The organism is Ideonella sp. WA131b, assembly GCA_023657425.1.
Taxonomy (GTDB): Bacteria; Pseudomonadota; Gammaproteobacteria; order Burkholderiales; family Burkholderiaceae_C; genus Rubrivivax.
Map to the genome: position 1 here is coordinate 570003 of JAGTJW010000002.1, position 114662 is coordinate 684664.

Annotated in this window: 97 protein-coding genes, 2 tRNA genes and 4 pseudogenes (2 of these 103 cut by a window edge); 40 read left to right on the plus strand and 63 right to left on the minus strand. The window is 68.5% G+C overall.

From position 1 onward, the window contains the following. The 4 genes in view from KA711_12640 to KA711_12655 are tightly spaced (at most 17 nt apart) and all read left to right on the plus strand, a layout consistent with a single transcriptional unit that may run on beyond the window. Positions 1-643: the 3' portion of a hypothetical protein gene (locus KA711_12640; protein MCM0609819.1), read on the plus strand. 278 nt of this gene lie to the left of the window's left edge; the window shows 643 of its 921 coding nt (coding positions 279-921); the start codon falls outside the window, past its left edge; the stop codon is at positions 641-643. After that, on the plus strand, positions 633-1565 hold the full coding sequence (locus KA711_12645; protein ID MCM0609820.1) for a zinc ABC transporter substrate-binding protein: 933 nt from the start codon (positions 633-635) through the stop codon (positions 1563-1565). The genes KA711_12640 and KA711_12645 overlap by 11 nt, the downstream gene beginning before the upstream one ends. 17 nt (positions 1566-1582) lie before the next feature. Beyond that, entirely contained in the window at positions 1583-2350 is a 768-nt protein-coding gene (locus tag KA711_12650) for a metal ABC transporter permease (protein MCM0609821.1), read from the plus strand. Then, entirely contained in the window at positions 2347-3327 is a 981-nt protein-coding gene (locus tag KA711_12655) for a GTP-binding protein (GenBank protein ID MCM0609822.1), read from the plus strand. Before KA711_12650 ends, KA711_12655 begins: the two co-directional genes overlap by 4 nt. Before the next feature lie 536 nt (positions 3328-3863). Here the strand turns inward: KA711_12655 and istB (KA711_12660) are convergent. The 8 genes and pseudogenes from istB (KA711_12660) to KA711_12695 all read right to left on the minus strand — a co-directional run bounded on the left by istB (KA711_12660) (position 3864) and on the right by KA711_12695 (position 13267). Then, a complete protein-coding gene (gene istB / locus KA711_12660) occupies positions 3864-4625 on the minus strand; it encodes an IS21-like element helper ATPase IstB (GenBank protein MCM0609823.1) in 762 nt (253 codons plus the stop codon). A gap of 13 nt (positions 4626-4638) precedes the next feature. Next, a complete protein-coding gene (istA, locus tag KA711_12665) occupies positions 4639-6099 on the minus strand; it encodes an IS21 family transposase (GenBank protein MCM0609824.1) in 1461 nt (486 codons plus the stop codon). Beyond that, the gene (locus KA711_12670) at positions 6092-6514 is read right to left on the minus strand and encodes a hypothetical protein (GenBank protein MCM0609825.1); all 423 of its coding nucleotides are present in this window, start codon (positions 6512-6514) and stop codon (positions 6092-6094) included. The genes istA (KA711_12665) and KA711_12670 overlap by 8 nt, the downstream gene beginning before the upstream one ends. A gap of 660 nt (positions 6515-7174) precedes the next feature. Beyond that, positions 7175-8473: a hypothetical protein gene (locus KA711_12675; GenBank protein ID MCM0609826.1), complete on the minus strand. Its 1299-nt coding sequence runs from the start codon at positions 8471-8473 to the stop codon at positions 7175-7177. After that, a complete protein-coding gene (locus KA711_12680) occupies positions 8451-9341 on the minus strand; it encodes a hypothetical protein (GenBank protein MCM0609827.1) in 891 nt (296 codons plus the stop codon). Before KA711_12680 ends, KA711_12675 begins: the two co-directional genes overlap by 23 nt. A gap of 326 nt (positions 9342-9667) precedes the next feature. Then, a pseudogene (locus tag KA711_12685) lies at positions 9668-10927 on the minus strand (metallophosphatase family protein). A 107-nt stretch (positions 10928-11034) separates the two neighbouring features. Next, complete coding sequence (locus tag KA711_12690) at positions 11035-12366, minus strand: hypothetical protein (protein ID MCM0609828.1); 1332 nt, start codon at positions 12364-12366, stop codon at positions 11035-11037. Between the two features lie 541 nt (positions 12367-12907). Further along, positions 12908-13267 (minus strand): annotated as a pseudogene (locus tag KA711_12695) (DUF302 domain-containing protein). A gap of 23 nt (positions 13268-13290) precedes the next feature. Here KA711_12695 and KA711_12700 point away from each other — a divergent pair. From KA711_12700 to KA711_12715, 4 genes are read left to right on the plus strand one after another with little or no spacing between them, the layout of a single operon-like run. Then, positions 13291-13890, plus strand: a complete 600-nt coding sequence (locus tag KA711_12700; protein ID MCM0609829.1) for a TetR family transcriptional regulator — start codon at positions 13291-13293, stop codon at positions 13888-13890. Continuing rightward, positions 13887-15077 carry an efflux RND transporter periplasmic adaptor subunit gene (locus KA711_12705; GenBank protein ID MCM0609830.1) on the plus strand — a complete coding sequence of 397 codons (1191 nt, stop codon included), beginning with the start codon at positions 13887-13889 and terminating at the stop codon, positions 15075-15077. The genes KA711_12700 and KA711_12705 overlap by 4 nt, the downstream gene beginning before the upstream one ends. Next, on the plus strand, positions 15074-16300 hold the full coding sequence (locus KA711_12710; protein MCM0609831.1) for an ABC transporter permease: 1227 nt from the start codon (positions 15074-15076) through the stop codon (positions 16298-16300). Before KA711_12705 ends, KA711_12710 begins: the two co-directional genes overlap by 4 nt. 1 nt (position 16301) lies before the next feature. Further along, positions 16302-17009, plus strand: coding sequence for an ABC transporter ATP-binding protein (locus KA711_12715; GenBank protein MCM0609832.1), 708 nt, complete (start codon positions 16302-16304; stop codon positions 17007-17009). Positions 17010-17024: 15 nt separating this feature from the next. On the opposite strand, the gene ccoG is transcribed toward KA711_12715, so the two are convergent. The 4 genes from ccoG to KA711_12735 form a co-directional block, all read right to left on the minus strand. Further along, on the minus strand, positions 17025-18416 hold the full coding sequence (gene ccoG / locus KA711_12720; GenBank protein MCM0609833.1) for a cytochrome c oxidase accessory protein CcoG: 1392 nt from the start codon (positions 18414-18416) through the stop codon (positions 17025-17027). A gap of 121 nt (positions 18417-18537) precedes the next feature. Next, entirely contained in the window at positions 18538-18861 is a 324-nt protein-coding gene (locus KA711_12725; protein ID MCM0609834.1) for a ferredoxin family protein, read from the minus strand. An 18-nt stretch (positions 18862-18879) separates the two neighbouring features. Beyond that, on the minus strand, positions 18880-19194 hold the full coding sequence (locus tag KA711_12730; protein ID MCM0609835.1) for a DUF2249 domain-containing protein: 315 nt from the start codon (positions 19192-19194) through the stop codon (positions 18880-18882). 88 nt (positions 19195-19282) lie between these two features. Further along, the gene (locus KA711_12735) at positions 19283-20512 is read right to left on the minus strand and encodes an NnrS family protein (GenBank protein MCM0609836.1); all 1230 of its coding nucleotides are present in this window, start codon (positions 20510-20512) and stop codon (positions 19283-19285) included. Positions 20513-20634: 122 nt separating this feature from the next. On the opposite strand from KA711_12735, the gene KA711_12740 reads away from it, so the two are divergent. Next, the gene (locus KA711_12740; protein ID MCM0609837.1) at positions 20635-21144 is read left to right on the plus strand and encodes an Rrf2 family transcriptional regulator; all 510 of its coding nucleotides are present in this window, start codon (positions 20635-20637) and stop codon (positions 21142-21144) included. 22 nt (positions 21145-21166) lie between these two features. Then, on the plus strand, positions 21167-21742 hold the full coding sequence (locus tag KA711_12745; protein ID MCM0609838.1) for a hemerythrin domain-containing protein: 576 nt from the start codon (positions 21167-21169) through the stop codon (positions 21740-21742). Here the strand turns inward: KA711_12745 and KA711_12750 are convergent. From KA711_12750 to KA711_12770, 5 genes are all read right to left on the minus strand, one after another. Beyond that, the gene (locus KA711_12750) at positions 21733-22314 is read right to left on the minus strand and encodes a nitroreductase family protein (protein MCM0609839.1); all 582 of its coding nucleotides are present in this window, start codon (positions 22312-22314) and stop codon (positions 21733-21735) included. The two genes, KA711_12745 and KA711_12750, sit on opposite strands and share 10 nt — an antisense overlap. Further along, positions 22311-22982: a response regulator gene (locus KA711_12755; protein ID MCM0609840.1), complete on the minus strand. Its 672-nt coding sequence runs from the start codon at positions 22980-22982 to the stop codon at positions 22311-22313. Before KA711_12755 ends, KA711_12750 begins: the two co-directional genes overlap by 4 nt. Beyond that, positions 22979-24856, minus strand: a complete 1878-nt coding sequence (locus KA711_12760) for a type IV pili methyl-accepting chemotaxis transducer N-terminal domain-containing protein (GenBank protein ID MCM0609841.1) — start codon at positions 24854-24856, stop codon at positions 22979-22981. Before KA711_12760 ends, KA711_12755 begins: the two co-directional genes overlap by 4 nt. Before the next feature lie 81 nt (positions 24857-24937). Next, a complete protein-coding gene (locus KA711_12765) occupies positions 24938-27868 on the minus strand; it encodes an adenosylcobalamin-dependent ribonucleoside-diphosphate reductase (GenBank protein ID MCM0609842.1) in 2931 nt (976 codons plus the stop codon). Between the two features lie 24 nt (positions 27869-27892). After that, the gene (locus KA711_12770; protein ID MCM0609843.1) at positions 27893-28522 is read right to left on the minus strand and encodes a nitronate monooxygenase; all 630 of its coding nucleotides are present in this window, start codon (positions 28520-28522) and stop codon (positions 27893-27895) included. Between the two features lie 678 nt (positions 28523-29200). Between KA711_12770 and KA711_12775 the strand changes: the two genes are divergently transcribed. The 3 genes from KA711_12775 to istB (KA711_12785) are packed head-to-tail and all read left to right on the plus strand — an operon-like array spanning position 29201 to position 31851. After that, positions 29201-29623: a hypothetical protein gene (locus KA711_12775; protein MCM0609844.1), complete on the plus strand. Its 423-nt coding sequence runs from the start codon at positions 29201-29203 to the stop codon at positions 29621-29623. Continuing rightward, positions 29616-31076, plus strand: coding sequence for an IS21 family transposase (istA, locus tag KA711_12780; protein MCM0609845.1), 1461 nt, complete (start codon positions 29616-29618; stop codon positions 31074-31076). Before KA711_12775 ends, istA (KA711_12780) begins: the two co-directional genes overlap by 8 nt. Positions 31077-31089: 13 nt before the next feature. Further along, positions 31090-31851, plus strand: coding sequence for an IS21-like element helper ATPase IstB (gene istB / locus KA711_12785; GenBank protein MCM0609846.1), 762 nt, complete (start codon positions 31090-31092; stop codon positions 31849-31851). A 115-nt stretch (positions 31852-31966) separates the two neighbouring features. On the opposite strand, the pseudogene KA711_12790 reads toward istB (KA711_12785), so the two are convergent. From KA711_12790 to KA711_12850, 13 genes and pseudogenes are all read right to left on the minus strand, one after another. Beyond that, positions 31967-32578: pseudogene (locus KA711_12790) on the minus strand (nitronate monooxygenase). 521 nt (positions 32579-33099) lie between these two features. Further along, complete coding sequence (locus KA711_12795; GenBank protein ID MCM0609847.1) at positions 33100-33441, minus strand: SirB2 family protein; 342 nt, start codon at positions 33439-33441, stop codon at positions 33100-33102. Positions 33442-33466: 25 nt separating this feature from the next. After that, a complete protein-coding gene (locus tag KA711_12800) occupies positions 33467-33871 on the minus strand; it encodes a ribonucleotide reductase subunit alpha (protein ID MCM0609848.1) in 405 nt (134 codons plus the stop codon). A gap of 67 nt (positions 33872-33938) precedes the next feature. Then, a complete protein-coding gene (locus KA711_12805) occupies positions 33939-34271 on the minus strand; it encodes a cupin domain-containing protein (GenBank protein ID MCM0609849.1) in 333 nt (110 codons plus the stop codon). A 10-nt stretch (positions 34272-34281) separates the two neighbouring features. Then, on the minus strand, positions 34282-34968 hold the full coding sequence (locus KA711_12810) for a carbonic anhydrase (GenBank protein MCM0609850.1): 687 nt from the start codon (positions 34966-34968) through the stop codon (positions 34282-34284). Between the two features lie 22 nt (positions 34969-34990). Continuing rightward, complete coding sequence (locus tag KA711_12815) at positions 34991-35770, minus strand: peptidylprolyl isomerase (GenBank protein MCM0609851.1); 780 nt, start codon at positions 35768-35770, stop codon at positions 34991-34993. A 33-nt stretch (positions 35771-35803) separates the two neighbouring features. Beyond that, a complete protein-coding gene (gene narI / locus KA711_12820; GenBank protein ID MCM0609852.1) occupies positions 35804-36529 on the minus strand; it encodes a respiratory nitrate reductase subunit gamma in 726 nt (241 codons plus the stop codon). After that, positions 36526-37239 (minus strand): nitrate reductase molybdenum cofactor assembly chaperone, encoded by a 714-nt coding sequence (gene narJ / locus KA711_12825; protein ID MCM0609853.1) that lies wholly within the window; start codon positions 37237-37239, stop codon positions 36526-36528. The genes narI and narJ overlap by 4 nt, the downstream gene beginning before the upstream one ends. A 1-nt stretch (position 37240) precedes the next feature. After that, positions 37241-38764 (minus strand): nitrate reductase subunit beta, encoded by a 1524-nt coding sequence (gene narH, locus KA711_12830; protein ID MCM0609854.1) that lies wholly within the window; start codon positions 38762-38764, stop codon positions 37241-37243. Positions 38765-38837: 73 nt separating this feature from the next. After that, on the minus strand, positions 38838-42644 hold the full coding sequence (locus KA711_12835; protein ID MCM0609855.1) for a nitrate reductase subunit alpha: 3807 nt from the start codon (positions 42642-42644) through the stop codon (positions 38838-38840). Positions 42645-42681: 37 nt separating this feature from the next. Next, a complete protein-coding gene (locus KA711_12840) occupies positions 42682-44073 on the minus strand; it encodes an MFS transporter (GenBank protein MCM0609856.1) in 1392 nt (463 codons plus the stop codon). A gap of 39 nt (positions 44074-44112) precedes the next feature. Beyond that, positions 44113-45771: an MFS transporter gene (locus KA711_12845; protein MCM0609857.1), complete on the minus strand. Its 1659-nt coding sequence runs from the start codon at positions 45769-45771 to the stop codon at positions 44113-44115. A gap of 20 nt (positions 45772-45791) precedes the next feature. After that, positions 45792-47075 (minus strand): NarK/NasA family nitrate transporter, encoded by a 1284-nt coding sequence (locus tag KA711_12850; GenBank protein MCM0609858.1) that lies wholly within the window; start codon positions 47073-47075, stop codon positions 45792-45794. 120 nt (positions 47076-47195) lie between these two features. Here KA711_12850 and KA711_12855 point away from each other — a divergent pair. After that, positions 47196-47690 (plus strand): annotated as a pseudogene (locus KA711_12855) (TraU family protein). Next, a complete protein-coding gene (trbC, locus tag KA711_12860) occupies positions 47677-48390 on the plus strand; it encodes a type-F conjugative transfer system pilin assembly protein TrbC (protein ID MCM0609859.1) in 714 nt (237 codons plus the stop codon). The pseudogene KA711_12855 and the gene trbC overlap by 14 nt, the downstream one beginning before the upstream one ends. Before the next feature lie 152 nt (positions 48391-48542). On the opposite strand, the gene KA711_12865 is transcribed toward trbC, so the two are convergent. From KA711_12865 to KA711_12880, 4 genes are read right to left on the minus strand one after another with little or no spacing between them, the layout of a single operon-like run. Then, on the minus strand, positions 48543-49199 hold the full coding sequence (locus tag KA711_12865) for a hypothetical protein (protein ID MCM0609860.1): 657 nt from the start codon (positions 49197-49199) through the stop codon (positions 48543-48545). Further along, the gene (locus KA711_12870) at positions 49174-50361 is read right to left on the minus strand and encodes an ImmA/IrrE family metallo-endopeptidase (protein MCM0609861.1); all 1188 of its coding nucleotides are present in this window, start codon (positions 50359-50361) and stop codon (positions 49174-49176) included. The genes KA711_12865 and KA711_12870 overlap by 26 nt, the downstream gene beginning before the upstream one ends. Then, entirely contained in the window at positions 50358-51740 is a 1383-nt protein-coding gene (locus KA711_12875) for a 7-cyano-7-deazaguanine synthase (protein ID MCM0609862.1), read from the minus strand. The genes KA711_12870 and KA711_12875 overlap by 4 nt, the downstream gene beginning before the upstream one ends. Beyond that, the gene (locus KA711_12880; protein ID MCM0609863.1) at positions 51737-52309 is read right to left on the minus strand and encodes a hypothetical protein; all 573 of its coding nucleotides are present in this window, start codon (positions 52307-52309) and stop codon (positions 51737-51739) included. The genes KA711_12875 and KA711_12880 overlap by 4 nt, the downstream gene beginning before the upstream one ends. Positions 52310-52514: 205 nt before the next feature. Here KA711_12880 and traN point away from each other — a divergent pair, with 205 nt between their 5' ends. The 5 genes from traN (at position 52515) to KA711_12905 (ending at position 60662) form a co-directional block, all read left to right on the plus strand. After that, positions 52515-54986 (plus strand): type-F conjugative transfer system mating-pair stabilization protein TraN, encoded by a 2472-nt coding sequence (traN, locus tag KA711_12885; protein ID MCM0609864.1) that lies wholly within the window; start codon positions 52515-52517, stop codon positions 54984-54986. Then, positions 54983-55372, plus strand: coding sequence for a hypothetical protein (locus KA711_12890; GenBank protein MCM0609865.1), 390 nt, complete (start codon positions 54983-54985; stop codon positions 55370-55372). Before traN ends, KA711_12890 begins: the two co-directional genes overlap by 4 nt. Positions 55373-55382: 10 nt before the next feature. Further along, positions 55383-56306 carry a conjugal transfer protein TraF gene (traF, locus tag KA711_12895; GenBank protein ID MCM0609866.1) on the plus strand — a complete coding sequence of 308 codons (924 nt, stop codon included), beginning with the start codon at positions 55383-55385 and terminating at the stop codon, positions 56304-56306. Positions 56307-56355: 49 nt separating this feature from the next. Then, positions 56356-57810: a conjugal transfer protein TraH gene (locus tag KA711_12900; protein MCM0609867.1), complete on the plus strand. Its 1455-nt coding sequence runs from the start codon at positions 56356-56358 to the stop codon at positions 57808-57810. A gap of 77 nt (positions 57811-57887) precedes the next feature. Further along, the gene (locus tag KA711_12905) at positions 57888-60662 is read left to right on the plus strand and encodes a conjugal transfer protein TraG N-terminal domain-containing protein (protein MCM0609868.1); all 2775 of its coding nucleotides are present in this window, start codon (positions 57888-57890) and stop codon (positions 60660-60662) included. On the opposite strand, the gene KA711_12910 is transcribed toward KA711_12905, so the two are convergent. The 11 genes from KA711_12910 to uvrC form a co-directional block, all read right to left on the minus strand. Then, on the minus strand, positions 60663-60986 hold the full coding sequence (locus KA711_12910) for a hypothetical protein (GenBank protein ID MCM0609869.1): 324 nt from the start codon (positions 60984-60986) through the stop codon (positions 60663-60665). Positions 60987-61151: 165 nt separating this feature from the next. Continuing rightward, entirely contained in the window at positions 61152-62393 is a 1242-nt protein-coding gene (locus KA711_12915; GenBank protein ID MCM0609870.1) for an integrase arm-type DNA-binding domain-containing protein, read from the minus strand. A gap of 172 nt (positions 62394-62565) precedes the next feature. Then, positions 62566-62641: transfer RNA gene (locus tag KA711_12920), tRNA-His, on the minus strand. 31 nt (positions 62642-62672) lie between these two features. Further along, positions 62673-64580: a peptidylprolyl isomerase gene (locus tag KA711_12925; GenBank protein ID MCM0609871.1), complete on the minus strand. Its 1908-nt coding sequence runs from the start codon at positions 64578-64580 to the stop codon at positions 62673-62675. Between the two features lie 156 nt (positions 64581-64736). Continuing rightward, positions 64737-64812 (minus strand) — tRNA-Val (locus KA711_12930). 48 nt (positions 64813-64860) lie between these two features. Continuing rightward, positions 64861-65193 carry an HU family DNA-binding protein gene (locus KA711_12935; protein MCM0609872.1) on the minus strand — a complete coding sequence of 111 codons (333 nt, stop codon included), beginning with the start codon at positions 65191-65193 and terminating at the stop codon, positions 64861-64863. Positions 65194-65274: 81 nt separating this feature from the next. Further along, positions 65275-66372 (minus strand): tartrate dehydrogenase, encoded by a 1098-nt coding sequence (locus tag KA711_12940; protein ID MCM0609873.1) that lies wholly within the window; start codon positions 66370-66372, stop codon positions 65275-65277. A 3-nt stretch (positions 66373-66375) separates the two neighbouring features. Continuing rightward, positions 66376-67293, minus strand: coding sequence for an alpha/beta fold hydrolase (locus KA711_12945; protein ID MCM0609874.1), 918 nt, complete (start codon positions 67291-67293; stop codon positions 66376-66378). A gap of 2 nt (positions 67294-67295) precedes the next feature. Beyond that, positions 67296-68162 (minus strand): DMT family transporter, encoded by an 867-nt coding sequence (locus tag KA711_12950; protein MCM0609875.1) that lies wholly within the window; start codon positions 68160-68162, stop codon positions 67296-67298. A gap of 58 nt (positions 68163-68220) precedes the next feature. Then, positions 68221-68787: a CDP-diacylglycerol--glycerol-3-phosphate 3-phosphatidyltransferase gene (gene pgsA / locus KA711_12955; GenBank protein ID MCM0609876.1), complete on the minus strand. Its 567-nt coding sequence runs from the start codon at positions 68785-68787 to the stop codon at positions 68221-68223. A gap of 61 nt (positions 68788-68848) precedes the next feature. Beyond that, positions 68849-70891: an excinuclease ABC subunit UvrC gene (gene uvrC / locus KA711_12960; protein ID MCM0609877.1), complete on the minus strand. Its 2043-nt coding sequence runs from the start codon at positions 70889-70891 to the stop codon at positions 68849-68851. Between the two features lie 71 nt (positions 70892-70962). On the opposite strand from uvrC, the gene earP reads away from it, so the two are divergent. From earP to mnmC, 4 genes are all read left to right on the plus strand, one after another. Beyond that, positions 70963-72018: an elongation factor P maturation arginine rhamnosyltransferase EarP gene (earP, locus tag KA711_12965; GenBank protein MCM0609878.1), complete on the plus strand. Its 1056-nt coding sequence runs from the start codon at positions 70963-70965 to the stop codon at positions 72016-72018. A 134-nt stretch (positions 72019-72152) separates the two neighbouring features. Further along, positions 72153-72707 carry an elongation factor P gene (gene efp / locus KA711_12970; GenBank protein ID MCM0609879.1) on the plus strand — a complete coding sequence of 185 codons (555 nt, stop codon included), beginning with the start codon at positions 72153-72155 and terminating at the stop codon, positions 72705-72707. 114 nt (positions 72708-72821) lie between these two features. After that, positions 72822-73781, plus strand: a complete 960-nt coding sequence (locus KA711_12975; GenBank protein MCM0609880.1) for a DUF3445 domain-containing protein — start codon at positions 72822-72824, stop codon at positions 73779-73781. After that, positions 73778-75733, plus strand: a complete 1956-nt coding sequence (gene mnmC, locus KA711_12980; GenBank protein ID MCM0609881.1) for an FAD-dependent 5-carboxymethylaminomethyl-2-thiouridine(34) oxidoreductase MnmC — start codon at positions 73778-73780, stop codon at positions 75731-75733. The genes KA711_12975 and mnmC overlap by 4 nt, the downstream gene beginning before the upstream one ends. A gap of 132 nt (positions 75734-75865) precedes the next feature. On the opposite strand, the gene KA711_12985 is transcribed toward mnmC, so the two are convergent. Then, positions 75866-76054, minus strand: a complete 189-nt coding sequence (locus KA711_12985; protein MCM0609882.1) for a hypothetical protein — start codon at positions 76052-76054, stop codon at positions 75866-75868. A 51-nt stretch (positions 76055-76105) separates the two neighbouring features. Further along, positions 76106-76792, minus strand: a complete 687-nt coding sequence (rpiA, locus tag KA711_12990; GenBank protein ID MCM0609883.1) for a ribose-5-phosphate isomerase RpiA — start codon at positions 76790-76792, stop codon at positions 76106-76108. Positions 76793-76835: 43 nt separating this feature from the next. Between rpiA and KA711_12995 the strand changes: the two genes are divergently transcribed. Beyond that, entirely contained in the window at positions 76836-77885 is a 1050-nt protein-coding gene (locus tag KA711_12995; protein MCM0609884.1) for a quinone-dependent dihydroorotate dehydrogenase, read from the plus strand. Between the two features lie 35 nt (positions 77886-77920). Here KA711_12995 and KA711_13000 read toward each other — a convergent pair whose 3' ends face one another. The 4 genes from KA711_13000 to KA711_13015 form a co-directional block, all read right to left on the minus strand. Further along, positions 77921-78625, minus strand: a complete 705-nt coding sequence (locus KA711_13000) for an alpha/beta hydrolase (protein ID MCM0609885.1) — start codon at positions 78623-78625, stop codon at positions 77921-77923. A 160-nt stretch (positions 78626-78785) separates the two neighbouring features. Then, the gene (locus tag KA711_13005) at positions 78786-80594 is read right to left on the minus strand and encodes a gamma-glutamyltransferase family protein (GenBank protein MCM0609886.1); all 1809 of its coding nucleotides are present in this window, start codon (positions 80592-80594) and stop codon (positions 78786-78788) included. Positions 80595-80644: 50 nt separating this feature from the next. Further along, a complete protein-coding gene (locus KA711_13010) occupies positions 80645-81286 on the minus strand; it encodes a CoA transferase subunit B (protein MCM0609887.1) in 642 nt (213 codons plus the stop codon). A gap of 10 nt (positions 81287-81296) precedes the next feature. Next, positions 81297-82004, minus strand: a complete 708-nt coding sequence (locus KA711_13015) for a CoA transferase subunit A (GenBank protein ID MCM0609888.1) — start codon at positions 82002-82004, stop codon at positions 81297-81299. A 149-nt stretch (positions 82005-82153) separates the two neighbouring features. On the opposite strand from KA711_13015, the gene KA711_13020 reads away from it, so the two are divergent. After that, positions 82154-82579 carry a PaaI family thioesterase gene (locus KA711_13020; GenBank protein ID MCM0609889.1) on the plus strand — a complete coding sequence of 142 codons (426 nt, stop codon included), beginning with the start codon at positions 82154-82156 and terminating at the stop codon, positions 82577-82579. Between the two features lie 104 nt (positions 82580-82683). Continuing rightward, positions 82684-83361 carry a glutathione S-transferase gene (locus tag KA711_13025; GenBank protein MCM0609890.1) on the plus strand — a complete coding sequence of 226 codons (678 nt, stop codon included), beginning with the start codon at positions 82684-82686 and terminating at the stop codon, positions 83359-83361. An 18-nt stretch (positions 83362-83379) separates the two neighbouring features. On the opposite strand, the gene KA711_13030 is transcribed toward KA711_13025, so the two are convergent. Both KA711_13030 and KA711_13035 read right to left on the minus strand, forming a co-directional pair. Then, entirely contained in the window at positions 83380-84387 is a 1008-nt protein-coding gene (locus KA711_13030) for a DUF480 domain-containing protein (protein ID MCM0609891.1), read from the minus strand. A gap of 7 nt (positions 84388-84394) precedes the next feature. After that, complete coding sequence (locus tag KA711_13035; GenBank protein MCM0609892.1) at positions 84395-85177, minus strand: SDR family oxidoreductase; 783 nt, start codon at positions 85175-85177, stop codon at positions 84395-84397. Between the two features lie 130 nt (positions 85178-85307). Between KA711_13035 and KA711_13040 the strand changes: the two genes are divergently transcribed. The 3 genes from KA711_13040 to KA711_13050 are packed head-to-tail and all read left to right on the plus strand — an operon-like array spanning position 85308 to position 89639. After that, positions 85308-85961 carry an ABC transporter ATP-binding protein gene (locus KA711_13040; protein ID MCM0609893.1) on the plus strand — a complete coding sequence of 218 codons (654 nt, stop codon included), beginning with the start codon at positions 85308-85310 and terminating at the stop codon, positions 85959-85961. Between the two features lie 19 nt (positions 85962-85980). Then, entirely contained in the window at positions 85981-88518 is a 2538-nt protein-coding gene (locus tag KA711_13045; GenBank protein MCM0609894.1) for an ABC transporter permease, read from the plus strand. Next, positions 88515-89639 (plus strand): carotenoid 1,2-hydratase, encoded by a 1125-nt coding sequence (locus KA711_13050; GenBank protein MCM0609895.1) that lies wholly within the window; start codon positions 88515-88517, stop codon positions 89637-89639. Before KA711_13045 ends, KA711_13050 begins: the two co-directional genes overlap by 4 nt. Positions 89640-89661: 22 nt before the next feature. On the opposite strand, the gene KA711_13055 is transcribed toward KA711_13050, so the two are convergent. Then, complete coding sequence (locus KA711_13055; protein ID MCM0609896.1) at positions 89662-90372, minus strand: GGDEF domain-containing protein; 711 nt, start codon at positions 90370-90372, stop codon at positions 89662-89664. 279 nt (positions 90373-90651) lie between these two features. On the opposite strand from KA711_13055, the gene KA711_13060 reads away from it, so the two are divergent. Next, positions 90652-92487 (plus strand): ATP-binding cassette domain-containing protein, encoded by a 1836-nt coding sequence (locus KA711_13060; GenBank protein ID MCM0609897.1) that lies wholly within the window; start codon positions 90652-90654, stop codon positions 92485-92487. Further along, on the plus strand, positions 92484-93305 hold the full coding sequence (locus KA711_13065; GenBank protein ID MCM0609898.1) for a thymidylate synthase: 822 nt from the start codon (positions 92484-92486) through the stop codon (positions 93303-93305). Before KA711_13060 ends, KA711_13065 begins: the two co-directional genes overlap by 4 nt. On the opposite strand, the gene KA711_13070 is transcribed toward KA711_13065, so the two are convergent. Further along, positions 93283-94338, minus strand: a complete 1056-nt coding sequence (locus KA711_13070) for an alkane 1-monooxygenase (protein ID MCM0609899.1) — start codon at positions 94336-94338, stop codon at positions 93283-93285. The genes KA711_13065 and KA711_13070 overlap by 23 nt on opposite strands. Before the next feature lie 54 nt (positions 94339-94392). Here KA711_13070 and dapC point away from each other — a divergent pair, with 54 nt between their 5' ends. The 6 genes from dapC (at position 94393) to KA711_13100 (ending at position 101794) form a co-directional block, all read left to right on the plus strand. Further along, on the plus strand, positions 94393-95613 hold the full coding sequence (dapC, locus tag KA711_13075) for a succinyldiaminopimelate transaminase (GenBank protein ID MCM0609900.1): 1221 nt from the start codon (positions 94393-94395) through the stop codon (positions 95611-95613). Further along, entirely contained in the window at positions 95610-96449 is an 840-nt protein-coding gene (gene dapD, locus KA711_13080; GenBank protein ID MCM0609901.1) for a 2,3,4,5-tetrahydropyridine-2,6-dicarboxylate N-succinyltransferase, read from the plus strand. Before dapC ends, dapD begins: the two co-directional genes overlap by 4 nt. A gap of 125 nt (positions 96450-96574) precedes the next feature. Further along, positions 96575-97759, plus strand: a complete 1185-nt coding sequence (locus KA711_13085; protein ID MCM0609902.1) for a PilT/PilU family type 4a pilus ATPase — start codon at positions 96575-96577, stop codon at positions 97757-97759. Beyond that, positions 97756-98901 (plus strand): succinyl-diaminopimelate desuccinylase, encoded by a 1146-nt coding sequence (gene dapE, locus KA711_13090; protein ID MCM0609903.1) that lies wholly within the window; start codon positions 97756-97758, stop codon positions 98899-98901. The genes KA711_13085 and dapE overlap by 4 nt, the downstream gene beginning before the upstream one ends. Further along, positions 98898-99788: a 50S ribosomal protein L3 N(5)-glutamine methyltransferase gene (gene prmB / locus KA711_13095; protein ID MCM0609904.1), complete on the plus strand. Its 891-nt coding sequence runs from the start codon at positions 98898-98900 to the stop codon at positions 99786-99788. The genes dapE and prmB overlap by 4 nt, the downstream gene beginning before the upstream one ends. 8 nt (positions 99789-99796) lie before the next feature. Continuing rightward, on the plus strand, positions 99797-101794 hold the full coding sequence (locus tag KA711_13100) for an ATP-binding cassette domain-containing protein (GenBank protein ID MCM0609905.1): 1998 nt from the start codon (positions 99797-99799) through the stop codon (positions 101792-101794). A gap of 112 nt (positions 101795-101906) precedes the next feature. On the opposite strand, the gene KA711_13105 is transcribed toward KA711_13100, so the two are convergent. The 5 genes from KA711_13105 to KA711_13125 form a co-directional block, all read right to left on the minus strand. Continuing rightward, positions 101907-102488 (minus strand): hypothetical protein, encoded by a 582-nt coding sequence (locus KA711_13105; GenBank protein MCM0609906.1) that lies wholly within the window; start codon positions 102486-102488, stop codon positions 101907-101909. Beyond that, positions 102481-105339 (minus strand): (2Fe-2S)-binding protein, encoded by a 2859-nt coding sequence (locus KA711_13110; protein ID MCM0609907.1) that lies wholly within the window; start codon positions 105337-105339, stop codon positions 102481-102483. Before KA711_13110 ends, KA711_13105 begins: the two co-directional genes overlap by 8 nt. Continuing rightward, positions 105336-105608: a sarcosine oxidase subunit delta gene (locus tag KA711_13115; protein ID MCM0609908.1), complete on the minus strand. Its 273-nt coding sequence runs from the start codon at positions 105606-105608 to the stop codon at positions 105336-105338. The genes KA711_13110 and KA711_13115 overlap by 4 nt, the downstream gene beginning before the upstream one ends. Positions 105609-105623: 15 nt before the next feature. Then, positions 105624-106907: a sarcosine oxidase subunit beta family protein gene (locus tag KA711_13120; GenBank protein ID MCM0609909.1), complete on the minus strand. Its 1284-nt coding sequence runs from the start codon at positions 106905-106907 to the stop codon at positions 105624-105626. A 127-nt stretch (positions 106908-107034) separates the two neighbouring features. Further along, a complete protein-coding gene (locus KA711_13125) occupies positions 107035-108156 on the minus strand; it encodes a membrane dipeptidase (GenBank protein MCM0609910.1) in 1122 nt (373 codons plus the stop codon). Between the two features lie 113 nt (positions 108157-108269). Here KA711_13125 and KA711_13130 point away from each other — a divergent pair, with 113 nt between their 5' ends. Next, entirely contained in the window at positions 108270-109415 is a 1146-nt protein-coding gene (locus tag KA711_13130; protein ID MCM0609911.1) for a M20 family metallopeptidase, read from the plus strand. A 20-nt stretch (positions 109416-109435) separates the two neighbouring features. Here KA711_13130 and KA711_13135 read toward each other — a convergent pair whose 3' ends face one another. Beyond that, positions 109436-110371 (minus strand): N-carbamoyl-D-amino-acid hydrolase, encoded by a 936-nt coding sequence (locus tag KA711_13135; protein MCM0609912.1) that lies wholly within the window; start codon positions 110369-110371, stop codon positions 109436-109438. Positions 110372-110388: 17 nt separating this feature from the next. Then, entirely contained in the window at positions 110389-112521 is a 2133-nt protein-coding gene (locus KA711_13140) for a TonB-dependent receptor (GenBank protein ID MCM0609913.1), read from the minus strand. A 173-nt stretch (positions 112522-112694) separates the two neighbouring features. Here KA711_13140 and KA711_13145 point away from each other — a divergent pair, with 173 nt between their 5' ends. After that, positions 112695-113894 carry a PLP-dependent aminotransferase family protein gene (locus KA711_13145; GenBank protein MCM0609914.1) on the plus strand — a complete coding sequence of 400 codons (1200 nt, stop codon included), beginning with the start codon at positions 112695-112697 and terminating at the stop codon, positions 113892-113894. Here KA711_13145 and KA711_13150 read toward each other — a convergent pair. Beyond that, a protein-coding gene (locus KA711_13150; GenBank protein MCM0609915.1) for a beta-lactamase family protein crosses the window boundary here: on the minus strand, positions 113873-114662 show its 3' portion. Its footprint extends 533 nt past the window's final position; 790 of the gene's 1323 nt are visible here — the last part of the coding sequence; the start codon falls outside the window, past its right edge — the gene reads right to left on this strand; the stop codon is at positions 113873-113875. The two genes, KA711_13145 and KA711_13150, sit on opposite strands and share 22 nt — an antisense overlap.

Consider the following 114662-nt stretch of genomic DNA (forward strand, 5'->3'; position numbering starts at 1 on the left):
GCGGCTGGTGGAAGAAACGGTGCGCCCTTCGCGCAACCCAGGCATCGCTACGCTCGTGGTCAAGACGGGCGCTGACCTGAACCGCTCGCAGAGCTGGCAGCTGGGCCTGTCGCGCATCCGCAGCCGACGCGAGGCGGTTGTGGAGGAACACGGGCACGAAGAAGGGGGCGAAGAGGCTCACGGACACCACGACCATGAGCATGCCCACGGTGCGCAGTTCAGTGGCCGCAAGACGTGGATGATCGACGCCACATGGAAGTGGGCACCCGGCGGCAACAACCGCGACCAGCAGGTGCGCGTGGGTTTTGAGGCAGCGCGCATCACGGGGCTCGGCCAGTTCGCCACGTCACGGGACAAGCACGAGGCCAATGCCGTCACTGTGGTGTGGCGCTTCCGCCCGGACTGGGAGATTGGTGCGCGGGCCGATTGGCTGCGCGCGCGCATGCCGCATGAGGATCACTTCGACAGTGTGCTGCTGCGTGAGCGCGCGGTGATGGTGGCCTGGAAGCCCAGCCACATGCAGTCGCTGCGCCTGCAGTTCACCACGCAACGCGACGCCGTGGGGTTCGAGAACCCGGCCAAGCGCTCGGTGCAACTGCAGTATGTGCTGGCCTTTGGGGCGCATGGTGCCCATGCCTACTAGCCGCCGCCTGAAGGCTTTTCGCGTGGGTCTGTCGGGACTCGTCGGGACGTGGCTGGTCACACCCGCGGCCGCGTTCACGGTGTTCGCGTGCGAGCCCGAGTGGGCCGCGCTCACACGCGTGCTGATGCCTGCGGCGCGTGTGCATGTGGCCACGCATGTGGGGCAAGACCCGCATCACATCGAGGCTCGACCCGCCCTCATTGCCCAGCTGCGCTCTGCCGATCTGGCGGTATGCACCGGCGCGTCGCTGGAGTCGGGTTGGTTGCCCACCCTGCAGGAGCGTGCCGGCAACGCCCGCGCGCGCGATGTCTTCTTTGCGTCGGACCACGTGGTGCTGATTGATCCCCAGCCCGGCGCCATCGGCACGCCTTGGGCCGGTGACGTGCATGCCGAGGGCAATCCACACCTGCACGTGGATCCTCGCAACTTGCTCGTGGTAGCGCGTGAACTGAGCGAGCGGCTTGGTAACGAAGCGCCGGCCGAGCGCGCCGCCATCGAGCAGCGCCGCATGGGCTTCGAGACCCGCTGGCGCCTGCAGGTGACCGAGTGGGAAGCGCGCGCCGCGCCTTTGCGCGGGCAGCAGGTGGCGGCTCAACACACGGGGTTCGGATACCTGTGGCATTGGCTTGGCATCAAGCAGGTGGCCGACCTCGAACCCAAGCCTGGCATGTCGCCCACACCGGGGCATCTGCAACGGCTGCTCGAGGGTCTGCGCGCAAAGCCACCGCTGGCCGTGGTGATCTCCGCCTACCAGGATCCACGCCCGGGCCGGTGGCTGACGGCGCAGTTGGCTGCACACGGTACGGCAGTGGTTCCTTTGCTGGTACTGCCGGCGACGGTGCCTGAAGGCGCGGGTGAGAAGGAGTTGGTTCAGTGGATGGACGGCCTGCTCCGCGAGCTGCTGCAGGCGGCCAGACGATGAATGACAGTACGCTAGCCTTGGACACATGGTTCCTGCTGCCGGTGGCCGCGTTGATGTTGGGTGTGCTGGCCCTCGCACCCTTGGGCGCGCAGGTGCTGGCGCGTGGTGTTGTCTTCATCGACCTGGCGGTGGCGCAGGCTGCGGCCGCCGCGGCGCTCTGGGTCGGGGCTCTGGTCGACCACCCCGACTGGTTGACCACCCAGGCCTTGGCCATCGGTGGTGCGTTGACATGCGCCGGTGCAGTCGCCTGGGTGTCGCGGCGTTGGCCCAGCCAGCGCGAGGCGCTGATCGGCTTGCTGTACGTGCTAGGCGCCAGCATCGCACTGCTGGGCTCGCGGCAGGACCCGCACGGCCGCGAGCGCATGTCCGAACTGCTGGCCGCCGACGTGCTGTGGGCGCAGTGGCCGCAGGTGGTCGTGCTGGCCTCCTGTGCCGCGGTTGTGCTCCCGCTCGGCCGGCGACTCGCACGCGACGGCATCTTCTTCCCGGTTTTCGCTGTTGTGGCGAGCCTGGCCGTGCCCGTGCTCGGCCTGTTCCTGGTGTTCGCCACGCTGATCGCGCCAGCGCTGTGGCAGCGCGCCGGCGCCTCGCGTGTCCTGGCCTGGGCTGGCGCGGTGGCGGCCTGCGGCGCGGGCCTGGCCGCGAGCTGGGCCTTCGATGCACCCAGCGGCGCCTGCGTGGCACTTGCACTGTCGGCCTATGGAGCCCTCAGCGCACTGCGCAGCGGCAGCTCCGACCTTCACGCCCCTTCGGAACACGCAGCAGTACAGGAGAAAGCCCGATGAACCTTACGCCCGTCACCATCCTCACCGGCTTCTTGGGCAGCGGCAAGACCACGCTGCTCAACCGCATCCTGAAGGAGCAGCACGGCCACCGCATCGCTGTGATCGAGAACGAATTCGGCGAGGCCGGCATCGACAACGAGCTGCTCGTGCAAGACCGTGACGAGCAGATCATCGAGATGAACAACGGCTGCATCTGCTGCACCGTTCGTGGCGACCTGGTGCGCATCCTGGGCGAGCTGCATGCGAAGAAGGCCGCCGGCGAGCTGCATTTCGACCGCGTGATCATCGAGACCACCGGGTTGGCCGACCCTGCGCCCGTGGCGCAGACCTTCTTCGTCGACGAGGCCATCGGCCAGCACTACCTGCTGGACGCCATCGTTACCATGGTCGACGCCAAGCACGCGCCGCAGCAGCTGGACGAACACCACGAAGCACAGGAGCAGGTGGGCTTTGCCGACCGCATCCTCATCACCAAGACCGACGTGGTGCAGCCTGACGACGTGGCACAGCTGCGCCAGCGCCTGGTGAAGATGAACCCGCGCGCCAAGATCGGCGAGGCCAAGCATGGCGTGGCGGCCATCGACGACTTGCTGGACATCCGTGGTTTCAACCTCAACGCCATTCTGGAGATCGAGCCCGAGTTCCTGACCGACGTGGACCACGAGCACGACGACGACGTGACCTCGTTCGTCTTTCGCGAAAGCCGGCCGCTGAACCTGGAGCGCGTCGAGGACTTTCTGAGCGGTATCGTGCAGGTCTATGGCACCAAGCTGATGCGCTACAAGGGCGTGCTCAATATCCGCAATGTCGAGCAGCGCGTCGTCTTCCAGGGGGTGCACATGCTGATGGGATCTGACATCGGCAGCGCCTGGAAGCCAGGCGAGAAACGCGACAGCAAGATGGTCTTCATCGGGCGTGACATGCCCAAGGACGTGCTGCTGGACGGGCTGGCGCAGTGCGTGACCTCTAGGGTCTGAGTGATGTCAATGACTGACTGCTCTTCGCATTTTGCTGGGACGGCTTTGGGTCGTCAGCAGGTATAGCCCGCCAGCATCTGACCGACTGCAATCAGTCTGGTCCGGGTGCCCAACCCAAGAGCGGCGCCCCTCAACTCCTGCTAGGGCGCGGCCAGCCCTTGCACCCGTTGGCATCAATCCAGGCGGCGGCGCCAGGGGGCCCTGCCACCCAGAGTGCCCGCATCATCTGCTGACGCGCTCTTTTCCTACCCGGCCATCACCTCCAGATCGATCACCGCGTCAGCCATCGCCGTCAGCTCCGGCGTCTGCGACACGAAGAACTCCCGTGCATAGCCACCCAGCTCCAGCACGCGCCGCTTCATCGCCATGAACATGCGCTTGCGCTCCGGGTCCAGCGGCCCATCGGTCTCGTCGGAGAACTGTGGGCGCCGGTGCGAACGTGTTGAGTTCTGGCCGGTTTCGAAATGCTGAGGGGATCGCGGAGGGAGTGGCGTGATGCCGGCGCTGACGCGGCACGCAGTGGATGCCGGCGTGCTTCAGATCTCGGCGTGTGACTGGCCGCGGTAGCTCTTGCCTTCGATCACGACGGTCTCGACGTGGTGCAGCAGCCTGTCCAGGAGTGCCGAGGCCAGGGTCGCGTCGTTGTTGAAGATCCCGGCCCATTGCTTGTACGGGCGATTCGTTGTCAACAGCGTGGTGCCGCGCTCGTAGCGGTGGCTGATGATCTGGAACAGGCAGTCGGCGCCGAACTTGTCGATGGGCAGGTAGCCCAGCTCGTCGATGCACAGCACCTCGGGCTTGACGTAGGCTGCCAGCGCCCGCTTGAGGCCGCCGGCGGCCTGCGCGGTGGCCAGCGTGTTGATGATGTCGATGGCGCCGGTGAACAGCACCGAGTGCCCGCGCTGGCACGCTGCATAGCCCAGGGCCGTCATCAAGTGGCTCTTGCCCAGGCCGACGCCGGAGATGAACACCACGTTGGCGTGCCGGGCCACGAAGTCCAGGTGGAACAGGTTCTGTATCTGCGGCCGGTTGATCTTGGTGGGCCAGTTCCAGTCGAACTTGTCGATGGTCTTGAGCACGGGGAAGCGGGCCTGGCGGATGCAGCGCTGCACGCGTCGGTCCTCGCGCTGGGCGGCCTCGCCGTTGAGCAGCTCGGCGAAGTAGGCCAAGTGCGACCACTGCTTGTCGGCGGCGGCCTTGGCCAGTGGCTGGTAGTTCTCGCGCATGAACGGCAGGTTCAGCGCGGTGAGCTTGGCCTGCGCGGACAGGGCATCGGGGTGGGCGTGGCGTGCTCGCATGGTTGTCGCTCCTTCACTCACGGTCGTAGATGGACAGGTCGGGCGCGGGGATCTCGATGTCGAGCAGGTCGGCACTGCGGGTGAGCTGCAGGGCGGCGGGCTCGGCCCCGATGCGCCGGCGCGCGGCCAGGATGTGGGCGATGTACTCGGCGCTGAAGGCCTGCAGCTCCAGACCGTCGTCGATGGCGCGCTCGACGGCCTCGCGGCCGTGCATCTCGGCCAGGGCGAGGATCTGGCGCAGGTGCACCCGGGCGTTCACACGCCGGGCCTCCAGGCCCTCGCGGTAGGCTTGGGCGCGCGGCGACAGGGCCAGGAACTGCACCAGCAGGCGTTGCTCGCGGGCGCTCTTGCGCTGCTGGGCGAGTTGCTGGGCGTGCTCGGCAAGCTCGAAGTCCTTGTTGCGCTGCATGCTTCGCGCGTGGAGCGCGACGAGTTGGTCGTGGGCATAGATGCACAAGCGGTCGGCCCAGGCCTTCAGGGTCAGGCGTTGACCCACATGGCGCGAGGGCACGGAGTAGGTGTTGGAGTCCAGCGCGACGCGGAACTGCTTGTTGACGCTTGCCGTGCGCACGCGTGCGAGGTCGAACCCGACGGGGTTGAGCCGCTTGAGGCGGGCGCGCTCTTCCTCGAACATGTCCACGGGTCGGCGCTGGGTGGCGCCGTGCACGCGCACGTCGGCCACCGTGTCCACCCACAGCTGCGCGGCGGGCTGCACGGCGCTGAAGTCGATGAACTCCTGGCCGGCCAGGAAGTTCTTCTTCACGTAACCCACGCCGTTCTCCACGCGTCCCTTCTCCCAACCCGAAGCCACGTTGCAGGGGGTGATCTGGAAGCCCCAATGGCGCGAGAAGTCGAGGTACTTGGGGTTGAACACCGGCGCCTCACCGACCAGGCGCTTGAGCACGGCGGACTTCAGGTTGTCGACCATCAGCCGCGCGGGCACTGAACCGAAGGCGGCGAAGGCGTTCTCGTGGCAGGCCAGGAAGAACTCCATCTCCTGCGACACGGTGAACTCCAGGTACATGCGCCGGCTGTAGCACAGCACCATCACGAAGAAGCTCAGGCGCCGGCGCGTGTTGCCCACGGCGACGGTGCCGAACTCACCCCAGTCGAGCTGCGCGCACTCGCCCGGCTCGAAGTCCAGCTTGAGGAAGGCCGGCCGCTGTCGCGGGCGGATGCGGTGCACGTAGTCCTTGACGATGGTGATGCCGCCGCCGTAGCCGGCCTCGAGCAGCCGCTGGTAGATCTGCTGGGCGCTGTACGGGTGGGCGTCGAGCCAGCGCACGATCTGGCCCTTGAAGGCGTCGAGCTTGCTGGCGCGCAGCACGGCCTTGCGCGCTCGGAACTGTTCGGCCTGCGCCCACCGGGCGACGGTGCGTACATCCAGGCCCAGCGCTCGCGCGGTCTGCGCCACCGTGAGTTGCTGGCGCACCAGGTGGTCACGGATGCGGCAGTAGGTCTCGTAGTCAACCACGGCGCGCTCGAGCCTGCTGCAGCAGCGCGGCCAGGCTCACGGGCTGGCCGCCGGTGTTGGCCCCGGCAACGCCCGGTGGACGCGGCGCCGGGCGCTGCGCCGCCACGGTCCCCGGCAGGGCCAGCACCTGGTACAGCGGCGAGCGATAGGCGATGAGATCCAGCTCGATGAGCTGCTGGCGTGCCGCGGCGAACTGCTCGTCACTCAGGTGCAGCCGCCGGGCGAGCGTGGCCGAGCCGTAGTAGCTCAGGCCCTGGGCATCGGACACCGTGACCAGGAACAGGTACAGCGCCGCCGAGCGGGCCTCACAGCGGTCGATGAAGTGCTGCTGCACGAGCGCCTGGTCAACCCAGCTGAACTGCTCGGGGACCTGGCGCAGCCGCTCGGGCCGAAGTAGCTGCTTGATGGCCTTCACCGCACCTCCCGTTGATCACGTCGCGCCCAAGTTGTACGAGGCGCCGGGTGGTGCTGGCCATGTCATCTTGTAGCGCCGGCTGGAACAGATGGGCCACAAGCCCCGCCAGCAAAGGCGATTCGGCGATCAAGAGATCTTGTAACGCCACGGTCGGGGGCGCCCCGGGAGCCTCGACACGATTGGCCGATTCCTCAATCGAATCAGGCACTTGCAGCGGCAAGAGATCTTGTAACGCCCGCGGCGGGCGCACCCGGTCGCAGCTGTAGCCGGGATGCGCGGCGCGCCAAGCCTGGACGCGGGCGACGTGCACGGGGCCGCTGAAGTAGTCGCGGTTGGATGGCTTGGACAACCAGGCGGCCTGGCTGGCTGCCTTGCTCGCGCGCCGGCAATCGACGGCGCAGCAGTAGCGCTGACGTTCACCGCTGCGATGGTCGGGGAGGAAAAACTCCCCGCACGACATGCACTTGCGCTGTCCCGCCTTGGCCATCGTCGCTCCCCAACGAACCCGTCGAGCGCGACAACCACCTCGAGCGAACACTCGTCGGCGCAGAGTCTGAAGAAGAAGGAGAACGGAGCTGAAGAAGACCGTCAGAGACGGTGATCCGAAGAAGACGGATCAGCAAGAACACGCACGTTCAGACCGGCTGAAAGAAGACAAATTCAAGCCGGCGCCCACAAGAACAGGGTGTCGTAGCGCCGCCCGGTGTTCTGCGCCAGGTACAGCGCCACGGCGCGCACCAGGCACTCGTTGATCCAGACCCGTTCGCCGCCACTCATTGCCGCGACGCTCTTGTCCTCGCCCGACTCCGCGTCGTAAACGCGGATGTCGAAACCCTCTCGCTGCTCTCCCTTGGCCGTCTCCTGCAAGGTCTCGATGGCCACCGTGAAGCGCCGGCCATAGCAGGCCAGCAGCAGGTCGTTCACCAGGCCTGACAAGGTCGGCCCTGCATCGTCGCTGGCCAGCGCGATCAGGCCGTCGTTGCCCATGCAACGGGCGAACAGCAGCCAGTTGGCAAGTTCCTGCTCCACGCGTGTCGTGCGCGACGCGGCCGCGTCGCGTCGGCGTTGATGCTCCGCCGCTTTAGCCGTCAGCGCTGCCAGGGCATGCGCGTCACGGACTGCGGCCAGATGCGCCTGCTCCGCCTCGGCCACGCCACCTTGCGAGCGCTCAACCTCGGCCCGCGCACGAATGAGTTGCTCTGCGTCCATCGGCGCAGGCAGTGCCTCGATCGTGGACTGGAGTCGCTGTATCGAAGCCTGGGTCTGCCCTTCCTGAAAACACAGGCGCTCGGCAATCCGCAGGCGGCTGGCCATGATCTGCTGGCGCTCGGCGGCCTCGGTCTCGGTATCGACCGCGATGCCCGCCGGTTCTGACCGGCCAGGAGCCACCGGCAGCGCGGCAAGTTCGTCCGCCGCGCCGCCAAGACCTGCTCGGGCCTGGGCCATTTCCGCATGGCGCGCCGCCAGCGCCGCATAGGCAGCCTGGCGAACCTGGGCTTGCCGCAGCCAGCGCTCGGCCCAGCTCAGATCCTGCGGTGCACCGAGGCTGGCGGTCACCGCTTCCTGTGAGGACTGGAGTAGAAGCCGAAGCCCTTCCCGCTCAGCGGCCAGTTTGCGGATGCGCTGCTGCGCGCTTGGCGCCAGCGCGGCAGCCTCGTGGGCGTCCGACAGCAGCTGGCATTGCCCCTGCATGGGCGTGCCGCTGCAGGGCACGCGGTTGCTCAGGGCCAGCCGGCGGTTCAGGTCTTCGGCCTGCAGGGCGGCCTGCCCCGCCTCACGTTCGAGCGATGACAGGCGCTGCTCGAGCCCGGCGACGGCATCGCGCCGACGCGCGAGGGCCTCGACAGCGTCGCGCGCCGTCTGCACACACTGCTCGCGGCGACGCGCCACCTCGGTGGCCAACGGCAGCCGGCGGCCGGCACGGGCGACCGCAGCCTCATCCTGCAGCGCACGCTGCAAGGACAGGACGCGGGACTCCAGCCGTTGTCGCTGCGCCCTGACCTGCTCGCCCCGGCTGCGCGACACGCCGGTCGAGCCGTGCGAACTGGTCCGTGGCCTCCCGGTCTTGCGCGCGGAGGTCTTGCAGCGCGCGGTCACCAGCGGCACGGGCGCGGGTCAGCTCCTCCATCAACTGCGCGCGCCGGCTCTCGACGGCCTTTGCCTGCTGGTGATGGGCCAGCAAGGACGCTTCGCGGGATCGCGCCGACTCCAGCTGGCTCTGGGTTGCTTGCCGGCGGGTCTGCGCCGCCTGCATCCGCTCGTCCGCGCCACTCAATCGACGGGCCTCATCCGCCAACCGCTGCTGCTCGGCATCGAGGGCAGCCCCATCGGCCCGCAGCGCGGCCAGCGCCGCCTTCAGCTGCCGCGCCGTCTCTCCCGCCTTCTGGCCGAGCGCGCGGATGTCATCCTGCCCCAGCAGGTCGGCCAGCAGCGCCTTGATCTCACCGTTGCGATAGGCGCTGAGCTGCCGCTTGCCCTGGGCCGAGAAGACCGACGTGAAGAAGGTGTCCGCCGGCCCGCAGATGGCCTCGACGCATCGGGCATAGGTCTCGACCTTGCCGTCGGAGACGGTGCCATCGGGCAGCGCGGCGGGGCACCATGTGCCGGCGTCGTCCAGCGTCAGCAGGTAGGCCTCGGTCTTGCGGCGGCTCGCGGTGCGGCCGTTCATGCGGATGACCACCTGGGACCGGTAGCTGCGCCCGGCGTGCGCCCAGTGCAAGTCCTTCTCGTTCTCCGGCAGGCAGACCTGGTCGTAGTACGAGAAACCGCCCGGCCCGGCCTGCGCCGCCCGCGACGGCATGGTCAGGTAAGGGTGCAGGTTGTCCATCACCGTGGACTTGCCGCGGCCGTTGGCGCCAGCGATGGCGACCAGCGCGGCACCCTCGGCCAGCCGCTGCAGGTCGAGGGTCAGTTCGTCGAGCCCAAGGCCGTCGCGGATGCCCCGGAAGCCCCGGAGCCTGAGTGAAAGAGCTTGCATGGGATGACTCCAGCGCCGCTGTGCGGCGCGGTGGGTGTTGCCGGAAGCGAGGCAAGCCTTGGCGCGGACCTGGCGCCGGTTCAGGCCGCCTCGAAGAGGTCCAGTCTCGGGCTCGCCGCGGCCGGGTCAAGGCCGCTCGGCGCAGCCGCATTCGGGCGCGCCGCGCTGCCATCGGGCGTCGCCAGCACTGACGCAACGATGTCCTCGGGCTCGGCGGTCGTCGCCCGCTCCAGGCACTCCAGCAGCGGCGCCGCGTTGACCTCCGTGGCCTTGGCCCAGGCCCTTACCTTGTCGGCAAGGCTGACGAGCTGCGAGATGCCCGGTGCGCGGGTGCGCACCACCGGCACGATCCGCCCTTCCAGTTGGACATCGGCGGCGCCGGACAGGGCGCGCTCGATGGCACCGCGATCCACCTCGTGCCGGTCCTCCTCGGCCACGGTCCATCGGACCCGCACGCTGACGCCGGCCAGTTCCTGGGCGCGAACGGTCTCCCGCAGGTGGTCCAGATCGGGCCGGCCCTCGAAAACGATGTCCAGGGTCCGCCGCGCGGGTGTCGGCTCGAGGCGGCAGTCCACCCCGTCCGGTCCCACCTCCCACAACAGGAACCCTTTGTCGCCCTGCTCTCCATGGTGGAAGCGGCCAATGGACCCGGCGTAGGCGATGCTCTGGCGCCGGTCGCCCTGCCCTTGCGTCCAGGCCTGGTGCCGGTGGATGTGGCCGAGCAGGAAGGCCTGTGCCCCTGCGCTGAACAGCGCGCCGGTGGTGAACTCGTGGTCGAAACCGGCCATCGGTACACCGTGCTCGGTCAAGCAGCCGCAGACCGTGCCATGCGACACCGCGAGCGTCGGCACGCCGGCAGCTCGGGCCGCGCCATGGATGCCGGCGTAGCCCTGCAGCAGCAAGGCCAGTTGCTCGCCCTGGGCCTGAGCGGCGGCCGTGGCGCCCACCGATGCCGCCACGGCCGCTTTGTTGATCGAGGGGATGCAGGTGAACAGCACTCGAGCACCGGCAGGAACCTCGGGGAAACGCGGGCCTTCGGACGGCAGCCACAAGTCGGCGGCAGGCGCATCGGCCCCCGACATGTCCGGCGGCGACGAGTTCGCCATCAACGCGACTTGTCCGATCCGGTCCGCGACGAAGACCCGATGCCGGCTGCCCAGCATCCGGAACACCGACAGCGTGCCCGGCGGCTCGTGCGACCACGTGCCCTGCAGCATCAGCACCGGGCAATGGTCGGCCAGGCGGCGCACCTGCGTCAGCAGCCGCAGCGCCGCCGGTGCATGCAGGTCGAGCGCATGGTCGGTGGCATCCCCGGAGAGCACGGCGACGTCGACACCAAGTTCGATGGCGCGGTCCACCGCCGCCGCGAAGCAGCGGTCGGCCTCTTCGAGATGGCGCGGGCCGTAGTGCAGGTCAGACATGTGCGCCACGCGCACCTGATGCGACTGGCGACCTGACGCGTGTCCATGCCGATGCCCTTCTGCGCAGCGTGAAACCTCCGTGCAGTGCACGCCGCTTCCGCCCTGACGGTGACCCTGCCGACTCACGATGCCACCTGCTGCAGTTCGGCGTTGATCTTGTCGGCGTATCCCTGGGGATCGTTCCGAAAGCGCTCCAGCTCGCCAAAGGCCCGTTGCCGACCCTGCGGATTGAGCTTCCAACCGGGGCCCCAGCGCGTGGCCGCATAGCTTAGCCAGGTCTGGGCAGGCACGCCCATGGTCGCCAGTTGCGCCAGCACATGCTCCAGCGTGGGCGGCTCATCTTGTCTGGACGATCTGCCAGGCTGCGGATCACCCGCCGCCGCAGGTTCGCCAGTGGGATCGGGCACAACCTCTGGCGTCGACGAAGCGCTCCCCCGTTGGCCCTGGAGCACGCGAGATGCGACATCGGCCTGCAGGAGCACAGTGTCCTGATCGTCCTGCTCGCGCATCAGCGTCGCCACGTCGACCGGCGCCTCCAGTTCGATGATCCATTGGGGCACCCTGGCAGGCCGCCCGTGGTCGTCGATGTGCACCACCTCCATCAACCGCTTGGTCAGGTAGAACGGCGTGCCCTGGCGGTCCAGGAAGCCGGCAAGCCGGCCACCCAGCAGGAACGCCACGGTCTCGAAAGTGCGGATCGCCGCATTCATCGCATAGAAGCTGCGCGTGTGCAGTTCGAAGGCGCTGATCGAGCGGATGCCGGGAACGAAGAACAGGAAGCGTCCGGTGAGGTTGCACTGCCGCTGCTGGTACTCGGGGCAGGACTCCGGCTGGCAGAGCCCGCCGTTGTCCTCGCGCGGGATCGCCTTGCGACCACCGAACAGGCGCACCGTGCGGCGCCCGGTCGCGTCCACCGGCACCGGCGCGTGCGTCATGCAGTGGCGCCATCGCTGACCGTCTGAACCAGGGGCTGAATACTCGGACCAGAAGCGCTTGTCCTGCGCACCCCAGGTGGCCAGTTCGTGCGGCATCACGCTTTGCCAGCGATCGGTCGGGAACACCACCGGAAAACGGTAGAGGCGCCGGCCGTCACCGCGGTCCTGCCCGTAAAGGTCAATGATCTGCGTCGCCAGTTCCGGGTTCGGGAAGTCCTGCGCGCGGACGGTGAACCACGGCACATTGCGCGGAACGAGCGGTGTCTTGAGGTCGGGGCAGGCGTCGGCCAGGGCGCGCTCGATCTGGTCGAAGGAATGGCCCTGCGTCAGACCCTGCTCGTAGATCGCCTGCGCACGCGGCACCTCGGCAGCGCGGCGCGTCAGAACCTTGATGCCTGCGCGGATCTTGCCGCCGGTAGGTAGGCGGGGTACGCCCTGCCCCAGCAGGGTCGGCGCAATGGAGGGCCCGCCGTGCAGCACGACGGCGGGTCGGGGGTCGGGGGATGGAGACGAGGCCATCGGCGTTCCTCGGTGGACGTCGGGAGATTCCGACGAACCATCGTCTCGCGGCGAAGCTCGCTTTCAACCCCTGCCAGAGCAACCTCGCTGAACCGATCCACCCCCGAACGGCCGCTTGGCGCTACTGCTGTCGTTCATCTCGCGGTGACACGCACCTGCTTCCGACCCTCAGCCGCCCTTCGAGCTTCGACAAAGCTGCCCGCCGGCTCGGCCAACGTTCTTCGCGTCGCGCATCCGCATAGCGTCCGTTCGCGGACTTCAACAATCGGTCCGTCCTCCGCGTGCCAACGCCTAGCGGCACACCAACCTAAATGCGCCAATGCGTAGAGACCCGCCAGACGACAGTGCTCCCCTGGGTGCAGCGTGTCCCAGGGCTAGTTCCGTGCGAATGTCGAACGGTCCGCTTGGTGCGCTACTCGGCCCCGGCCGGTGGCGCTAGTGCCGAAGCCTCATGAGAAACAAAACTTTCCGCATTGCGAAACGGCCGGAATTCAGCCGTTTCTCCGCGAACGCCGGGCGCCGCCAGGGACCTGGGATGCTCTCAGGTGGCCTGGGTCGCGCTGCCGCCGAGCCTCTCGCAGGCACGGCGCAGGCGCTGCTCTGCCGCATCGGCCACCAACCGGTCCTCCGGCTTGCCAACCAGGTGCACCATGATCTGCGGATCGAGGAAGCCGACGACGACACGGCCAGGCACCTCTTACCGGACGATTGCGTTGCAGAGCAGCAGCAAGCCGATGTCCGGCACGGCCGTCACGGCCTGGTGCGCCAGCGGTGGGTTGCACGCGCCGAGGATGCGGTAGGGCTGCATCTCCTGGTCCAACTTCTCGACAGGCGGAGGTCGGGTTTGACTGGGGTCATGGTGATCTGCCTGGAAGCAACGCATATTTGATAAGTCATCCATTACTTACCACTTCACGCCGCACCATGCAGACACGCCTGTCCACCGAAGAGCGCCAGACGGAGATCGTGGCGGCTGCACTGCAGCTGGCACACGACACGAGCCCGGCGCAGATCACGACGACTGACATCGCCTTGGCCATCGGCGTCACACAGGGTGCGGTGTTCAAGCATTTCCCCACCAAGGACGCCATCTGGGTAGCAGCGGCGCGGTGGGTCCGCGAAGCGCTCATGCAGACCGTGAGCCATGCAGCCGCCGATGCGGTTTCGCCTGTGGATGCACTCGCGGCGATGTTCCGCGCGCATGTCGACTTCGTCATCGCGCACCCCGGCGTGCCGCGTCTGATCTTCCATGAACTGCAGCAACCCGCCGACTCCGCGACCAAACAGGAGGTGCGCTTGCTGCTGCAGGGCTACCGCAAGCTGCTGCTGGACACCCTTGAGCGAGCTGTGAGGCAGGGCCAGGTGATAGGCGACCTCGACCGCGAGGCCGCTGCGACCACCTTCGTCGGCCTGATCCAGGGCTTGGTAATGCAGGCCATGCTGGCCGGCCGGCCAGTCGCGATGCGCTCACAGGGCGAACGTGTATTCACCCTGTTCAGGCGCAGCCTCGGGGAGATCTCATGAAGCTGTCGTCGATTGGATTGCGCCGGCTGGTGTTGGTCCTGCTCGGCCTGGGCCTAGCGGCGGCTATGGCATTCGTCGTGATGCGCTCCGGGCCGCTGGCGCCCACTCGCGTCACTATCATCAAAGCCGCCGAAGGCCGGCTCACGCCGGCACTGTTCGGGATCGGCACCGTCGAGGCCCGCCGCAGCTACCTGATTGGGCCCACAGTCGCGGGTCGTGTTCGTTCGGTGACCGTCGACGTGGGCGACCGGGTTAAGGCTGGCCAGTTACTCGCCGAGATGGACCCCGTGGACCTGGACGAGCGCACGGCTGCCCTCGACGCTTCGGTGGCCCGCGCCGGTAGTGCCATGGCCGCGGCGGACGCGCAGCGCCGTGACGCGCTGGCCCGCAAGGAACTCGCGGCGGTCAATGCGCGCCGCTACGTCGAACTGGGTGCTCAAAACTTCATCAGCACCGGCGCTGTCGAAGCGCGCCTGCAAGAGCAGGCATCGGCCGATGCCATCGTCAGTGCGGCCGATGCCAATCTCACTGCAGCCCGGCAGGACCAGCAACGGCTGGCGGCCGAACGCGCCGGGCTTCGCCAGCAACGCGCGAACGTGCGCCTGCTGGCGCCGGCCGACGGCGTGGTGACCAGCCGTGACGCCGAACCGGGATCGACGGTGGTGGCTGGCCAGGCGGTGCTGCGCGTCTTCGATCCCGCGTCCCTTTGGATCAAGGTGCGCCTGGACCAGGGCCGCTCGTCAGGGCTCGCCGCCGGGCTGCCGGCGCAGGTGGTGTTGCGGTCGAATCCGGGACAGTCATTCGCTGGAAAGGTGGCCCGCGTCGAAGCCGTCAGCGACAGCGTGACCGAAGAGCGCGTGGCCCTTGTGAGCCTCGACCAGGCGCCGGCCAGCCTGTCGATGGGCGAACTGGCCGAGGTGACCTTGTCGCTACCCACGACCGCCCAGGCTGTACTGCTGCCCAACGCCGCCGTCAAGCGCGTGCAGGCACAGACCGGGGTGTGGACGATCGAAAGCGGCGCCCTGAAGTTCGCGCCGGTCCGCCTGGGCCAGACCAGCCTGGACGGCCAAGTGCAGGTGCTCGAAGGCATCAAGCCTGGCGCGTCGGTCGTCGTGCGCAGCGAGAAGGACCTCGGCGCCAAGACCCGCATCACCGTCGTCGACTCGCTCTCAGGGCAGCAGCCATGATCAGCCTCGCAGGCAGGGACATCCTCCACTCCTGGGGCAAGTTCGTCCTGACCGGCATCGGCCTGGGCCTGTTGATCGGCGTGACGCTGACCATGGCCGGCGTGTACCGCGGCATGGTCGACGACGCGCGCGCGCTGCTGAACAACAGCGGTGCCGACCTGTGGGTGGTGCAGCAGGACACGCAGGGGCCTTATGCCGAGTCGTCCAGCCTGCGCGACGACGCGGTGCGCAGCGTGCTGGGCATGGCGGGCGTCGCGCGCGCCGCCAACGTGACCTACCTGACGATGCAGGTGAGACGCACCGCCACGGTGGGTGCCGCCGCGGCGGAAGGCGCCGACGACGACGTGCGCGCCATGGTGGTCGGCTTCGAGCCCGGACAGCCCGGCGAACCGGGCTACTTGGTGGCCGGCCGGCACATCACGCGCAGCCACTACGAGGCCGTGGCCGACGTGCGAACCGGGTTCGCGCTGGGCGAGCGCATCCGCATCCGCCGCCACGACTACACGGTCGTCGGTCTGACCCGGCGCATGGTGTCCTCGGGCGGTGACCCGATGGTCTTCATCCCGCTGAAGGACGCACAGGAAGCACAGTTCCTGAAGGACAACGACGCCATCGTCAACGATCGCGCACGCACAGCTGCCAACCCGAGCCTCAACCGGCCCGGCGTGACCGGTCTGCTGGAGGCGATCCAGGCGTCGCAGGCGAACAACCGCAACGTCAACGCGATCCTCGTGCAGGTGCAGCCCGGCACCGACGCCGAGAGCGTGGCCGAACCGGTGCGCCGATGGAAGCACCTGGAAGCCTTCACGCGCGCGCAGATGGAGGAGATCCTCGTCGCCAAGCTGATTGCCACGTCGGCCAAGCAGATCGGCATGTTCCTGGTGATCCTGGCCATCGTCAGCGCGGCCATCGTCGCCTTCATCATCTACACGATGACGCTGGGCAAGATCCGCGAGATCGCCGTGCTGAAGCTCATCGGCACGCGCAACCGCACCATCGCCGGGATGATCCTGCAGCAGGCGCTGGGCCTGGGTCTGATCGGCTTCATCGTCGGCAAGGTGGCGGCCACCTTCTGGGCGCCCATCTTTCCGAAGTACGTGCTGCTGGAATCGGGCGACGCATTGCGCGGGCTGGTAGCCGTGGTGGTGATCTGCGCGCTGGCCAGCACGCTGGCGATTCGGGTGGCGCTGAAGGTCGACCCGGCTGCGGCGATCGGGGGCTGAAGTGGGCGAACTCGGCATCCGCATTGAACACCTGCGCAAGCGCTACGGCGAAGGCGACACCGCCGTCGACGCACTGAAGGACGTAAACATGACGGTGGCGCCGGGCGAGGTGGTGGGCCTCATCGGCCCGTCCGGCTCGGGCAAGAGCACGCTGCTGAAGTGCCTGGGCGCCGTCATCGAGCCGAGCGGCGGCAAGATGGTGCTGGGCGGCGAAACCATCTACGACGACGGCTGGAAGATCCCCGATCTGCGCGCGTTGCGGCGGGACAGCATCGGCTTCGTGTTCCAGGCGCCCTACCTGATCCCGTTCCTCGACGTGACGGACAACGTGGCCCTTTTGCCCATGCTGGCTGGCCGGCCGAATGCCGAGGCACGGGAACGCGCGCGGGAACTGCTGACCGCGCTCGATGTCGGCCACCGCGCGCAGGCGCAGCCTTCAGAGCTGTCGGGCGGTGAACAGCAGCGCGTGTCGATCGCCCGGGCGCTGGCGAACCGGCCCCCGGTCATCCTCGCCGACGAACCCACCGCACCGCTGGACAGCGAGCGGGCCTTGGCCGTGGTGCGCATCCTCAACCAAATGGCCCTGCAACACCACACGGCCATCATCGTCGTGACGCACGACGAGAAGATCATCCCGACCTTCAAGCGGCTGTACCTCATCCGCGATGGCAGCACCCACGAGGAGGCGGGCGAAGGTCGCAGCCTCTGACCTGCGCCGTGGTTCTCAGCGCGGCACGAAGAAGGCCGACTTCTCGAATTGGGTGGCCGATGTGCCCGCGCCATCGCCTGCTTCGGGCACCGCGGCCTTCACCTCGAAAACCACGGGCACCGACCGGCCCGCGAGCCCCTGTGCCACGGCGAAAGGCAGGCGCAGGCTCACCGACACCGACGCCACATCGGCTGGGCCGGCATGGGCCGGAGCGGCCAATACCTGCAAGCCCTCGATGCCGGAAGCGGACACCCGGTACGTCTGCGTGCCCTCGGTGCGGTTCATGATCTGGGTGCGGTAGACGTTCTCGACGGTGCCGTCCCCCACCACGCGCGCCAATGCACCGCGGTCCTTGACCACATCAGACTTGAACGGGCTGCGCATCGCGACGCTGGCCGCGAAGGCGATGCTGGCCGAGGCCAACACGGCTCCATAGATCAGCACACGGGGCCGCAGCGCACGCTTGAACATCTGCAGCCGCGTCCAGCCGTTCACGACACCGTTTTCGGTGGAGTAGCGGATCAGCCCCTTGGTGTAGCCCATCTTGTCCATCACGTCGTCGCAGACGTCGATGCACGCAGCGCAGCCGATGCACTCGTTCTGCAGCCCATTTCGGATGTCGATACCCGTGGGGCACACCTGCACGCACAAGGTGCAGTCGATGCAGTCGCCCAGTCCCTGCACGGCGGCGTTCGTCTTCTTCGAGCGTGAGCCGCGCGGATCGCCGCGACCGGCGTCGTAGGCGATGACCAGGGAGTCCTTGTCGATCGGCGCGCTCTGGAAACGCGCATAGGGGCACATGTACTTGCACATCTGCTCGCGCAGGAAGCCGGCGTTGCCGTAGGTGGCGGCGCCATAGAACAGCACCCAAAAGGCGTTCCACGCCGACATGTCCAGGGCCATCGCGGCGACGGCCAGTTCCCGGATTGACGTGAAGTAGCCGACGAAGCTGAAGCCGGTGATCAGCGCGATGGCCAGCCACACCACCTGCTTGGCGCCCTTGCGCAGGATCTTGTTCACGCCCCAGGGCGCCTGGTCCAGCCGCATGCGCGCGATGCGGTCGCCCTCGATCTGGCGTTCGGCCCACATGAAGATCTCGGTGTAGACCGTTTGCGGGCAGGTGTAGCCGCACCACAGCCGGCCGGCCACCGCGGTGAAGAAGAACAGTGCCAGGGCCGACAACACCAGCAGCGGGGCCAGGAAGATCAGGTCCTGCGGATAGAGCAGAAGGCCGAAGATGTAGAAGCGCTGCGCCTCCAGATCGAACAGCACGGCCTGGCATCCGCCCCATTGCAGCCACGGCAGGCCGTAGAACAGCAGCTGCGTGAGCCAGACAAAGAACCAGCGCCAGGTGGCAAACCAGCCCTTCACCGCACGCGGGTAGATCGTCGCCTGCTTCTGGTACATCGAGACGAACTGTGTGCCGTCGTCGCTCGCGCCCGATACCGGCGTGATGGGGATGACCTTCCTGGAACTTGCCACGCTCAGGGCGCGCCGGCCAACGAGCGGTCACATCGCGTCCGGGCTGTCATCGCTTCAACTCGCCAAGCTTGTGTTCTATCTTGCTCCAGGCTTCGGCATCCGGCAGCGCGAGCTTGGTTTTTGTGATGGGTCTCCATTCGCGTGACAGCTCGGCGTTCAGCGACGTGAAGTGCTGCTGGCCGGTGGCTACGTCTTCTTCGGCATAGATGGCATTCACCGGGCACTCGGGAACGCAGACCGCGCAGTCGATGCACTCATCCGGGTCGATGACCAGGAAGTTCGGCCCTTCGCGAAACGCGTCGACCGGACACACGTTCACGCAATCGGTGTACTTGCACCGGATGCAGGCTTCGGTGACGACGAAGGTCATCGCTGCGCGAGCGCGATGTCAACCGCAGCAGGCGCCGCCTGAGCAGCAGGAGTCGCCCTTGGCGCCTGCCGAAGGCGCGACGGCGTCAGCGATGCGGCTGATCTGGATGCGCCAGACCGACGGGCCGGCTTCCAGCGTGGCCCATTCGAACTGTCCGAGAGCGCGGTCCTCGAACTGATAGCGCAGGGGCTGCGGGTTGTGGTCGTTCACGAGTTGCAGCGCCTGGCCGGTGGCCAGGGCATCGAAGCGACCGAAAATCAGCGGGTGACGATCACGCGGCGCGATGATCCGCAGGTCCAGCTCGAAGGTGGGTTGAATCAGGGTTGCAGTCATGGGAACCTTTCAGGGGGAAGTGAGCACCTGGGCGCGCAGAACAGATGAAAGCGGGCGCGCCGTGGGCACGGTGAGGGAACGGGAACGCTCAGCCGTCCTTGCCATCGAGACGGCTGCTCAGCAGCCAAGGCGTGAAGACCCACAGGTAGAGGGCGAAAGCCGCGGCCCACGCGGCTGCGGCCACCACCAGCCAGTTGGCCGTGTGTGCCGGTGACACCAAGGGGAGCAGCACGCGGGCGACGGCGGCACCCGCCACCAGCAGGTAGGCGGCCACCTCCAGACGCGACACCTTCAGCGGGCGACCGGTGTGTCCCCTGGCGGTGCGGGTGACCATGCCGACGATGAGCCCGGCCGTAGCGCCCACCGCCAGGGCATGAATGCCGGCTGAAGCGGCCACGCCACCCAGCTGCGCCCATGCCAGCAGCAGGAAGCCGACGGGCAACCAGGCATAGGCTGCATGCAACACCCACAGGATGGGTCGCGACCGTGTGCGCCACGGTTGCCAGTGCCACAAGCGTGCGGTATGCAGCAAGGCCGCCAAGGCAAAGCCAGCCGCCGTGACCAGGTTGGCGGGCAGCAGCACCCAGGCCGCCAGCGACAGCGCCGTCCCCGCCAGCGTGCTGCGCTCCAGCCAAGCTGGCACCTTCAGCTGTCGGCCTGGCAGCGCCGACATCGTGAAGGCCGGAATCACCCGCCCCGCGATCACGCATTCGATCATCACGACCAGGGCCAACCCAGCATGCAGCGCCCGCAGCGGATCGATGTCCAGCCAGCCCAGCACCGCAGCGTGAAAGGTGAGATTGGCTGTCGCCAGCAGCAGCAGGATCGCGCCCAGTGGCAGGTTGCGGCGGTTGCCGGCTTTCAGCAGCACCCTGATCAGCACGAAGGCCACCCAAGGCAGCAGCACCACGTCCAGAACGGCGTAAACCGCGTACGGCGCCCCCACGGCGGACAGCCGCGCTGCCAGCCATAGCCCCGCCATCACCGCCAGCGTGGCACCGCGCGGCGTGGCCAGGCCCGTCCAGGCCTTGCCGGCCGTCAGCAGGAAGCCGACGATCACCGCCACGGCAAAGCCGTAGAGCATCTCGTGGGCGTGCCACAGCAGCGGCGGCATCGTCGAAGGCAGCGCCATCAAGCCCAGGAGGCCCGCGATCCAGTACGGGACCGCGAACAGGGCGAACGCGGCCGCACCCAGGTAGAACGGCCGGAATCCGAGGCGAAACAGCGGCCAGCCAGGCAGCGGGAACTGTACGTTCGAAGCGGCCGCCGAGACGGTCTGGGGGGCGCCCGTGGCGACCAGGCGGATGTGTTCCTTCATGGCCGTGAACGCCATCCCTGGAGCCTGCAAACTGGGCTGTCGGTCAAAAGATGCAACATGCGTACATGTTAAGGACTTGCCGCCCTTAAAGCAATACACTGCGTGCATCTTTAAGGATTGCCATGCGCCTGTCCGAATACACCGACTACACCCTGCGGGTGCTGATGTACTGTGCGGCGCACCGAGACCGCCTGGTGACGATCGGCGAACTGGCTGAGCACCACGGGCTCTCAAAGAACCACCTGATGAAAGTCGTCAACGACCTGGCGCGGCAAGGCCTGCTCGAAACCACCCGGGGCCGCGGCGGTGGCCTGCGGCTGCTGGCCGAGCCAGAGACCATTCGCATCGGCGATGTGGTGCGCGCCACCGAGACCGACTTCAGGCTGGTGGAGTGTTTCGACGCCGCCACCAACGCCTGCACGCTCACGCCGAGCTGCCGGCTGAAGCACCTTTTCGATGACGCGCTGGCGGGCTACTTCAAGGCGCTGGACGGCGCCACGCTGGCGGACATGACGCAAGGCCTGTCGGCGGCTGGCGCCAAGTTCAACCGACAGCCTGCAGGCCGCAATCTGCCTGCAGTGGTGGCCGCACCGACCCCGCGGCGCGCCTCACGCCCGGGCCGCGGCGCCTGAAGGCCCACAGAAGAAACTCACCATGGCCCTGACCCTGCCCGGCCACAGCGCCCCTGCCGTCGGCTTCGAAGTCCCGTTGGAAATGCTGGCGGCCTGCCATGGGCGGGTGCAGCATCAATGCGAAACCCTGCTGCGCCTGGTCACCCACCTGCAGACCCATGGCGCGGACCGCCCTGCGCAAGAGGCCGCGAGCGCCGTCATGCGCTACTTCGATACTGCCGCGCGCCACCACCACGAGGACGAGGAGCAGGATCTGTTTCCCGCCCTGCTGGAGTCCATGGCCGGCTCCGATGCGGTGTGCGTGCGCGAGCTGACCGCGTCGCTGTCCCGTGATCACCGTCTGCTGGAGCAGCGCTGGGCTTCCATGCGCCAGCGGCTGTTGCAAGTCGCCAAGGGCGCCGCTTCAACGCTGGCCGACGCCGATGTACCGGGCTTCGTGCAGCTGTACGAGCAGCACATCGCTCGCGAGGAAGACGAACTGCTGCCCATGGCGACCCGCTTGCTGAGCGATGTCGAACTCGATCGCATCGGCCTGGCCATGCGCAGCCGGCGCGGCGTCGTCATCGTGACGACCGCAGCGACCGTGCCTCAGGCTTGATCCATCCGCCAGCCGCTGATGACGGCTGACGCTTCGGCCCCAGCCTTCGGATGCGCCGCACGGACAGGACGGCCCGCGATAACCCAGTTGGCAAGCCGTTCTCCCGGCCCGCAGAACGCCGTGTGCACGGCCGGGTCGGACACCGAAGCACCGCTCAGCGCCTTGGCACCAAAGCCCATCAGGTGCAGGGCATTCATGAAGTTCATCAGCGCTGCGCCGACGCACAGCCACTGCTCGTGCGAGGGGACATCGGGCACGTCGTCGCGCACGCGGGCGACCAGCGCGACGAGCCCAGGGCCGTTGGAGGCTCGCGCTCTGGCGCGCTCGACTTCTTCGGCGGCCTGCCCACGTTGCAGCGCACCCGTGGCGAACATCTCAGCCAATGCAAGGCGCTGGCTGTCACCGACCACGACAAACCGGAACGGGCGCAGACCGCCGTGGTCGGGCGCACGCAAAGCCAGGTCCGCGGCGCGGGCCCACTGCTCTGCGCTGGGCCCAGGAGGCGCCAGATACTTCGGCCCCACGGAGTAACGCAGCGCAAGCAGGTCCAGCAGATCGTCCCCGGCGTTCACCCCTGCCGCCCTGCCAGGTACACCGCTGCCTGCACACGCGAGCTGAGGTTCAGCTTGCGCAGGATGTGCTGGACATGGATCTTCACCGTGGCTTCGGCGATGTTCAGGTCGCGTGCCAATTCCTTGTTGCTGGCGCCCTTGGCGATCAGGGCCAGGATTTCGCGCTCCCGCGGCGACAGGCTGTGGATGGGGTCGGTGTCGACGGCCGGCGGCGGAGGCGTGGCAGTGCCCTGCCCCGTCTGGAAGGCATTGACCAGCTTGCTCGTCATCTCGGGGCTGACGACCGATTCGCCTGCCATCGTGCGTTGGATGGCCGAGGCCAGCATCTCGCTGTCCATCGTCTTGAGCAGGTAGCCGCGGGCGCCGCCGCGCAAGGCGGCCGCCAGGTCTCGCTCGTCCTCGCTGACGGTCAGCATCAGCACCCGGGCCTGGGGCGCCGATGCCTTGAACCCGGCCAGCGCGTCGACGCCGTTGACGCCAGGCATGTGGTTGTCCAGCAGGATCACGTCGGGCTGGGTTTGCGCGGCCCGCTGATGCGCCTCGTTGGCGTCGCCGGCCTCGGCCACCACCTGAAAGCGGGTGTCGCCCGCCAGCAGCGAAATCAGTCCACGGCGGAACAGCGTGTGGTCGTCGACCACCAGCACGCGAATGGGCTGTGCAGCGATCATGCGGCCAGCCCCAAACGTTCGGGCAGCTTCAACACCACGCAAGTGCCCGAGCCTGGCACCGAGGCCACCTCCACCGTCGCGCCGATGTTGTGTGCCCGTTCGCGCATGATGCGCAGCCCGACATGGGTCTCGTCGGGGCCGGCGCCATCGGGGTCGAAGCCACAGCCGTCGTCGCGCACCTCCACGCGCCACTGCGGCGTTTGCTGCACTTCCACCCACACCTTTCGCGCCTGCGCGTGTTTGCGCACGTTGGAAAGAGCTTCCTGCACCACATGCAGCACCTGCACCTGCACGTCGGCAGGCAGCGGCATCCCGTCGCCTTCGATGTCCAGGTGGGTGGCCAGGCCGGTCTGGTGCTCGAACTTCTGCAAGGTGGTCTTCAAGGCGGGTGCAATGTCTTCGCTGTTGGTGCGGGTGCGGAAGTGCACCAGCAGTTCACGCACGTCGCCGAGACTCTCGTGAACGCCGGCGTCGAGTTCGCCCAGGGTCCTGTCGATGCGGGCGGCATCCGTGCTTTTGATGTCGCTGCGCAGCAGGCCAAGCTGGATCTTCAGGAAGGCCAGGCTCTGGGCGATGGAATCGTGCAGTTCCCGCGCGATGAAGCTGCGTTCTTCGGCCACGGCGGTCTCGCGTTGAAGGGCTGCTGCACGCAGGCCCTCGATGGCGCCCGCCAGATGGCTCGCGATGGTCTCCAGCAAGGCACGGTCGTCGTCGGATAGTGCCCTGGGTTCGCGGTAGAACAGGTTGAGCTCGCCCACCATGCGCTCGTGCAGCCTGACGGGCACGCTGATGACGGTCTGGAAGCCTTCGCGCGCGCAGTGGCCGAGCCGCGACGCCGGGCCGTCCGGCAGTATGGGAATCACCCGTGTCATGGCGCCCCCCTGAGGCTGGCCGCACAGGCAGTCGCCCGTGGGAATGCACAGTTCCTCGTCGATCACGGCTTGCGGCAAACAATCCGACGCTAGCAACAGGTACTTGCGGTTGGCCTCGTCCGACCAACGCACGGCCGAAGCGTCGGCGCGGGCCACCTGGCGCACCTGCTTGGCAATGCCCTGCGCCAGCGCCTCCAAGGTTTCGGCACGCGCCACGAACGCGGCCGAGTTGTACAAGGCCGCCAGGCGCGCTCGCTGCGCCTCCAGATGCTCGGTCTTTTCCTGCACCTTGGACTCGAGGTTCTGGTACAGGCCCTGCAGGGTTTCAGCCATCCGGTTGAAACCGGCCGCGAGCGCGCCAAATTCGTCGTTGGCGCCTGGATCGACCCGCGCGCCCAAGTCGCCCGCCTCGACTCTGGCCAGCCCGGCCTGCAACCGAGACAGCGGGTTGAAGATGAACAGCCAGGCCGAATACAGCAAGGCAATCGCACTGCCGATGGTCAGGGCCACCATCACGAACTGCACGGCATTCAGGATGGCCGTCAGTCGGGACAGGTAATGCTCGATCGCCGACACGAAGGTGTCGATGCGGAAAACAAAGGCATCGGCCTGCTGCCCTGACAACTCGGCACCCGGTCCAGGCAATGCGGTCCACCTGGCCTTGAGCTCCAGCCAGTCGCGCTGTACAGCCGCAAAGGCCTGCTGCGACAGGGCGTCGTGGGGAACGAGCAGCGGACGTGCCGGGTCGCCCGTGCGCAGCACGCTCACGCTTTGGTCGAACTGCGCCGCCAGCCCTGCGATCTGTTGCTCGTCCGAGCGGGCCAGCGTCTGGGCCATGCGCCAGGTCTGCATGCGCATCCGGCCGGCCTCGTTGACAGCCGCCGCACCACCTTCCAACTGCCAGGTCACCCAAAGCGTCAGCCCGATCGAGGCAAACGCCATCAGCAACAAGGTGGCCCCGATGGCACCAAGCTTGGCAGACAAACTCCAGGACCGACTCATTCGTCCACTGTACCGGACACCCCGCGACGGGCCGCTGCCTGACGCGAGCCACAGGGGCCCGGCGGCTGGCTCGTCAGCAACTCAACCGCACTGACCAAGGGCACCGCAGGCCGTGCAGAACTCGCAGCCGCCCTTCTGGATGACGGTGGCGTTGCCGCACTCGGTGCAGACCTTGCCGGCGAGCACGTGGTCGCGTGCCGGGCCGTCGCCCGACGGTTCGAGCACGCCCATGTCGCGCAGCGGGAAACCCGCTTCGTCCAGGACCCCCAGCAAGGCGTAACGGTGGACGATCAGGCGCGCCATGTAGGCCACCGTCGACGGCCACACCTGCTGGCGGCGTTCGCCGTTGGGCAGGCCGGGCACGAAGGCCATGAAGTGGCCCAGCGGTTCGGCGTAGTTGAGCAGCTTGCGCAGCTTCATGCCGATCCAGGCCGGGTCGATGACGCGCATGTCCAGCGACAACAGGCGGGCCAGGCCGTCCAGCGCACGCGGGTAGTTGCCCGAAAAGCCCACCGCGCAGGGCCGCGTCACCACGCTGCCGTCGGCGCTGGGCAGCGTCACCTCCTTCAGCGTCAGGGTGAACTGCTCCCCAGTGCCGGGGTTGTCGATGTCGACGCACCAGGCCAGCGTGCCCGAGGGGCCGGTGTGCGGCTCAGTGATGCTGAACATCGCGTCCATGACCGGCGTCGGTGCGCTGCGGCCAGGCTGCGGCAGCGCGTTCAGCTGCTCGCAGCGCCAGCGGATCACCGCGGCCGTGGCCGCGACCACGCCGGGAAACAGCCGCCGCTCACCATGTGGCGGGAACGGCATCTCGAAGGACCGCTCCTCGGCCACCGTGGCTAGCGCGCCGAGCTTGAGCTGCAGCCAGGCCGCGTCGTTGGCGCGCAGGTCCATCGACAGCGTCTTGGCGAGCGCGCCCAGGCCACGCGGTTGTTCGGTGCCGTTGACCCAGACCTCGAAGGGCTGCGCCGAGCGGCCATCGGCCGCGGCCAGTTCACCCACGAAGAGCGCGAAATCGCCGAAGGGGTGGTGGACCATGAAGGTCCAGGCCGTGTTGCCTGCGGGCAGTTCAGGCCGGCCCGGCCAGCGCAGCGACGACAGCACCGGCGCCGGCAGGCGGTCCAGCGCCAGACGGCGGTTGGCGCCGGCGATGTGCAGCGTGGTCTCGGGTGCCGCCTCGGGCGGGGGCGTGACGCTCAGCACCGACCCCAGCACGCTGTTCGGCCGGTAGGTGGCCAGGCCCTTCAGGCCCGAGCGCCAGGCTTCGAGGTAGAGGTCCTGGAACTCGGCGTAGGGGTAGTCGGCCGGCACGTTGACGGTCTTGGAGATCGCCGTGTCGACGAAGGGCGCCACCGCCGCCACCATGGCGCTGTGCGACTGCGCGCTCATCTCCAGCGCCGTCACGAAGGCCGGCGTCAGCGCCGCCGTCTCGCCGCGCAGGTGGCGGTACAGGCGCCAGGCGTGGTCTTCCACGGCATAGGCCTTGTGGCTGCCGTCGGGCATGCGCTTCTTGCGCGTGTAGGTCCAGCTAAAGGCCGGCTCGATGCCGTTGCTGGCGTTGTCGGCAAAGGCCAGGCTGATGGTGCCGGTGGGCGCGATGGACAGCAGGTGCGAGTTGCGCAGCCCCTGCGCGCGGATGCGCTCGCGCAGCGCGGCCGGCAGGCGCGACGCAAAGGTGGCGCCACTGAGGTACAGGTCGGCGGTGAACAGCGGGAAGGCGCCGCGCTCGGCGGCCAGATCGGACGAGGCCTCGTAGGCCGTGTCGCGCAGCAGCTCGGCCATGCGGCTGGCCATGCCGCGTGCGGCCTCGCTGTTGTAACGCAGGTTGAGCATGACCAGCGCGTCCCCCAGCCCAGTGAAACCCAGGCCGATGCGGCGCTTGTTGCGCGCTTCTTCCTGCTGCTGCGGCAGCGGCCAGACGGTCACGTCGAGCACGTTGTCCAGCATGCGCACGGCCACGCGCGCCACCTCGGCGAAGGCCGCCTCGTCGAAGCGCGCGTCGTCTTCGAAGGGCTGGCGGATGAAGCGTGTCAGGTCGATCGAGCCCAGGCAGCAGCAGCCGTAGGGCGGCAACGGTTGCTCCGCGCAGGGATTGGTGGCGGCGATGGTTTCGCAGTACGACAGGTTGTTGTCGCGGTTGATGTGGTCGAGGAAGAGCACGCCGGGCTCGGCGTGGTCGTAGGTCGACCGCATGACCTGGTCCCACAGCTCGCGCGCGGCCACACGGCGATAGACCCACAGCCCGCCGTCGGCCGCGCCCAGCTGGTGGGCGCCGGCTTCCTTCTGCGCCACGCCGGGCTCGGCGGCGTGCAGCAGCCTGACCTCGCCACCGTCCTGCACGGCGGCCATGAAGGCGTCGGTCACGCCGACCGAGAGGTTGAAGTTCTTCAGGTCGCCCCCGTCCTTGGCGCGGATGAACTCTTCGATGTCGGGGTGGTCGCAGCGCAGCACGCCCATCTGCGCACCGCGCCGCGCGCCGGCCGATTCGACGGTCTCGCAAGAGCGGTCGAACACGCGCATGTAGCTCACCGGCCCCGAGGCGCTGCTCTGCGTGCTGCCGACCCAGGCGCCGCGCGGCCGGATGCGCGAGAAGTCGTAGCCCACGCCGCCGCCGCGGCGCATGGTCTCTGCCGCTTCGGTCAATGCGGTGTAGATGCCAGGGTGCCCGTCCTCGCCCTGCGAGATCGAATCGCCCACCGGCTGCACGAAGCAGTTGATCAACGTCGCCGCCAGGCCCGTGCCCGCCGCCGACTGGATGCGGCCGGCCGGCACGAAGCCCGCGCGCAGCGCCTGCGCAAAACGCGACTGCCAGTGTTCGCGCTGGGCCGGCAGCTCGGCCTGCGCCAGGGCGCGCGCGACGCGCTGGCTCACGTCCCCGATCGAGGTCTCGTCGTCCTTGGCGTACTTTTCCATCAGCACCTCGGTGCTGATGTCCTGCGCAGGGAGCGCAGCGCGCTCTGTGGCAGGCGTGGCCACGGTGGTGAGGGTGGGGTCGACGGCATGCGATGGCATGGGAGCAGGTTCCGGTTTAGGGTTTCAGGCAAGGACGGGCTCGGCGCAAGGCGTCAGGAGCCGCGTCATCAGCGCGTGCACGCTGCAGATGTCGTGGCCGAAGGGCAAGGCGCCCACGCCACGGAAGAACAGACCCTTCTTCACGTCGCCACGAAGGGCCGCGGCCAGTTGCTTGTCGATGCAGAACTGGCCCCAGCCGGCCAGGCCGTCGCGCAGCCCGCACTGCGCCAGGCAGTCGAAGGCCAGTGTGCAGCGGGGCTTGACATGGGCCACGCTTTGCAGCTTCGCCTCGGCGGCCAGGTAGTTGCGCAGCCAGGGCGTCAACACGGCACGCGCCGGCAGCCCGGCGACGCTGGTGAATTCGACCATGTCGTCATCACCGGCTTCGGCCAGCACGCGCTTGAAGGCCGGGTCGGCGTCGCACTCCTGTGTGACGGCAAAGGGCGTGCCCACCTGCACGGCAGCAGCACCCAGGGCTTGCACGCGCGCGATGTCCTCGAAGCAGCGGATGCCGCCGGCGGCGATCAGCGGCACGTTGGCTTCCAGGCCCGCCGCACGCAGGAATTCGAGCGCCTGCGGGATGACGTTCTCGAACTCGAAGCGCGGGTCGTTCAGATCCTCGACCTTGGCCGCGCCCAGGTGCCCGCCGGCCAGCTGTGGGCGCCGGCTTGAATTTGTCTTCTTTCAGCCGGTCTGAACGTGCGTGTTCTTGCTGATCCGTCTTCTTCGGATCACCGTCTCTGACGGTCTTCTTCAGCTCCGTTCTCCTTCTTCTTCAGACTCTGCGCCGACGAGTGTTCGCTCGAGGTGGTTGTCGCGCTCGACGGGTTCGTTGGGGAGCGACGATGGCCAAGGCGGGACAGCGCAAGTGCATGTCGTGCGGGGAGTTTTTCCTCCCCGACCATCGCAGCGGTGAACGTCAGCGCTACTGCTGCGCCGTCGATTGCCGGCGCGCGAGCAAGGCAGCCAGCCAGGCCGCCTGGTTGTCCAAGCCATCCAACCGCGACTACTTCAGCGGCCCCGTGCACGTCGCCCGCGTCCAGGCTTGGCGCGCCGCGCATCCCGGCTACAGCTGCGACCGGGTGCGCCCGCCGCGGGCGTTACAAGATCTCTTGCCGCTGCAAGTGCCTGATTCGATTGAGGAATCGGCCAATCGTGTCGAGGCTCCCGGGGCGCCCCCGACCGTGGCGTTACAAGATCTCTTGATCGCCGAATCGCCTTTGCTGGCGGGGCTTGTGGCCCATCTGTTCCAGCCGGCGCTACAAGATGACATGGCCAGCACCACCCGGCGCCTCGTACAACTTGGGCGCGACGTGATCAACGGGAGGTGCGGTGAAGGCCATCAAGCAGCTACTTCGGCCCGAGCGGCTGCGCCAGGTCCCCGAGCAGTTCAGCTGGGTTGACCAGGCGCTCGTGCAGCAGCACTTCATCGACCGCTGTGAGGCCCGCTCGGCGGCGCTGTACCTGTTCCTGGTCACGGTGTCCGATGCCCAGGGCCTGAGCTACTACGGCTCGGCCACGCTCGCCCGGCGGCTGCACCTGAGTGACGAGCAGTTCGCCGCGGCACGCCAGCAGCTCATCGAGCTGGATCTCATCGCCTATCGCTCGCCGCTGTACCAGGTGCTGGCCCTGCCGGGGACCGTGGCGGCGCAGCGCCCGGCGCCGCGTCCACCGGGCGTTGCCGGGGCCAACACCGGCGGCCAGCCCGTGAGCCTGGCCGCGCTGCTGCAGCAGGCTCGAGCGCGCCGTGGTTGACTACGAGACCTACTGCCGCATCCGTGACCACCTGGTGCGCCAGCAACTCACGGTGGCGCAGACCGCGCGAGCGCTGGGCCTGGATGTACGCACCGTCGCCCGGTGGGCGCAGGCCGAACAGTTCCGAGCGCGCAAGGCCGTGCTGCGCGCCAGCAAGCTCGACGCCTTCAAGGGCCAGATCGTGCGCTGGCTCGACGCCCACCCGTACAGCGCCCAGCAGATCTACCAGCGGCTGCTCGAGGCCGGCTACGGCGGCGGCATCACCATCGTCAAGGACTACGTGCACCGCATCCGCCCGCGACAGCGGCCGGCCTTCCTCAAGCTGGACTTCGAGCCGGGCGAGTGCGCGCAGCTCGACTGGGGTGAGTTCGGCACCGTCGCCGTGGGCAACACGCGCCGGCGCCTGAGCTTCTTCGTGATGGTGCTGTGCTACAGCCGGCGCATGTACCTGGAGTTCACCGTGTCGCAGGAGATGGAGTTCTTCCTGGCCTGCCACGAGAACGCCTTCGCCGCCTTCGGTTCAGTGCCCGCGCGGCTGATGGTCGACAACCTGAAGTCCGCCGTGCTCAAGCGCCTGGTCGGTGAGGCGCCGGTGTTCAACCCCAAGTACCTCGACTTCTCGCGCCATTGGGGCTTCCAGATCACCCCCTGCAACGTGGCTTCGGGTTGGGAGAAGGGACGCGTGGAGAACGGCGTGGGTTACGTGAAGAAGAACTTCCTGGCCGGCCAGGAGTTCATCGACTTCAGCGCCGTGCAGCCCGCCGCGCAGCTGTGGGTGGACACGGTGGCCGACGTGCGCGTGCACGGCGCCACCCAGCGCCGACCCGTGGACATGTTCGAGGAAGAGCGCGCCCGCCTCAAGCGGCTCAACCCCGTCGGGTTCGACCTCGCACGCGTGCGCACGGCAAGCGTCAACAAGCAGTTCCGCGTCGCGCTGGACTCCAACACCTACTCCGTGCCCTCGCGCCATGTGGGTCAACGCCTGACCCTGAAGGCCTGGGCCGACCGCTTGTGCATCTATGCCCACGACCAACTCGTCGCGCTCCACGCGCGAAGCATGCAGCGCAACAAGGACTTCGAGCTTGCCGAGCACGCCCAGCAACTCGCCCAGCAGCGCAAGAGCGCCCGCGAGCAACGCCTGCTGGTGCAGTTCCTGGCCCTGTCGCCGCGCGCCCAAGCCTACCGCGAGGGCCTGGAGGCCCGGCGTGTGAACGCCCGGGTGCACCTGCGCCAGATCCTCGCCCTGGCCGAGATGCACGGCCGCGAGGCCGTCGAGCGCGCCATCGACGACGGTCTGGAGCTGCAGGCCTTCAGCGCCGAGTACATCGCCCACATCCTGGCCGCGCGCCGGCGCATCGGGGCCGAGCCCGCCGCCCTGCAGCTCACCCGCAGTGCCGACCTGCTCGACATCGAGATCCCCGCGCCCGACCTGTCCATCTACGACCGTGAGTGAAGGAGCGACAACCATGCGAGCACGCCACGCCCACCCCGATGCCCTGTCCGCGCAGGCCAAGCTCACCGCGCTGAACCTGCCGTTCATGCGCGAGAACTACCAGCCACTGGCCAAGGCCGCCGCCGACAAGCAGTGGTCGCACTTGGCCTACTTCGCCGAGCTGCTCAACGGCGAGGCCGCCCAGCGCGAGGACCGACGCGTGCAGCGCTGCATCCGCCAGGCCCGCTTCCCCGTGCTCAAGACCATCGACAAGTTCGACTGGAACTGGCCCACCAAGATCAACCGGCCGCAGATACAGAACCTGTTCCACCTGGACTTCGTGGCCCGGCACGCCAACGTGGTGTTCATCTCCGGCGTCGGCCTGGGCAAGAGCCACTTGATGACGGCCCTGGGCTATGCAGCGTGCCAGCGCGGGCACTCGGTGCTGTTCACCGGCGCCATCGACATCATCAACACGCTGGCCACCGCGCAGGCCGCCGGCGGCCTCAAGCGGGCGCTGGCAGCCTACGTCAAGCCCGAGGTGCTGTGCATCGACGAGCTGGGCTACCTGCCCATCGACAAGTTCGGCGCCGACTGCCTGTTCCAGATCATCAGCCACCGCTACGAGCGCGGCACCACGCTGTTGACAACGAATCGCCCGTACAAGCAATGGGCCGGGATCTTCAACAACGACGCGACCCTGGCCTCGGCACTCCTGGACAGGCTGCTGCACCACGTCGAGACCGTCGTGATCGAAGGCAAGAGCTACCGCGGCCAGTCACACGCCGAGATCTGAAGCACGCCGGCATCCACTGCGTGCCGCGTCAGCGCCGGCATCACGCCACTCCCTCCGCGATCCCCTCAGCATTTCGAAACCGGCCAGAACTCAACACGTTCGCACCGGCGCCCACAGCCAGCCGCGGGTGCTCGATCACGATGGCGTCGGGCATGCGCTTCTTGCGTTCCCACTTGCGCACCACGAGCTGCACGCCGCGTGCATCGGACAGGATGGGCACCAGCAGCGCCTGCGGGTGGTCACGGGCCAGATCGGGCAGGTCCAGCGGCAGGCCGGCGCCCACCACCACTGCATCGATGCCGCACTCGAGGGCGCGGCTCACCGAGGGGCCGTATTCGCTGACGGCGCGCATGACGTTGATGGCGAGCAGACCGTGGCCACCCGCCAGCACGCGGGCGGCGGGGATCTCGCGCTCCAGGGCCTCGAGGTTGGCCTCGTTGATTGCCACCTTGGCGGCCGCCGTAGCCGCCGCACCGGGGGCCAGCTCGCGAGTGCGCTCCATCAGGTCGGGGTGATGCCGGCGCAGGTCGACCGAGGAGATCGTGCCAACGGCCCCCAGCGCGGCCACGCTGCCGGCCAGGCGGTGCGCCGAGATGCCCACGCCCATGCCACCTTGCACGATGGGCAGGAGCGCGCGCCCGCGCAACCGCAGCGGTTCCAGGTGGTGTCGGCAGGCCTGGTCGAGCAGGTCGCTGGCGGCGTCTGGGCGCTGCTCACAGACACTCATGACGTGGCTCCGGCACGGCGGCCGCGATCGCGCGGGGGACCGAACAGCTCGTGGCGCGAAGCGCGTGCCGAACCGCACGCCGGATCGCCCGATGTCACGCAGGAGTCAATAAACATGCACAGAGTGTGCATCTATATTGCCGCGCCTTGCAACTCAGATCCTTCACCGGGTGGGTACGGCTGTGGTCAGGTTGAAACGGACTGGGCTCTCACGCTCTCGCTTGATCGTCGTCAAGCCCGACCGCTTCGCATGGGTTCACCATCCACCAGCGGACCCCTTCCCGCTACAGCCGTCAGCCACGTGGCCGCTGTGCGCCGCTTCGCACTTTCGGACGACTCATTGGCGCTGGCCAAGCGTGTTCGATCAGGCGCTGTGCCAAGCGCAGGCACAGCGGGGCTACACGCAGGCGATCTGGGCCTTGCCACGGCGGATGGCCACGGGCCGTCTCAAGGCCCCGCGCCTGCCAGGCTGTGCAGGACACCGAGCGGATGGTGGGTCCACGCCACCGACACCATGAAGCCTTACACGGCCAACGCCGCTACGAAACTGAGGCGCTGAGCTGCCGGAGTCGGCGCGCGCTTGAGGGCCAGCGAGCCGAGCAGGATGTAGACCACCAGCAACATCAGCTTCGTGGCCAGCCACGGGCTGTGCACCGGGTTGATGGCCAGCGTCATCCACAGGGTGACACCCGCGCCCAGCAGCAAGGTGTCGATGCCATAGCTGAGCCAGCGCCACGGCTTGCGCATCGCCCAGTTCTGCCCCGCCAGTACGGCCACACCACTTACGGCGAACAGCAGGCCGCTCGCGGCGACGAGCGTGATGTGGAGGTGTTTGATTTCCGGGCAGCACGACAGAGCGTTCATGGCGACGCCACCGCACTGCAGCCAGCTAGCCGAGCTGCACAGTCTCGCCAGAGCGGTCGAAGGGCACCAGGCGCGACAGCTCGCCCGACTTGACGGCTTGGACCATGCGTTCGAGTGCGGCGTCGATCTGGCTCTCGCTGGGGGGCCGCCCTGCCCGGCCAGCCAGGGCGGCGGCAAACACCAGCGCCCAGTCAGCGCCCAGGGTTGCGCCTTCCTGGACCAGCGCGTCGAAGTCGGCAAGGTCGTCCGGGTCCTTGGCCACGCACATCAAGGGCGCGAGTTCGCCGCCCTCGCCGGCCTCGAAACGCGCCCGCTGCTCGGCCGTGGGGTTATCGGGCAGGCTCGCGCCTGCAAAGACCAGAAGAAGCCGCTGGGGCTCGGCTTGTGCCAGGGCGCCGGCAATCAGGTCGTTGAAGTGAGTGATATTCATGGATGCAGTCAGGCAAATGCAGCTCGTTGCGGGGGTCGACGTGCGGGTCGGAGGGATCGACGTGGTGTCACGGCCGTGCCAGGCAGATCGTCAGCAGCGCGGTAACGTCTGACAGGGCCTGCAGCGAGTGCGGCTCGCCGGCATGCAGGTGGACAAGATCGCCGGGCGTAAGCCTGCTGGTGAGCCCGTGCACGTTGAATTCGATCACCCCTTCGATGCACAGCACAGTGATTTCGCCGGCTACCTGGTGCTCGCGCATCACCTTGCCGCGAGGCATGACCAGGCGAACCAGCTCAAGCTGCGCGGATTTGAAGAAGGCAGAAGTGACGTGTTCGTGCAGTGCGGCCCCAAGCGGCCGGATATCGATCACATCCCCAGAGACTGCGTGCGGCTGCGACATGGTGTGCCTTTCAGAGTCGCGTGGAATCTTCCCCGGCGACGTCTTCAGGCAGATGTGCCACATAGGGACCGGTACCTGCATTCTCCGCCTCTGCCGCCGGCACGAAGCCGCCGCGCTGCACGTCGAAGACATGGACTTCGCCATCCTCGATGACGTAATGCCAGCCGTGCAGGGCCAGCGTGCCGGCTTCGACACGTTCGCGCACCATCGGGTAGTCCATCAGCCGCTCCAGCTGCAGCACCACCGCACGTTGCTCGGTGCGCCGCAGCACATCGGGGCCCGGCTCGGCCACGGGCAAGGCGGCTTCGCGGCCCAGTTCCAGCCACTGCGAGAGGTGCTTGGCCGCCGGTGAGACATCGCCATACAAGGCCCGGATTGCGCCGCAGTGGCTGTGACCGCAGACCACGATGCGTTTGACTGACAGGTTGAGGACGGCGAACTCGATGGCCGCCGCCGTGCCATGGAAACCCTGGCTCTGGTCGTGCGGTGGCACGAAGGCGCCGACGTTGCGCACCAGGAACAACTCACCCGGACCGGCGCCGGTCAGCAGGTAAGGCACCAGGCGCGAATCGCTGCAGCCGATGAACAGTGTCATCGGGTGCTGACCATCGTCGACCAGCAGCCGGAAGTGCGAGCGGTGCTGCGGGAACGCGTCCGTCTGGAAGCGCTGAAGGCGCTGCAGCAGTTCGTCGGGCATGGGTTTGAGGGCTGAAGCCGAGCTACTGGACCAGAGGCGATTCAGCCGCCTCCAGGTCCACGCCCGTCAGCGTGGCCGCGCCGGCCAGAAGTTGCAGGTACTGACGCAACGCGGTGGCAAAGGCCTGCTGCCGAAGCCCCTGGGCCACGGCCGACTTCACCGCTTCGAACGCGGGGTCCAGGCCCGGTTCGCGCGCCAGCACCTCCACCACATGCAGCCCGAAGCGGCTGTGCACGAGGCGTGGCAGCACGCCGACCTCGGGCTTGCCGAAGATCTCGCGAGCGAACTCGGGCGCGCAGTCGTCGGTGGTCAGCCAGCCCAAGGCACCGCCATCCGCACCACTGGGACAGTTGGACGTGGAAGCCGCCGCTACGGCGAAGCGGTCCTGGCCTCCGGGCGACGCGCAGCGCACATCCAACAGGCAGGCCTCGGCACGTTGGCGCAGTGCATTGACATCCACGCCCGGTGTGACGGCAAACAGCACGTGGCGCAGCTGCACACGTTCACCCACTGCGTAGCGGCCACGCTGGGCCGCGTGGTGACGGCGCAAGGCCTCATCCGACGGTTCGGGCATGTGCAGTTCCCGGTCCAGCAGGGCCTCGATGGCGGTGCTGGCGGCCTCGGTCATGGCGCCACCCAGGGGCAGCGGATCGTCGGCAGCCAGCAGGCCCGCCTCAATGGCGGCTTGCCGCAGCAACTCGGCACAGGCACGCTGCCTGAGTGTCTCGGTCGTCAGCGCTTCGTTGGGGTACGACAGCACGACGCCATTGACCTGGGGAAGAACAGGAGTGGACGTGTTCATGGTCTGAGCTTTCGGCGATTGGGAGCAGCAGGGTCAGCTGCCGCGACGGGGCAGGGTCTGATTGGCCGGCACGTTCAAGCGGCGGGCGCGCACCATCTGGTACGGCCGTACCAGATAGGCCAGCGTGCCGAAGCCGCTCCACACATGCACCAAGCGACTGAAGGGGAACAGCAGGAAGATGGTCATGCCGAGCAGCATGTGCGCCTGGAAGTGCCATTCGATGCCAGCCACCAATGCCGCATTGGGCTGCATCAGCACGATGCCCTGCAGGTACTCGGCCAGGCGCAGCATCGTGGTCGGCTCCGTCACATGGTGCAGCGAGGAGGGCAGTGTCGACAAGCCGATGACCAGTTGCACCCACAGGATGACCAGGATGGCCAGGTCGGTGCGGTGGCTGGTCAGCCGGATGCGGTCGTCGAAGATGCGGCGGTGCAGCAGCAGACTCAGCCCGACGAAGCAGACAAGGCCGGCCACGCCACCAGCGACCACCGCGATCAACTGCTTCTGAGAAGCGGCGACGAAGATCTCATAAAGCCAGTGCGGCGTGAGCTGCCCGAACAGGTGGCCGAAGAACAGGAACAGGATGCCGCCATGGAACAGGTTGCTGCCCCAGCGCAGCTGCCCCTTGCGCAGCAGCTGCGAGCTGTCGCTCTTCCAAGTGTACTGGTCGCGGTCGAACCGGGCCAGGCTGCCCATGAAGAACACCGCCAGGCACAGGTACGGGTAGACGTTGAACGCGAAGTTGTGGAGGGTGTTCATGCGGACGCTCCCGGCGTGAGGGGGGTGGCAGTGCGCACGGGCGTGCGCACGATCTGGATCGGTTGCGGCTGCCCGGGCCGCGCCTGGCCCTGGGTGGAACAGCCGTCGAAGGCCATGGGCTCTGCCCAGCTCTCGTCCAGCTCAGGCTCGGGCGGCACGGCCACGGCCTGCGCCTTCTCACCGGCCAGGTCGAGCAGCGCGGCCAGCACGCAGGCATGCGCTGCCTCACGACGCAACAGCGCACTGAAGATCACCTGCAGGATGTGCGAGATCTCGCCCAGGAAAGCCTTGGCCTGCGCCGGGGGCTGTGTCGATGCGTACTGCAGCACCACGGTCAGGTGGTCAGGCAGTTCGCCCGGCGCCAGAAAGAGACCCGCAGCTTCGTAGGTCTGGCAAAGGTCCACCATGGCCGGGCCACGGTCGCGGCTGTCGCCGTGCACGTGCTCGAACAGGTGCAGCGCGGTGCCACGGCCGCGGTCGAAGAGTTCGACGTGATCGGCCTCAAGGTCCAGCGGGCGGCGGCGGGACAGGCGTGTGATCAGGGCGTCCAGTTCGGCCAGGCGCGGGCCGCTGAGCGCGCGCTCATCGTGCAGCGCCGCCTTCAGTTCGGGCAGGTGCGCGCGCAACTCGGCGTCGGGATAGCTCAGCAGGTGGGCCAGCATACGCAGCGTCTTGGTGGCGGTCGTCGGTGAGGTGTTGAAGAAGCTCATCTCAAACTCCTGCCGTGATGGGAATGGTGCGCTTCTTCTCGCTGCCGAACAGGCTGGTCTCGGTGGTGCCCTCGCTGCACCCATTGCCGAAGCTGAAGCCGCAACCGCCGCGCACGTTGAAGGCGTTCTCGGCGTACTCGCGGTGCGTGGTCGGAATGACGAAGCGGTCTTCGTAGTTGGCGATCGCCATCACGCGGTACATCTCTTCCACCTCGTTCACGCTCATCTTCACCTGGTCGATGGCGGCGTGATTGGCCGTGCCGTCCACGTGCTTGGTGCGTTGGTAGGCACGCATGGCCAGCATGCGTTCCAGTGCACGAACCACCGGCGCGGTGTCACCGGCTGTCAGCAGGTTGGCCAGGTACTTGACCGGAATGCGTAGCTGGTTGACGTCCGGGATCTCGCCGTTGGTGCCCACGTGGCCGGCATTCGCCGCTGCGGTGATGGGGCTGAGCGGCGGCACGTACCAGACCATCGGCAGCGTGCGGTACTCGGGATGCAGAGGCAGCGCGACCTTCCATTCCACCGCCATCTTGTAGACGGGGCTGTTGCGTGCCGCGTCCATCCAGTTGTCGGGGATGCCATCGAGCCGGGCCTGCGCAATCACCTTCGGGTCATGCGGGTCCAGGAAGATGTCGAGCTGGGCCTGGTACAGGTCCTTGTCGTGCTCGACGCTGGCCGCCTCTTGAATGCGGTCGGCGTCGTACAGCAGCACGCCCAGGTAGCGGATGCGGCCCACGCAGGTCTCGCTGCAGACCGTGGGCTGCCCGGCTTCGATGCGCGGGTAGCAGAAGATGCACTTCTCGGCCTTGCCGCTTTTCCAGTTGTAGTAAATCTTTTTGTAAGGGCAGCCGCTGACGCACATGCGCCAGCCGCGGCACTTGTCCTGGTCGATGAGGACGATGCCGTCTTCCTCGCGCTTGTAGATGCTGCCCGACGGGCAGGAGGCCACGCACGCCGGGTTCAGGCAGTGCTCGCACAGCCTGGGCAGGTACATCATGAAGGTGTTCTCGAACTGCCCGTAGATATCCTTCTGGATGTCGTCGAAGTTCTTGTCCTTCGAACGCTTCGAGAACTCACCGCCCAGGATCTCTTCCCAGTTCGGGCCCCAGACGATCTTCTCCATGCGCTTGCCCGTGATCAGGCTGCGTGGCCGCGCGGTGGGCGCATGCTGCATCTCTGGCGCCGACTGCAGGTGGTCGTAGTCGAAGGTGAAGGGCTCGTAGTAGTCGTCGATCTGCGGCAGATTGGGGTTGGCGAAGATCTTCATCAGCAACTGCCACTTGCCGCCCTGGCGCGGAACGATGGAACCGTCGGCCTTGCGCACCCAGCCTCCGTTCCACTTGTCCTGGTTCTCCCACTCCTTGGGGTATCCGATGCCAGGCTTGGTCTCGACGTTGTTGAACCAGGCGTACTCGACGCCGGGGCGGCTGGTCCACACGTTCTTACAGGTCACGCTGCAGGTGTGGCAGCCGATGCACTTGTCCAGATTCAGGACCATGCCGACTTGTGCGCGGATCTTCATGCGGCCTCCCGCAGAACTTGTTCGAGGAAGGCAGCCCCCTCGGGGGGCAGCGAGCGCCAGCGAGCGTGGGGGTTCATGCGGACTCTCCTTGTGCTTGAACGATCTCGGCGCGTTCGTCGCCCAGCGGGGTGTCGAGCCAGTCGACCTTGGCCATCTTGCGGACCACCACGAACTCGTCGCGGTTGGTGCCGATGGTTCCGTAGTAGTTGAAGCCGTAGCTGAACTGCGCGTAACCGCCGATCATGTGGGTGGGCTTCAGCACGATGCGCGTCACGCTGTTGTGGATACCACCGCGCACGCCGGTGATCTGCGAACCGGGTGTGTTGATGATCTTTTCCTGCGCGTGGTACATCAGCAGCATGCCGGGGTTCACGCGCTGGCTCACCACCGCCCGCGCCGCGATGGCGCCGTTGATGTTGAAGACCTCGACCCAGTCGTTGTCTTCAATACCGCTGCGCTTGGCGTCGTCTTCGCTCAGCCACACCACCGGGCCGCCGCGGTTCAGCGTCAGCATCATCAGGTTGTCGCTGTAGGTGCTGTGGATGCCCCACTTCTGGTGCGGCGTGATGAAGTTGAGCAGGATCTCCTTGTTCCCGTTCGGCTTGATGTTGTGGATGCCGGCCGTGGTCTTCAGGTCCACCGGCGGGCGGTAACTGCTGAACCCCTCGCCGAAGGCGATCACCCACGGGTGATCTAGGTAAAACTGCTGGCGGCCGGTCAACGTGCGCCAGGGGATGTACTCGTGCACGTTGGTGTAGCCGGCGTTGTACGAAACGGTCTCGCTCTCGATGCCGCTCCATGTGGGGCTGCTGATGATCTTGCGCGGCTGAGCCTGCACGTCGCGGTAGCGGATCTTTTCGTCCTCGCGGTACAGCGCCAGGTGGGTGTGGTCGCGCCCGGTCTGCTTGCCCAGAGCCTGCCAGGCCTTCACCGCCACGTGGCCGTTGGTCTCCGGCGCCAGCTGCAGGATGACCTCGCAGGCGTCGATGTCGGTCACGATCTTCGGCATGCCCTTCGTCACGCCCTCGGTCAGCGTCTTGCCGTTCAGCTGGCCGAGCTGTTCGACTTCGGTGCCGGTCTTCCAGCCGATGCCCTTGCCGCCGTTGCCCAGCTTGTCCATCAAGGGGCCTAGTGCAGTAAAGCGCTTGAACACGTTCGGGTAGTCGCGCTCGACGACCATGATCTGCGGCGCGGTCTTGCCGGGGATCAGCTCGCACTGGCCCTTCTTCCATTCCTTCACCTCGAAGGGCTGGGCCAGTTCGCCGGCGGTGTCGTGCATGATGGGTGTGAGCACGACCTCCTTTTCCACACCCAGGTGGCCGACGCAGACTTCGCTGAAGGTCTTGGCGAAGCCCTTGTAGATCTCCCAGTCGCTGCGGCTCTGCCACACCGGGTCCACGGCCGCGCTCAGCGGGTGGATGAACGGGTGCATGTCGCTGGTGTTGAGGTCGTTCTTCTCGTACCAGCTGGCGGTAGGCAGCACGATGTCGGAATAAAGGCAGGTGGTGCTCATGCGGAAGTCGAGCGTGACCACCAGGTCAAGCTTGCCGACCGGGCCTTCCTCGTGCCACTTCACCTCGCTGGGCTTGGCGTCGTCCTTGCCCAGGTCCTTGCCCTGGATGCCGTTCTCGGTGCCCAGCAGGTGCTTGCAGAAGTACTCGTGGCCCTTACCCGACGAGCCCAGCAGGTTGCTGCGCCAGACGAAGAGCACCCGTGGCCAGTTCTGCGGCGCGTCGGGGTCTTCACAGCTCATCTGCAACGTGCCGTCCTTCAGAGCCTTGACGACATAGTCCTTGGCGTCCATGCCGGCAGCGCTGGCGTCCGCCACCACCTGCATCGGGTTGGTCTTGAGCTGCGGCGCGCTGGGCAGCCAGCCCATGCGCTCGGCGCGCACGTTGTAGTCGATCATGCTGCCCGCATACAGCGCCTTGTCGGCCAGTGGCGAGACAATCTCTTCCATGCCCAGCTTCTCGTAGCGCCACTGGTCGGTGTGGGCGTAGAAGAAGCTAGTGCTGTTCATCTGCCGCGGCGGGCGGATCCAGTCCAGCGCGAAGGCCAGCGCCGTCCATCCGGTTTGCGGGCGCAGCTTCTCCTGGCCCACGTAGTGCGCCCAGCCGCCGCCGCTCTGGCCGATGCAGCCACACATCATCAAGAGGTTGATGACGCCGCGGTAGTTCATGTCGGCGTGGTACCAGTGGTTCATCGCCGCACCGATGATCACCATGCTCTTGCCGTGCGTCTTGTGCGCGTTCTCGGCGAACTGGCGGGCCACCGTGATGATCTGGTCGCGCGGTGTGCCGGTGATGCTCTCGGCCCAGGCGGGTGTGTAGGCGGCGTCGTCGTCATAGGACTTGGCACCAGAACCCAGTCCGCGGTCGATGCCGTACTGCGCCACCTGCAGATCGAAAACCGTAGCCACCAAGGCCTCGCGATGCTCACCCTCCTTGCCCAGGCGAAGGCGCACGGCCGGCACCCTGACGAAGTTCACTTCCCCGTTCTGGGTGTTCGACTTGAAGTGCGGCGTGCTCACGCCGCCGAAGTACGGCAGGCCGATGTCGACGACCTCATGCACCTGCTCGCCATCTTCGATCACCGACAGCTTCAGCTTCACCTCGGTGCCGTGGCGCGCCTCCTTGTTCTCGAGGTTCCATTTGCCCTGGTCGACGCCGCCTTCGGGCGTCCAGCGAAAGCCGATGCTGCCGTTGGGCAGCACGGCGCGGCCATTCGTGTCGAAGGCCACCGTCTTCCACTCGGGGTTGTTGTCCTGGCCCAGCTTGCCGTTGAAGTCGGAGGCGCGCAGGTAGCGGTCAGGCACCAGGGTCTTCGTGCCGTCGGGTAGCGTGTGCTCCTTGAGCATCACCAGAAGCGGCAGATCGGTGTAGCGGCGCGCGTAATCGTCGAAGTACGGGCTGCGCTCCTTGAAATAGAACTCGTTGAGCGCGACGTGGCCCATGGCCATGGCCAGCGCCGCGTCGGTGCCCTGTTTGGGATGCAGCCAGATGTCGGCCAGCTTGGCCACCTCGCTGTAGTCGGGCGTGATGGCCACCGTCTTCGCGCCCTTGTAGCGCACCTCGGTGAAGAAGTGTGCGTCGGGCGTGCGGGTCTGCGGCACGTTGCTGCCCCAGGCCATGATGTAGGTGCTGTTGTACCAATCGGCACTTTCGGGCACGTCGGTCTGCTCACCCCAAACCTGCGGGCTGGCCGGCGGCAGGTCGCAGTACCAGTCGTAGAAGCTCATGCAGACGCCACCGATCAGGCTCAGGTAGCGGCTGCCGGCGGCGTAACTGACCATGCTCATCGCCGGGATCGGCGAAAAGCCGATCACGCGGTCGGGGCCATGCTTCTTGATCGTGTAGACGTTGCTGGCCGCGATGATCTGGTTGACCTCGTCCCAGCTGCTGCGCACGAAGCCGCCCATGCCGCGCACCTTCTGGTAGTCGCGGCGCGCCGCGTCGTCTTCGACGATCGTGGCCCAGGCGTCCACCGGTGTCTTCGCCGTCTTCATCGCCGCGCGCCAGCGCTCCAGCAGGCGGCCGCGCACCATCGGGTACTTCACGCGGTTAGCGCTGTACAGGTACCAGCTGTAGCTGGCGCCGCGGGCACACCCGCGCGGCTCGTGGTTGGGCATGTCCCAGCGCGTGCGTGGGTAGTCGGTCTGCTGCGTCTCCCAGGTGACGATGCCGCCCTTGACGTAGATCTTCCAGCTGCAGCTGCCGGTGCAGTTCACGCCGTGCGTGCTGCGCACGATCTTGTCGTGCGCCCAGCGGTTGCGATAGGCATCTTCCCAGGTGCGGTCTTCACCGGTGGTCAGCCCGTGGTCGCCAGAGAAGGTCTCCTTGGGCTGCGAGAAGTGCGTGAGGCGGTCCAGAAAGTGGCTCATGTTGTCGTCCTTGGAAGATGTCGTCTGCTGGTGCGGACTAGCAGGGGTATGGAGCGTTGCGGCGGCTGTAGGCCCACCAGGTCAGCGCGATGCAGGAGAGGTAAAACACGATGAACATCGCCAGCGCAGCCGATGCGCTGCCCGTCATCGCCAGCGAAGAGCCCACGCTCTTGGGGATGAAGAAGCCGCCGTAGGCGCCGATGGCGCTCGCAAAGCCGAGGGCTGCGGCCGCTTCGACCGCGCCTTCCTTGGCCGCGAGCGCCTGGTCCGATGGCAGACCCCCGGCACGCTGCACCCGTTCGGCCACGAAGAGGCTGGAGATCATTCGAAACGTGCTGCCGTTGCCGATGCCCGATGCGGCGAACAACACGCCGAAGGCCGCCAGGAAGCCAGGGAAGTTGCCGCCCTGCACTGGCTGACCGGTGGTGTCCGTCGCGGGCAGGCAAAACAGCGCAGCTGCAGCGGCGAGAGCCATCGCCACGAAGATCCAGAAGGTCACCCGCGCGCCGCCCCAGTGGTCGGCCATCCAGCCTCCCAACGGGCGCAGTACGGCGCCGATCAACGGACCCAACCACACCAGGTGCAACGCATCGGCCCGTTGAAACTGGCTCTGCGCCAGCATCGGCAAGCTGGCAGAGAAGCCAATGAAGCTGCCGAAGGTGCCCAGGTACAGCCAGCACATCAGCCAGTTGTGCCTGCGCGTGAAGATCACCGCCTGCTCGGCCATGCCGGCGCGGGTGTCGGCCAGGTCGTCCATGCCGAACCAGGCCGCTGCGGTGCTGGCCAGGATCAGCGGCACCCAGATAAAGCCCGCGTTCTGGAGCCACATCGGCCCCTGAGCTGTCTGCTGCGCAGGCCCTGCAAACAGGCCGAACACCCCTGCGCTGATGGCCAGTGGCACCAGCAGCTGAACCAGCGCGACCCCCAGGTGCCCCAGCCCGGCGTTCAGGCCCAGCGCATAACCTTGGCGGGCACTCGGGAAGAAGAAGCTGATGTTGGCCATCGAACTGGCGAAGTTGCCGCCGCCCAGGCCACACAGCAGAGCCAGCACGACCATCCACTCGAAAGGCGTGTTCGGATCCTGCACTGCCAGGCCGATGCCGACCGCGGGCAGCAGCAGACTGGCCGTGGCCAGCGTGGTGAATCGCCGCCCGCCGATCATCGGCACCGCAAACGCATAGAAGATGCGCAGCGTGGCGCCACACAAGGCGGGCAACGCCGTCAGCCAGAACAGCTGGTTGGTGCTGTAGCGGAATCCTGCTGCCGGCAGGTACACCACCACCACCGACCACAGCATCCACACCGCAAACGCCAGGGTCAGCGCAGGGACCGACACCCACAGGTTGCGCCGGGCCACCACGCGGCCGGAACGGTCCCAGAAACCGCGGTCCTCGGGGTTCCAGTGGCGGATGATCGACATGCTGGACATGGCGTGAAAGTGGCCGATGCGTGCGGTCGTTGCCTGGCTTCAGGGGTTCTTCACGTAGGCATTGCCACGCAGATAGAACCACCAGTTCAGTAGCAGGCAGACGGCATAGAAGATCGCGAAGCCGTACATCGCGTATTGCGGCGTGCCGGCCTTGATCTGCGCGCCGATGACCACCGGTGCGATGAAGGCGCCGTAGGCCGCGATGGCCGACGTCCAGCCCAGCACCGGGCCGGCCTGCGTGCGATCGAAGATGACGCCGATGGTGCGGAAGGTGCTGCCGTTGCCGATGCCGCTGGCCAGAAACAGCAGCATGAACAAGCCCAGGAACATCGGGAAGTACTGCTCGGGCGTGGCCGAACCGTAGGCCTGCATCATCACGTAGCCCACGGCGACAGAAGCCCCGGCCATCACCACCGAGATGATCTGGGTGACGATGGAGCCGCCCACCTTGTCGGAGATCCAGCCACCGACGGGGCGGATGGCCGCGCCGATAAAGGGGCCCATCCAGGCATAGGTCAGCGCCGACGGCGCGTTCGGGTTCTTGAGCGCGTGCTGCATCACGCCGTTGGCATCAGGGATGTGCTGGAAGCCGAAGATCACCGTGATGGCCAGCGGCAGCGCCATCGAGAAGCCGATGAACGAGCCGAAGGTGACGATGTACAGCGCCGTGAGCGACCAGGTGTGCTTGTTGCTGAAGATCGCGAACTGTTTCTTCACGCCCTCCTTCATCTCGCCGAAGGCGGCCAGCTTCATCACCAGCAGCGCCAGGATGACATCGAGCGGAATGGCGACCCACATGCTCAGCACGCCCAGGCCGGTGGGCTTGGGCAGGTACAGCCACAGCATGAAGATCGCGGGCACGAAGGCCAGCGTGTACAGGTAGGTGATCTTGGCGAAGGCCACCAGCGGCGAGCCCGTGGCGGGCGACACCGTCTTCAGGTTGTTCATACCCCACCAGCACAGCACGGACAAGGGCACGAGCGACAGCACCCATGCGAAGCCGGCGTTCTGCACCCAGGTGGGCGTGCCGGCGGCGATCTTGCCGAAGATCCAGCCGCTGTCCTTCACCAGCACCATCGGCTCGCCACCGAAGGCGCCGAACAGGCCCACCGTCATCACCAGCGGGATGACGATCTGCATCGTCGTCACGCCGAAGTTGCCGAGGCCGGCATTCAGGCCTAGTGCCGTGCCCTGCAGCCGCTTCGGGAAGAAGGTGCTGATGTTCGACATAGAACTGGCGAAGTTGCCGCCGCCTACGCCCGACCACAGCGCCATCAGTTGGAAGGCCCACAACGGCCAGTCCTTGTGCTGCAGCACGATGCCGGTGCCGATGGCCGGGGCCAGCAGCATCGCGGTGGTCAGGAAGACGGTGTTGCGCCCGCCGGCCAGGCGGATGAGGAAGGACGCCGGGATCCGCATCGTGGCGCCCGAGATACCGGCGATGGCCGTCAGCGTGAACAACTCGGCCTGGGTGAAAGGAAAGCCCAGGTTGAGCATCTGCACGGTGATGATTCCCCACATGCCCCAGACCGCGAAGCCGCACAGCAGCGCGGGTACCGAGATCCAGAGGTTGCGGTAGGCGACCTTCTTGCCCGTAACATTCCAGAAGGTGTCGTCTTCCGGACGCCAGTCGGCGATGTCGGGGCCGGGAGCCTGGTTGGGGGCGGACTTGGCACCCGCCGTCGTGGTGGCATTCATGGCATCTTCTCCTTGTGCTTTCAGCGCGCGAAGCTGCGCGACAAGGGCGACGCCGGTGCGTTCGTGCCCATCATTTCGGTCTTGCGCACTTCGGTCCAGTACATCCAGATCAGAGAGACCCAGACCACGCCGTACATCAACATGAAGGCGCTGGAGCGGATGCCGGTGAGGTCCATCAGCGCCCCGAACATGATCGGCAGCACGAAGCCGCCCAGTCCGCCGGCCAGACCGACGATGCCGCTGACGGTGCCGATGTTGTCGGGGTAGTCGTTGCCGATGTACTTGAAGACGCTGGCCTTGCCGAAGGCCCAGGCGATGCCCAGGATGAACATCAGCGCGGTGAAGAGGTAAACGTTCAGGCCGACGTGAAACGTGCGGGGGCCGTTGACGGTCACCACCGTGAAGTCGGTTTGTGGGTAGCTCAGCAGGAACAGGCATATCCAGCTGACCCACAGCACCCACCAGGTGACCTGGTGAGCGCCATACTTGTCGGACAAGATGCCGCCGAAGGCGCGCAGCACGCCACCCGGCAGCGAGAAGCAGGCTGCCAGCAGCGCGGCGGTCTGGATCGACAGGCCGAACTCGCCCACGTAGTACTGCACCATCCACAGCGCAAGCGCTACGTAGCCGCCGAAGACGATGCTGTAGTACTGGCAGTACTTCAGCACCTTGGGGTCCTTCAGCATCTTCAACTGGTCGCTGAACTTCACGTTCGACGGCACAAGGTGCTTGGGATCGCTGCTGCTGCCGAACCAGAACAGGATGACCGTGCCCAGCATCACCGCGGCATACACCTGCGGCACCAGCGTCCAGCCGCCGATGGCCAGCAGCACCGGCGCGGCGAACTTATTGACCGCCGAGCCGGAGTTGCCCGCGCCGTAGACGCCCATCGCCATGCCTTGGCGACTCCTGGGGAACCAGCGCGCCACGTAGGGTGTGCCGACCGAGAACGAACCCCCGGCAAGGCCCACGAACAGTCCGATGACCAGGAAGTGCCAGTAGTCGGTGGCGTAGCTCATCAGCCAGATCGCGGGCACGGTGGCCGCCATCAGCAGCGTCATCACGATGCGGCCGCCGTAGCGGTCGGTCCAAATGCCCAGGGGCACACGGATCAGCGAGCCGGTGAGCACCGGCGTCGCGGTCAGCAGGCCGAACTCGGTCGCATTGAGCCCCAGCGTCTTCTTCAGCGGAATGCCGATGACGCCGAACATCATCCACACCATGAAGCACACGGTGAAGGCGATGGTGCTGACGATGAGCACAGACCACGCCTGGCGTGGGATGGGAGGTGTGGTGGTGGCCATGGATCGGACTCGTCTTGGGTTTGACGAGACTGTCCGCCCGCAGCGCCGCCGCGAACATCCGCACGGTGGCTATACGGGGTGCGGCAGAAGAACGATGAGCCGCGGAGTGCACATAGTTCTGAAGAACTACGCCAACACCTGATCCTCAACCCCGAGGCCGTTCTGTTCGCCAACCCGGTGGCCGTGGCGGCGTGCGCCGCCGACTGCGTTGCCGCGACCGCGGGCTTCGGCATCGCCGAGATGTTCTGGTGCGCCGGCTGCCAGGGTGGCATCTACCCCCTCAATGGCCACGTGCCGCACCACATGGGCGGCGTGCGAACAGCCGCCCTGCTCGCCCAGCGCCTGACCGCCAAGATGCACCGCGAGCTGCTGGCCTGGGGCTGGCATGGCCGGCCGGGCCTGTGCGGACCCTACTTCCTGCCGGCCATGGACAAGACCGCCTACAAGACGCAGCTGACCTACCCGGTGGCCAACACCGCCAAGGACGGCGGCCGCTGCTGCCAGCCCTTCGGCCGCAGCACCATCGTCTGGGGCGCCGGCAAGGAGTACCCGGTGCGCGGCGAAGACTTCGCGTTCATGCTGTTTCGGAAGAGGAACTGCTGTGTGGGCTACTGATCGGGCGTCGTTCCCCGGCCGGGCGCTTGGCGGGGCGCTTGGCGCCGGGATAGCAGCGCTGCACTTTGCCGGCACCGCGCTGGCGGCACCGGCAACGCCACCAACCGTCACCGAAGCCGACATCGAGCGCGCGCGCCAGCAGCATCGCATGCCGACCGAGGCAGAGCTGGCGCGGGTGCCGGTTCCGAGCGCACCGCGCATCGAGAACCTGCCGCAGCCGGTGACCCGCGTGCCCATCGATCTTGAGGCGATCTCCAAGGGGTTCGACTTGCAGACCGGCGCGCCGGCAGCGGGCATGAGTCCGGGCAAGGCAGGGCCGAAGGTGCTGATCTTCGTGAGCTTTGCGATGCCGGAGGCGACGCTCCTGAGGCTCGTGGATCAGGCAGCCCGGGCGGGCGCCACGCTCGTGCTGCGAGGGCTGGTCAACGGATCGATCCGCGACACGGTGACCCGCATACAGGCACTGATCGGCAGCCGCCGCGTAGCCGTGCAGATCGATCCGGAAGCGTTTGATCGCTATGGGATCACCAGGACTCCCACCTTCGTCCTGGCGGTGAACGGCACCGCAAATGAGGCCTGCGCCTCCCGCGCGTGTGGATCGTCGCAGCAGTTCGCGAAGGTCGCAGGCGATGTGACGTTGAAGTATGCGATTCGGCACCTGAATGGGGGCTTGCAACGGACGGCTGTGCCAAAGCGATAGGTGACGCCCCCGCGCTGCATTCCGTTCCTCACCAGCGGACCGCTTGAGACTGACCAAAGTCCTTCGCGCTCTGTAGCCAAGGACCGCTACACATCCAAGTTGCCACTGACCGCCGACTCGCCTCGAGCGCCGAGCGACGATTGCCTATCGCATCAAGTGCTTGGAGGCGCAGCGCTTGACGCGCGCAGCCGCTCCCGCGCTTGTCGTCGAGCACTCTCTGGTAAGGACAGGCATGCGGCAGCGCGCTCATCGCCGATCAACTGCACCACCCAATCCATGTGCACGTTAAGCACGCGCATGCGTGCACAGATCAATGCATTGTGTACAGCCTCGGCGACCGCAGCCACGCCAATGGCGTGCTCGAACTCAGCACTCGCGAGCAGATCGGCTGTGCAGCCCAACGGTATGGCGGCATGGCGTTCGGCCGCGAGACGCCTTGCCTTTCGCTCGTCGATCAGGGCACACGCGCCCGCTTCCACCGCATAGGCAATCGTTGCCGCCTCGCCGTCGTCGAGGGTCTCACCGGCAGAGCCGACCACTAGGGCTTCAAAGTAGAGCAATCCTTGAGGCCCGAGCTTTACCACCTCGAGAACGTTCGCATTGATCAACGCAGCTAGCTTGATCGCGTCCTGTCGGCCTTTGCGCAGGCCGTTCTCGACCTCATCAACCACAACATCGACAACCGCGACGCGGTGCGGCAGTGCCCTGACTATCTGCTCCGCGCACCCCGTCGCGTTCAAGTTGATGATGACGCTTGCATCCGCAATCAGCAGTGCGGGAGGTTCAGGTAAGGAGGGTCGGCGCGCCATCGGCCTCATCCTCCTGCAGGTCGATGTCTTGCAGCACTTCGCGCAGCTCAATGCGATCAAGGTTAAGTAGACGCGCCAACTGCCCTTCGCTAAGTAGTTCTCGGCGATACGCTTCGGCAGCCAGCAGGTTGAGGCGGATCGTCGTCGGCTTGTCGGCCTCCTGCTTGTGGCGATCCGGCGTGCGCAGGTCGCCCAGCACTTGGACGGCTTGCTCGTCGGTGATGCCGCCGTTGTCAGCGAACCAGTCCCAGGTGCCCTTCCTGGTCAGGCCCAGTTCCTCAAGCCGCCGCACCATGGCTTCACGCGAAACACCGAAGAAGTGCGCCATGACGATGATGTGGCGGCGCGTTAGGTGCGTGGAACCTGCCGTCACTTCCTGGAACTTCTGCCGGACCGCACCAGCGGGCGTCAGGAAGGAGCGCCCGAATGCATTGGCGTAGCGTTCCTCGCGCGTGTTCTCGGGCTCGTCTGCATGCAGGACCTCCGGCTGATGCCGGACAGATATGAAGTGCCCCAGCTCGTGCCCGCCGGTCTGGTTGCGGCGATCGCGCGGATGATTCGCATTGAGGAGGATGCAGGCACCCAGCGTATCGTCGTACACGAACACACCGGAGACCGACCCTTCGAAGCGCCGTGCATACACCCGTATGCCAAGCTCCATTTCCAGCAGGGTCACGATGTCGGCAATGGGTGCAAAGCCAAGGCCCAGACGCTGGCGTAGCTCTAACGCATCCTGTTCGGCCTGCGCCCGCACATCGCCCGGCAGAATGGGGCGCTCCGGCGGATAGTTGCGCGCGCGCTTGACGCCCAGCAGGTTCTCCAGTTCGACTTCCGCGCGCGCGAGGCTGGCGAGCAGTTCGGTGGCCACCGCAGCGGAAGTGTCCTTCGCGTCAAACAACTTCCGGAAGCGCGGGATCAGGTCTACATGGACCGACTCGCGACGCAGGATCGCGTTCACCGATACGCGGTAGAGCCTGGCGAGCTCCTGCAACTCGTCGATCCGCAGACGCCGCTGTCCTTGCTCGATCGCAACGAGCGTCGTCCGCGCGACTGAGATCGCGTCGGCCGCCTGTTTCTGCGTGATGTTCGCGGCCTCGCGGGCAAGGCGCAGCCGCTCACCGACTTCGGCAGGCGCGGTCTGGCTCAAAAAGGAATCGCTCATGACCGTGCCACCCAGTTCGCGACGAACGAGTCAGGCCCGAGGGAATCAAGAAAATCCATCCATTCACTTTCATGTTGATTCAGTAGGCGGTTCATCGAGGCAAGGACAGTGTCTTGCGGGACTCCACGAGATCGACTGAGCTGCGCGACGGTCAGGTCAATCGTTCCCTTGTTCATGGGCGACTTCTGAAGCGTTGCCAGATGGTCAAGATGCAGCGCACCCGCGATGGCGTACTCGCGTTGAGCCTTCGTGATGTGCTCAAAGGCGGCACTCGCACCGCCTTCGAAGGTCGGCGCCGAGAGGTCTTCCCAGACGTAGGTTTCCTTTGCTTCGGCAAGACCGGCGGCGTGAACGCTGAGCCGACGCAGCATGCAGGCCGCACAGATGCCGCACTGGCGTTTTTGTCTGGCAACCGACGAATGCCGGTTCTGCTGCCAGCATGACCACGTCTTGTTCCACGAAGCGCCGTCGGCGCACTCCTTGGCAAAGGCCGCGAGCGTTTCTCCCTTGGTGTTCCAGAGCCGGGGAAAGTCGAAGCGGACGCGGTGCCCGAACAAGGCATGGAGGAAAGTCTCCATCCTGTCCGTGAAGAGCGGGTAGGAGCGGTAGTCCTCGTAACCCTTTCCCACCGCGACCAGCACAGGCCCGATAGACCCCTGACCGCTCTCCGTCACGATGATGCGCTCGGCCTTGATCATGTAGGCGGCAATGCCACTGATCGTCGCGAATTTGAAGCCGCGCGAGCGCGCGCTCGATTCGACGAATTCGCCCGCCTTCGGCTTGACCCGGTAGGGAATGGAGGTGAATGGCTGCTTCTTCCCAGACGGCTCCACAACAGGCAGAAACTCTTTCCTGCCAAGCCGCACGCGCATCAGTCCATCACCCAGCTCACGATGCATCAGCCCCGCGACCGCCCGCGAATCGAGACCCTCACTGAATGGGATAACAGCGCGGGCATTGCCGGGCATCTCGAATGCAAACTGCTGGGGCACATAAGCTGGTGACTTGCGCGGAGTGAACGAGATTTCCCAGCAGTCCCCAGTCAGAAAGTCGAGCGCATCCTTGAGGCTGTCGCTCACCGGTGGCGTTTTCCAGCAGTCCGGATCGTGGACAGGGATGCGCAATTCGATGTTGCGACCCCAGTGCTGCGTCTGCCGCCGCTGAATGCGGTCGCAGAACTCAACCGCCGCAGCGACGACCAGTGCGTCGAAGATGACTGGCTCCCACTGCGCGAGGCAGTAGCTCTCCAGATGGCACGTCGAGAACGCCAGATCAGCACCGATCTCACAGGGTCGGCAGCCCCGTCTTGCGCGGACCCCGGCCTCGACAACATCTACGCGCAAGGAGGGAGCGGAAGGCTCGTGATCTTCGCGCTTCATAACAATGCCACTCCTTCGTCGATATCCGCGTGCTTGCGCACGCTGCTGCGCCGCGCGCGCGGTTCCAGCCCGGCGCATTGCCGGGCCAGGGCGTCGAGGTCAGCGGTGCCGACGGCTTGCCCGATGCGCTCACGCACCTGCCGCGTCAGGCGCGCCGAAGCCTCGCGGCAGTAGTGCTCCTCGATCTGCCGGGTTGCTCGGGCGTTGTAGGTGTCGAGCGTCCGTCTCGCTGCTTCAGCAAGGCCCGTCTCTCCCGTCAGTCCTTCGCTGAGGACACATGAAGCGTGGGCGCCGAACGTGCGTCCCAGGCCGTAGCCCGCGTTGTCACTCACGACGGCATCGATCCGGGCAAGCCGCATGTCGGAGAACAGCCCCGGTTCCCGCTCTAGAAACACTTCCCGGATGCCCTTGACGATGGCAGCAGGAACCTCGTTGCGCCAGGTGGTCGAGAGCGCATGTTTGGCCGCCGCGCAAGTGTCCGCGCGGTCGAAGTTCGCGTTCTCCGCGAACTTCGCCAGTCGCTTCCATCCCCGCGACATGGGCAGGCTTCGATACGGGCCATCGCTCATGGACATCTCCAATGTCAGCAATGTTGACGAATATTCCTGACAATGTCAACTCCTTGAGTTCGCGGCGGCTGGAGCTGCCACCTTGGCCTAGCTTGCTGTCGGTGCAGACCCGCCGCTCGCCGACGGGGTAGCCCAGCCTCGAAACCCCGCCCTCCCGCCCTCCGTTTCCCCGAGACGCCGCCAGGACCACGCCTGACGATGGGGCGTGCCTCCCCCCACCCCGCCCGGCCCCAATAGCCACCACCCTGTCCCCTCGCCATCCACGGCGAGCCGCGCGTCGCCATTCCGCCGCTTCGTCGCCTGCGTCACCGCCGTCTGCTTCCTGGCGACGCAGACCGCCGCCGTCGCCGGCCCGCACGAGGAAGGTGTCGCCGCAGGCCAGTCCGCGAACCCGGTCGCGCGCGGCAGCGTCACCACCCCCGGCGCCACCGCCGTGGTACCGGGCTACACGACCACGCCGCCCGAGCGCAGCCACTACCGCCAGCCCAACCTGTCGTCGCAGGGCAGCGCGCGGCTGGCCGCCTGTTCGCTGACCCCCACCGATCCGCTCTGCCAGGCGCAGCGCGGCGCCGTCTCCTCGGCCAACACGCCGCGCCCGACGATCGGCGCCTATGACCCCGCCGTTGCTGCCGCGCGCGCGATCGGCCGCACGCCTTCGGTCGAGCTGGGCAGCCTGGCCGCCTACTACAGCGGTTGCACCACCACGGCCACCGCTGTGCCCGCCGGCATGCAGCCGCGCAGTTGCCTGCGCTACCTCGGCGTCGGCAACTACAGCTGCAGCCGCAGCTTGACCGTCAGCACGACAAGGACCACGAGTTGCAACCCGGGCGACTGGTTCGCCCATGCTGCCTCCGGCCGCACCGGTCTGGCCGTGCAGTGCCTGCCCGACCGCGCCGTCACGGCACAGCACTTCCGCGTCACCCAGGACGGCAACCCGCTCAGCTTCTTCGACGTGGACATGACGACGCCGGTCGTCTTCCCGCAGATCGTCTCGGTCCTCGACACCACCTACTCGATGATCGACGGGCTGCCCATCCGGACGGCCGTCTGGGTGGCTGACAAGAGCTGCAGCGGATCGACCTGCAGCCTGACTGCGATGGTGGCCCCGGAGCGCGCCGAGGTCTGCACGGGTGGCGGCGACTCCGGCTACAGCTGCACCAGCGTCGAGCCCTTCCTCAAGGTCTACGCCGCTTGCCGCGCAGGCACGCAGAGCGGCGACAACATCCAGGACACCGTCTGCCAGGGCGACAGCGGCTGCACCACCACCGTCTTGGACGGCAGCAAGTGCTACGCACCTGCGCCCGGCTGGACGCCCTACGCCGGCATCGACATCACGGGCACGGTGGGCGGCACCTACTGGAACATCGACACCGACCGGGCCGTGATCGGCTGGACGCCGAACCCCGCATTCGGCCCGATCCCGACGATGCGGCTGTCCTACACGAGGCCGGCCACCACGGTCACCGAAGCCGACCGCTGGGATGACCAGTGCCCGAGCCTGGACGCCGGTGGCCGCTGCACCACCCCCACGCCAGCCGTCTGCACCGATGGCCCGGCGACCAAGGTCGTCGATGGCGTGGCCGTCACCCGCAGCTGCTGGGAGTACACCAGCACGATGTCCTGCAGCGGCGGCGCGTCGGCCGACCAGTGCGCACCCCTGGTGGCGGCAGGCTGCACCCCGCAGTCGTCGACCTGCCGGCAGGCCCATGCCGTCACCGGCGTGTGCGAGGTGTTCGAGGACGGTTACAGCTGCCCCGTGCCGGCAGAGACTGTCACGACCAGCAGCAACTGCCCCACCAACGTCTTCTGCCTGGGCGGCAACTGCTTCGACATCGGCGCGCCGAACGACCCGGACTTCGCGCGCAGCATGTCGATGCTCGAGGCCGGGCGCGAAGCCGGCATCTACCTGGATGCAGACCGCATGCAGGTCTTCAAGGGCGAGGAGAACCGCTGCCGCGACCGCCTGTTGAAGAACTGCTGCTACGCCGACGGGGCGGGCGCGGGCATGACCAACCAGAGCATCTTCGGCGGCGGCTCGCGCCTGGTCTTTGATGTGCTGATGAACTCGCAGAACCAGCAGTTCATCTACCAGGGCATCTCGGCCCTGCTGATGGGCGGTGGCTTCAGCGGCACGTACACGACCTACGGCGTGACGGTGGCCGTCAACGGAGCCGCCCTGCCCGCAGGCTCGGTGGCCGTGTACGCCGGCGAAAGCATCGTGGTGGCCTTCGACCCCTGGACGCTAGCCATCGCGGTGATCATCTACATCGTCCTTTCGATGATGTCGTGCAACGAGCACGAGGGAAAGCTGGCGATGAAGGAAGGCGCCAGGCTGTGCCACACGATCGGCACCTGGTGCTCATCCTGCTTCCGGGTCCTGGGCGTGTGCGTGTCCTGCGTCGAGCGCACCACCTCGAAGTGCTGCTTCAACTCGATGCTGGCGCGCATCGTCAATGAACAGGGCCGCGCGCAGATCGGCAAGGGCTGGGGCGGTGCGCAGAACGCCGACTGTTCGGGTTTCACGGTGGCCCAGTTGCAGACGCTCAACTTCGCGGCAATGGACTTGTCGGAGTTCTATGCGTCGCTGGTGCCGACACTGCCGAACGTTGGCGCGCTGCAGGCCGGCAGCGCCAGCCGCATTCCCACCTGCTACTACGGCCAGGGGAAGTGCCAATGACCACCCCCGCCGTCCTGGCCGGCGTCGCCTGGGCCTTGATCGCCGCGGCTGCTGCGGCCCAGGAACGGCTGCCGGTCCGCGATGCCAGGCAGCTGATGCTGGCGGCCCTGGACGCACCCGACGGCAAGGCCCACGGCGTCCTCGTCGGCGAGGTGGCCGACGCGATCTCGCAGCGGTTCAAGGCAACGACGCCGATCCACATCGACGTGCGCACCGAGAAGCGCTATGCCCAGCCCGGCTGCAGCCGTCTGAGCGTGCGCTTCTGGCAGGACGGCGTGCAGCTGCCGAACTACGGCGCCGGCGGTGTGCAGGCGCCCCGGCGGCAGACGATCGACTTCGGCATCAACTACTGCCGCGATGGCCAGCCACCGCAGTCACTGTCGTGAGGAGGCGCCCATGAGGTTGCGCCGGCCGGCATCCCATCCCGTCGGGCTCGTCCTATCGCTCGTCCTCTTGCTCGTCATCGGGCTTGGCACCGTGTCGATGGTCTACGCCCAGTCACAGGATTCCGGGCGAGCGTACTGGTCCGACAACTGGCGTGGCTGGCACTTTTACGAAGAGCCGGAGATCCCGCCGCCTGAACCGCCCGCCTCCACGCCGCGGCCGGTGGTGCCAGCATCAGGCGCCTCCGCTGCGGCCCGTCGCACGCCTGCCAAGCCCCCCGAGATCGTCGAGTTCGAGCGTCTGCAGAAGGCCCTCGAGGAGCGTCGCCACATCGCCATCATGCGGCCGACCGAAGCCAACGTGCGCCGCTACATGGAGCTGGAGGCCCGGGTGGTGTCGCGCGCATCGACCTTTGCCGACGTGGCGCAGCGCATCGCCTGGGCCAGCCCGGAACTCGACCCCACGCTCCAAGGGCGCCCGGTGAACGCCAAGGCCCTGGACGTGTTCGACCAGTTGCAGACGGCCCAGCGCAGCCAGTCCATCAGCGCACTCGGCCGCGACCACGTCCTGTTCTTCTTCTTCCGCAGCGACTGCCCCTACTGCCATGCCTTCGCGCCGACGCTCGAGGCCTTCCAGACGAGGCACGGCATCAAGGTGGTCGCGATCAGCGTCGATGGCGGCACGATCCCAGGCTTCGCCGATGCCCGGCGCGACAACGGCATCGCCACCACGCTGCGTGTGAGCCAGGTGCCCGCCGTCTACCTCGCCCAGCCCTACACCGGAAAGATCACCCCGATCGGCTTCGGCGTGCTATCCGAAGCGCAGTTGGTGGAGCGCATCTCGATCGTCGCCGCCACGCCCGACAGCGCCACCTCGCCGACCTTGGGCGGCGCTCGGAACCTGCAGGCGCAGGCCCGCATGGTCGATCCGCGCTGATGCAAAAGCTGCCGCCCCACTCGGCGACTTGAATCCAGAGGAGTCCGCAATGAAGCGCAACACCGTCGACCGTTCCCTGCCCCGCAAAGTGACGGCCGCCCTGTGCTGTGGCGCCCTCGGCCTGGGGCCTGCGTCACTGCGGGCCGGCGACCTGAACACCGAGGTGAACAACATGTTCAACAGCCTGGGCAGCATCGGCAACTACACCGCGCCGGGGGCGTTTCGTGGGCAGACCTTCAACACCTACACCGGCGGCAACCTGTTCATGCGCGCGCCGAACAAGGTTTACCAGCTCGCAGCCGTCCAGTTCCCCAGCGCGCGGGCCGGCTGCGGCGGCATCGACGTGTTCGGCGGTTCCTTCTCGCACATCTCGGCGGCCGAGTTCAAGAACATGCTGCGCAACATCACCGCGGCGCTGCCGGGCATCGCGTTCCAGCTGGCGCTGGAGTCGGTCTCGCCGCTGCTGGGTGGGCTGACCAAGTGGGCCAAGGGCCTGGAGACCTGGATCAACAACGCGCGCATCAATTCCTGCGAGACCGCAAAGGCCATCGTCAGCACGGCCGCCGAAGCCGCGGGTTTCAGTTCGCAGGAGGCCTGTTCCGATCTGGCCATCGAGATGGGCCTGGAGACCGATCGGGATGCCGCGCGCCGCCGCTGTGCGACCGACCGACCCAGCATCCTGGCATCGGCCCGATCGTCGGGCGATGCCAACATCCGCAACAAGGCGCCCTTCGTCGGCAACCTGACCTGGAAGGCGCTGCAGCGCACCGGCACCTTTCTCGACGACCCGGAGCGCGAGCTCATCATGAGCATCGTCGGCACGGTGATCTTCTACCCCGAGGACGCTGCGCGTGACCCCGAACCCATCGCGCCGACGATCACCTCGATCAGCCAGTTGCTGTACGGCCAGGCGGCGGGCACCGGCACCAACGTCACACAGCATCTGCTCCGGTGCAACAACTTCACCGACTGCGACGTGGTGACGCTCAACACCAGCTACACCCACACGCCCTTCACCGCCCGGGTCGAGACCATGATGCGCTCGATCGCGGACAAGATCGCCACGCGCACGGCGATCCCGAACAACTCGGCCGAGGTCGGCTTCGTCAACCAGACCACCGAGCCGGTCTACAAGATGCTCTCGATCGGAGCGACGATCCCCGGCTCGGGGCTGTCCGACAGCCTGATCGCGCAGTACCGCGACGTGATCGCGGCCGACTACGCCTACGTCTTCCTGGAGCGGAACCTTCGCGTGGGCATGGCAGCCCTCGACAAGGACTACACCCTGCAGCAGACCCAGCGCGATCGCGCCAACCTGGTGAGGCAACGGGCCCAGGCCATGCTGCTGCAGTTGTCGCAGGAGAAGAACCTTCTGTACCAGAAGGTCGGCTCGTTCCGCGCGGTGTCCAGCCACCTTGAACAGCTCGAGCGGCAACTGCGGTCCAGCATGCCCCAGCACGTGATGGACATGCTCGGGCAGCAGGCGGCCTTCCAGGCCCGCTGATACCGAGCCAGGCAGGACCGTCGCCTTCCGGCACCGCGCCAGCAATCCGGAGGTCGGCCCTTCCCCAGGAGCACCCAATGTGGGAGATCTACGCCTACCAGAACGCCGACAGCCTGTTCGGCATCTTCAACGCCGCGGCAGCCATCCATGGCTCCAGCGACTACATGGCGGCGGTTGCCGCCGTGGCTTTCTGCGGTTTCATTGCGGCGCTGGTGGCCTACGCCTTCGCGCCAGAGAAGCTGCAGGGCTGGAAGTGGCTGGCCACGGTACTGCTGGTGTTCTCGGTGCTCATCATGCCGCGGGTGACCGTGGGCGTCGTCGACAAGACCGGGGGCTCCGCCGTGAAGGTGGTGGCCAACGTTCCGTTCGGCGTGGCCTTCCTCGGCAGCGTGACCAGCACGGTCGGGCACACGCTCACGGGCTTGTTCGAGACCGCCTTCCAGGTCATCCCGGGGGTCGGCGCCCTGCCGAGCGAACTGAGCTACGAGAAGAACGGCCTGATGTTCGGCAACCGCCTCATCCGGGAGACAGGCAGCGTGGCCTTCCAGGACCCGAACCTCCGCACCGACCTGGTCAACTTCATCCACAACTGCACGATGTACGACCTGATCGACGGCACGGTCGATCCGGGCACGTTCTCGAGTTCTGACGACGTGTGGGCGTTGATGGCGTCGCCCAACCCGGCCCGTTTCACGACACTGACCAGCGCCAGCGCGATCACCGTCGACACCTGCCCGAACGCCTACACGAACCTCAATGGCCGGCTGCCGGCCCAGCTGACACGCATCCAGGGCAAGTTGGCGTTCCAGCTGAACCCGACGCTGCCGACCGCGGCCGCCAATGCCGCCATAGCCGGGCAGATCCAGCAGGCCTACCTGAAGAACAGCATCGCCACCGCCGCCGCGACGGCGGCCGACCTCATCCGCCAGAACGCGGTGCTGAATGCGATCAACGACACCAGCAAGATCGTCGGGCAGAAGGTGAACGACCCGGCCGCCATGGTGCTGGCCGTCGGGCGGGCGCAGTCGGTGGCGCAGCAGAACGCCAGCTGGCTGAACGCCGGCAAGGTCGCCGAGCAGGCGTTGCCAGTGTTCCGCAACGTCATTGAGGCCATCACCTACGCACTGTTCCCGCTGCTCGTCCTGCTGATGCTGCTGACCAGCGGGCGCGAGACGATGCTGGCTTTCAAGGGCTACGCTGCGGTGCTGATCTGGATCCAGCTTTGGCCGCCGCTCTACGCGGTGCTCAACTACATGGCGTCGATCTACGCCGCCTACGATCTGGCGGCAGCGGCCGACCTGGGCAGCGGCGCCAAGGCGCTGTCGCTGCAGACGGCCTCGACGATCTACTCCCGGGCGATCTCCGGCGAGGCCGTGGTCGGCTACCTGGCCATCAGCATCCCGCTCATTGCCTGGGCAGCGCTCAAACGGATGGAGACCTTCGGCACCGCGCTGGTCGGCGGCCTCTCGGGCCTGCAGTCGATGGTGGCCGGCGCCACGGCAGGTGCCGCCGCTGGCAACCTGAGCATGGGCAATGTCTCGATGGACCAGATCCGGCTCGCGCCGAACCGGACCTCCGCCTTCATGAGCAACTGGCAGAACGACATCAGCGGCAACACGTTCTCGTCGAACATGCTGACCGGCAAGACGGCCGTGAGCCTGCTGCGCAACCAGGGCTATGCGTCTCGGGTCGTATCGATGCGCGTGAGCGAGCAGGACGTGCAGGACGCCAGCCGCCAGGTCGACGCAGCCCGCAGCGAGGCGGTCGCCGCCAGCACCGAACGTTCGGCGGTGCTGTCCGAGGCGTTCACAAAGGGCTTGGCAAAGCTGAAGTCATCGCGGAGCAGCGCGGGGGCGACGTCCAGCAGCTTCGAGCAGTTGGGGCAGACGCTGAACCGGCTGGACCAGATCACGCGGAGCGTCGCCGACAGCACTGGCATGTCTCAGTCGCAAGTTGCAAACATAGCCTTCGGCGCAGCCGCACACCTGGGACTGACCACCGCAGTCGCTGGCGGAAAGCTCAATGCCACAGCAGACAAGAGCTACTTGTCGGGCCTGACAGCGCAGGAGCAGAAGGTGCTCGGCAGCATGACCAGCGAGCAACTCAGCGAGTTCAAGCAGTTCGGCGATCGGGTGTCCAGAGATTCGAGCTTCTCGACTGCGGTTGCGGCCGACGCACGTGAAGCCACGGAGATCGCGTCACGCATCAGTTCATCTGCCACCCGGACCACCCGTGCTGAAGCTGCGCTGGCGCAAAGAACCAGCTACTCCGAACGGCTGGCCACTGCGCTTGAGAGGGGCGAAGTCATCTCCATTGACCTGGCCCAGGATCCACATAACCTCGCCATGTTCACCCGCTACGCTGAGCAGTACGGAGGCACCAGTGCGGCGGCGCAAGCGCTCTTTGAAGCCGAACTCGCACGTCGAGCCCTCGGGCCGAATCGAACATTCACGGATGGGACTGGCGTGCCAGTGACGTTCGGGTCGCTCCCTACCGAGCATCTTCGCCAGTCGGCAATCGTGGACTCGACGGTCGATGTACCCGGCATGCGCAAAGACTCTGATGCCGCCGTCAGGAGAATTCGCGGGAATCCCTCTCCACCAACTGCACCCGCCGAGTCGCCGGAGCTGCGCCGAGATCAAATGCAAACTGAGGCGACGGCGCTTCGGCAACGCGCCGGAGCGCAGGCAGATCAGCTAGGTCGAAACATCGAAGCCGACCGAGCCGAAGACGGCACCCTCGTGCCGCGTAGATCCTTGCTGAAGCAGTCCGCCAAGCAAGTGGGCAAAGATGCTGCTACCACGGCCGAGAGCGCAGCCGATGCCGTCAAGGACATCCTGAAGCGGAAGTAGTCAGGAGAGCCGATCGGGATCGAACATGTGCTTGTCCGGATCGCCATCGGAAGGCTTCATGAAGGGCGGATGACCTCGGTCTCGCCAATAGTTGGCCGACAACGATCTTGGGGAAGTTGATCCTGACGTGTCGAGAAGCTCGTCAGACAACTGACCGCGCTCAGAACCCTTGCGCCGACGAGCCAGCAAGGCCGCCACCGGCAGCGCGAAGAGAACTCCCACGAACGCCATCGTGACCCTCGTAGAGGTGTCATCGCCCGCCGCGGCGATCACGCCAATCATCGCGCCGAGAGCGATAACTGCGGCAAACAGGACCAGTCGCATGGGTGCCACCAAAGCTGTAGGCAATCAAAGTGTCGGACATTTCTTGGAGTGGCGCGGATACAAACGGTTCGTCGCTGCCATCGAGTACGGGACTCTTGGGCTATGGCTTCGGCCGCGAAGCCCGCCCCTTACACGATGCGCCAGCTGCCGAATGCGCTATGAACCCTATGCGGCTTGCGCTGAACGCTCTGCTGAGTGCCTCCGTCTGAGTTCGTCCAAGTAGTCCGCCCAGGCCTTCATCATGTCGCGCCGCTGCTCGATGAACTCTGCCCTGTCGTAGGCAGCGCCCAGCGGGCCGGACTTCCCATGTGCCAACTGGGCCTCGATCACGTCCGGCGCCACGTTGAGCCGCTCCACCATCACGGTACGGGCCATCGCCCGGAATCCATGGGGAGTCATCGTCTCGTTGTCGAAGCCTAGCCGGCGCAGGGCAACGCGGACCGTGTTCTCGCTCATCGGCCGCTTGGCACTGATCAGGGACGGAAACACGTATCGCCCTCGGCCGGTCAGCGGCATCAGGTCCTTCAGAGCGTCTACAGCCTGGGTGGCGAGCGGAACCAGATGCGGCCTTCCGTTGATCTTCTCCAGCTTCGTCCGCTTCATCTTGGCGGAGGGAATCGCCCACATCTTTGCCTCGAGATCCAGCTCGGCCCACTCCATCTGCCGGATGTTCCCTGGCCGCTGGAAGAGCAGCGCCGACAGAAGCAGTGCCGCCCGGGTAACGGGGTGACCGTGGTAGCCGTCGATCGCGCGCATCAAGTCGCCGACCTGATCCGGTTTGACGATCGCCGAGACGTGTCTGGTCAGCACCGGCTTCAGTGCGCCGCGCAGATCCGAAGCGGGGCTGCGCTCACAACGTCCGGTGGCAACGCCGTATCGAAACACCTGCCCGCAGGCTTCCAGCAGAGAGTGAGGCAGTTCGCGCGTGCCACGTGCCTCGACGCGCCGCAGCGTCTGCAGCAGCATCGGTGCGCCGATCTGGGAGAGCGGAAGCTTGCCCAGCCAGGGGAAGATGTCCTTCTCGAGGCGCTCCATCCAGCGCTTGGCGTAGTGATCGCTCCAGCCGACCTTCTTGGTCGCGTGGAACTCACGCGCGGTCACCTCGAAGCTGGCGTTGGCGTCGAACCGGGAACTGAGGCGCTCCACCTGCCGCGTGAGCACCGGATCTGCGCCGGACTGATGTTGCTTGCGCGCATCATCACGTGCGACCCTGGCCTCCTTCAGACCCAGATCTGGATAGGCCCCGAGGGCAAGGCGCTTCTCCTTCCCGTCGAAGCGGTACTTCCAGAACCAGCGCTTGGACCCAGAGGGCGAGACCTCCAGGTACAGACCGCCGGAATCGGCCAGGCGCACGCGGGGCCTACCCGCGTCGCAACTCGCGTTCTTGCACTGCTTGTCGGTGAGCATGGGGGAACAAAACGTCAAATGGCTGCGAACACGCCATTTGTTCCCCCAGATGTTCCCCCAACTTCGCTGCGCTGCCGTGGGACGACAGGAGCCTTCCTGACTCAAGCGACTGTCTAAGTCGTTGATTTAGCGGGAAGTTCGGTCCGGCATGGGACCGAGTGAAACGCTGGGATGGGGTGGCTGATGGGACTCGAACCCACGACGACCAGAATCACAATCTGGGACTCTACCAACTGAGCTACAGCCACCGTCGAAGCGCGAGAGTATAGAGGCAGGGCCTCAGCGGCCACTGCCTTCGGTGTCGGTCTGCATGCGCACACCGGGCTCGATGCGCGCCTTGAAGCGCGAGCGCAAAGACGCCAGGTAGGCGTCGGACTCGGCCGCCCCCCAGGCCTGCGCGTAACGTTCGCGCAGCATCGCGTCGGCACCCGCGGCGGGCTCGCGCGGCAGCACCTGGGTGACGCGCAGCACCAGGTAACCGGCGGCCTGGAGGTCGACGCCGACGATGGCCGGCAGCGTGCGCGCATCGGCACCCATCACGGCGTCCAGCACCGAGTCCGGCGCGCCTTGCGTGTCCACGCGCGAGAGCACCGCGGTCGGCCCCGGCAGCGACTCGGCCGGGTTCTGGCGCAAGGCCTGCACGCGGGCCTCGCCGGCCTGACGCGCCAGCACCCGGCTGCGCTCGGTGATCAGACTCTCTCGCACGAGCGCCTTGACCTCGGCCAGCGGGCGCACCCTGGCCGGGCTGTGGCTGACGATGCGCGCCGCCACCAGCTGGTTGCTGCCGGTCTCCACCGCATCGGTGTTGCGTTTGCCCTCGATGGACTCGGTCGAGAACACCGCGTCCAGCAGCTTGGGCGACGCCAGAAGCCCGCTCGCGCCCGGTGCGGGCGTTCGGGTGACGGTGGCCGTCTGCTTCGGCAGCTTCAGCTTGTCGGCCGCCGGCTGCAGCGAGTCGGACTGCTCGTAGACGATGTCGGTGAAGGCCTGAGAGACCTTGGCCCACTCGGCGCGGGCCAGCTGCAGCCGCAGCTCGGCCTCGATCTCCGCCCGCACGCTGGCGAAGGGCTTGCTCTGGCCGCCGCGCACGGCCGTGACGGTGAGGAAGTGGTAACCGAAGTCGGTCTCGAAGACCTCGCTGATCTCGCCCGGCTTGAGTCGGAACGCCGCGTCCTCGAAGGGCTTGACCATGGCACCGCGGCCAAAGAAGTCGAGATCGCCGCCCTGCGCGGCCGAGCCTTCGTCCTGCGAGTGGCGGCGCGCGATCTCGGCAAAACGCTTCGGTTCCTTGCGCGCTTCCGCCAGCAGTTCCTCGGCACGGGCCCGGGCCTTGGCCTTGTCGGCCTTCGAGGCCGAGGCATCGGCCTTGATGAGCACGTGGCTGGCACGGCGCTCCTCGGGCGTGCCGAATCGAGCGGGGTTGTCAGCGTAGAACTTGCGCAGCTCCTCCTCGCCCACGGTCTGGCGGGCAGCCAGGGTCGCCAGGTCCAGCACCAGGTACTCGATCTGCGCCTGCTCCGCCGCCCGGAAATCGGCCTGGCGCGCGTTGTAGTGGGCCTCGATCTCGGCATCGCTCGGGTTCACCTGCGCGCGGAAAGCCGCCGGCGCGAAACGCTGCACCTGCACCTCGCGGCGCTGCAGCAGCGGGTTGAGCGTGGCATCGGCGATGGCCGGCGTGGCCAGGGCGGTGCGCGCGGTGCCGAGCACCACCTGCTGGGCCGCGAGGTCGCCACGCAGCTGCAGCGCGAACATCTCCGAGCTGAGGCCCTGCGCGGCCAGCTGCTCACGGCTGACGCTGCCGTCGGGATTGCGGATGCCGGCGAACTGCGGATCGGTCGCAAACAAGCGGCGCAGGCGGTCGTCGGACGGCGCCAGGTGCATCGCCCGGCCGGCCGCGTCCAGCACACGCTCGCGCACCAGGCCCTCCAGCGTCGCCGCGCGTGCGGCGTCGGTGTCCAGGCCTGTGGCGTTCGGGTTCTCGCGCCGCTGGCGGTCAACGGCACGCTGGTGGGCACGCTCCCACTCGGCGCGGGTGATCGAGCGGCCGTCGACCCGGGCGACGCTGGCGTTGCTGCCATCGCGGAACTGCGTGTAGCCCTCGACGCCGAAGAACACGAACGACGGGATGATCAGCAGCAGCAACGCACCCAACACGATTCGGGTGTTGTTGCGGACGAAATCGAACATGAAGTGGAACCTCGGGCCAACGGATGTGGCCATGCGCGTCGACGGGACTGCAGGATGCGGCCGCTCGCAGGCTGGCCGCCACCCCGCTCATGCTTGAGCGGGCGCGGATTCTACGCAGCAGCGCTCCCTAACCCGCTTCGGGCCGGGAGGGTGTGGTGGTGGGTGCTGACGGGTTCGAACCGCCGACCTACGCCTTGTAAGGGCGCCGCTCTACCGACTGAGCTAAGCACCCGGTGGCCTTGGCGGCCTGCGCGCGCCGGGCCCGCGCCGGGGGCGGGCCTCAGAGCGCGTCGCGAAGGCCCTTGCCGGGGCGGAACTTCGGGACCTTGGCCGCCTTGATCTTGATCGCCGCGCCGGTGCGCGGGTTGCGCCCGGTGCGTGCGGCGCGCTTGGGCGCCGTGAAAGTGCCGAAGCCGGTGATGGTGACGCTCTCCCCCTTCTTGAGCGTCTTCTTCACGGCGCCGATCAGGGCCTCCAGTGACCGCGACGCCGCGGCCTTGGAGATGTCGGCTTGCGTGGCGATGTGTTCGATCAGTTCACTCTTGTTCACGTCGCGGGTCCCCTGTAGGCGGCATGTCTGGTGGCGGGCGCGACGTCCCTCGTCGCAGCGCAGCGTCACGGGCCGCGGGCATTACAGCGCCCGCGTCGAATGGGTGTCAAGCAGGGCCGGGATTCTAGGTGCAAAGGGCGTCGCTCAGCCGCCGGCCACGGCCTGGGCGATGGCCTGCCCGACGTCGGCGGTGCCGGCGTGGCCGCCGAGGTCGGGCGTGCGCGGGGCCTGCGGGTCGGCCAGCGTGGCCTCGATGGCGTGCAACACCGCGTCATGGGCGTCGCGGTGTCCCAGGAACTCGAGCATCAGCGCCGCGCTCCAGATCTGGCCGATCGGGTTGGCGATGCCCTGCCCGGCGATGTCGGGTGCCGAGCCGTGCACGGGCTCGAACAGGCTCGGCCACTGCCGCGTGGGGTTGAGGTTGGCCGAGGGCGCGATGCCTATCGTGCCGGTGCAGGCCGGGCCGAGGTCGGACAGGATGTCGCCGAAGAGGTTGCTCGCCACGACCACGTCGAACTGCTGCGGCCGCTGCACGAAGTGCGCGGTGAGGATGTCGATGTGGAACTGGTCGACAGCCACCTGCGGGTACTGCGCGGCCATCGCCTTCACGCGCTCGTCCCAGTACGGCATGGTGATGGCGATGCCGTTGCTCTTGGTCGCGCTGGTGAGCTTGCTGCGCGGGCGCGAGGCGGCCAGCTCGAAGGCGAACCTCAGCACCCGGTCCACGCCATGGCGCGACATGACCGTCTCCTGGATCACCACCTCGCGCTCGGTGCCCTCGAACATGCGGCCCCCGACGCTGCTGTACTCGCCTTCGGTGTTCTCGCGCACGATCCACATGTCGATGGCGCCGGGCGCCAGCGGCCGGCCGGCACGGTCGACCAGCGGCGAGTGGATGCCGGGCATCAGCCGTGCCGGGCGCAGGTTGACGTACTGGTCGAACTCGCGCCGCATCTTCAGCAGGCTGCCCCACAGCGAGACGTGGTCGGGCACGGTGGCCGGCCAGCCCACGGCGCCGTAGAAGATGGCGTCGAAGCCGGCGAGCTGCTCTTTCCAGTCGGCCGGCATCATCTGGCCGTGCTTCGCGAAGTAGTCGCAGTTGGCAAAGCCAAAGTGCTCGACCTGCAGCGCGATGCCGAACCGGCGGGCCGCAACATCGAGCACGCGCAGGCCCTCGGGCATGACCTCGTTGCCGATGCCGTCGCCGGCAAGCACGGCGATGCGGTGGGGGCGGGTTTGCATGGTTCAGCTCTCCAGCGATTGAAAAAAGTCGAGGCCGTCGGCGATCAGCGCCTCAGGCTGCTCTTCGGCGATGTAGTGGCCGCAGGGCATGGCGCGGGCGTCCAGCCGGGCGGGGTCGGCCAGGGCCCTGCGCCACAGCGCGCGCACGTCGAAACAGGCCCCCACGGCACCGTGTTCGGCCCAGCGCACGGCCAGCCTCGGGGTGAGCAGCTGGCCCTGCTCGAGGCTGGCGCGGTCATGTTCCAGGTCGATGCCGGCGGCGGCGCGGTAGTCGTCGCATATCGCCTGCGCGCTGCCCGGCCGTCGGATGCCGGCGGCGTAGTCGGTCCAGGCCGCGGCGTCGAAGGCGGCCAGGCCGGCGTGGCGGCGGCCCATCACGTCGCGCAGGTAGGCCACCGGATCGGCCTCGATCAGGCGCTCGGGCAAAGGCGGTGGCTGGATCAGGAAGAACCAGTGCCAGTAGGCGCGCGCGAAGGCGTCGCTGGCGTGCCCGTACATCGCCAGGGTGGGGGCGACGTCCAGCAGCATCAGGCGCTGCACCGCCTGCGGCTGGTCCAGGGCCAGGCGGTGCGCCGTGCGTGCGCCGCGGTCGTGGGCCAGCACGCCGTAACGGGCGTGGCCCAGGGACTGCATCAGCGCATGCAGCTCCGCCGCCTGCACGCGCCGCGCGTAGGCCGCGGGCGCGCTGCCACCATCGGCCGCGGCCACGCGGGCGCTGCGGCCGTAACCGCGCAGGTCTGGGATCACGAGCGTGAAGCGCGCGGCCAGCGCCGGTGCCACGCGGTGCCACATCGCGTGCGTCTGCGGATGGCCGTGCAGCAAGAGCAGCGCCGGGCCGCGCCCGCCGCGGCGCAGGAACAGCGGCACACCGGCAGGCGCGCGCGTGTCGGCGGCGAACCCGGGGAACAGGCCGGATGCCATGTTCAGCGGGCTGGCGAACGCACCACCAGCGCCACGCCGGCTGCGCTCAGCACCAGACCCAGCAGCACGCCGGGCCCCAGCGACTCACCGAACAGCAGCCAGGCCAGCACCGCCGTGCAAGGCGGCACCAGGTACATCAGGCTCGTCACCTGGGTGGCCGCGCCGCGCTGGATGAGCAGATACAGCAGCGAGCTGCCACCCAAGGTCAGCACCAGCACGCTCCAGGCCATCGCGCCGGCCAGCTCCGGGTGCCAGCGCCAGCCCCCCAGCGGCGAGTAGGCCTCGATCAGCGCCAGCGGCAGCGTCGCCGCCAGCGCCGCCAGCAGCTGCACGCAGTTGGCGCTGCGCACGTCGCAGGGCTGCACCCAGCGCTTCTGGTAGAGCGTGCCGGCGGTGATGGACAGCAGCGCCAACACCGCACAGCCCACGCTGGCCGACCCGGCTTCGCCGACGCCGAGCTTGTGCCACACCACCAGCAGCAGGCCCGCCAGACCCAGCCCCAGACCGGCCCACTGGCGCGCGCTCACGCGCTGGGCGGCGCCCGAGGCGACGCCGCTGAGCCACATCGCGGTGAGCAGCGGCTGCAGACCCACGATCAGCGCCGCCAACCCCGCCCCCAGGCCCAGCTTCACCGCCAGCCACACGCCGCCCAGGTAGCCGGCGTGCAGCAGCACCCCGGTCACGGCCAGGTGCAGCCACTGCGCGCGGCCCTGCGGCCAGGCCACGCGCGCCAGCGCGATCCAGGCCACGAAGCACAGCGCACTCAGCCCGTAGCGTGTGGCCAAGAAGCCCAGCGGCGGGGCGTGCGGCATGCCGTAGCGCGCAACCACGAAGCCGGTGCTCCAGATGAGCACGAACACCGCCGGCATCGCGCGCAGCAGCGCCTCTTGCCCGGCAGCGGGGCCAGCTGCGGCGCTCAGAGCAGCCTCACCGGGCGCGGGCGCGGATCTCGGGGATCGCCTTGCGCAGGTAGTACACCATCGACCACACCGTGAGCACCGTGGCCAGCCAGATCAGCCCCGTGCCCCACAGCCGCGTGTCGATGACGCCGAACAGGCCGCCGTCGTACAGCAGGAAGGGGATGGCCACCATCTGCACGGTGGTCTTGAGCTTGCCGAGCATGTGCACGGCCACACTGCGCGTGGCGCCGATCTGCGCCATCCACTCGCGCAGCGCGCTGATGGCGATCTCGCGTCCGATGATGATCAAGGCCACGATGCTGGTGACGCGGTCGAGCTCCAGCAGCACCAGCAGCGCCGCGCAGATCAGGAACTTGTCGGCCACCGGATCGAGGAAGGCGCCGAAGGCCGAGGTCTGGTTGAGGCGGCGCGCGAGGTAGCCGTCGAGCCAGTCGGTGAGCGCGAACAGGACGAACAGCGAGGTCGCGACCAGGTTCTTCGTCGCCATGGGCCACGACAGCCAGTACACGCCGATGATCAGCGGGATGGCCGCGATGCGGGCCCAGGTGAGCAGCGTGGGAACGGTGAAGAACATGGGTGGCGATGGACGGCAGGCTCAAGTGCACGGGCGATGTTGGAGAAGGCAGTTCGTCGAATCAATGCAGTGCACGGTAGATCTCCTCTGCCAGTTCGGCACCGATGCCTTCGACACTCGCCAGTTCGTCCACCGCCGCCGCCGCCACCCCGCGCAACCCGCCGAAGCGCTGCAGCAGCCGGGCGCGCTTGCGCGGCCCGATCCCCGGAATGTCTTCGAGCCGGCTGCCGCCGGTGCGGACGCGGGCCCTCTTGGCCCGCATGCCGGTGATCGCAAACCGGTGGGCCTCATCGCGGATCTGCGCCACCAGCATGAGGGCAGCCGAATCATGCCCGAGTTGCACCTTGGGCCGACCGTCGGCGAAGACGAGCTCCTCCAGGCCCACCTTGCGGCCCTCGCCCTTTTCGACGCCCACGATGAGGCCGATGTCCAGGCCCAGCGACTCGAAGACCTCGCGCGCCATGCTGACCTGGCCACGCCCGCCGTCCACCAGCACCAGGTCGGGCAGGCGGGCCTGCGGGGCGCGGGTGGGCTGTTTGCCCGCCACTTCGGCCTCGGCTGGGACGGCCTCGCCCCCTTCGCGCGCCTGCTCGGCCAGCCGTGCATAGCGCCTCGTCAACACCCGCCGCATGGCAGCGTAGTCGTCGCCGCCGGTGATGCCATCGATGTTGAAGCGGCGGTACTGCGCGCTCTGCATGGCGTGGCCTTCATAGACCACGCAACTGGCCTGCGTGGCCTCCCCGGCCGTGTGGCTGATGTCGAAGCACTCGATGCGCAGCGTGGCGGGCTCTTCGACGTCGAGGTCCAGCGCCTCGACGAGCGCGCGCGTGCGCGCCCGCGCCGAACCTTCCTCGGCCAGCAGGCGCGCCAGTGCGAGCTCGGCCCCCTTGGCCGCCATCTCCAGCCACACACGGCGCTGCTCGCGCGGCTGGTGCGTGGCACGCACGCGTGTGCCATTGCCCTCGGCCAGGGCCTCGACCAGAGTCTTGTCGACCGCGTGGCTCGTCACCAGCAGCGGCGGCACCGGCTGGCCGGTGTAGTGCTGCGCGATGAAGGCCTCGAGCACGGCGCTTTCCACGCTGCGCTCGGGCGTGCCGAGGTCGCGTTCCCCGTCCTCGCGCGCGATCTCGGCCGCAGCCAGGGCGGCGCCCTCCTGCACGTGCGTCGGGAAGTGCGCGCGGTCGCCCAGATGGCGGCTGCCGCGCACCATGGCCAGATTGACGCAGGCGCGGCCACCCGCCACCTTGACGGCAACGATGTCGACGTCGCGGTCGCTGGCGTTCAGGCTGCTCGCGTCCACCGCCTGCTGCTGCAGCACCCGCGAGAGGCTGCCGATGCGGTCGCGGCAGGCGGCGGCGCGCTCGAACTCCAGCGCCTCGGCGAATCCCATCATCTGCGCCTGCAGATCTTCGATGACCTCCTGCGTCTGGCCAAGCAGGAAGCGCTCGGCATCACGCACGTCGCGCGCGTAGTCCTCGGCGCTGATCTGGCCCACGCAAGGGCCACTGCAGCGCTGGATCTGGTACAGCAGGCAGGGCCGGCTGCGGTTGGCATAGACCGTGTCCTCGCAGGTGCGCAGCCGGAAGGCTTTCTGCATGAGCTGGATCGTCTGCTTCACGGCCCAGGCATTGGGGTAGGGTCCGAAGTAGCGGTGCCGGCGGTCCACCGCGCCGCGGAAGTAGGTCATGCGCGGGAACGGGTGCGTAACGAGCTTCAGGTAGGGGTAGCTCTTGTCGTCGCGGAACAGGATGTTGAAGCGCGGCTGCAGCGTCTTGATGAGGTTGTTCTCGAGCAGCAGCGCCTCGGCCTCGGTGCGCACCACGGTGGTTTCGAGCCGCGCGATGCGGGCCACCATCTGGCCGATGCGGGTGCCGTCGTGGTCGCGTTGCAGGTAGCTCGAGACGCGCTTGCGCAAGTGGCGCGCCTTGCCCACGTAGAGCAGGCCGCCCTGGGCGTCGAACCAGCGGTAGACACCGGGCAGACCGGGCAGCGCGGCCACCTCGGCCAGCAGCCGGGAGCGCTCGGCGCCAGGGCCTGCGGGCGGGTCCTCGCCGCGCGGCTCGTCCTGCGGGGGATCTTGCAACTCGTCGCCTGGTGCCGTCATCGCGATCGATTGTCCACGGCTTCGATAATCCGCCCGTGCCGGACCAGCCCTTACGACCGCGCCCGCAGCCGCTGCGCTGGAGCATCTATTGCCGCGTCATCGACAACCTCGGGGACGTCGGCGTCTGTTGGCGGCTGGCGGCCGACCTCGCCGCGCGTGGTGAGCAGGTGCGCCTGGTGATCGACGAAGCCGCGCCCTTGGCCTGGATGGCGCCGCAGGGCGCGCCGGGCGTGCTCTTGGTTCCCTGGGCCGAAGCCGAGACGGTGCCGGGCGAGCCCGGCGACGTGGTGATCGAGGCCTTCGGCTGCGACCCGCCCCCCGCGGCCGTGCAGGCGATGGCGGCGCGGCAGTCGCCGCCTGTGTGGATCAACCTCGAGTACCTGAGCGCGGAGGACTGGGTCGAACGCGCGCACCGCCTGCCCTCGCCGCAGCCGAATGGCCTGAAGAAGTGGTTTCTGTTTCCGGGCTTTTCGCCGCGAACCGGCGGCTTGCTGCGCGAGCCGGGCCTGCTGGCGCGGCGCGCGGCCTTCGACGGCCGTGCCTGGCTGGCCGAACGCGGCTGGGCCGCGCAGCCGGGCGAGCGGGTGGTGCTGCTGTTCAGCTACGCCAACCCGCTGCTGCCGTCGCTGTGCCAGGCCCTGGCCCACGCGCCGACTCTGCTGCTCGTGCCGCCCGGCCCCGCCCAGACGACGCTGTCCGGTGTGTCCCTCCCCGCGGGCCTGCGCATGCTGTCCCTGCCCTACGTGAGCCAGCCCGACTTCGACCACCTGCTGTGGAGCGCCGACCTGGCCTTCGTGCGCGGCGAGGATTCCCTGGTGCGTGCGCTGTGGGCCGGTGCGCCCTTCGTCTGGCAGGCTTACCCGCAGCACGACGGCGTGCACCACGCCAAGGTCGATGCCTTGTTGGCGCGGATGGCGCTGCCGGCGGCCGTGCAAGCGCTGTGGCATGCCTGGAACGGCCGCGAGGGGACGGCCTGGCCGGGCTTGCCTGCGCCGGGCGACACCGTGTCGTGGCAGCGGGCTGCGGCCGCCTTTCGGGCGCAGCAGTCGACGCTGCCCGACCTGGCCACCTCACTGCAGGCCTTCGTGCACGAGGCCGGGCGCGGCGGCGCGTCACGGGCCGGATGACCCTGCCCTGCTAGAATTGAGGGCTTTTTCGCCCGCCGCCAGCCCATGGAGCCATGGGCATCGGCGCGGACACCCCCGACACCCCCGACACCCGCCGCAGGCGCCCGAGCCTGCGCCAACCCGTTCGTCGAACCATGAAACTCGCTCAGGAAATCCGCGCCGGCAACGTGATCATGCAGGGCAAGGACCCGATGGTGGTGCTCAAGACCGAATACAGCCGCGGCGGTCGCGGCGCCGCGACCGTGCGCATGAAGATGAAGAGCCTGCTCAGCGGCTTCGGCGCCGAGACCGTGTTCAAGGCCGACGACAAGATGGACCAGATCATCCTCGACAAGAAGGAGTGCACCTACTCCTACTTCGCCGACCCGATGTACGTGTTCATGGACACCGAGTACAACCAGTTCGAGGTCGAGGCCGACAACATGGGCGATGCCATCCACTACCTGGAAGACGGCATGCAGGTCGAAGTGACCTTCTACGACGGCAAGGCCATCAGCGTGGAAATGCCCACCACCGTGGTGCGCGAGATCACCACAGACCCCGCCGTCAAGGGCGACACCTCCGGCAAGGTGCTCAAGCCGGCCAAGCTGGTGGGCACGGGTTTCGAGATCAGCGTGCCGATCTTCGTGGAGAACGGCGACAAGGTGGAGATCGACACCCGCACGCACGAGTACCGCAAGCGCGTCTGACGCGGCTCCGGCCGCCGGCCACCGAGGGCGCCCATGGGCGCCCTTTGTCTTGGGCCTGCCGCTCCCAGCCGCCGTATGCTGCGCGACGCAGCTTGCACCCCATGCACCCCTTTCGTGAACGCCTTCGACTTCGACGCCGCCGTCCAGGCGCCCTTCCGCATGCAGCCGGGGCTGCGCCGTCTGCGGGCCGGCGCGCAGCAACTCACGCCGCTGGCGCCCGGCTCGCGCCACCAGCGCGAGAAACTGGCGGTGCTGTCGGCCTTCTGGCCGCAGGCCCTGGTGACCGCACGCGGCTTCGATGCGCAGCCGGCACTCGACGCGCTGGCCGCGCACGCCGCCGCCGAGCACCCCGCGGCCTGGAGCGTCGACGCCACTGGTCGCTGGCATGCCCAGGGCCTGGCCACGGCCGTCCAGGCCGACGGCACGGTCGAGGAGCTGCAGGCTGGCCGCTTCGGCCTGGGTGACGAGATCGCGCGCTGCCTGCGCCCGCTGCCCGCCCCTTGGCGGCGGGCGGGCTTGCTGGCGCTGGCCTTCGCCGAAGACTTTGCCGTGGTGAACGCCGCCGACGGCACCATCCCGTGGATGGCCGTCTGCCTGCCCAGCCACTGGGCTCCGCTCGAGAAGGTGGGCCGGTCGTTCGCCGAGGTCCACGCACCGGTGGCCGACAACACGCTGCTGCTGCAGGCCAGCGCCGCGCTGATGCGGCTGGTGGGCAGCGGGGAGAGATGGGAACGTTTCGTCTGGAATGTGAGCGACGACCCACACTTGAATGCCCACCCGGCGCACCAGGCGCCCGATGGCTGGGCGCAGACCGACGTGGGCCACGCCTGGTTCCGCAGCGAACGCCAGACCTTCATCCCGCTGCCCGGCGCGGCGCAGGCGGTGTTCACCATCCTCGTGGATGTGCAGCCGCTGGCCGCCGTGCTGCACGACGCGCCGCGGACGCAGGCCCTGCACGACGCGATCGCATCGATGAGCCCGGCGGTGCTGGCCTACCGCGGCCTGACGACGGTGCGCGAGCCGCTGCTGCTGTGGCTGCGCGCGCACGCCCAGGCCCGGGCCTCGGCCGCATGAACAAGGGCCCGCTGCGGCCGGCGCGCATCGTCTTCCCGGCCGACGGCGGGCCACCCGAGGCGCCGGACTTCGGCGATCGTTATCACGCGCGCGTTGGCGCGCTGGCGCAGGCGCAGCACGTGTTCCTGGCCGGCAACGGGCTGCCCGGGCGCTGGGCCGGGCGCGAGCACTTCACGGTGCTCGAAACCGGCTTCGGCCTGGGCCACAACCTGCTGGCGCTGTGGGACGCCTGGCGCGCCGATGCCTCGCGGCCGGCGCAGCTGCACCTGGTGTCGCTGGAACTGCACCCGCCCGCCGCAGCCGACCTGGCGCGGGCCCATGCCGCGTCGCCGCTGCCCGAGCTGGCCGCGGCGCTCGTGGCGGCCTGGCCGCCGCTGGCGCGGGGGCTGCACGTGCTGGAGTTCGAGGGCGGCCGGCTGCGCCTGACGCTGGGCTTCGGCGATGCCACGGCGCTGCTGCCGCTGTTGCGCCTGCAAGCCGACGCGCTGCTGCTCGACGGCTTTGCGCCCGACCGCAACCCGGCGCTGTGGAGCCCGCCGCTGTTCAAGGCGCTGGCGCGGCTGGCGGCCCCGGGCTGCACCGCCGCCACCTGGAGCGTGGCGCGGGCGGTGCACGAGTCCTTGCGGGCCGCCGGCTTCGAGGTGGCGCGCGCGCCGGGCATCGGCGGCAAGCGCGAAATCACGACCGCGAGGTTTCGTCCCCGCGTGCCGCCGCGTGGGCCGGTGCCGCTGGCGGTGCGGTCCGCGCATCCGCTCTCGGCGGTGGTGGTGGGCGCCGGCCTGGCCGGTGCGGCCTGTGCCCGCGCGCTGGCCCAGGCCGGCGTGCCCGTGACGGTGCTCGACGCCGCACCCGAGCCGGCGGCCGGCGCCAGCGGCAACCCGGCCGGGCTGGTGCACGCCATCGTCAACGGCGAAGACGGGCCCTACGCGCGCCTGTTCCGGGCCGCAGCGCTGCGCGCGGCGCAGGTCTACGGCGACGCGCTCGCGGCGGGCAGCGTGACCGGCGCGCTGGATGGCCTGCTGCGCCTGGTCTCGTCCGGGCAGACGGCCGCGTCGATGCACGCGCTGCTTCAGCAGCTGGGGTTGCCGGCCGAGGTGGCCGAGGCGCTGGATGCCGAGGCCGCCAGCGCGCGCGCCGGCCTGGCGCTGCACACGCCCGCCTGGCACCACCCGCGCGGCGGCTGGGTGGCGCCGGCCGAGTGGGTGCGCGTGGTGATGGCGAGGCCAGGGATCGAGTTCCGAGGCGGCGTCGCGGTGCACGCGCTGCAGCGCGCCGAAGACGGCGGCTGGCAGCTGCTGGGTCCCGGCGGCACACCGCTCGCACGCGCGCCGCTGGTGGTGCTGGCCAACGGCGAGGCCGCCGCCACGCTGGCACCGCCGTTGCCGCGGCCGTGGCCGCTGCAGCGCGTGCGTGGCCAGGTGAGCTGGTGGATCAACGACACCGCCCCGCCCCTGGCCTGCGCGCTGGCCGGAGACGGCTACGCCATCGCATCACCCGGCCGACTGCTGTGTGGAGCCACCCAGCAGCGCCCCGGCGAGCCCGGCCACGACGACGCCGCGCCACGCCAGGCCGACCACCGCTACAACCTGGAGCGGTTCGCGCGGCTGACCGGCCTGCCCACGCCCGAGCCGGGCTCCTGCCGGGGCCGTGTGGGCTGGCGGGTGAGCAGCGACGACCGCCTGCCGATCGCCGGCGCCCTGCCGCTGCCAGCTGCCGGCCTGCCTGCGTCGCGCCTGACCCAGCCGCGGGCGTGGCCGCGCCAGCCGGGCCTCTTCGTGCTGACGGCATTGGGCTCGCGCGGTCTCACGCTGGCGCCGCTGCTGGGTGAGTTGGTGGCAGCGCAGGCGCTGGGCCTGCCGTGGCCGCTGGAGCAGGACCTGGCCGACGCCGTCGACCCGGTGCGCTGGGCGGTGCGGGCCCTGCGCCACGGCCCCGCCCCCCGCGGGGGTTGAGGTGCCTGGCGAAGCCAGTTCGCCTTCAGAGCGCCCCCAGGGCCAGGCTGCGCCCGGCCCGCCCCCCGCGGGGGTTGAGGTGCCCGGCGAAGCCGGATCACCTCAAGAACCCTTGACCGGCAGGGTCGGCGTTCAGGCCGGCGGCTTGACCTCGGGGGCCGCGGCGACCGGGGCGTCGTCGGCCTCGTCCGCGTCGTCATCGGGCGCCGGCGGCAGACCGCCGGCCTTGCGCAGCGCCTTCTCGCGGTCCTTCTCTTCCTTCTTCTTCTTCTTGGCCAGCTCGCGCTGGCGCTTCTCGAACGAGTAGTTGGGCTTGGCCAAAGGCACTCCTTGCTGGGGGCCGGTGCGGCAACGGGTGCCGCCGCCCCCGCATTAGAACACCAGGGTCTGCACGCCCTGCTGGGTGCCGAGCAGGCACACCTGCGCGCGGTGGCGTGCGAACAGGCCCACTGTCACCACACCCGGCCACTGGTTGATCTCGGTCTCCATCGCCAGCGGGTCGGTGATGGCCAGCCCGTGCACGTCGAGGATCGGGTGGCCGTTGTCGGTGAGCACACCGGCACGGGGCACCGCACGGCCGCCGATGGCGGCGAAGCGGCGCACCAGTTGCGGCAACGCCATCGCCACCACCTCCACCGGCAGCGGGTAGCGGCCCAGCACCTGCACCCGCTTGCTGCCATCGGCGATGCACACAAAGCGCTCGGCCAGATCAGCGACGATCTTCTCGCGCGTGAGCGCCGCGCCGCCACCCTTGATCATGTGGCCACGGCCGTCGATCTCGTCGGCGCCGTCCACGTACACGCCCAGCCGCTCCACCGCGCCCGCCTCGACGACCGTGATGCCGTGGCGCCGCAGCCGCTGGGTGCTGCGCTCCGAGCTCGACACCGCGCCCGGCAGCTGCAGCGCCCCGGCGGCGATGCGCGCGGCCAGCGCGTCGATGAACAGGTCCACCGTGCTGCCGGTGCCGACGCCGAGCACCTGGCCCGGGGGCACGTAGGCCAGGGCTGCGTCGGCGACCAGCGCCTTGAGTTGATCTTGCGTGGGGGTGGGCGTCGTCATGGCGCGGATTATCCCGGTGGCACAGCCCCGACAATCGCGCCCCATGCCCCTCGTGCCCTACGCGCTGACGCGCCCCTTCCTCTTCGGCCTCGACCCCGAGGCCGCCCACGACCTGACGCTGGGCGCCATCGCGCGGGCGCAGAACTCGCCCGCGCAGTGCCTGTGGGCCGCGGCACGGGTGGACGACCCCGTCACCGTGGCCGGACTGCGGTTTCCCAACCGCATCGGCCTGGCCGCAGGGCTGGACAAGAACGGCCGCTGCATCGACGGCCTGGGCGCGATGGGCTTCGGCTTCATCGAGGTCGGCACGGTCACGCCCAAGGGCCAGCCGGGCAACCCCAAGCCGCGCATGTTCCGGCTGCCCGAGCGGCAGGCGCTGATCAACCGGCTGGGCTTCAACAACGAGGGCCTGGAGGTCTTCGTGGCCAACGTGCAGCGCGCGCGCAGCTTCCGCGCCGGCGGCGGCGTGCTGGGCCTGAACATCGGCAAGAACGCGGCCACGCCGATCGGGCGCGCGGTCGACGACTACCTGCTGGGCCTGGCCGGCGTCTACCCGCACGCCGACTACGTGACGGTGAACATCTCGAGCCCCAACACGCAGAACCTGCGCGCGCTGCAGAGCGACGCCGCGCTCGATGCGCTGCTGTCGCTGCTGATGGAGCGTCGCGCCGAGCTGGCACGCGCGCAGGGTCGCAAGGTGCCCCTCTTGGTGAAGATCGCCCCCGACCTCGAGGCCGCGCAGGTGGACGTGATCGCCGCCACGCTGCGCAAGAACGGCGTCGACGGCGTGATCGCCACCAACACCACGGTGGCGCGCGACGCCGTGCAGGGCCTGCGCCATGCGGACGAGACCGGCGGCCTGAGCGGCGCGCCGGTCCTGGAGCCCAGCAACCGCGTGATCCGGCTGCTGCGCAGCGCGCTTGGGGCCACCTTCCCGATCATCGGCGTGGGCGGCGTGATGGGCGGTGCCGACGCGCGCAGCAAGCTCGAGGCGGGCGCGGACCTGGTGCAGATCTATACCGGACTCATCTACCGCGGGCCCGAGATCGTGGGCGAGGCGGCGCGCGCGGTGCAGGGCTGGCGGCGCGGCTGAACCTGCGGCTGGCGCCGACGTTCAGCGCCAGGTGTTCAGTGCAACATCGCCGTCAGGGCCTCGGCCGCCCACTGGCGCAGGCCACCCACCACGCCGGGCTGCGGCGGGCCCTCGCCGCAGGCGCGCACGGCCACGGTCTCGGTGTCCTCGCCCTCGGCATCGACGTGCGTGGCGCCGGCCGGCTGCACCAGGGCCACGCCGGCTGCACGCAGCGCCGGCAAGGCCAGGTGCAAAGCGTTGCAGCGCACGGGCGGCGCCAGTGTGGCATGCAGCGGCCGGCCGGCCAGCGCCTGCAGCGCGGCCTGCAGGGGCGCTGCGCCGACGGGGTCGAAAAGGATCGCGCCGGCCACGCGCGCCGGCTCATGAGCTGCCAGCGCGGCACCGACCTGCGCCGCGAACAAGCCCCCGGCCGAGTGCCCGGCCACGACGGCGCGTGCCGGCGCCGCGCGGCCATCGGGCGAGCGAGCCGCGGGCGACAGCCACCAGACCGCCAGCGCCCGGGCCAGCACCGGCGCGCTCCCGGCCAGCCCGGCATCGCCTTCGACGCCGCGGTCGGTGTTCACGCACAGCGTAGCCACCCCCCGCGCCGCCAGCGCCGCGGCCGTTCCGCGCAGGTTGGCGCAGCGGCGCGCAAAGCCATGCTGCACCAGCACCCAGGCGCGCGTCTCGGCAGCCGGCAGGTGCCACTCGACGTCGAACACGCCGCCGGCCAGCGCGAGGCGGTCGAAGGCGCGGCTCACGCCTGCGGGCGGGGGCACTGGCGGCAGCGCGGTGCACCCCGCCAGGACGAGCACTCCTGCGGCCCACACCCCCGCTGTGCCACGCTGAAGCAGGGGGGCGTGAACCCGCAGCCGATTCTTCTTGAGGCGTTCGGGGCGTTCCGCTGCCCCAGTTCCTGACTCAGTCACCGCGCACATCGCCTTCGCGCCGCGGGTCGGCGGCAGCGCGCCAGCCGCCCGGCGTGCGCTGAAGCACGTGCAGCCCGCTGGACAGCGGCAGCGTCTGCACCGTGTGGCCACGCATGCGCAACGCGGCCAGCACAGGCTCGGGCCAACGGCCGGCCTCCAGCATGGTCACAGGCCCGTTGAGGCTGGCCAGCATCGGCTCGGCCAGCGCGTCGCCCAGCTCGACGCCGCGCACCAAGGTCGCATCGATCACGCGCACCACCGCCGGAATGATGAAGGGCCCCAGCGCCGAGCCCAACACCAGCACCGGCTCGCCGGGCAGCGGGCCGCGGCGGCGGTCGAACACGACGGTTGGGCTCATGCTGCTGCGTGGCCGCTTCCCGGGCTGCACACGGTTGGCCACGGGTCGGCCCTGTGCGTCCTGCGGCGCGAAGGCGAAGTCGGTGAGCTGGTTGTTGAGCAGAAAGCCGCCTGGCAGCCCGGTGCCGCCGTCGCTGACGATCTGCGCGCCGAACTGCGCCTCGATGGAAGCGGTGAGCGCGACGACACCGCCGTCGGCATCGGCCACGCTCAGGTGCGTGGTGCCCAACGGCTCGGGCTGCGCCATCGATCCCACCAGCACGCTACCCGCAGGCTGGCCAGGCTCGGCGCTGCCCAGGCTGTGCGGCCCCACCCTGGAGGCGCGTGCGTGCAGGTAGGCCGGCTGCAGCAGGTTCAGCCAGTCGCCGCCCGGGGCGGCCACGAAGGCCGGGTCCGCCAGGTAGGCCGCACGGTCGGCGAAGGCCAGGCGCGAGACCTCGGCCCAGCGGTGGGCGCGCTCGGGCTCGTCGGCCGGCGGGCCGAGCAAGCGCTCCACCGCCTGCGCGAGCGCCAGCATCTGCGCCACCGCAAGGCCGCCCGACGAAGGCGGCGGGAAGCCACAGACAACCCAGTGCTCGCGCCAGTCCATGCACAGCGGCTCGCGCTCGACGGCGCGGTAGGCGGCGAGATCGACCTCGGCCAGCCGGCCCGGCCGCTGCGGGTGGCCTTGCACGCGCTGCGCGATGTCGGCGGCGATGGCGCCGCGCTGCATCGCCGCGGGGCCTTCGGCCGCGATGCGCCGCAGCACCGCCGCCAGCGCCGGGTTGGCCACGCGCTCGCCCACCGCGCGCGGCGTGCCGTCGGCGCGGAAGAACAGCGCCGCGGCGCGCGGGTCGTCGCGCAGTGTCGGCGTGTCGCTCAACTGGCGGTGCAGGCGCGGGCCGATGGGCGCGCCGGCCTCGGCCAGCGCGATGGCCGGCTGCAGCAGCCGCGCCCAGGGCAGACGCCCGCCTTGCGCGTGCGCCGCCGCCCACGCCGCGACGGCGCCAGGCACGCCCACCGCCAGGCCGCTGCGCTGGGCCTCGCGCAGTGCCAGCGGCCGGCCGTCGGGGCCGGTGAAGCCGTGTTCGGTGGCGGCGGCCGGCGCTGTCTCGCGCCCGTCCCAGGCGCGCAGACGTCGGCCGTCCCAGTGCAGCAGCAGCGCCCCACCGCCGATGCCGCTGGCCTGTGGTTCCACCACCCCCAGCACAAAGGCAGTGGCGATGGCCGCGTCCAGGGCGTTGCCACCCTCGCGCAGCAGCGCCAGGCCGGCCTCGGCTGCCAGAGGGTGCGCGGCAGCCACGGCATGCCGTGCGTAGCTGCGCGCGGGCCGGGCATCGAAACCGCTGGCGCCTTCGGGCACAACGGCTGCGGTTGCCGGTGGCGGTGCTCGAGGCGCAGGCAAGCTGCTGCAAGCCCCCAGGCACGCACCCGCCGCCGCGGCCAAGGCAGCGCGGCGCCACATCACCCCAAAGGGCCGGCCACGAGCCGTCGATGCGGGCTCGCGCAAGCTTCTCAATGCAGCGGCACGCCCGTCTTGGCCTGCAGCTCGTCGCGCGTGACGCCGGGGGCCATCTCCACGAGCTTCAGTCCATCAGGGGTCACATCCAACACCGCCAGGTCGGTGATGATGCGGTCGACCACGCCCACCCCGGTGAGCGGCAGCGTGCACTGCGGCAGGATCTTCAGTTCGAAGCCCGAGCCATCCTTCTTGCGGGCCACGTGCTCCATCAGCACGACGACGTTCTTCACGCCGGCCACCAGGTCCATGGCGCCGCCCATGCCCTTGACCATTTTTCCCGGGATCATCCAGTTGGCGAGGTCGCCCTGGGCCGACACCTGCATGGCGCCGAGGATGGACAGGTTGATCTTGCCGCCACGGATCATCGCGAAGCTGTCGTGGCTGCCAAAGATGCTGCTGCCGGGCAGCGTGGTGACGGTCTGCTTGCCGGCGTTGATGAGGTCGGCGTCGACCTCGCTCTCGTCAGGGAAGGCGCCGATGCCCAGCATGCCGTTTTCGCTTTGCAGCCACACCTCCATCTCGGCCGGCACGAAGTTGGCCACCAGCGTCGGCAAGCCGATGCCAAGGTTGACGTAGTAGCCGTCCTGCAGTTCGCGGGCCGCGCGTGCGGCCATCTCGTCGTGGGTCCAGGGCATGGTCGTGTCCTCAGCCTTTGGGGTTCTGCTTGGTCGTGCGCTTCTCGATGCGCTTCTCGGGCGCGGCGTTCAGCACGAGGCGGTGCACGTAGATGCCGGGCAGGTGGATCGAGTCGGGGTCGAGGCTGCCGGTCTCAACGATCTCCTCGACCTCGACGACGCTCACCTTGCCGGCCATGATGACCGCCGGGTTGAAGTTGCGCGCCGTGCGGCGGAAGACGAGGTTGCCGGACTTGTCGGCCTTCCAGGCCTTGCCCAGGCTCACGTCGGGCACGAGCGCGCGCTCCATCACGTAGAGCTCGCCGTCGAACTCGCGCGTTTCCTTGCCCTCGGCCACGAGGGTACCCACGCCCGTCTTGGTGAAGAAGGCCGGAATGCCCGCGCCGCCGGCGCGCAGCTTCTCGGCCAGCGTGCCCTGCGGCGTGAACTCCAGCTGCAGCTCGCCGGTCAGGTACTGGCGCTCGAACTCCTTGTTCTCGCCCACGTAGCTGGCGATCATCTTCGTGATCTGCCGCGTGGCCAGCAGCTTGCCGAGGCCGAAGCCGTCGACACCGGCGTTGTTGCTGATGGCGGTGAGGTTACTCGCGCCGCTGTCGCGCAAGGCATCGATCAGCGCCTCGGGGATGCCGCAGAGGCCAAAGCCGCCGACGGCGAGCAACTGACCGTTGTGGACGATGCCGTCCAGCGCGGCGGCGGCGCTGGGATAGATCTTGTTCATGGGTGCCGGTGTCTCCGGTTGGGGGTCGCAGGGGTTTCGGGGGTCGGTGCAGACCGCCAGCGTACTACGTACGCGATGACCTCGGCAGTCCGTAAGATCGCCCAGGCATCCTCCAGCGCCCGCCCCGCCGTCCACCAAAAGCCCTTGCCATGGCCCAGCCCTCCCTCGCCTCCGTCGATGTGCTGCAACAGGCGCTGCATGAGCAGTTCGCCCCCTGGGTGGGCGAGCTGAGGCTGAGCGTCGAGGCCGCCACGCTCGGCGAGGTGCGCCTGGCGCTGCCGGTGAGAGCCCCGCACGTGCACGCCGGTGGCGTGCTCTGCGGGCAGACGATGATGGCCGCCGCCGACAGCGCCATGGTGCTGGCGGTGATGACGCACCTGGGCGGCTTCAAGCCCATGACCACCGTGCAGCTGCAGACCAGCTTCCTGCGCGGCATCAAGGGCGACGCCGGCACCGTGGCCGTGGTGGCGCGCGTGCTGAAGATGGGCCGTAACCTGGCCTTCGGCGAGGTGGAGCTGCGCGGCCCCGACGGCGCGCTGGCGGCGCACGCCACCACCACCTACGCGCTGCTCTGACGGCGCCGCCGGACCCCAACCACGGCCGCCGACCATCGCATCGCCTACGAGCAGGCGCCCGTGGGCCTCGTGCTGCTGGTGACGAAGCTGCTACAAAGCGGGCCATGATCACCGTCCACCACCTCGAAAACTCGCGCTCCCAGCGCGTGCTGTGGCTGCTCGAAGAGCTCGGCACGCCCTACACCGTGAAGCGCTACGCCCGCCATCCCGTGACCATGCTCGCGCCGCCCGAGCTGAAAGCGGTGCACCCGCTGGGCAAGAGCCCGGTGATCGACGACGACGGCACCGTGGTGGCCGAGAGCGGCGCCATCATCGAGCACCTGGTCGGCACGCACGGCCAGGGCCGCCTGAAGCCGCCGCCGGGCACGGCCGAGGCGCGGCGCTACACCTACTGGCTGCACTTCGCCGAGGGCAGCCTGATGCCGCCGCTGCTGGTGGCGCTGATCTTCGCCAAGGTGCGTGGCGCCAAGGTGCCGTTCTTCGTCAAGCCCATCGTCAAGGGCATCGCGGCCCAGGTGCACAAGGCCTACATCGACCCCAACGTCAACAACCTGCTCGCCTTCATGGAGGCCGAGCTTCAGCAGCGCGAGTGGTTCGCGGGCGATGCCTTCACAGCCGCCGACGTGCAGATGAGCTATCCCGTGGAGGCCGCCGCGGCCGGCCGCGCTGGCTTCAGCGCGCACAGCCACCCGAAGCTGCACGCCTGGCTGATGCGCTGCCAGGCGCGACCGGCCTACCAGCGCGCGCTGGCGGCCGGCGGGCCGTATTCGGTGATCCCTTGAGCGCGTGCGCCGGCGCGCTCAGCCTGTGAGCCGGGCGCGGAACCAGTCCGGCATCGGCGCCGAGCGCTTCGCGGCGTAGTCCGTCCACACCGTGCGCGCCCCGCCCTCGGCGTAAACCACACCCGGCTCGTCCATCCGCTCGATCGTGTGGAAGGTGTCGAAGCTGCTGCGCCCCGGGTTGGCCACGCTCATCGTGACGCGCACCTCGCCCGGGAACTCCAGCTGGCGCAGGAAGTTGCAGAAGGCGTTGATGATCACCGGCCCGGCGGTCGAGAGCTTGGGGTCGACGCCGACCGAAAAGATCCAGTCGAGCCGGCAGACCTCCATGTAGCGGAAATAGAGCGTGTTGTTGACGTGGCCCATGGCGTCCATGTCGCCCCAGCGCAGCGGCATCACCAACTCGTGCACCCGCCGTACCTCCGTGGGCAGCACGAAGCGCAGGCCGGGTCCCGCTTCCGTTCGCCCTGAGCCTGTCGAAGGGCCTGCGTCCGGCGCGCTGGGCTTCGACAAGCTCAGCCCGAACGGTGGTGTTTCCGTCGACTCACCCGTCAACAGCTCCGCCCAGCGCGCCTCGCGCTCGCCCGGCGAGCGCGCCAGCTTCACCACGCGCGGCGGCACCTTCGTCGCCAGCTCGTCGAGGAAGCCCTCCACCGACGAGATGTCGGCAAAGCGGTGCAGCCGCTCGGCGTTCAGCCGCAGCTCGGCTGCCGTCTGCGGCCCGCGCAGCAGCAGCACCGCGAGCAGCGCGACGCTCTGCGAGGGCAGGCCCAGCACGCGGCCCGCGTTGTGCTCGAAGCGCACGACACGGCTGCCGCTGAGCTCGACCACCAGGCTCAGGCGCTTGAGCCCGTCCAGCGCCAGCAGCACCTCGTGCTCCGACAGCTCCATCACCGGCTGCCGCGCCGTCTTCTGGTTGCAGCCGGCCACCAGCGCGTTCAGGCTCAGCGGGTAGGTGTCGGGCACGGTGGCGGCCTTCTCCACCAGCACGCCCAGGATGCGGCCCTCGGCCGCGTTCAGCGTCCGCATCGGTCGGTCATATCGCCTGGCCGTCGTCGGCGGTGATGACGGCGCCGTTGACGAAGTGACTCTCGTTCGCGCACAGCAGCACCAGCAGCGCGTCCAGATCGGACGGCTGGCCCACACGCTGGCGCGGGAAGCCCTTGATCATCTTCTGCCCGGCCTCGGTGTGCCACACGTGGTGGTTGATCTCGGTGTCGATGTAGCCCGGGCAGAGGGCGTTGACGTTGATGCCGTACCGACCCCACTCCAGCGCCATCACGCGCGTCATGTGCACCACCGTGGCCTTGCTCATGCAGTAGACGCCGATGTTGGGCCAGGCACGCAGCCCGGCCATCGAGGCGATGTTGACGATGCGACCGCCCGTGAACGTGCCCGGCGCCTCGCCCTTGCTGCGCGCGATCATGCGCTTGGCCACCGCCTGGGCGACGAAGAACGCGCCGCGCACGTTGGTGTCGAAGGTGCGGTCGTAGCTCTCGGGCGTGGCCTCGGTGAGCTTCTCGGTGCTGCCGACGCCGCTGTTGTTGACGAGGATGTCGATGGCGCCCATCTCCGTCTCGGCGTGCGCCACCGCGGCGGCGATGCTGTCGGTGTCGGTGACGTCCAGGGTCACCACGTGGGCGTCGCCGCCCTGGCTCTCGATCTCGGCGCGCAGCGTCTTCAGCCGCTCCACACGGCGGGCCGCCAGCACCACGCCGGCGCCGGCCGCGGCCAGCGCGCGCGCAAACTGGGCACCCAGCCCGCTGGAGGCGCCGGTGACGAAGGCCACGCGGCCGGAAAGATCGAGGGTGTAGGCCATGGTTCGGGACGGTCCTGCGAATGGGGTTGCCTGGGGCCGGGCCACGCGCCATGAACAGCCCGCGACAAAGCCCGCTCGCACGATAGCAGGGCACAGCGACGCCACCGCTGCGGCATCATCGGCCGCTGCCATGCTGAGCCTGCACCGCCTCTCCAAGCGCTTCGGCGACGTGCCCGTGTTCAGCGAGGTCTCGCTGGAGCTGGCCGGCGGCGAGTTCGTGGCCCTGCTGGGCGAGTCGGGCGTGGGCAAGAGCACGCTGTTGAACTGCATCGCAGGCCTGGAGCAGGCCGACAGCGGCGACCTGCGTCTGGACGGCATCGACCTGGCCGCGCTTGGCGAGGCGGGCCTGGCCGAGGTGCGCCGCGAGCGGCTGGGCTTCGTCTTCCAGGCCTTCCACGTGCTGCCGCACCTGACGGTGGCCGAGAACGTGGAGCTGCCCCTGCGGCTGCTGGGCCGGCCCGATGCCACCCGAGTCAAGCAGCTGCTGGCCGACGTGGGGCTCAACGGTCTGGGCGCGCGGCTGCCGGCGCAGCTGTCGGGTGGGCAGCTGCAGCGCGTGGCCATCGCGCGCGCGGTGGTGCACGCACCGCGCTTGATCCTGGCCGACGAGCCCACCGGCAACCTCGACCCCACCACCGCCGAGCGTGTGCTGCAGGTGCTGCGCCAGCAGGTGCGCGGCAGTGGCGCGGCCTGCTTGCTCGTCACGCACTCGGCCGCGGCCACGGCGGCGGCCGACCGCGTGCTGCGGCTCACGCCCACCGGCATCGAACCGGCCCGGGCGTAACCACACGTCGTTGCCCCGCATGACCCCGGCCCTGCTGCGCCTGCTGCTGTGGCGCGAGTTGCGCCACCATCCGTGGCGCCATGCCACTGCGCTGCTGGCTGTGGCGCTGGGCGTGGCGCTGGCGTGGTCGGTGCACCTCATCAACCAGTCGGCGCTGGCCGAGTTCAGCGCCGCCGTGCGCGCCGCCAACGGCGACGCCGACCTCTCGCTGCGCGGCCCCGCCGTGCCCGACGCGCTCTTCGAGCGCGTGGCGCAGGACGCCGCGGTGGAGATCGCCAGCCCCGTGCTGGAGATCGACACGCTGCTTGAGCGCCCCGACGGCCGCCGCGTGGCCGTTCGCGTGATCGGGCTGGACGTCCTGCGCGCCGCGCCGCTGGCGCCGGAGCTGCTGCCGCGCGCGGCCGATCCGGAGAGCAAAGACCGTGACGGCGACCGCGAAGGCCAGCGGCGCTTCTCCGCCTTCGACCCCGACGCGGCCTTTGTCAACGCCGCGGCGCTGGCGGCGCTGGGCGGAAGGCCGCCCGAGCGCATCGCGCTGCAAAGCGGCCCGGCCACCGTGTCGCTGCGCCACGCCGGCAGCGTGGCCGTGGGCGGCACGCCGGTGGTGGTGATGGACCTCGCCGGGGCGCAAGCCCACTTCAGCGCGCTCGGCCGTCTCACCCGCATCGACCTGCGTCTGGCCCCCGGCACCGACCCCGATGCCTGGGTGCGCGGCCTTGAGCTGCCCGAGGGCGTGCGCGCCGCCACGCCGGGGGCCGATGAGCAGCGCGTGTCGAACCTGTCGCGCGCGTACCGCGTCAACCTCACGGTGCTGGCGCTGGTGGCGCTGTTCGTCGGCGCCTTCCTGGTGTTCTCGGTGGTGTCGCTGGGCGTGGCGCAGCGCGCACCGGCACTGGCGCTGCTGGGCGTGCTGGGGCTGTCGGCGGCACAGCGGCGCACGCTGGTGCTGGCCGAGTGCACGGCGCTGGGCCTGGCGGGCGCCCTGCTGGGCCTCGTGGCCGGCACGGCGATGGCCGCTGCGGCGCTGCGCTGGATGGCCGGCGACCTGGGTGGTGGCTACTTCCCCGGCATCGCGCCGCGGCTGCAGGTGGAGCCGCTGGGCGTGGCCGTGTTCGGCGCGCTGGGTCTGGTGTCGGCGCTGGTGGGCGGCTGGTGGCCGGCGCGGCAGGCCGAGCGGCTGGCGCCGGCGCAGGCGCTCAAGGGCCTGGGCTTTGCGCTGGGCGCGGGCGCGCCGCCGGCCTGGCCCGGGCTGGCGCTGGTGGGCACGGGCGCGCTGGCCGCGCTGGCGCCGCCGGTGGCCGGGCTGCCGCTGGCGGCCTACGCTGCCGTGGCCCTGCTGTTGGTGGGCGGCGTGGCGCTGATCCCGACCACCGTGCATGCGCTGCTGGCGCGCTGGCCACGGCCGCAGGGCGCGCTGGCGCTGCTGGCGCTGCAGCGCGCGCGCCACCAGCGCGGCACGGCCACGGCGGCGGTGGCCGGCGTGGTGGCCAGCCTGGCGCTGAGTGTGGCCATCACGGTGATGGTGGCCAGCTTCCGCGACGGCGTGGCGCGCTGGCTCGACACCGTGCTGCCGGCCGACCTGTACGCCCGCACCGCGACGAGCAGCGCCGTGGCCAACCAGGCCTGGCTGCCGCCTGGCTTCGTGGCCCAGGCCGCCGCGGTGCCCGGCGTGCTGCGCGTCGAGGCCGCGCGGGTGGTGCCGGTGGTGCTGGACGAGAGCCGCCCGGCCGTCGTGCTGGTGGCGCGGCCGCTGGCCGACCCCGCCGCCGTGCTGCCGCTGCTGGCCGCGCCGCGGCCGGCGCCGGCGGGCGCGGTGGGCGTGTTCGTCAGCGAGGCGCTGGTGTCGCTGTACGGCGCTGCGCCGGGCCGGCCGTTCACGATGCCGGTGGCCGGCACGCCCCGCGAGCTGTGGGTGCGCGGCGTGTGGCGCGACTATGCGCGCCAGTTCGGCACGGTGGTGATCGATGAGGCCGACTACCGGCGCCTGAGCGGCGACGGGCGTGTCAACGACCTCGCGCTGTGGCTCGCCCCCGGCACCGTGGCGTTCGACGTGCAGCAGGCGCTGCGGGCCGCCGTGCCCGAGCCGGGGCTGCTGGAGTTCGCCAGCAGCGCCGAGCTGCGCAAGCTCTCGTTGCGCATCTTCGATCGCAGCTTTGCCGTCACGCACTACCTGCAGGCGGTCGCCATCGCCATCGGCCTGGTGGGCATCGCGGCCTCGTTGAGCGCACAGGTGCTGGCGCGGCGCAAGGAGTTCGGGCTGCTGGCCCACCTGGGCCTCGTGCGCGGCGACGTCGTGCGGCTGGTCGCCGCCGAGGCGCTGGCCTGGGTGGCTGCCGGCGTGCTGATGGGGCTGGTGCTGGGCGTGGCGATCAGCCTGGTGCTGGTGTTCGTCGTCAACCCGCAGAGCTTTCACTGGACCATGGACCTCGTGCTGCCCTGGGCGAGCCTGGCGGCGCTGGCCCTGGCCGTGCTGGCGGCCGGCGTGGCCACCGCGGCGCTGACGGCGCGCAACGCGGCGCGCGCCCCGGCCGTGCGCGCCGTGCGGGAGGACTGGTGAACCCCGCCCGCCGCCGCTGGCTGGCTGCCTGGCTGGGCGCCACGGGCCTGGCGCCCGCGCTGGCCGCAGGCGAGCCGGCCGAGAACGACGACATCCCGCGTCGCGGCCGCAGGCTGCGCTTCCCGCGCGACCACGGCGCCCACCCGGGCTGCCGCACCGAGTGGTGGTACCTCACCGGCTGGCTGGGCACCGAGACGCAGCCGGTGGGCGGCTTCCAGGTGACCTTCTTCCGCAGACGCACGGGCTTGGCGCAGGGCCACCCCAGCCGCTTCGCGGCACGGCAGCTGCTGTTCGCGCACGCCGCCGTCACCCTGCTCACCCCCGACGGCGCGCGCCACGTGCACGACCAACGCATCGTGCGCTGGACCGGCGACCCCGCCGCGCCCCTGGCCGCCGCCGCGCAGGACACCGCCCGCGTGCACATCGGCCCCTGGCGGGTGGCGCTGGAGGAAGACGCCGCCGGCGCGCGCTGGACGAGCCGCATCCCCGCACGCGACTTCACGCTCGAGCTCGAGCTGGCGCGCACGCAGCCGCTGCTGCTGCAGGGCGACGCCGGCTTCAGCCGCAAGGGGCCCGACGAGGCGCAGTCCAGCCACTACGTCACCGAGCCGCGGCTGGCGGTGCGCGGCCGCATCACGGTGCAGGGCCGCGAGCAGCCCTTTGCCGACGGCCGCGCCTGGATGGACCATGAGTGGAGCGAGGCGCTGCTGCACCCCCAGGCCGTGGGCTGGGACTGGATCGGCGTCAACCTGTTCGACGGCGGCGCGCTGACGGCCTTCCAGCTGCGGCGGGCCGACGGCAGCGCACTGTGGGCCGGCGGCAGCCATCGCGCGGCCGGCGGCGCGGTGCGGGCCTTCGAGCCGGCCGAGCTGCGCTTCGAGGCCGTGCGCCGCTGGCGCAGCCCGGCCACCGGCGTGAGTTGGCCCGTGGCCTGGCGCGTGGTCACGCCGGCCGGCCGCCACGAGGTGCGGGCCTTGGCCGACGCGCAGGAGCTCGACAGCCGCGCCAGCACCGGCACCTTGTACTGGGAAGGCCTGTCCGAGCTGGTGAACGAGGCCGGGCGCCGCATCGGCCTGGGCTACCTGGAACTCACGGGCTACGGCGGCGCCTTGCGGCTGTAGCCGCACGCCCGGGCCCACGCTCCTATCGGCGTGCCCGGGGCTCGCTGCGCCAGCCGCCGGTGGGTCTCAGGTGCCCCAGGTCCACCGGCGAGGCGCGCACACAATTGCCGCCAGCCTGACGCGCGGCCAGCACGGCATCGTGCGCGTCGTCAAGCAGCGACTGCAGGTTCAGGTGCGCAGGGCGCATCTGGGCGACGCCCACGCTGACGGTGATGGGCAGCGACCCTGGAGGGCCATCAGGCGGCTGCGCCTTCGCCATCTGCTCGGCCCGCTCCCGGATGCGCTCGGCGACGTCCAGCGCGCCGGTGGCGTCGGAGTGGGCCAGGAACACCGCCATCTGGGCGTCAGAGAAACGCGTCAGCAGGTCGGCGCAGCGCAGCGTCGGCGCGGTTTGGCGCAGCAACTCGGCCAGCACCGCGTCGGTGGCCTCGCTGCCGTGCGTCTCGGTCAGGCGGGCGTAGCGGTCGACGTCCACCAGCAGCAGCGCGGCACCGCTGCCGTAGCGGCGGGCCCGGGCCCATTCGCGGCCCGCCAGTTCCAGGAAGAGCGGCCGCGTGGCGCCCAAGGGCGTGTGCAGGGTGCCGGCGACCAGCCCTGCGCGCTCCTCCTGACGCCGCATGAGCCGCTGCAGCGCCCAAGCGGCCGGCAGCCAGGCCGTCGCCACGCCGATCAGGGCGCCCAGTGGGGCGGCCCAGGTTCCGGCGCCCCAGCTGCGGTCGACTGCCCAGGCCATCAGGGCTGCAAGGACCGCAGCCCCGGCCGTCAGCAGCGCCAAGGCAACCGGCATTGGCAGGCTAGCCAGCCGCAGCCGAGAAGGCACGGCTTCCGGCAGGGTGGCCGGCTGGGTGGGAAAGGGGGGCAGGCTCATCGAACCGGAGGACCAGTCCATCTATTCGACCACATCCGGCCGCGACTGAAGCGCTTCGGCGGGAAGCGCCGCGCGCAGTCCCTCAGGCGCGGGGGTTTCAGCCGCTGCCGCCGGCGCGACCCGGCCCCGCATAGACTTCCCGTCATGTCCGACAAAACCTCCCGACCAGCGGCGAAGTCGCCCCGCTCGCTGTCTGGTCTTCTGCCGTTCGTGCGCCCGTACCGCCGCATCGTGGTGCTGGCCGGCGTCTTCCTGGTGCTGGCGGCAGTGAGCACGCTGGCCTTTCCGTTGGCGCTGAAGCAGCTCATCGACCAGGGCTTGGTCGCCGCCGAGCCCGGGCAGCAGCTCATGGCGCTGCGCGGCCACTTCCTGGCCCTGTTTGGGGTGGCGCTGGCGCTGGGTGTGTTCTCGGCGCTGCGCTTCTTCACCGTCAGCTGGCTGGGCGAGCGCATCACGGCCGACCTGCGAAATGCCGTCTACGGACACGTGCTTCGCCAGAGCCCGGAGTTCTTCGAGAGCACCCGCACTGGCGAGGTGCTGTCGCGCCTGACCACCGACACCACGCTCGTGCAGACGGTGGTGGGCTCCAGCCTCAGCATGGGGCTGCGCAACGTGGTGATGGGCGCTGGCGCGCTGATCGCGCTGATCGTGACCAACCCCTGGGTGATGACGCAGGTGCTCGGGCTGCTGGTGCTGGTGGTGCTGCCGAGCCTGTACTTCGGCCGCCGCGTGAGGAAGCTCAGCCGCGCCAGCCAGGACCGCGTGGCCGACAGCAGCGCCATCGCGGCCGAGGTGCTGGGCGAGATCCCGGTGGTGCAGAGCCACGGGCAAGAGGCACGCGAGGCGGCACGGTTCAACCGCAGCACCGAGGAGGCCTTCGCCACGGCGCGCAGGCGCACCACCGTCCGTGCGGTGCTGGTGGGCTTCATGATCACCGCGACCTTCGCGGCGTTGCTGTGGGGCCTCTACCAGGGCACCGAGGCGGTGATCGAGGGCCGCGTCACCGCGGGCCACCTGGGACAGACGGTGGTGTTCGTGATCATCTTCGTGAGCGCCGTCGCGGTGTTGTCCGAGATCTACGGCGACCTGCTGCGCGCCGCCGGCGCCACCGAGCGGCTGATGGAGCTGCTGGCAGCGGCGTCGCCCGTCACGGAGCCGGCGGCCCCGGTGGCGTTGCCACCGGCGCGGCACGGGTCGTCGCTGGCCCTGGAGGGCGTGGGCTTCCACTACCCGTCACGCCCCAACACCGCGGCGCTGGCCGACTTCTCGCTGACCGTCCGTCCGGGCGAGACGGTGGCGCTGGTCGGTCCCAGCGGCGCCGGCAAGAGCACGGTGTTCCAGTTGCTGCTGCGCTTCTACGACGTGCAGCGCGGCACCGTGCGCCTGGACGGCGTCCCCGTGCGCGAGGCCCGCCTGAGCGAGTTGCGCGCCCGCATCGGCCTGGTGCCTCAGGACAGCACGGTGTTCTCCACCAGTGCGCTCGAGAACATCCGCTACGGCCGCCCCGAGGCCAGCGATGCCGAGGTGCACGCCGCCGCGCGGGCCGCCTTTGCCGACGACTTCATCCGCGCGCTGCCCGAGGGCTACGGCACCTACCTGGGCGAGCGCGGCGTGCGCCTGTCGGGCGGGCAGCGCCAGCGCATCGCGATCGCACGCGCGATGCTGAAGAACCCGCCGCTGCTGCTGCTCGACGAGGCCACCAGCGCACTCGACGCCGAGAGCGAACGCGTGGTGCAGCAGGCGCTGGAGGCTGCGATGGCCGACCGCACGACCCTGGTCATCGCGCACCGCCTGGCCACGGTGCTGAAGGCCGACCGCATCGCCGTGATGGAGGCAGGGCGCATCGTCGACATCGGCACGCATGCCGATCTGGTGGCGCGCGGCGGCCTTTATGCGCGCCTGGCGGCGATGCAGTTCGGCCTTGGCGTCACCGACGCCAACCACCCCGATCAAGCTTTGCCGGCACCGCTGCACCCATGAGCCGACCCGTCCGATCGCAGTACGAAGACTTCATGCGCCACGTGGCCGAGCACGGCGTGGCCAAGGCCGACCGCACCGGCACCGGCACGAAGAGCGTCTTCGGCCACCAGATGCGCTTTGCCCTCGCCGAGGGCTTCCCGCTGGTGACGACGAAGAAGGTGCACCTCAAGAGCATCATCCTGGAGCTGCTGTGGTTCCTGCGCGGCGACAGCAACGTGAGGTGGCTGCAGGAGCGCGGTTGCAGCATCTGGGACGAGTGGGCACGCGAGGACGGCGAGCTCGGGCCGGTGTACGGCGTGCAGTGGCGCAGCTGGCCTGCGCCCCAGGCCGACGGATCCAGCGGGCATGTCGACCAGATCGCAGAGGTCGTCAAGCAGCTGAAGACCAACCCGGACAGCCGCCGCATCATCGTCAGCGCCTGGAACGTGGCCGAGCTGCCGAAGATGGCGCTGGCGCCCTGCCACGCGTTCTTCCAGTTCTACGTGGCCGAGGGCAAGCTGTCGTGCCAGCTGTACCAGCGCAGCGCCGACATCTTTCTCGGCGTGCCCTTCAACATCGCCAGCTACGCGCTGCTCACGCACATGCTGGCCCAGCAGTGCGATCTCGAGCCCGGGGATTTCATCTGGACCGGGGGCGACTGCCACATTTACAGCAACCACAACGAGCAGGTGCAGACGCAGCTCGCGCGCACGCCCTACCCCTACCCGGTGCTGCACATCAGGCGCCGTCCGGCGTCGATCTTCGACTACGCATACGAAGACTTCGAAGTGCTGGAGTACCAGCACCACCCGGCCATCAAGGCACCGGTGGCGGTGTAGCGCCCGTGGCAGCCTCCAGCCGCGCCAGCCGCGGCTCCATCAGGGCGAACCACCAGCGCGGCACGCTGGCCAGCACCAGGCAGCCGGCGTAGCCCGTGGGCAGCTGCGGGCCGGGCAGCGCCTGCAGCTCGCCGAAGGGCTTCCAGGCGTGCATGTGGTGATCGGAGTGGCGCTGCAGATTGGCGATGATGGCGTTGGTCACCCAGTGGTCGGCGTTCCAGGCGTGGGCCACGCCAAAGGGCTCGGCGCGGCCCCCGGCGCCCTGCCGGCGCTGCAGGCCGTAGTGTTCGATGTAGTTGATGGTCTCCAGCAGAAGCACGGCCTGCGCCGCCTGCACCACCCAGAACAGCAGCGCCCAGGGGCCGAAGGCCGCTGCCAGAGCCGCCAGCACCAGCGCCTGCACGGCCATCGCGGCGAGAAGCGGGCTTCGGCCCCAGCCGCGCCGGTGCTGCCGCAGCCGCGCGGCCTCCAGACGCCAGGCGCTGGCCCAGCTTCCCGCCAAGGTGCGCGGCAGGAAGCGCCAGAGGCTTTCGCCGCGGCGCGCACTCGCGGGGTCATCGTGGGTGGCGGCGCGCGGGTGGTGGCCGCGGTAGTGCTCGACCATGAAGTGCGCGTACAAAACGCTGCCCATCAGCAGCCAGGCCGTGGCACGGTCGAGCCGGCGCTTCGAGTGTCCCAGCTCGTGTGCGAAGGTGATGCCCTGGCTGCCGGTGACGCCGCCCACACCCAGGCCCAGTGCCACCACCGCCATCGCACCCAGGGCATCGGCCGGCTGCGCTGCCGCCACCACCACGCCGAGCGCCAACAGGCCCAGCTGCAGCGGCCCGTGCAGCAGCAGGCAGGCCCGGTGCCAGCCCGTGTGCCGGCTGGGGGGTGGCGAACGGCCGAGCAACGGCACCCGCTCCAGCAAGGCCACCAGGCCCACGAAAGCCAGCATGTAAGCCCAGGCGGCCCAGGGCGACGCCCAGGCCGCCGCAGCCCCCCCCAGCGGCAACAGCCAGGCGATCGCAAAACGGCTCTCGATGCACGGCATGTCCGCATCATGGGGCCGTTCGCGGCCCAGGGGCTCCGGGATAATCCGGGCCCGATGAACCCGCTGCTCGACCGCCTGCATCCCTATCCGTTCGAACGGTGGCGCGAGCTCACGCAGGGCGTGGTGCCGAACCCCACACATGCGCCCATCTCGCTGGGCATCGGTGAGCCACGCCATGCGACCCCGAGGCTCATCGAGGAGGCGCTGGTGAGCAGCCTCTCGGGCCTGTCGAAGTACCCGTCCACGCTGGGCGAACCCGCACTGCGCCACGCGATTGCGGGCTGGGTGGACCGGCGCTACGGCGTGGCACTGGATGCCGGCACGCAGGTACTGCCCGTCACGGGCTCGCGCGAGGCGCTGTTTGCCTTCGCGCAGACGGTGATCGACAGCACCAAGCCCGGCGCCACCGTCGTCTGCCCCAACCCGTTCTATCAGATCTACGAAGGTGCGGCGCTGCTGGCCGGCGCGCAGACGGCCTTCGTGCCCGGCGACCCGGCCCGCAACTTCGCGGCCGTGTGGGATGCCGTGGACGACACGACCTGGGCGCGCACACAGCTGCTGTACGTGTGCAGCCCGGGCAACCCCACCGGCGCGGTGATGCCGCTGGCGGAGTGGCAACGCCTGTTCGAGCTGAGCGACCGCCACGGCTTCGTGATCGCTTCGGATGAGTGCTACTCCGAGATCTACTTCGGCGACGAGCCGCCGCTGGGCGCGCTGCAGGCTGCCCAGGCTCTGGGCCGCGGTGACTTCCGCCGGCTGGTGGCCTTCACCAGCCTGTCCAAGCGCAGCAACGTGCCGGGACTGCGCTCGGGCTTCGTGGCCGGCGATGCCGCGGTGCTCAGGCGCTTTCTCCTCTACCGCACCTACCATGGCAGCGCGATGAGCCCGGTGGTGCAGGCCGCCAGCGTGGCCGCCTGGAACGACGAGGCCCACGTGGTGGCCAACCGGGCGCTGTACCGGGCCAAGTTCGCGGCCGTCACGCCGGTGCTGGCGGCCGAGCTCGACGTGAAGCTGCCGGATGCCGCGTTCTACCTTTGGGCCGGCGTCCCGGCCCGTGGCCAGGGGCCAGGCGACGACATCGCTTACGCGCGCGAACTGCTCGCTCAATACAATGTTCACGTACTGCCGGGCAGCCTGTTGGCGCGAGCCGTGGACGGGGTCAATCCAGGCCGGGGGCGCGTGCGGCTGGCCCTCGTCGCCACCGAGACCGAATGCCTGGAGGCCGCCCACCGCATCGCCACCTTCACCCGCACCTACCGAGACACCCTCCGATGACCACCGACCTCGCTCAGCTGCAGTCCACCATCGACCTGGCCTGGGAGAGCCGCACCGAGATCAACGCCACCAACTCGCCGCAGGTTCGCGAGGCCGTCGAACGGGTGATCGCCGGGCTCAATGGCGGCCGGTTGCGCGTGGCCGAGAAGCGCGGCGTGGGCGATTGGACGGTCAAGCAGTGGCTGAAGAAGGCGGTGCTGCTGAGCTTCCGCCTCACCGACAACGCGCCGATGCACGCCGGCGAGCTGGCCTTCTTCGACAAGGTCAGGCCGAAGTTCTCGCAACTCGACGAGCCGGCGATGCGCGCCAGCGGCGTGCGCGTGGTGCCGCCGGCCGTGGCGCGCCGAGGCAGCTTCATCGGCAGGAACGTGGTGCTGATGCCCAGCTACGTGAACATCGGCGCCTATGTCGACGAAGGCACGATGGTCGACACCTGGGCCACCGTGGGCAGCTGCGCGCAGATCGGCAAGAACGTGCACCTCAGCGGCGGCGTCGGCATCGGCGGTGTGCTCGAGCCGCTGCAGGCCAACCCGACCATCATCGAAGACCACTGCTTCATCGGCGCGCGCTCCGAAGTCGTCGAGGGCGTGATCGTCGAGGAGAACTCGGTCCTGGGCATGGGCGTCTACATCGGCCAGAGCACACCGATCTTCGACCGCAGCACGGGCCAGATCAGCTACGGCCGCGTACCCAGCGGCAGCGTGGTGGTCAGCGGTGGATTGCCCAAGACGGCTGCCGACGGCACGCCGTACACGATGTACGCGGCCATCATCGTCAAGCGCGTCGACGCGCAGACCAGAAGCAAGACCAGCATCAACGAGCTGCTGCGGGCGTGATGGGCACCTCCCAGAAGCGGTTTCGCCGTTCCCCCGCGGGGGAACGGCGCCAGCGGCCCGGCAGAGCCGGTGCCGCGGCGAACGCCTGACCGGTTTGTCGCGAAGAAGGACAGAAGCCCTCGGCCATGGCCAACCACATCGAGCGCGTGCTGTGCCTGATGGCCGAGAAGAACGCGTCCGACGTGTACCTGTCGGCCAACACGCCCATGCTCATCAAGATCCACGGGCAGATCCTGCCGCTGTCGGACCAGCTGCTCACCGCCACGCAGACGCGACAGTTGCTGGGCGAGCTGCTCGCGCCGCAGCAGATGGAGGAGCTTGAAGAGACCGGCGAGCTCAACATCGGCATCGGCATCCCGCGCGTGGGCAGCTTTCGGCTCTCCGCCTTCAAGCAGCGAGGCTCGATCGCGGCCGTGTTCCGCTGCATCCCGTTACAGATTCCCAGCCTCGATACCTTGGGATTGCCGCCGCTGATGAGCCAGATCGTCACCGACAAGCGCGGCCTGATCCTGATGGTGGGCGCCACAGGCACCGGCAAGAGCACGACACTGGCCTCGATGATCGAGTGGCGCAACCAGCAGATGACGGGGCACATCCTCACCATCGAGGATCCGATCGAGTTCCTCTTCAGCAACAAGAAGAGCGTGGTCAACCAGCGCGAGGTGGGCCGCGACACGCAGAGCCTGCAGATCGCGCTCAAGAACGCGCTGCGTCAGGCACCGGACTGCATCCTGATCGGCGAAATCCGCGACCGAGAGACCATGAGCGCGGCACTTTCGTATGCGTTGTCGGGGCACCTGGTGCTGTCCACGCTGCACGCCAACAACAGCTGCCACGCGCTCGGGCGCATCCTGAGCTTCTACGCGCCCGAGGCGCGGCCCACGCTGCTGTCCGATCTGGCCTCGGGCCTGAAGGCCATCGTCTCGCAGCGCCTGCTGCGCGCCAATGCCCGCGGCCGTGTACCGGCCGTCGAGGTGCTGCTGAACACCAAGCTGATCGCCGGCATGATCGAGACGGGTGAGCTCTCGTCGGTGAAGGAGGCCATGGAGAAGCGCATCGCAGAGGGCTCGCAGACCTTCGAGGAAGACATCGGCAAACTCATCAACGAGGGCATCGTCTCGCTCGACGAGGGCTTGAGCCACGCCGACTCGCCCACCAATCTGCTGTGGCGTCTGCAGAACGAGCAGGCGCCGGTGTCGCGCGCCGAGCCCACCCCGAAAGAGCCCGAGCTTGCCACCTACACCGAGGTCGTCATCCATGTGCGACCCGAAGACCCGCGGCTGGCCCATCCGCCCTGGATGAGAACGTGAGCGATGCACTGCGCCTGACCGAGGCACTGATCGCCTGCCCGAGCGTGACGCCGGCCGAGGCCGGATCGATCGAGCTGCTGCAGCGCCGTCTGGCCGTGGCCGGCTTTGCCTGCGAGCGGCTCGATGCCGGCGCGGGCGATGCGCGCGTGGCCAACCTCTGGGCGGTGCACGAGGGTGCCCGCCCAGGCCCGATGGTCATCCTGGCCGGCCATGTGGACGTGGTGCCACCCGGTCCGCGGGAGCGCTGGCAGAGTGACCCCTTCGTACCCAGCCACCGCAACGGCCGGCTCTATGGCCGTGGCGCCGCCGACATGAAGACGGCGGTGGCCTGCATGACCGTGGCCGCCGAGGCGTTCGTCACTGCGCAGCCCGCACACGCCGGCAATGTGGCGCTGCTGTTCACGTCAAACGAGGAAGGCTCTTCGGGCGACGGCTCGGCGCATGCCGTCGAGCTGCTGCGTGCGCGCGGCCTGAAGCCGCTGGCGGCCCTGGTGGGCGAGCCCACCTCGGTGGAGCGCGTGGGCGACATGGTCAAGAACGGGCGCCGTGGCACGCTGTCCGCACGCCTCGTGGTGCGCGGCATCCAGGGCCACGTGGCCTACCCGCAGTTCGCGCGCAACCCCATCCACCAGGTGGCGCCGGCCATTGCCGAGCTGGCCACCACGGTGTGGGACGAGGGCAACGAACACTTCCTGCCGACCAGTTTCCAGGTCAGCAACATCCACGGCGGCGCGGGCGTGGGCAACGTCATCCCGGGCGAGGTGGTGGTGGACTGCAACTTCCGCAACAGCGCCGAGAGCAGCGCGGCCTCGCTGCGCCGGCGCTTCGAGGCGCTGCTGCAGCGGCATGGCCTGGAGTACACGGTCGAGTGGGCGCTGGGCGGCGAGCCCTTCCTCACCCGCCCGGGCTCGCTGCACGCGGCGCTCACCGCCGCCATCGAGGCCGAGTTCGGCATCACACCCCTGCTCAGCACCACGGGCGGCACCTCCGATGGCCGCTACCTCGCCACCTGGTGCCAGCAGGTGATGGAGTTTGGCGTGCGCAACGCCAGTGCGCACCAGGTCGACGAGTGGGTGGACGTCGACGCCATCGAACCGCTCGCCCGGGTCTACCAGCGCACGCTGCAGGCGCTGCTCGCGTGAGGACGGTCATCGACACGGTGCGAGCGGTCGCCGCGCGCCTGGACGCCGCCGGTCTGGCCTTCGGCCACGGAACCCGCGACGCCTTCGACGAGGCCGCCTGGCTGGTGCTGTGGCGCCTGGGGCTGCCGCTGGACGCGCTGGACGCCCACGCCGAGCGTGCGCTGTGCGCCGACGAGGCCACGGCCGTGGATGCGCTGGTGCTGCAGCGCATCACCACGCGGCGCCCCGCGGCCTACCTCACCGGCGAGGCCTGGCTGCAGGGTGTGCCGTTCACGGTGGACGAGCGCGTGATCGTGCCGCGCTCGCTGATCGCCGAGCTGGTGGCCGACGCCGACGGCAGCGGCACGCTCGACGTCTGGCTGGCGCCCGACACGCGCCGCGTGCTCGACCTGTGCACGGGCAACGGCAGCCTGGCCGTGCTGGCGGCCATGGCCTGGCCCGACGTGAGCGTGCTGGCCACCGACCTGAGCGACGATGCCTTGGCCGTGGCGGCGCTGAACCTGCAGCGCCACGGGCTTGAGGGCCGCATCCGCCTGGCCCAGGGCGACGGCTGGGCGGCGGTGACGGAGACCGAGCCCTTCGACCTGATCCTGTGCAACCCACCTTACGTGAACGCGCGCTCGATGGCGGCATTGCCGGCCGAGTACCTTGCCGAGCCCGTGCTGTCGCTGGCCGGCGGCGCCGACGGCATGGACTTCATCCGCCCGCTGCTCGCCGGCCTGGCGGCGCACCTGGCGCGCGACGGCGTGTTGGTGCTGGAAATCGGCCATGAGATCGAGCACTTCCACCGCGCCTTTCCACGCCTGCCCATCATCGGCCTGCCCACCACCGCTGGCGACGAGCAGGTGCTCCTGATCGAGGCCCCAGCCTTGCGCTTTCTCTCCTGATTCCTGACGTGATCACCCTCCGCGACATCACCTTGCGCCGCGGCGTCAAGGTCGTTCTGCAAAGCGCGAACCTCGTGCTGCAACCTGGCGAGAAAGTTGGCCTCATCGGCCGCAACGGCGCCGGCAAGTCCAGCCTGTTCGCGATGCTCACGCACAAGCTGCAGGCCGACCAGGGCGAGGTCGAGATCCCCCCGCGCTGGCGCGTGGGCGAGGTGGCGCAGGACATGCCCGAGACCGAGCAGGGCGCCACCGACTTCGTGCTCGACGGCGACATCCCGCTGGTGGCCGCGCAGCACCAACTGGCCGCCGCCGAAGCCATGAACGGCGGCGAAGGCGACGGTGAGGCCATCGCGCACGCCCACCTTGCGCTGGACGAAGCCGGCGCTTTCGACGCCCGCTCGCGCGCCCAGGCGCTGCTGCAAGGTCTGGGCTTCAAGACGGCCCAACTCGACGCCCCCGTGAACAGCTTCAGCGGCGGCTGGCGCATGCGGCTGCAACTGGCACGCGCGCTGATGTGCCCGGCCGAGCTGCTGCTGCTGGACGAGCCCACCAACCACCTCGACCTCGACGCGCTGGTGTGGCTGGAGAGCTGGTTGAAGCGCTTCGAGGGGCTGCTGGTCATCATCAGCCACGACCGCGAGTTCCTGGATGCCGTGACCCGGGTGACGGTGCACCTCGACGAGTTCACGCTCACGCGCTACAGCGGCAACTACACGGCGTTTGAAGAGATGCGTGCCGAGCGCCTGCAGCTGGCCGCCGCCAGCTACGCCAAGCAGCAGGAACGCATCGCGCACCTGCAGCGCTTCATCGACCGCTTCAAGGCCAAGGCCAGCAAGGCCAAGCAGGCGCAGAGCCGCGTCAAGGCACTGTCGCGCATGGAGAAGCTCGCGCCCGTGCTCACCAGCAGCGACTTCGAGTTCGAGTTCCGCGAGCCGCAGAACCTGCCCAACCCGATGCTCAGCTTTGACGCGCTCGATTGCGGTTACGGCAGCACCGCCATCGTGAGGGCCTTCAGCCGAAGCGTGTTGGCCGGCCAGCGCATCGGCATCCTGGGCGCCAACGGCCAGGGCAAGAGCACGCTGGTGAAGACCATCGCACGGGCCCTGCCCGCTTTGGGCGGCCGCACCACCGAGGGCAAGGGCCTGGTCATCGGCTACTTTGCGCAGCAGGAGCTTGACGTGCTGAGCCTGGGCGACGGCCCGCTGATGCACCTGGTGCGCCTGGCCCGCGACGTGGGGCCAGCGGCACGCGAGCAGGAGCTGCGCGACTTTCTCGGCCGCTTCCGCTTCACCGGCGACATGGTGACGCAGGCTGTGGGCAGCCTCTCCGGCGGCGAGAAGGCGCGCCTGGTGCTGGCCATGCTGGTATGGCAGCGCCCCAACCTGCTGCTGCTCGACGAGCCCACCAACCACCTCGATCTCACCACACGCGAGGCGCTGTCGATCGCGCTCAACGAGTTCGAGGGCACGGTGATGCTGGTGAGCCACGACCGTGCGCTGCTGCGCGAAGTGTGCGACGAGTTCTGGCTGGTGGCCGGCGGGCGTGTGCAGCCTTTCGACGGCGACCTGGACGACTACCAGAAGTGGCTGCTGGAAGTGAGCCGCGCCGCCGCGCGCGGGCAGCCGGCACCCGAGCCGCCCAAGGCGGCCGCGCCGGCCGTGGCCGCGCCGCCACCGCGGGCCCATGCCACCGCGAAGGCCGCGGCTCCCGCACCAGCGACCGCGCCCAAGGCCGAGGCCCGCGAATCGCGCCAGCAGTCCAAGCAGGCGCGCGTGAAGCAGTCCGAGCGCTCACGGCCGCTGCGCATCGAGCTGCAGCGCATCGACGAGCGCATGGCCAAGCTGGGCACCGAAAAGGCCGAGATCGAGGCCGCGCTCGCCGGGCCGGGTGGCGACTACGCCGAGCTCGGCCGCCGCATGGCCCACGTGGGCGCCGAGGTGGCGATGCTGGAGGAGCGCTGGCTCGAGCTGCAGACCGAACTGGAGGCGATGAACGCGGCGGACTGATCGGGGTGGGGGACTGCTGCCGAACCTTTGGCGCCTGCCAGGCTACGGAACTCGAGTACCCAAAGCAGACACTGGTCGCGTCGCAGCGTCTCTTTGTCTGCCGCCCACGATCCTAGGTTGTGCCCAGTTCAGCATCCATTGCATGGGTAATCCATTCCAGCGCGTACTCGCTGTGCGCCCGATCGATCACCAACCAAATGCGGTCGGTGTCCAGGCGCAAGACGATGGAGGCGATGTCGACCAGCCTCGTTCGCGTGCTGTCGCCCACCTCCCTCGGAACGGCATTGACGTCCAGCAGGTGCAGCAGCACATCGGCGACTTCGTGACTCACCAACTCGAGCACCAGGCAGCCGGCCGTTTGGTCCAGCGCACAAGCCAGTGCTTCGCGGCCCGGAAACAGCGCTTCTTGCACGCCTGCTGCAACTGCGGAGCTCGTGGTCAACAGCAGAAACTCGGCCGGTCCAGTCCAGACCAGGCACGGGTCGGCGCCGCGAAAGGTGCCTGGCTCAGGCAGCGGCGTGAGGCCGTGGGCAGCGACAGCTGCCTTGACTGCCGCATCGCCGTCGGCCAGGTACCGCAGCGACAACACGCGCAGGCCCGGCACGGGGCGGACCGACCGTGCAGCCGATGGCCGGGGCAAGGTGACGTCCTGTTCCTTGGGCAACGGGCTCGACGCTTGACCGGCCTCAACCATGCAGTCGCTCCCCGGCCGGGTCGAAGAAGGGCGTCTTCACCACTTCGGCCCTGATGGCCTGGCCCAGGTGGTATGCGGTGACGCACTCCCCCAACCGAAGCCTGCCACGCTTGAGCATGGCCAGCGACACCGGGTGGCCCAGAACCGGACTGAAGGCACTGGAGGTCACGAAGCCGTCGATCGCGGCTGGCGGCGCCTGCAAGGTGATGTGCGCACCGACGGGCAAGCGGGTGCGTCGGTCCAGCGGCAGCAGACCGACCAATTGCATGCGGTCTGCGTCCAAGGCGACCGGCCTGAGCAAGGATCGCCGGCCGACGAAGTTGGCGGCCTTCTTGATGATGCCGCGGTCGAGACCGACGTCGCCCGGAAAGGTCGTGCCATCGGTATCCGCGCCCAGATGCAGGTAGCCCTTCTCGATGCGCAGGATCATCAGCGCCTCCACCCCATAGGGCATCACGCCGAAAGCCTGACCTGCCTGCCACAAGCGCTCCAGCAGTGCCTGCGTGCGGTCTGCTGGCAGGTTGATCTCGTAGCCGAGTTCGCCGCTGAAACTGGCGCGCAGCACACGCATGGGCGTGCCGCCATGGTTGACCTCGCGCAGCGTCATGTGCTTCATGGCCGCAGGGGCCAGCGACTCCTCGAAGCCAGCGGCTGCGAGCAAGGCCCAGGCCTTCGGACCGGCCACGGTGACGTTGCCCCAGGCAGCCGTCACGGGCGTGACCAGCACACGGTGGTGCACGTACTCGCACTGCAGCCATTCTTCGAAGGCCTGCGCCACGCGCTCGGCGCCGCCTGACGTGGTGTTGACCCAGTAGTGCTGCGGCCCCAGCCGCGCGACGATGCCGTCGTCGAAGATCACGGCATCTTCACGCAACAGCAGGCCGTAACGCGCCTGCCCGACAGCCAGTGTGGACATTGTGCCCACGTACATCAGGTCCAGAAAGTTCGCAGCATCAGGCCCATAGACCTCGATCTTGCCCAGCGGCGAGGCTTCGAACAGGCCAACCTGCTGACGCACGTTCAAGGCCTCGCGCTCGGCAGCAGCGTTCAAGGATTCACCCTGGCGCGGGTAGGCCGCCGGGCGCTGCCAGGCACCGAACTCCTCCCACAGCGGGCTTTGGGCCTCATGCCAGGCATGACCGGGCATGCGCTTGAGCGGCTTGTAGAGCGCACCTTTGCGACCAGCAGCCAACGCGCCCAGGGTCACCGGTTTGAACGGCGGACGAAACCGGGTGGTGCCGACCTGTCCCGGGCTTCGCTGGGTCAGTTCGCCCATCAGCACCAGCGCGTTGACGTTGCTGGTCTTGCCTTGGTCGGTGGCCATGCCCATCGTGGTGTAGCGCTTGAGATGCTCGACCGAACGGTAGTTCTCGCGCGCGGCCAGCGCGACGTCGTCGGCGGTCACATCGTTCTGCAAGTCCAGGAACACCTTGCCCGGCTTGCGGCCCCAGGCGGCCAGCGCCGCTGCCGTCGGTCTGGTATTCGAAGTCACCAAGCCCGTGCCGCCCGCGGGCGCTTGGGAAGGCCTGCGGCTGCCGACGGCTTCAGCGTGCGTCAGAGCAGCGTCGGCATCAAAGACGCCTGCACAAGCGCCCACGGAGTCCATGCTGGGCACGCCACCCACGGGCACGAACATCGCGGCATCGTCCACCCAGCGAAGCTTGCCGCCAGCCATCGAGTGCAGGTTGACGGCAGGTGCCCAGCCGCCTGCGCTGGCAATGCAGTCCACCTCGACATGATGAACGGTGCCGCCTTCGTGGTCAGTGATGGCGACACACTTCACCGAACGTGTGCCGATAACCGCGACGATGGCGCTGCCGGGAAACACCGGCACGCCGGGCACGGCGGCCGCACCGGCGGAGGGGCGGTGGTCCACCACCGCGACCACGTTCACACCAGCCGCCACCATCGCGCGGGCGGCGCTGTGGCCGCTGTCGCAGGCTGTGGTCACCAGCACACGTCGCCCGCAGGCCACGCCGTAGTGGGTGGCATAACGGAGCACAGCGCTGGCCAGCATCACGCCCGGGCGGTCGTTGTCCGGGAACAGCATCGGGCGCTCGAAAGCGCCGGTGGCCAGGATGATGCGATCGGCGCGGACTTTCCACAGCCGTTCCCGCACAGCAGCATCGATGGTTTGCGTGGCGGCGGCGAGCAAGTGGTCGTACAAACCGAACACGGTGCAGCGCGTGTGCACCTCGACGCCGGCAGTCTGCAGTTCCGGCAGGCGCGCGGCGCAGGCGGGCTCCAACTGCGCCGCGCCTTCCATCAGCAGCACCTGCTGGCCGCTGCGCGCGGCGGCCAGCGCCGCCTGCACGCCCGCCGCACCGGCACCGACCACCAGCACCTGCACCTGGCGCGAGACCTGGTCGTAGCGGTCGGGGTCCGGCGCATCGGCCGCCACGCCCAGCCCCGCCATGCGGCGAATCGTGGGCTCGAACACATGCCAGTGCGGCCACATGAAGGTCTTGTAGTAGAAGCCCGCCGGCAGCAGCGCCGCGAAGCGCGAGGTCAGCGCCGCCAGGTCGAATTCCAGGCTCGGCCAGGCGTTGCCGGTGAAGGCTTGCAGGCCGTCTTGCGCGGCGATGTCGGTGGCCCGCGTGTTGGGCGTCCGTGCGCCGCCCAGGCCGATGTCGAGCAGGCCGGTGGGCTCTTCCACCCCGCAGCTGAAGAGGCCGCGTGGCCGGTGCAGCTTGAAGCTGCGCCCGATGTGCACGATGCCCTGCGCCAGCAGTGCCGAGGCCACTGTGTCGCCCGCAAAGCCCGGGACGTCGCGGCCGTTGAACTGGAAGCGCAGCGGCCGTGTGCGGTCGAGCCAGGCACCTTGGGGCGCAGGCAAGCGGTAGCCGCTCATGGCGCCGGCCCCGGCTGCGCTTCGGCGATGCCGTACACCGCCTTCACCTCGTGGCTCACGGTGTCGCGCACGAGGTTGAACCACAGGCCGCAGCCCCAGGTGTGGCACCAGCGTTCGGCATGCTCGCCTTTGGGGTTGCTGCGAAAGTACAGATAGGCTCCCCAGGTCTCGTCGCTGCAATCCAGCGGCGGACGTGTGATGGCCGTGGTGCCGCCGCAGCGGAATTCGCTTTCTGCGCGCGGCCCGCATAGCGGACATTGCAGTTGCATCGTGGCCAGTTCCGTTCAGTGCGCGATACCGGCGGCAGCGGCTTCGTCAATCAGCCGGCCGGTGTGGAAGCGCTGCAGTTGGAAGGGTTCTGCCAGTTCGTGGTTGCGGCCGGTGGCCAGCACATGCGCCAAGGTCCAGCCGCCCACCGGGATGGCTTTGAAGCCGCCGGTACCCCAGCCGCAATTGATGAACAGGCCTGGCACCGGCGTGGCGCCGAGGATGGGGCTGCTGTCCTGCACCACGTCCACGATGCCGGCCCATTGGCGCAGCAGGCGCAGGCGGCTGAGCGAAGGGAACATCTCAACCGTCGCCGCCACCACGTGTTGCATCACGTCGAAGCTGCCGCGCTGGGCATACGAAGGGAAGTGGTCGAGTGCGCCGCCGATGACCACTTCGCCCTTGTCGCTCTGGCTCCAGTAAGCTCCCAACGACGGCGACAGGGTCACGGTGTTGAGCACCGGCTTGATCGGCTCGCTCACCATCGCCTGCAGCGCGTAGCTGGTCACGGGAAGCTGAAAACCGGCCATGCCGGCCAGCACCGACGAGTGCCCGGCAACGGCCATGGCCACCTTGTCGGCGCGCATCTCACTTCGCACACCGCCGCGGCTCGTGGTGACGCCGACCACCGTGTCGCCCTGCTTGAGAAAACCCGTGACGGCACAGTTCTGCACGATGTCCACGCCCAGCGCCGAAGCGGCGCGCGCGTAACCCCAGGCCACGGCGTCGTGCCGCGCCGACCCTCCTCGGCGCTGGATGAAGCCGCCCACGATCGGGAAGCGCGCATCGGCGCCAAAGTTCAGCCGGGGCTCGATGTCCTGCACCTGACGGGCGTCCAGCAAGTCGGCATCAATGCCATTGCACAGCATCGCGTTGGCCCAGCGCGACTGCGCATCCAGGTCGTGCCGCGAATGCGCCAGCGTGACGATGCCGCGCTGGCTGAGCATGATGTTGAAGTTGATCTCGCGCGCCAGTTGCTCGTACTGGCGCAGCGAGAAGTCGTACAGCCGCGCGCTTTCAGGGTACAGGTAGTTCGAGCGCACGATGGTGGTGTTGCGCCCGGTGTTGCCGCCGCCGATCCAGCCGGCTTCCAGCACCGCGACATTCGTGACGCCATGGTTCTTCGCCAGGTAGTAGGCCGTGGCCAAGCCGTGGCCACCGCCGCCAATGATGATGACGTCGTAGCGCGGCTTGGGCTCGGCTTCGCGCCAGGCGGGCGCCCAGTCTTGGTGGCCTGTGCGCGCAGCTGCGAACAGGTTCCAGGCAGAGTAGCGCTGGCGCGGCGGTGTCGGGTTGGGCATCAAGTTGATTCAAGCTTAGTGCGACAGGCACGCAAGGAGTGATGCCCGCAGAACAAAAACTTGGGCGCTCGCAACTTCTTTTGAGCGCTTGTTGCAAGTGGCCTGCTGCCACCAAAGCGAAGGACTGTCATGCCGGCTCTTTCCAGACCTGCCGAGCAATGCGCGTCAAGTTGCCATTCAGGATGGACCGCAGGTCGCCTTCGGCGTAAACCAGTCGAAGCAAACCATCGACGATGGCCTCCAACTGTTCGGGCTGAACGAAGTTCATGCCCTTGTCATAAGCCAGTTCAGGCGGAAACAGGCCTTTCATGGCTGCCATGCCGGCGTCCACCTCGGCCTGGTCGACGACATGGCCCAGGCCCAGCGCCACATGCTGTGGCCCGATCAGCTGCACGGCGTAGTCGACGTGGCGCACAAAGGTCTCGCTGCGGGTGTCGTTGTCACCCAAAAACGGGCCCACGCCATTGATTCCCACCACACCGCCCTTGGCCGAACAGGCACGCATCAGGGCGTCCGAGACATTGCGCGGGTGCGGCCGCACAGCGCTGGGGATGGAGTGCGAAAAGATCACCGGCCCTGGTGCGTAGTCAAGCACCTCCTGCGCGCTGAGGCTGCCCAGATGACTGCGGCACACCACCATGCCCACGCGCGTCATCTCGTCGATCAGCCGGCGGCCAAAGTCCGTGAGGCCACAGTCGTCGTCTTGGCAGCCCCCAGCATCGGCGCTGTTGCTGTTGTAGGCCAGCAGCATCCAGCGCACGCCAAGGTCGCAGTAAAGCTGAACCAGACTGATCTGATCAGCAACGGCGTTGGCACCCTCGATGTCGAAGCTCACTGCCAGCTTGCCGCTGTTCCGAGCCGATTCGATGTCATCCACCGTGCGCACCATGGTGTAGTAAGTGGCACGCTCGGCCAACCCGTGCCGGAAGCTGGCGATCATGCGCAGGTGCTGCTCGATACCGTCGTCGCCAAAGCCGACGTTCAGCGAGATGTGGTCTAACCCCGCCGCACGGCAGCGCGCCAGCTGTGGCAAGAAGCGGGTGTCATGCGGCCGCAAAGGCATGCAGCCCTGGTTGTCCCACACCCGGCTTTCCAGGATGATGTCAAGAGCGGTCTTCATCGTGGGTCTGGTGGGGCTGACTGTCTGTTCACAGTGATCCAGGGATTGCGCGCGCGACACAGCCCGTGGAGAAAGTGTGCATGCTGCCGGATGCACATCGCCACGCTTGGCGATGTGGGCGGTGTCCAATGCCCTCAAGTCTTGGAGTGCAGCGGCTCAGTGAAGTCAACAGTGCAAGCATGTGGACAATATACTATCCATGTATTCCTGCTGTCTACGCAGCATTCTCTTTGGAGCCTTTGATGACAAGCGCCCAGCCCTTGAATGTGGACGAAATACTGGCCGGCATCCGCGCCTGGATCGAAATCGAAAGCCCGACCGACAACCCCGAGGGCATGGCGCGCATGGCAGCCCGTGTGCAAGCCGACTATGAAGCCATTGGCGCGCGGGTCGAGCGCATTGCTGGCAGGGACGGGTTTGGCGACCACGTGCTGGCGACAGACGACAGGCACTGCCCACCCGAGGCTGCGGCCGGCCCGGGCCTGCTGATCCTGAGCCACATCGACACGGTGCATCCCATCGGCACACTGGCCGGGCCTTTGCCGTTCCGCATCGAGGGCGACCGTGCCTATGGCCCAGGCGCCGAGGACATGAAGGGCGGCACCTACCTGGCGCTGGTCGCCCTGCGCCAGATAGGCAGGGCCGGCCTGAAGACGCACCTGCCGGTGCGGCACCTGATGGTCAGCGACGAGGAGATGGGCAGCGACACTTCGCGCGAGCACATCGAACGCGAGGCGCGGCGTGCGAAGTACGTGCTGGTCACCGAGCCGGCACGCTCGGGCGGCAAGATCGTCACCGCACGCAAGGGCTGCGCCCAGTTCAAGGTCACAGCCCATGGCGTGGCGGCCCACGCTGGCGTCGAACACCACCTCGGTCGCAACGCCATCCACGAGATTGCGCACCAAGTGCTGGCGCTGGAAGCGATGACTGATTACGCGCGCGAGCTCACCGTCAGTGTGGGCCTGATCAAGGGCGGCACGCGTTCCAACGTGGTGCCCGACACCGCAACAGTGGACGTGGATGTGCGCATGCCCAACCCCGAGATCGGCGAGGAGATCGTGCGACGCATCCGAGACCTCAAACCGCATCTCGAAGGCGTCACGCTGACCGTAGAGGGCGGCATCAACCGGCCAGGCTACGAAAAGACACCCGGGATCGCAGCGCTGTACGAACATGCCAAAGGGCTGGCGGCCGAGATCGGCTTCGAGCTGATCGACCTGAAGACCGGCGGCGGCAGTGACGGCAACTTCACCGCCGCCATTGCGCCCACGCTCGACGGCCTGGGCGTGGATGGCGATGGCGGCCACACCCTGGACGAGCGGCTCTACATCAGCAGCATCATTCCGCGCACCCGGTTGTTGATGCGGTTGATGGAGACTCTGCGATAGCGGCGCCGATTTCGCGGCGGTCAAGGCGGCGGCACCGCACCTGTGTATTCAGTGATTTGGCTGTAGGCCTGGGGCTTGCGATGGGCCGCGAAATCGAAGATCGTGGTCTTGTACGAATGCGCTCGATCCAGGTCGCACTCGGCCACAACCAACTCGTCACCTTGCGTGTGTGAGTGCGCCACGATCTCACCCGAAGGTGCGACGATGAACGTGTCTGCAAGCATGGCTTGACCTTCTTCGACGCCGCCCTTGGCGACGGCCACCGCCCAGGTGGCGTTCTGGTAGGCGCCCGCCTGCATCACCAGCCGATGGTGAAAGCGCACCAGTGGGTCGTGCTGCGGCGCCTCGGGGTTCTGAAGCGGCGTGTTGTAGCCCACGAGCACGAGCTCGACACCCTGCAGGCCCAGCACCCGCCAAGCTTCGGGCCAGCGACGGTCGTTGCAGATCAGCATGCCGACGATGCCACCGAAACCACGCCAGACCGGAAACCCCAGACCCCCGGTCTCAAAGTAGCGCTTCTCGAGGTGCTGGTGCTCAAAGCCTGGTTGCGGCTCGCGGTCGCCGGGCAGGTGCACCTTGCGGTAGTGCCCGATCAGGCCGCCATCAGGCCCAACCAGCGCCGAACTGTTGAATCGCCGAAGTCTGCCGGCCTGCCCGGCGAGTTCAGCGTAGCCGAAGCACAGGCCCAGCTGGAGCCGTCGCGCCGCGGCGAACAGTGGCTGGGTGTCTCGGCCTGGCATCGAGGATTCAAAGAAGCCATCGAGCACTGAATCGTCTTCGATCGCCCAGCGCGGGAAGAACGTGGTCAACGCCAGTTCGGGAAACACGACCAGCGTCGCACGAACGCGTGCCGCCTGGTCCATGAGCACGATCATGCGGTCGACAACCGCGCCACGCGACGTGTCGCGCGACACCGGACCGAGTTGAGCAGCCGCGATCGTGATGACGCGGCCCATCACCTGCCCGCCCGGTTCTAGAACTGGGCTCGCGCCAACACCCCGATCGATCGCGGCGCCACTCTAAAGTCCGGCAGGCCGAAGATTCCCGGGAAGGTCACGCCATTTGCATTGGTGAGGTTCTTGCCTTCCAGGTAGACCTGCCAGGTGCGCAGTTCCACCCCGATGCGTGCGTTCAGCGTATCGATGTTGCTGCTGCTGGCGTTCACACCTTGATTGCGGACAATGAACTTGACGGGATCGGAGTGCTGATAGTCGAGCCGGACCATGCCAGGCAACCCGGCCACCCAGCTGAACCGTTGGCTCAGAGAAACCGACGCTGTCGTCTTGGGCACGAAGTTCAAGGGGTCGCCCTGGTTGCGCTCAGCGGTCTTCACGTCGTAGGTGAGATCCGAATAACCCAGCGCCACATCAAGTGTCATGGACTTGGTCAGCGCCGCCGACAGCGTGATGTCCATACCCGGCCCAGATGCCCTGCCGGAGTTGACCGTGAGCGCCTGACAGGTTGCGGGCGTGCAGCCAGGTGCCAGGTCTTGCGCCTGCACGTTGCTGTATTTGCTGTGGTACGCCGCCACTTCGTACTGCAGCACGTCGCCAAACAAGGACCCTCGATTGCCGATCTCCACGCTGACAATGTCCTCAGGCCCGTAGTTGCGCGGCGTTGCCGTGGAATTGAAGCCACCGCTTCGGAAGCCCTTGGAGGCCGTTGCATAGAGCGCGCCCTTGGGTGAATAGCGCCACAGCATGTTCAGCCGGGGCGTCGTGGCACTGAACTCCGCTTGGTCGTTGAAGAGGGTCGAAGGCGTGCCTGGGGGCGCAAAGCCAGACGGCAACTTGGAGCCGACGTTCTCCGCCTTCTCCTTGAACGAGCGCAGGCCGCCGGTCAGTGACAACTGAGGCGACAGGGCGTACGTCAGTTCGCCAAAAAGGGCCGTCTGTGTGACGTTGGTGGGGCCGGTGCCATCGAAACCACCTTGCAGGCGGAACGTGGTGTCGGTCCACACGTCCGAGGTGACGGAATGCGTGTCGGTCTTGCGGTAGTAGGCCCCCGCCGTCCAGGTCAGGGGCCCCTTGTCATCCGACTCCAGGCGAATCTCCTGGGTTGTGATCTTTTGCGACATCTCTTGCCGGTAGGCGCCGCCGGAAGTGGGCAGGGGCAGTATCAGCGCCTTGAAGGGCAGGCCAGCGTATACGGCCGTCAGTTCGGCAGTGGTGTCGATCTTGCGATTCAGGTAGCCGGTGGAGCTGACCAATCGTACGCTGCCCAGATCGGCGCTAACCACCAGGTTGAAAAGGTCGGTCTTGTCCTTGGTCGGCGACGCAATGAAGGAAGCGATGGTGCGATCGGCGTTCGAACCGGAATTGTTCTTGGTGTCGGTTTCGGTGTGGAAGTACATCGCCGTCACGTCGACATTCGCGCTTGGCTTCACCAGCAACTTGCCACGCAGGAAATCGCGCTTGGCGCTGTTGATGTCCTTGGCACCGTTTGCGCTATTGTCCACCCAGCCCGGCAGGTCTTCGTGGCCGGCCACGAGTCGTAGGCCCGCGACGCCCGTAGCCAAAGGCACGTTCACCACGCCATTGGCGCGCCAGCCCGTCTGGCCGCCGGTCAGTTGGCCGAAACCGGCTTCAACACTGCCTTCGAACTTGTCCAGCCGCGGCGCCCGCGTGATGAAACGGATGGTGCCGCCCATCGAACCATCGCCGTACAGCGTGCCTTGCGGCCCCCGCAACACTTCAATGCGGGCCATGTCGACCAAGGGAACGTCGAGCGAGCGCTGCGCGTCCGGCATGTTCAGCGAGACCTCGTCAAGATAGGTACCGACCAGCGCGGCGCCGTAGCCCACGCCTTGCGACAGGCCCCGCAGTTGGATGCGGCTGGCGCCCGGTGCGTTCTGGTTGATGAAAAGCGATGGCACCACCGACTGCATCTGCTGGATATCGGTGACGCCGCGGTCGGCGATCTCGCTGCCGCCAATGGCAGTGATCGAGTACGGCACATCGATGACCAACTGCTTGCGCTTGGACGCTGTGACCTCGACCACCTGCTTGTCAATCGACACGTCGCCCGTGGTCTGGGCCATTGCCGGCCAAGTGGCCAACACTGCGGCAATCGGGGTCAGCAAGACTTTCAGTGTGCGCGTGTCCATGCGGTCCGGTCCTTGGTGATGGGATGGGTCGCATCATGCTAGTGTTCAATATACTATCCGTCAACAGGTCTGATGCTCTTCGATGTGAGGCGATTCATCCCCGGACTTCCGCCATACGATCACTCGCTGGAGTCCTTGATGGTGTATTTAATAGACAACATGTGGCAGCCGATATGACCACTCCCATCTTCAGGTTTGCGCACCGCACACGTCGAATCGCGCCCTCCATGATCCTGGAGCTGATGAAGCTCATGGGGCGCCCGGCTCTGGTGTCGCTGGGCGGCGGCTTGCCGTCGGCTGATGGCTTCCCTGCCGAAGCCTTGCGCGCCGCGTCGCACCGGGTGCTCTCCCGGGCCCCCCGCGAGGCGCTGCAGTACACCACCACCGAAGGGCTGCCGGGCCTGCGCGAATGGGTGGCGGCACGGCTGCGCGAGCGCGGCCTGGCGGTTCTGGCCGAACAAGTTCTCATCACCAGCGGATCGCAGCAGGGGCTGGACCTGGTGGCCAAAGCGCTGCTGGAAGCCAGCGCTCGGGTGGCCGTCGAGTCGCCCACCTACCTGGGTGCACTGCAGGCCTTTGCGCCCTATGAGGCCGAAGCGGTGGAGGTCGCCTGCGACGAAGACGGGCCGTTGCCAGATCGCCTGCAGGCGGTGGCCGACGCCAGGGCGCTGTACCTCCTGCCCAGCTTCCAGAACCCCACAGGGCGCTGCATTCCGCAAGCACGTCGGGTGCAGATCGCAGCCCGGGCACAAGCACTGGGCCTGCCGCTGCTTGAGGACGACCCCTACGGTGACCTGTGGTTCGACCAGCCGCCACCCGCACCGCTGGCCGCACACTGGCCCGAAGGCTCCATCTACTTGGGTTCGTTCTCCAAGGTGCTGGCGCCGGGCTTGCGCCTGGGCTACGTGGTGTCGCCCCTGCCGGTGCACCAACTGCTGGTGCAGGCCAAACAGGCGGCCGACATGCACAGCTCGACCTTGGCGCAGCACCTGGTGCTCGACCTGTTGAAGACGGGCATGCTGGAAGACCACCTCGACAGCGTGCGTCAGCGCTACCGCCTCGGTCGGGACGCCATGGCTCAGGCATTGCACACACACATGCCCGATCTCGCCACGTGGCGGGCGCCGGAAGGTGGCATGTTCTTCTGGCTGACGCTGGCTTCGCAGGTCGACACGGCGGCTTTGCTGCCGCGGGCTATCGAGCAAGGCCTGAGCTTTCTTCCAGGCGCCGCGTTCTTCGCGGGCAAGCCCGTCCAGCACGCACTGCGGCTGTCCTTCGTCACCGAACCCCCAGAGCGGATCGCCCAAGGGGTGGCCACGCTCGCGCGGACCGTGCGCAGTGCGCTGCTCGCTCAGAGCGGCCAGGCCCAGTAGATCTTGTCCTGCGGCGTGGTGCCCACCTGCAGGTGCTCGACACGTTCGGGGTAGCAGATGCGGTAGCGTCGCAAGCTGTGGGTAGCGTGGCGTTGCTGCTCCACCAGGTCAAAGGCCAGCGGTTCGACGCCCGTCCACAGGTTGATGACATTGCGCACCGCACTGCCATGGGCCACCACGTGCAGCAGTTCGTCGGCAAAGCAGTCTCGATCCAGCGCGGTGCCGTTGCGAAACAACTGCGACTTGATCCTGGCAGTGAGGGCCGGCGAGTCATCCGCAATGGGGTGCAGCGACAGGGGCGTGCTGCCGGGCGCGAAGCTTTCCAGCGCAAGTTGCGCCAGGTACCGCACCGCCCGCGTATTGCGCGGCGCCAGGTTGCACATGGCCACCACGCCGCAGCCCTGGACGGGTGCCAGAACGGCCATGGCCGTCCAACCGTCGTAGTGGCCCGCATGGTGAACGATGTCAGATCCACGCAGGGTGTCGACAAACCAGCCGCACCCATAGGGCGAGGGTCTGGACGTGCGCAGTGGCGCGGGCGCGAGCATCGTATTCATGCTCGCCGCCGACAGCAGCCGTTGGCCCAACAGGGCCTGCAGCCAGACCAGCGCGCCTTGCGCCGTGAAGGAGATGTCACCATCACCAATCACCTCGCGCTGGGCACTGGCCCCATCGCGGCCCGCAGGGCCCAGGCCCTGCACGTTGGCGTCCCGGGTCCATTGCGGGCTGGCCACTGTGGCACCCACACAGCCCACCCGGTCGAACAGC

What these genes read in the sequence shown, in the direction of transcription:
- KA711_12645 (MCM0609820.1), top strand. Translation starts at nt 633, where the DNA reads ATGCCTACTAGCCGCCGCCTGAAGGCTTTTCGCGTGGGTCTGTCGGGA.
- KA711_12655 (MCM0609822.1), top strand. Translation starts at nt 2,347, where the DNA reads ATGAACCTTACGCCCGTCACCATCCTCACCGGCTTCTTGGGCAGCGGC.
- istB (MCM0609823.1), bottom strand. Translation starts at nt 4,625, where the DNA reads ATGCGAGCACGCCACGCCCACCCCGATGCCCTGTCCGCGCAGGCCAAG.
- KA711_12680 (MCM0609827.1), bottom strand. Translation starts at nt 9,341, where the DNA reads ATGGACAACCTGCACCCTTACCTGACCATGCCGTCGCGGGCGGCGCAG.
- KA711_12690 (MCM0609828.1), bottom strand. Translation starts at nt 12,366, where the DNA reads ATGGCCTCGTCTCCATCCCCCGACCCCCGACCCGCCGTCGTGCTGCAC.
- KA711_12700 (MCM0609829.1), top strand. Translation starts at nt 13,291, where the DNA reads ATGCAGACACGCCTGTCCACCGAAGAGCGCCAGACGGAGATCGTGGCG.
- KA711_12705 (MCM0609830.1), top strand. Translation starts at nt 13,887, where the DNA reads ATGAAGCTGTCGTCGATTGGATTGCGCCGGCTGGTGTTGGTCCTGCTC.
- KA711_12710 (MCM0609831.1), top strand. Translation starts at nt 15,074, where the DNA reads ATGATCAGCCTCGCAGGCAGGGACATCCTCCACTCCTGGGGCAAGTTC.
- ccoG (MCM0609833.1), bottom strand. Translation starts at nt 18,416, where the DNA reads ATGTACCAGAAGCAGGCGACGATCTACCCGCGTGCGGTGAAGGGCTGG.
- KA711_12725 (MCM0609834.1), bottom strand. Translation starts at nt 18,861, where the DNA reads ATGACCTTCGTCGTCACCGAAGCCTGCATCCGGTGCAAGTACACCGAT.
- KA711_12730 (MCM0609835.1), bottom strand. Translation starts at nt 19,194, where the DNA reads ATGACTGCAACCCTGATTCAACCCACCTTCGAGCTGGACCTGCGGATC.
- KA711_12735 (MCM0609836.1), bottom strand. Translation starts at nt 20,512, where the DNA reads ATGAAGGAACACATCCGCCTGGTCGCCACGGGCGCCCCCCAGACCGTC.
- KA711_12740 (MCM0609837.1), top strand. Translation starts at nt 20,635, where the DNA reads ATGCGCCTGTCCGAATACACCGACTACACCCTGCGGGTGCTGATGTAC.
- KA711_12745 (MCM0609838.1), top strand. Translation starts at nt 21,167, where the DNA reads ATGGCCCTGACCCTGCCCGGCCACAGCGCCCCTGCCGTCGGCTTCGAA.
- KA711_12755 (MCM0609840.1), bottom strand. Translation starts at nt 22,982, where the DNA reads ATGATCGCTGCACAGCCCATTCGCGTGCTGGTGGTCGACGACCACACG.
- KA711_12760 (MCM0609841.1), bottom strand. Translation starts at nt 24,856, where the DNA reads ATGAGTCGGTCCTGGAGTTTGTCTGCCAAGCTTGGTGCCATCGGGGCC.
- KA711_12765 (MCM0609842.1), bottom strand. Translation starts at nt 27,868, where the DNA reads ATGCCATCGCATGCCGTCGACCCCACCCTCACCACCGTGGCCACGCCT.
- istB (MCM0609846.1), top strand. Translation starts at nt 31,090, where the DNA reads ATGCGAGCACGCCACGCCCACCCCGATGCCCTGTCCGCGCAGGCCAAG.
- KA711_12795 (MCM0609847.1), bottom strand. Translation starts at nt 33,441, where the DNA reads ATGAACGCTCTGTCGTGCTGCCCGGAAATCAAACACCTCCACATCACG.
- KA711_12800 (MCM0609848.1), bottom strand. Translation starts at nt 33,871, where the DNA reads ATGAATATCACTCACTTCAACGACCTGATTGCCGGCGCCCTGGCACAA.
- KA711_12805 (MCM0609849.1), bottom strand. Translation starts at nt 34,271, where the DNA reads ATGTCGCAGCCGCACGCAGTCTCTGGGGATGTGATCGATATCCGGCCG.
- KA711_12810 (MCM0609850.1), bottom strand. Translation starts at nt 34,968, where the DNA reads ATGCCCGACGAACTGCTGCAGCGCCTTCAGCGCTTCCAGACGGACGCG.
- KA711_12815 (MCM0609851.1), bottom strand. Translation starts at nt 35,770, where the DNA reads ATGAACACGTCCACTCCTGTTCTTCCCCAGGTCAATGGCGTCGTGCTG.
- narI (MCM0609852.1), bottom strand. Translation starts at nt 36,529, where the DNA reads ATGAACACCCTCCACAACTTCGCGTTCAACGTCTACCCGTACCTGTGC.
- narJ (MCM0609853.1), bottom strand. Translation starts at nt 37,239, where the DNA reads ATGAGCTTCTTCAACACCTCACCGACGACCGCCACCAAGACGCTGCGT.
- narH (MCM0609854.1), bottom strand. Translation starts at nt 38,764, where the DNA reads ATGAAGATCCGCGCACAAGTCGGCATGGTCCTGAATCTGGACAAGTGC.
- KA711_12835 (MCM0609855.1), bottom strand. Translation starts at nt 42,644, where the DNA reads ATGAGCCACTTTCTGGACCGCCTCACGCACTTCTCGCAGCCCAAGGAG.
- KA711_12840 (MCM0609856.1), bottom strand. Translation starts at nt 44,073, where the DNA reads ATGTCCAGCATGTCGATCATCCGCCACTGGAACCCCGAGGACCGCGGT.
- KA711_12845 (MCM0609857.1), bottom strand. Translation starts at nt 45,771, where the DNA reads ATGAATGCCACCACGACGGCGGGTGCCAAGTCCGCCCCCAACCAGGCT.
- KA711_12850 (MCM0609858.1), bottom strand. Translation starts at nt 47,075, where the DNA reads ATGGCCACCACCACACCTCCCATCCCACGCCAGGCGTGGTCTGTGCTC.
- KA711_12865 (MCM0609860.1), bottom strand. Translation starts at nt 49,199, where the DNA reads ATGGCGCGCCGACCCTCCTTACCTGAACCTCCCGCACTGCTGATTGCG.
- KA711_12870 (MCM0609861.1), bottom strand. Translation starts at nt 50,361, where the DNA reads ATGAGCGATTCCTTTTTGAGCCAGACCGCGCCTGCCGAAGTCGGTGAG.
- KA711_12875 (MCM0609862.1), bottom strand. Translation starts at nt 51,740, where the DNA reads ATGAAGCGCGAAGATCACGAGCCTTCCGCTCCCTCCTTGCGCGTAGAT.
- KA711_12880 (MCM0609863.1), bottom strand. Translation starts at nt 52,309, where the DNA reads ATGAGCGATGGCCCGTATCGAAGCCTGCCCATGTCGCGGGGATGGAAG.
- KA711_12890 (MCM0609865.1), top strand. Translation starts at nt 54,983, where the DNA reads ATGACCACCCCCGCCGTCCTGGCCGGCGTCGCCTGGGCCTTGATCGCC.
- traF (MCM0609866.1), top strand. Translation starts at nt 55,383, where the DNA reads ATGAGGTTGCGCCGGCCGGCATCCCATCCCGTCGGGCTCGTCCTATCG.
- KA711_12900 (MCM0609867.1), top strand. Translation starts at nt 56,356, where the DNA reads ATGAAGCGCAACACCGTCGACCGTTCCCTGCCCCGCAAAGTGACGGCC.
- KA711_12905 (MCM0609868.1), top strand. Translation starts at nt 57,888, where the DNA reads ATGTGGGAGATCTACGCCTACCAGAACGCCGACAGCCTGTTCGGCATC.
- KA711_12910 (MCM0609869.1), bottom strand. Translation starts at nt 60,986, where the DNA reads ATGCGACTGGTCCTGTTTGCCGCAGTTATCGCTCTCGGCGCGATGATT.
- KA711_12915 (MCM0609870.1), bottom strand. Translation starts at nt 62,393, where the DNA reads ATGCTCACCGACAAGCAGTGCAAGAACGCGAGTTGCGACGCGGGTAGG.
- KA711_12925 (MCM0609871.1), bottom strand. Translation starts at nt 64,580, where the DNA reads ATGTTCGATTTCGTCCGCAACAACACCCGAATCGTGTTGGGTGCGTTG.
- KA711_12940 (MCM0609873.1), bottom strand. Translation starts at nt 66,372, where the DNA reads ATGCAAACCCGCCCCCACCGCATCGCCGTGCTTGCCGGCGACGGCATC.
- KA711_12945 (MCM0609874.1), bottom strand. Translation starts at nt 67,293, where the DNA reads ATGGCATCCGGCCTGTTCCCCGGGTTCGCCGCCGACACGCGCGCGCCT.
- KA711_12950 (MCM0609875.1), bottom strand. Translation starts at nt 68,162, where the DNA reads ATGCCGGCGGTGTTCGTGCTCATCTGGAGCACCGGCTTCGTGGTTGCG.
- pgsA (MCM0609876.1), bottom strand. Translation starts at nt 68,787, where the DNA reads ATGTTCTTCACCGTTCCCACGCTGCTCACCTGGGCCCGCATCGCGGCC.
- uvrC (MCM0609877.1), bottom strand. Translation starts at nt 70,891, where the DNA reads ATGACGGCACCAGGCGACGAGTTGCAAGATCCCCCGCAGGACGAGCCG.
- efp (MCM0609879.1), top strand. Translation starts at nt 72,153, where the DNA reads ATGAAACTCGCTCAGGAAATCCGCGCCGGCAACGTGATCATGCAGGGC.
- mnmC (MCM0609881.1), top strand. Translation starts at nt 73,778, where the DNA reads ATGAACAAGGGCCCGCTGCGGCCGGCGCGCATCGTCTTCCCGGCCGAC.
- rpiA (MCM0609883.1), bottom strand. Translation starts at nt 76,792, where the DNA reads ATGACGACGCCCACCCCCACGCAAGATCAACTCAAGGCGCTGGTCGCC.
- KA711_12995 (MCM0609884.1), top strand. Translation starts at nt 76,836, where the DNA reads ATGCCCCTCGTGCCCTACGCGCTGACGCGCCCCTTCCTCTTCGGCCTC.
- KA711_13005 (MCM0609886.1), bottom strand. Translation starts at nt 80,594, where the DNA reads ATGTGGCGCCGCGCTGCCTTGGCCGCGGCGGCGGGTGCGTGCCTGGGG.
- KA711_13010 (MCM0609887.1), bottom strand. Translation starts at nt 81,286, where the DNA reads ATGCCCTGGACCCACGACGAGATGGCCGCACGCGCGGCCCGCGAACTG.
- KA711_13015 (MCM0609888.1), bottom strand. Translation starts at nt 82,004, where the DNA reads ATGAACAAGATCTATCCCAGCGCCGCCGCCGCGCTGGACGGCATCGTC.
- KA711_13020 (MCM0609889.1), top strand. Translation starts at nt 82,154, where the DNA reads ATGGCCCAGCCCTCCCTCGCCTCCGTCGATGTGCTGCAACAGGCGCTG.
- KA711_13025 (MCM0609890.1), top strand. Translation starts at nt 82,684, where the DNA reads ATGATCACCGTCCACCACCTCGAAAACTCGCGCTCCCAGCGCGTGCTG.
- KA711_13030 (MCM0609891.1), bottom strand. Translation starts at nt 84,387, where the DNA reads ATGCGGACGCTGAACGCGGCCGAGGGCCGCATCCTGGGCGTGCTGGTG.
- KA711_13035 (MCM0609892.1), bottom strand. Translation starts at nt 85,177, where the DNA reads ATGGCCTACACCCTCGATCTTTCCGGCCGCGTGGCCTTCGTCACCGGC.
- KA711_13040 (MCM0609893.1), top strand. Translation starts at nt 85,308, where the DNA reads ATGCTGAGCCTGCACCGCCTCTCCAAGCGCTTCGGCGACGTGCCCGTG.
- KA711_13045 (MCM0609894.1), top strand. Translation starts at nt 85,981, where the DNA reads ATGACCCCGGCCCTGCTGCGCCTGCTGCTGTGGCGCGAGTTGCGCCAC.
- KA711_13055 (MCM0609896.1), bottom strand. Translation starts at nt 90,372, where the DNA reads ATGGCCTGGGCAGTCGACCGCAGCTGGGGCGCCGGAACCTGGGCCGCC.
- KA711_13060 (MCM0609897.1), top strand. Translation starts at nt 90,652, where the DNA reads ATGTCCGACAAAACCTCCCGACCAGCGGCGAAGTCGCCCCGCTCGCTG.
- KA711_13065 (MCM0609898.1), top strand. Translation starts at nt 92,484, where the DNA reads ATGAGCCGACCCGTCCGATCGCAGTACGAAGACTTCATGCGCCACGTG.
- KA711_13070 (MCM0609899.1), bottom strand. Translation starts at nt 94,338, where the DNA reads ATGCCGTGCATCGAGAGCCGTTTTGCGATCGCCTGGCTGTTGCCGCTG.
- dapC (MCM0609900.1), top strand. Translation starts at nt 94,393, where the DNA reads ATGAACCCGCTGCTCGACCGCCTGCATCCCTATCCGTTCGAACGGTGG.
- dapD (MCM0609901.1), top strand. Translation starts at nt 95,610, where the DNA reads ATGACCACCGACCTCGCTCAGCTGCAGTCCACCATCGACCTGGCCTGG.
- KA711_13085 (MCM0609902.1), top strand. Translation starts at nt 96,575, where the DNA reads ATGGCCAACCACATCGAGCGCGTGCTGTGCCTGATGGCCGAGAAGAAC.
- KA711_13105 (MCM0609906.1), bottom strand. Translation starts at nt 102,488, where the DNA reads ATGGTTGAGGCCGGTCAAGCGTCGAGCCCGTTGCCCAAGGAACAGGAC.
- KA711_13110 (MCM0609907.1), bottom strand. Translation starts at nt 105,339, where the DNA reads ATGAGCGGCTACCGCTTGCCTGCGCCCCAAGGTGCCTGGCTCGACCGC.
- KA711_13115 (MCM0609908.1), bottom strand. Translation starts at nt 105,608, where the DNA reads ATGCAACTGCAATGTCCGCTATGCGGGCCGCGCGCAGAAAGCGAATTC.
- KA711_13120 (MCM0609909.1), bottom strand. Translation starts at nt 106,907, where the DNA reads ATGCCCAACCCGACACCGCCGCGCCAGCGCTACTCTGCCTGGAACCTG.
- KA711_13130 (MCM0609911.1), top strand. Translation starts at nt 108,270, where the DNA reads ATGACAAGCGCCCAGCCCTTGAATGTGGACGAAATACTGGCCGGCATC.
- KA711_13135 (MCM0609912.1), bottom strand. Translation starts at nt 110,371, where the DNA reads ATGGGCCGCGTCATCACGATCGCGGCTGCTCAACTCGGTCCGGTGTCG.
- KA711_13140 (MCM0609913.1), bottom strand. Translation starts at nt 112,521, where the DNA reads ATGGACACGCGCACACTGAAAGTCTTGCTGACCCCGATTGCCGCAGTG.
- KA711_13145 (MCM0609914.1), top strand. Translation starts at nt 112,695, where the DNA reads ATGACCACTCCCATCTTCAGGTTTGCGCACCGCACACGTCGAATCGCG.